114 protein-coding genes (2 of these 114 running past the window's edge) are annotated in these 114,510 nt (G+C 56.5%); 58 read left to right on the forward strand and 56 right to left on the reverse strand.

Annotated elements, in window-relative coordinates; translation table 11 throughout:
- From I6L41_RS06070 to I6L41_RS06100, 7 genes are all read left to right on the forward strand, one after another.
- Window positions 1-155, forward strand: partial view of a DNA-binding protein gene (locus I6L41_RS06070; RefSeq protein WP_042023432.1) — the 3' end only. The gene continues 190 nt to the left of window position 1, outside the view; the window shows 155 of its 345 coding nt (coding positions 191-345); its start codon lies off the left edge, out of view; the stop codon is at window positions 153-155.
- A 314-nt stretch (window positions 156-469) separates the two neighbouring features.
- Complete coding sequence (locus I6L41_RS06075) at window positions 470-631, forward strand: hypothetical protein (protein WP_154109889.1); 162 nt, start codon at window positions 470-472, stop codon at window positions 629-631.
- 7 nt (window positions 632-638) lie between these two features.
- Window positions 639-854 carry a hypothetical protein gene (locus tag I6L41_RS06080; protein WP_052200095.1) on the forward strand — a complete coding sequence of 72 codons (216 nt, stop codon included), beginning with the start codon at window positions 639-641 and terminating at the stop codon, window positions 852-854.
- A 345-nt stretch (window positions 855-1,199) separates the two neighbouring features.
- Window positions 1,200-2,945 (forward strand): hypothetical protein, encoded by a 1,746-nt coding sequence (locus tag I6L41_RS06085; RefSeq protein WP_216962740.1) that lies wholly within the window; start codon window positions 1,200-1,202, stop codon window positions 2,943-2,945.
- Window positions 2,946-2,989: 44 nt separating this feature from the next.
- On the forward strand, window positions 2,990-3,307 hold the full coding sequence (locus I6L41_RS06090; protein ID WP_047440322.1) for a DUF2523 family protein: 318 nt from the start codon (window positions 2,990-2,992) through the stop codon (window positions 3,305-3,307).
- A gap of 9 nt (window positions 3,308-3,316) precedes the next feature.
- Complete coding sequence (locus I6L41_RS06095; RefSeq protein WP_216962743.1) at window positions 3,317-4,489, forward strand: zonular occludens toxin domain-containing protein; 1,173 nt, start codon at window positions 3,317-3,319, stop codon at window positions 4,487-4,489.
- Between the two features lie 429 nt (window positions 4,490-4,918).
- A complete protein-coding gene (locus I6L41_RS06100) occupies window positions 4,919-5,185 on the forward strand; it encodes a hypothetical protein (RefSeq protein WP_216962746.1) in 267 nt (88 codons plus the stop codon).
- A gap of 72 nt (window positions 5,186-5,257) precedes the next feature.
- Here I6L41_RS06100 and I6L41_RS20805 read toward each other — a convergent pair whose 3' ends face one another.
- Window positions 5,258-5,380 carry a multidrug transporter gene (locus I6L41_RS20805; RefSeq protein ID WP_108540654.1) on the reverse strand — a complete coding sequence of 41 codons (123 nt, stop codon included), beginning with the start codon at window positions 5,378-5,380 and terminating at the stop codon, window positions 5,258-5,260.
- A 104-nt stretch (window positions 5,381-5,484) separates the two neighbouring features.
- On the reverse strand, window positions 5,485-5,748 hold the full coding sequence (locus I6L41_RS06105) for a hypothetical protein (protein ID WP_201890005.1): 264 nt from the start codon (window positions 5,746-5,748) through the stop codon (window positions 5,485-5,487).
- A gap of 305 nt (window positions 5,749-6,053) precedes the next feature.
- On the opposite strand from I6L41_RS06105, the gene I6L41_RS06110 reads away from it, so the two are divergent.
- Window positions 6,054-6,437 carry a hypothetical protein gene (locus I6L41_RS06110; RefSeq protein ID WP_216962731.1) on the forward strand — a complete coding sequence of 128 codons (384 nt, stop codon included), beginning with the start codon at window positions 6,054-6,056 and terminating at the stop codon, window positions 6,435-6,437.
- 355 nt (window positions 6,438-6,792) lie between these two features.
- Here I6L41_RS06110 and I6L41_RS06115 read toward each other — a convergent pair whose 3' ends face one another.
- Entirely contained in the window at window positions 6,793-7,203 is a 411-nt protein-coding gene (locus I6L41_RS06115) for a hypothetical protein (RefSeq protein WP_216962734.1), read from the reverse strand.
- Between the two features lie 213 nt (window positions 7,204-7,416).
- Window positions 7,417-7,884, reverse strand: a complete 468-nt coding sequence (locus tag I6L41_RS06120; RefSeq protein WP_201889999.1) for a helix-turn-helix transcriptional regulator — start codon at window positions 7,882-7,884, stop codon at window positions 7,417-7,419.
- 141 nt (window positions 7,885-8,025) lie between these two features.
- On the opposite strand from I6L41_RS06120, the gene I6L41_RS06125 reads away from it, so the two are divergent.
- From I6L41_RS06125 to I6L41_RS06160, 8 genes are all read left to right on the forward strand, one after another.
- Window positions 8,026-9,429 (forward strand): phage/plasmid replication protein, II/X family, encoded by a 1,404-nt coding sequence (locus tag I6L41_RS06125; RefSeq protein ID WP_216962737.1) that lies wholly within the window; start codon window positions 8,026-8,028, stop codon window positions 9,427-9,429.
- 12 nt (window positions 9,430-9,441) lie between these two features.
- On the forward strand, window positions 9,442-9,786 hold the full coding sequence (locus I6L41_RS06130; RefSeq protein WP_042023432.1) for a DNA-binding protein: 345 nt from the start codon (window positions 9,442-9,444) through the stop codon (window positions 9,784-9,786).
- Between the two features lie 314 nt (window positions 9,787-10,100).
- On the forward strand, window positions 10,101-10,262 hold the full coding sequence (locus tag I6L41_RS06135) for a hypothetical protein (RefSeq protein ID WP_154109889.1): 162 nt from the start codon (window positions 10,101-10,103) through the stop codon (window positions 10,260-10,262).
- A gap of 7 nt (window positions 10,263-10,269) precedes the next feature.
- Window positions 10,270-10,485, forward strand: coding sequence for a hypothetical protein (locus I6L41_RS06140; RefSeq protein ID WP_052200095.1), 216 nt, complete (start codon window positions 10,270-10,272; stop codon window positions 10,483-10,485).
- A gap of 345 nt (window positions 10,486-10,830) precedes the next feature.
- Complete coding sequence (locus I6L41_RS06145) at window positions 10,831-12,576, forward strand: hypothetical protein (protein WP_216962740.1); 1,746 nt, start codon at window positions 10,831-10,833, stop codon at window positions 12,574-12,576.
- Window positions 12,577-12,620: 44 nt separating this feature from the next.
- Window positions 12,621-12,938, forward strand: a complete 318-nt coding sequence (locus I6L41_RS06150; protein ID WP_047440322.1) for a DUF2523 family protein — start codon at window positions 12,621-12,623, stop codon at window positions 12,936-12,938.
- A gap of 9 nt (window positions 12,939-12,947) precedes the next feature.
- Window positions 12,948-14,120, forward strand: coding sequence for a zonular occludens toxin domain-containing protein (locus I6L41_RS06155; protein WP_216962743.1), 1,173 nt, complete (start codon window positions 12,948-12,950; stop codon window positions 14,118-14,120).
- A gap of 429 nt (window positions 14,121-14,549) precedes the next feature.
- Window positions 14,550-14,816 carry a hypothetical protein gene (locus tag I6L41_RS06160; RefSeq protein WP_216962746.1) on the forward strand — a complete coding sequence of 89 codons (267 nt, stop codon included), beginning with the start codon at window positions 14,550-14,552 and terminating at the stop codon, window positions 14,814-14,816.
- 72 nt (window positions 14,817-14,888) lie between these two features.
- On the opposite strand, the gene I6L41_RS20810 is transcribed toward I6L41_RS06160, so the two are convergent.
- Complete coding sequence (locus tag I6L41_RS20810; protein ID WP_108540654.1) at window positions 14,889-15,011, reverse strand: multidrug transporter; 123 nt, start codon at window positions 15,009-15,011, stop codon at window positions 14,889-14,891.
- A gap of 104 nt (window positions 15,012-15,115) precedes the next feature.
- Window positions 15,116-15,379 (reverse strand): hypothetical protein, encoded by a 264-nt coding sequence (locus tag I6L41_RS06165; RefSeq protein ID WP_201890005.1) that lies wholly within the window; start codon window positions 15,377-15,379, stop codon window positions 15,116-15,118.
- Window positions 15,380-15,684: 305 nt separating this feature from the next.
- Here I6L41_RS06165 and I6L41_RS06170 point away from each other — a divergent pair, with 305 nt between their 5' ends.
- Window positions 15,685-16,068: a hypothetical protein gene (locus tag I6L41_RS06170; RefSeq protein WP_216962731.1), complete on the forward strand. Its 384-nt coding sequence runs from the start codon at window positions 15,685-15,687 to the stop codon at window positions 16,066-16,068.
- A gap of 355 nt (window positions 16,069-16,423) precedes the next feature.
- Here the strand turns inward: I6L41_RS06170 and I6L41_RS06175 are convergent, their stop codons facing one another.
- Together I6L41_RS06175 and I6L41_RS06180 are read right to left on the reverse strand one after the other, a co-directional pair.
- A complete protein-coding gene (locus I6L41_RS06175; protein WP_216962734.1) occupies window positions 16,424-16,834 on the reverse strand; it encodes a hypothetical protein in 411 nt (136 codons plus the stop codon).
- Between the two features lie 213 nt (window positions 16,835-17,047).
- A complete protein-coding gene (locus I6L41_RS06180) occupies window positions 17,048-17,515 on the reverse strand; it encodes a helix-turn-helix transcriptional regulator (protein ID WP_201889999.1) in 468 nt (155 codons plus the stop codon).
- Between the two features lie 141 nt (window positions 17,516-17,656).
- Here I6L41_RS06180 and I6L41_RS06185 point away from each other — a divergent pair, with 141 nt between their 5' ends.
- From I6L41_RS06185 to I6L41_RS06220, 8 genes are all read left to right on the forward strand, one after another.
- Complete coding sequence (locus I6L41_RS06185) at window positions 17,657-19,060, forward strand: phage/plasmid replication protein, II/X family (protein WP_216962737.1); 1,404 nt, start codon at window positions 17,657-17,659, stop codon at window positions 19,058-19,060.
- Between the two features lie 12 nt (window positions 19,061-19,072).
- The gene (locus I6L41_RS06190) at window positions 19,073-19,417 is read left to right on the forward strand and encodes a DNA-binding protein (protein ID WP_042023432.1); all 345 of its coding nucleotides are present in this window, start codon (window positions 19,073-19,075) and stop codon (window positions 19,415-19,417) included.
- Between the two features lie 314 nt (window positions 19,418-19,731).
- Window positions 19,732-19,893: a hypothetical protein gene (locus I6L41_RS06195; RefSeq protein ID WP_154109889.1), complete on the forward strand. Its 162-nt coding sequence runs from the start codon at window positions 19,732-19,734 to the stop codon at window positions 19,891-19,893.
- A 7-nt stretch (window positions 19,894-19,900) separates the two neighbouring features.
- Window positions 19,901-20,116 carry a hypothetical protein gene (locus I6L41_RS06200; protein ID WP_052200095.1) on the forward strand — a complete coding sequence of 72 codons (216 nt, stop codon included), beginning with the start codon at window positions 19,901-19,903 and terminating at the stop codon, window positions 20,114-20,116.
- Window positions 20,117-20,461: 345 nt separating this feature from the next.
- Window positions 20,462-22,207: a hypothetical protein gene (locus I6L41_RS06205; RefSeq protein ID WP_216962740.1), complete on the forward strand. Its 1,746-nt coding sequence runs from the start codon at window positions 20,462-20,464 to the stop codon at window positions 22,205-22,207.
- Between the two features lie 44 nt (window positions 22,208-22,251).
- A complete protein-coding gene (locus I6L41_RS06210) occupies window positions 22,252-22,569 on the forward strand; it encodes a DUF2523 family protein (RefSeq protein WP_047440322.1) in 318 nt (105 codons plus the stop codon).
- A 9-nt stretch (window positions 22,570-22,578) separates the two neighbouring features.
- Window positions 22,579-23,751, forward strand: coding sequence for a zonular occludens toxin domain-containing protein (locus tag I6L41_RS06215; protein ID WP_216962743.1), 1,173 nt, complete (start codon window positions 22,579-22,581; stop codon window positions 23,749-23,751).
- 429 nt (window positions 23,752-24,180) lie between these two features.
- Window positions 24,181-24,447, forward strand: coding sequence for a hypothetical protein (locus I6L41_RS06220; RefSeq protein ID WP_216962746.1), 267 nt, complete (start codon window positions 24,181-24,183; stop codon window positions 24,445-24,447).
- Window positions 24,448-24,519: 72 nt separating this feature from the next.
- On the opposite strand, the gene I6L41_RS20815 is transcribed toward I6L41_RS06220, so the two are convergent.
- Together I6L41_RS20815 and I6L41_RS06225 are read right to left on the reverse strand one after the other, a co-directional pair.
- Window positions 24,520-24,642 (reverse strand): multidrug transporter, encoded by a 123-nt coding sequence (locus I6L41_RS20815; protein ID WP_108540654.1) that lies wholly within the window; start codon window positions 24,640-24,642, stop codon window positions 24,520-24,522.
- A 104-nt stretch (window positions 24,643-24,746) separates the two neighbouring features.
- Window positions 24,747-25,010, reverse strand: coding sequence for a hypothetical protein (locus tag I6L41_RS06225; RefSeq protein WP_201890005.1), 264 nt, complete (start codon window positions 25,008-25,010; stop codon window positions 24,747-24,749).
- 129 nt (window positions 25,011-25,139) lie between these two features.
- On the opposite strand from I6L41_RS06225, the gene I6L41_RS06230 reads away from it, so the two are divergent.
- The gene (locus I6L41_RS06230; RefSeq protein ID WP_110303684.1) at window positions 25,140-27,116 is read left to right on the forward strand and encodes a Lon protease family protein; all 1,977 of its coding nucleotides are present in this window, start codon (window positions 25,140-25,142) and stop codon (window positions 27,114-27,116) included.
- Window positions 27,117-27,214: 98 nt separating this feature from the next.
- A complete protein-coding gene (gene fabA, locus I6L41_RS06235) occupies window positions 27,215-27,754 on the forward strand; it encodes a 3-hydroxyacyl-[acyl-carrier-protein] dehydratase FabA (protein WP_196783564.1) in 540 nt (179 codons plus the stop codon).
- A gap of 84 nt (window positions 27,755-27,838) precedes the next feature.
- On the opposite strand, the gene rmf is transcribed toward fabA, so the two are convergent.
- From rmf to I6L41_RS06310, 15 genes are all read right to left on the reverse strand, one after another.
- Window positions 27,839-28,015, reverse strand: a complete 177-nt coding sequence (gene rmf / locus I6L41_RS06240) for a ribosome modulation factor (RefSeq protein ID WP_010674759.1) — start codon at window positions 28,013-28,015, stop codon at window positions 27,839-27,841.
- 160 nt (window positions 28,016-28,175) lie between these two features.
- Window positions 28,176-30,089, reverse strand: a complete 1,914-nt coding sequence (locus I6L41_RS06245; RefSeq protein ID WP_216962751.1) for an ABC transporter ATP-binding protein — start codon at window positions 30,087-30,089, stop codon at window positions 28,176-28,178.
- A 73-nt stretch (window positions 30,090-30,162) separates the two neighbouring features.
- Window positions 30,163-30,393 (reverse strand): glutaredoxin family protein, encoded by a 231-nt coding sequence (locus I6L41_RS06250; RefSeq protein ID WP_204383172.1) that lies wholly within the window; start codon window positions 30,391-30,393, stop codon window positions 30,163-30,165.
- Entirely contained in the window at window positions 30,393-32,588 is a 2,196-nt protein-coding gene (gene rlmKL, locus I6L41_RS06255) for a bifunctional 23S rRNA (guanine(2069)-N(7))-methyltransferase RlmK/23S rRNA (guanine(2445)-N(2))-methyltransferase RlmL (protein WP_216962754.1), read from the reverse strand. Before rlmKL ends, I6L41_RS06250 begins: the two co-directional genes overlap by 1 nt.
- Before the next feature lie 141 nt (window positions 32,589-32,729).
- The gene (ykgO, locus tag I6L41_RS06260; RefSeq protein ID WP_005336596.1) at window positions 32,730-32,855 is read right to left on the reverse strand and encodes a type B 50S ribosomal protein L36; all 126 of its coding nucleotides are present in this window, start codon (window positions 32,853-32,855) and stop codon (window positions 32,730-32,732) included.
- On the reverse strand, window positions 32,856-33,119 hold the full coding sequence (locus tag I6L41_RS06265) for a type B 50S ribosomal protein L31 (protein ID WP_058058151.1): 264 nt from the start codon (window positions 33,117-33,119) through the stop codon (window positions 32,856-32,858).
- Window positions 33,120-33,499: 380 nt separating this feature from the next.
- The gene (locus I6L41_RS06270) at window positions 33,500-34,036 is read right to left on the reverse strand and encodes a cell division protein ZapC (RefSeq protein WP_005336600.1); all 537 of its coding nucleotides are present in this window, start codon (window positions 34,034-34,036) and stop codon (window positions 33,500-33,502) included.
- 90 nt (window positions 34,037-34,126) lie between these two features.
- Complete coding sequence (gene pyrD, locus I6L41_RS06275; protein WP_005336601.1) at window positions 34,127-35,137, reverse strand: quinone-dependent dihydroorotate dehydrogenase; 1,011 nt, start codon at window positions 35,135-35,137, stop codon at window positions 34,127-34,129.
- Window positions 35,138-35,214: 77 nt separating this feature from the next.
- Entirely contained in the window at window positions 35,215-40,053 is a 4,839-nt protein-coding gene (locus I6L41_RS06280) for an NAD-glutamate dehydrogenase (RefSeq protein ID WP_216962756.1), read from the reverse strand.
- 278 nt (window positions 40,054-40,331) lie between these two features.
- Window positions 40,332-40,553 (reverse strand): DUF2835 domain-containing protein, encoded by a 222-nt coding sequence (locus I6L41_RS06285; protein WP_033136823.1) that lies wholly within the window; start codon window positions 40,551-40,553, stop codon window positions 40,332-40,334.
- A gap of 70 nt (window positions 40,554-40,623) precedes the next feature.
- A complete protein-coding gene (gene pepN / locus I6L41_RS06290; protein ID WP_216962758.1) occupies window positions 40,624-43,248 on the reverse strand; it encodes an aminopeptidase N in 2,625 nt (874 codons plus the stop codon).
- 143 nt (window positions 43,249-43,391) lie between these two features.
- The gene (gene prc, locus I6L41_RS06295) at window positions 43,392-45,407 is read right to left on the reverse strand and encodes a carboxy terminal-processing peptidase (protein WP_216962760.1); all 2,016 of its coding nucleotides are present in this window, start codon (window positions 45,405-45,407) and stop codon (window positions 43,392-43,394) included.
- An 8-nt stretch (window positions 45,408-45,415) separates the two neighbouring features.
- Complete coding sequence (proQ, locus tag I6L41_RS06300) at window positions 45,416-46,054, reverse strand: RNA chaperone ProQ (RefSeq protein ID WP_005351923.1); 639 nt, start codon at window positions 46,052-46,054, stop codon at window positions 45,416-45,418.
- Window positions 46,055-46,156: 102 nt separating this feature from the next.
- Window positions 46,157-46,615, reverse strand: a complete 459-nt coding sequence (locus I6L41_RS06305; protein WP_216950799.1) for a GAF domain-containing protein — start codon at window positions 46,613-46,615, stop codon at window positions 46,157-46,159.
- Window positions 46,616-46,708: 93 nt separating this feature from the next.
- Window positions 46,709-47,170 carry a hypothetical protein gene (locus I6L41_RS06310; RefSeq protein ID WP_103252245.1) on the reverse strand — a complete coding sequence of 154 codons (462 nt, stop codon included), beginning with the start codon at window positions 47,168-47,170 and terminating at the stop codon, window positions 46,709-46,711.
- 281 nt (window positions 47,171-47,451) lie between these two features.
- Here I6L41_RS06310 and ccoN point away from each other — a divergent pair, with 281 nt between their 5' ends.
- The 11 genes from ccoN (at window position 47,452) to ttcA (ending at window position 57,694) form a co-directional block, all read left to right on the forward strand.
- Complete coding sequence (ccoN, locus tag I6L41_RS06315) at window positions 47,452-48,876, forward strand: cytochrome-c oxidase, cbb3-type subunit I (protein ID WP_005336616.1); 1,425 nt, start codon at window positions 47,452-47,454, stop codon at window positions 48,874-48,876.
- A gap of 16 nt (window positions 48,877-48,892) precedes the next feature.
- Window positions 48,893-49,507 carry a cytochrome-c oxidase, cbb3-type subunit II gene (ccoO, locus tag I6L41_RS06320; RefSeq protein ID WP_005336618.1) on the forward strand — a complete coding sequence of 205 codons (615 nt, stop codon included), beginning with the start codon at window positions 48,893-48,895 and terminating at the stop codon, window positions 49,505-49,507.
- Window positions 49,508-49,517: 10 nt separating this feature from the next.
- Window positions 49,518-49,697, forward strand: a complete 180-nt coding sequence (locus I6L41_RS06325; RefSeq protein WP_005336620.1) for a CcoQ/FixQ family Cbb3-type cytochrome c oxidase assembly chaperone — start codon at window positions 49,518-49,520, stop codon at window positions 49,695-49,697.
- Window positions 49,697-50,680: a cytochrome-c oxidase, cbb3-type subunit III gene (ccoP, locus tag I6L41_RS06330; RefSeq protein ID WP_019446377.1), complete on the forward strand. Its 984-nt coding sequence runs from the start codon at window positions 49,697-49,699 to the stop codon at window positions 50,678-50,680. Before I6L41_RS06325 ends, ccoP begins: the two co-directional genes overlap by 1 nt.
- Window positions 50,681-50,820: 140 nt before the next feature.
- On the forward strand, window positions 50,821-51,321 hold the full coding sequence (locus tag I6L41_RS06335) for a FixH family protein (protein ID WP_216963858.1): 501 nt from the start codon (window positions 50,821-50,823) through the stop codon (window positions 51,319-51,321).
- Window positions 51,322-51,407: 86 nt separating this feature from the next.
- Window positions 51,408-53,792, forward strand: coding sequence for a heavy metal translocating P-type ATPase (locus tag I6L41_RS06340; RefSeq protein WP_216962762.1), 2,385 nt, complete (start codon window positions 51,408-51,410; stop codon window positions 53,790-53,792).
- A gap of 138 nt (window positions 53,793-53,930) precedes the next feature.
- Complete coding sequence (ccoS, locus tag I6L41_RS06345) at window positions 53,931-54,119, forward strand: cbb3-type cytochrome oxidase assembly protein CcoS (protein WP_042657770.1); 189 nt, start codon at window positions 53,931-53,933, stop codon at window positions 54,117-54,119.
- Window positions 54,103-54,789, forward strand: coding sequence for a sulfite exporter TauE/SafE family protein (locus I6L41_RS06350; protein ID WP_216962763.1), 687 nt, complete (start codon window positions 54,103-54,105; stop codon window positions 54,787-54,789). The genes ccoS and I6L41_RS06350 overlap by 17 nt, the downstream gene beginning before the upstream one ends.
- A 68-nt stretch (window positions 54,790-54,857) precedes the next feature.
- Window positions 54,858-55,613, forward strand: a complete 756-nt coding sequence (locus I6L41_RS06355; protein WP_005351934.1) for an FNR family transcription factor — start codon at window positions 54,858-54,860, stop codon at window positions 55,611-55,613.
- 150 nt (window positions 55,614-55,763) lie between these two features.
- Complete coding sequence (uspE, locus tag I6L41_RS06360; RefSeq protein WP_005345417.1) at window positions 55,764-56,711, forward strand: universal stress protein UspE; 948 nt, start codon at window positions 55,764-55,766, stop codon at window positions 56,709-56,711.
- Window positions 56,712-56,785: 74 nt separating this feature from the next.
- Entirely contained in the window at window positions 56,786-57,694 is a 909-nt protein-coding gene (gene ttcA, locus I6L41_RS06365) for a tRNA 2-thiocytidine(32) synthetase TtcA (protein ID WP_005336634.1), read from the forward strand.
- Between the two features lie 102 nt (window positions 57,695-57,796).
- Here ttcA and I6L41_RS06370 read toward each other — a convergent pair whose 3' ends face one another.
- Window positions 57,797-58,483, reverse strand: coding sequence for a DUF2987 domain-containing protein (locus tag I6L41_RS06370; RefSeq protein ID WP_216962765.1), 687 nt, complete (start codon window positions 58,481-58,483; stop codon window positions 57,797-57,799).
- A 16-nt stretch (window positions 58,484-58,499) separates the two neighbouring features.
- Entirely contained in the window at window positions 58,500-59,237 is a 738-nt protein-coding gene (locus tag I6L41_RS06375; protein WP_005351939.1) for a hypothetical protein, read from the reverse strand.
- A 201-nt stretch (window positions 59,238-59,438) separates the two neighbouring features.
- On the opposite strand from I6L41_RS06375, the gene potA reads away from it, so the two are divergent.
- The 4 genes from potA (at window position 59,439) to I6L41_RS06395 (ending at window position 63,332) form a co-directional block, all read left to right on the forward strand.
- Window positions 59,439-60,542, forward strand: a complete 1,104-nt coding sequence (gene potA / locus I6L41_RS06380; protein WP_216962768.1) for a spermidine/putrescine ABC transporter ATP-binding protein PotA — start codon at window positions 59,439-59,441, stop codon at window positions 60,540-60,542.
- Entirely contained in the window at window positions 60,529-61,416 is an 888-nt protein-coding gene (gene potB / locus I6L41_RS06385) for a spermidine/putrescine ABC transporter permease PotB (RefSeq protein WP_071910068.1), read from the forward strand. The genes potA and potB overlap by 14 nt, the downstream gene beginning before the upstream one ends.
- Entirely contained in the window at window positions 61,413-62,183 is a 771-nt protein-coding gene (potC, locus tag I6L41_RS06390; protein ID WP_216962771.1) for a spermidine/putrescine ABC transporter permease PotC, read from the forward strand. The genes potB and potC overlap by 4 nt, the downstream gene beginning before the upstream one ends.
- Window positions 62,184-62,264: 81 nt before the next feature.
- Window positions 62,265-63,332: an extracellular solute-binding protein gene (locus I6L41_RS06395; protein ID WP_005345409.1), complete on the forward strand. Its 1,068-nt coding sequence runs from the start codon at window positions 62,265-62,267 to the stop codon at window positions 63,330-63,332.
- Between the two features lie 395 nt (window positions 63,333-63,727).
- On the opposite strand, the gene I6L41_RS06400 is transcribed toward I6L41_RS06395, so the two are convergent.
- Window positions 63,728-64,519 carry a hypothetical protein gene (locus I6L41_RS06400; RefSeq protein ID WP_216962774.1) on the reverse strand — a complete coding sequence of 264 codons (792 nt, stop codon included), beginning with the start codon at window positions 64,517-64,519 and terminating at the stop codon, window positions 63,728-63,730.
- Between the two features lie 654 nt (window positions 64,520-65,173).
- On the opposite strand from I6L41_RS06400, the gene I6L41_RS06405 reads away from it, so the two are divergent.
- The 7 genes from I6L41_RS06405 to I6L41_RS06435 all read left to right on the forward strand — a co-directional run bounded on the left by I6L41_RS06405 (window position 65,174) and on the right by I6L41_RS06435 (window position 71,930).
- Window positions 65,174-65,791 (forward strand): glutathione S-transferase family protein, encoded by a 618-nt coding sequence (locus I6L41_RS06405; RefSeq protein WP_216962777.1) that lies wholly within the window; start codon window positions 65,174-65,176, stop codon window positions 65,789-65,791.
- Between the two features lie 233 nt (window positions 65,792-66,024).
- Window positions 66,025-66,444: a D-ribose pyranase gene (gene rbsD / locus I6L41_RS06410; RefSeq protein WP_144713133.1), complete on the forward strand. Its 420-nt coding sequence runs from the start codon at window positions 66,025-66,027 to the stop codon at window positions 66,442-66,444.
- Window positions 66,445-66,479: 35 nt separating this feature from the next.
- Window positions 66,480-68,009 (forward strand): ribose ABC transporter ATP-binding protein RbsA, encoded by a 1,530-nt coding sequence (gene rbsA / locus I6L41_RS06415; protein ID WP_216962780.1) that lies wholly within the window; start codon window positions 66,480-66,482, stop codon window positions 68,007-68,009.
- Window positions 68,006-68,974: a ribose ABC transporter permease gene (gene rbsC, locus I6L41_RS06420; protein ID WP_041207818.1), complete on the forward strand. Its 969-nt coding sequence runs from the start codon at window positions 68,006-68,008 to the stop codon at window positions 68,972-68,974. The genes rbsA and rbsC overlap by 4 nt, the downstream gene beginning before the upstream one ends.
- Window positions 68,975-69,009: 35 nt before the next feature.
- Window positions 69,010-69,885, forward strand: coding sequence for a ribose ABC transporter substrate-binding protein RbsB (gene rbsB / locus I6L41_RS06425; protein ID WP_216963861.1), 876 nt, complete (start codon window positions 69,010-69,012; stop codon window positions 69,883-69,885).
- 108 nt (window positions 69,886-69,993) lie between these two features.
- Window positions 69,994-70,926, forward strand: a complete 933-nt coding sequence (rbsK, locus tag I6L41_RS06430) for a ribokinase (RefSeq protein WP_216962783.1) — start codon at window positions 69,994-69,996, stop codon at window positions 70,924-70,926.
- Window positions 70,926-71,930, forward strand: a complete 1,005-nt coding sequence (locus I6L41_RS06435; protein ID WP_216962786.1) for a substrate-binding domain-containing protein — start codon at window positions 70,926-70,928, stop codon at window positions 71,928-71,930. Before rbsK ends, I6L41_RS06435 begins: the two co-directional genes overlap by 1 nt.
- A gap of 87 nt (window positions 71,931-72,017) precedes the next feature.
- Here the strand turns inward: I6L41_RS06435 and I6L41_RS06440 are convergent, their stop codons facing one another.
- The 14 genes from I6L41_RS06440 to I6L41_RS06505 form a co-directional block, all read right to left on the reverse strand.
- Complete coding sequence (locus I6L41_RS06440) at window positions 72,018-73,667, reverse strand: diguanylate cyclase (protein WP_216962789.1); 1,650 nt, start codon at window positions 73,665-73,667, stop codon at window positions 72,018-72,020.
- Entirely contained in the window at window positions 73,667-74,149 is a 483-nt protein-coding gene (locus I6L41_RS06445; RefSeq protein ID WP_216962792.1) for a hypothetical protein, read from the reverse strand. The genes I6L41_RS06440 and I6L41_RS06445 overlap by 1 nt, the downstream gene beginning before the upstream one ends.
- A gap of 91 nt (window positions 74,150-74,240) precedes the next feature.
- The gene (gene cobB, locus I6L41_RS06450; protein WP_216962795.1) at window positions 74,241-75,014 is read right to left on the reverse strand and encodes a Sir2 family NAD+-dependent deacetylase; all 774 of its coding nucleotides are present in this window, start codon (window positions 75,012-75,014) and stop codon (window positions 74,241-74,243) included.
- 60 nt (window positions 75,015-75,074) lie between these two features.
- Window positions 75,075-75,716, reverse strand: coding sequence for a GNAT family N-acetyltransferase (locus I6L41_RS06455; protein ID WP_216962798.1), 642 nt, complete (start codon window positions 75,714-75,716; stop codon window positions 75,075-75,077).
- Window positions 75,717-75,719: 3 nt separating this feature from the next.
- Window positions 75,720-76,964: a response regulator gene (locus I6L41_RS06460; RefSeq protein ID WP_216962800.1), complete on the reverse strand. Its 1,245-nt coding sequence runs from the start codon at window positions 76,962-76,964 to the stop codon at window positions 75,720-75,722.
- Window positions 76,951-80,940 carry a transporter substrate-binding domain-containing protein gene (locus I6L41_RS06465; RefSeq protein ID WP_216962802.1) on the reverse strand — a complete coding sequence of 1,330 codons (3,990 nt, stop codon included), beginning with the start codon at window positions 80,938-80,940 and terminating at the stop codon, window positions 76,951-76,953. The genes I6L41_RS06460 and I6L41_RS06465 overlap by 14 nt, the downstream gene beginning before the upstream one ends.
- A 15-nt stretch (window positions 80,941-80,955) precedes the next feature.
- On the reverse strand, window positions 80,956-81,252 hold the full coding sequence (gene ihfA / locus I6L41_RS06470; RefSeq protein ID WP_005300715.1) for an integration host factor subunit alpha: 297 nt from the start codon (window positions 81,250-81,252) through the stop codon (window positions 80,956-80,958).
- A gap of 3 nt (window positions 81,253-81,255) precedes the next feature.
- Window positions 81,256-83,643 (reverse strand): phenylalanine--tRNA ligase subunit beta, encoded by a 2,388-nt coding sequence (gene pheT, locus I6L41_RS06475; RefSeq protein WP_216962805.1) that lies wholly within the window; start codon window positions 83,641-83,643, stop codon window positions 81,256-81,258.
- 12 nt (window positions 83,644-83,655) lie between these two features.
- A complete protein-coding gene (gene pheS, locus I6L41_RS06480; RefSeq protein WP_005336686.1) occupies window positions 83,656-84,639 on the reverse strand; it encodes a phenylalanine--tRNA ligase subunit alpha in 984 nt (327 codons plus the stop codon).
- Window positions 84,640-85,018: 379 nt separating this feature from the next.
- A complete protein-coding gene (gene rplT / locus I6L41_RS06485) occupies window positions 85,019-85,375 on the reverse strand; it encodes a 50S ribosomal protein L20 (RefSeq protein WP_005336687.1) in 357 nt (118 codons plus the stop codon).
- A gap of 15 nt (window positions 85,376-85,390) precedes the next feature.
- Complete coding sequence (rpmI, locus tag I6L41_RS06490; RefSeq protein WP_005336688.1) at window positions 85,391-85,588, reverse strand: 50S ribosomal protein L35; 198 nt, start codon at window positions 85,586-85,588, stop codon at window positions 85,391-85,393.
- An 86-nt stretch (window positions 85,589-85,674) separates the two neighbouring features.
- Window positions 85,675-86,205, reverse strand: coding sequence for a translation initiation factor IF-3 (gene infC / locus I6L41_RS06495; RefSeq protein WP_302054533.1), 531 nt, complete (start codon window positions 86,203-86,205; stop codon window positions 85,675-85,677).
- Window positions 86,206-86,226: 21 nt separating this feature from the next.
- Window positions 86,227-88,155, reverse strand: a complete 1,929-nt coding sequence (gene thrS / locus I6L41_RS06500) for a threonine--tRNA ligase (RefSeq protein ID WP_005336690.1) — start codon at window positions 88,153-88,155, stop codon at window positions 86,227-86,229.
- A 232-nt stretch (window positions 88,156-88,387) separates the two neighbouring features.
- Window positions 88,388-88,975 (reverse strand): tetratricopeptide repeat protein, encoded by a 588-nt coding sequence (locus I6L41_RS06505; RefSeq protein WP_216962809.1) that lies wholly within the window; start codon window positions 88,973-88,975, stop codon window positions 88,388-88,390.
- Window positions 88,976-89,148: 173 nt separating this feature from the next.
- Here I6L41_RS06505 and I6L41_RS06510 point away from each other — a divergent pair, with 173 nt between their 5' ends.
- A complete protein-coding gene (locus I6L41_RS06510) occupies window positions 89,149-90,204 on the forward strand; it encodes a PA0069 family radical SAM protein (RefSeq protein ID WP_216962812.1) in 1,056 nt (351 codons plus the stop codon).
- 158 nt (window positions 90,205-90,362) lie between these two features.
- On the opposite strand, the gene I6L41_RS06515 is transcribed toward I6L41_RS06510, so the two are convergent.
- Window positions 90,363-90,518 (reverse strand): hypothetical protein, encoded by a 156-nt coding sequence (locus I6L41_RS06515; RefSeq protein ID WP_005345370.1) that lies wholly within the window; start codon window positions 90,516-90,518, stop codon window positions 90,363-90,365.
- A gap of 262 nt (window positions 90,519-90,780) precedes the next feature.
- Between I6L41_RS06515 and I6L41_RS06520 the strand changes: the two genes are divergently transcribed.
- Window positions 90,781-92,178: an alpha-amylase family protein gene (locus I6L41_RS06520; RefSeq protein WP_254203406.1), complete on the forward strand. Its 1,398-nt coding sequence runs from the start codon at window positions 90,781-90,783 to the stop codon at window positions 92,176-92,178.
- A 107-nt stretch (window positions 92,179-92,285) separates the two neighbouring features.
- Here I6L41_RS06520 and gyrA read toward each other — a convergent pair whose 3' ends face one another.
- Window positions 92,286-95,033, reverse strand: coding sequence for a DNA topoisomerase (ATP-hydrolyzing) subunit A (gene gyrA, locus I6L41_RS06525; RefSeq protein ID WP_216962815.1), 2,748 nt, complete (start codon window positions 95,031-95,033; stop codon window positions 92,286-92,288).
- A gap of 198 nt (window positions 95,034-95,231) precedes the next feature.
- Between gyrA and ubiG the strand changes: the two genes are divergently transcribed.
- The 5 genes from ubiG to yfaE all read left to right on the forward strand — a co-directional run bounded on the left by ubiG (window position 95,232) and on the right by yfaE (window position 101,071).
- Window positions 95,232-95,948, forward strand: coding sequence for a bifunctional 2-polyprenyl-6-hydroxyphenol methylase/3-demethylubiquinol 3-O-methyltransferase UbiG (gene ubiG / locus I6L41_RS06530; protein ID WP_128816429.1), 717 nt, complete (start codon window positions 95,232-95,234; stop codon window positions 95,946-95,948).
- Complete coding sequence (locus I6L41_RS06535) at window positions 95,948-96,643, forward strand: HAD family hydrolase (protein WP_204479250.1); 696 nt, start codon at window positions 95,948-95,950, stop codon at window positions 96,641-96,643. The genes ubiG and I6L41_RS06535 overlap by 1 nt, the downstream gene beginning before the upstream one ends.
- A 629-nt stretch (window positions 96,644-97,272) precedes the next feature.
- Complete coding sequence (gene nrdA, locus I6L41_RS06540) at window positions 97,273-99,540, forward strand: class 1a ribonucleoside-diphosphate reductase subunit alpha (RefSeq protein ID WP_216962818.1); 2,268 nt, start codon at window positions 97,273-97,275, stop codon at window positions 99,538-99,540.
- 80 nt (window positions 99,541-99,620) lie between these two features.
- Entirely contained in the window at window positions 99,621-100,754 is a 1,134-nt protein-coding gene (gene nrdB / locus I6L41_RS06545; protein ID WP_019445145.1) for a class Ia ribonucleoside-diphosphate reductase subunit beta, read from the forward strand.
- On the forward strand, window positions 100,751-101,071 hold the full coding sequence (yfaE, locus tag I6L41_RS06550; RefSeq protein ID WP_216962821.1) for a class I ribonucleotide reductase maintenance protein YfaE: 321 nt from the start codon (window positions 100,751-100,753) through the stop codon (window positions 101,069-101,071). The genes nrdB and yfaE overlap by 4 nt, the downstream gene beginning before the upstream one ends.
- A 148-nt stretch (window positions 101,072-101,219) precedes the next feature.
- On the opposite strand, the gene mltA is transcribed toward yfaE, so the two are convergent.
- Entirely contained in the window at window positions 101,220-102,371 is a 1,152-nt protein-coding gene (gene mltA, locus I6L41_RS06555; RefSeq protein ID WP_019445143.1) for a murein transglycosylase A, read from the reverse strand.
- Between the two features lie 150 nt (window positions 102,372-102,521).
- On the opposite strand from mltA, the gene I6L41_RS06560 reads away from it, so the two are divergent.
- A complete protein-coding gene (locus tag I6L41_RS06560; RefSeq protein WP_216962824.1) occupies window positions 102,522-102,773 on the forward strand; it encodes a DUF1289 domain-containing protein in 252 nt (83 codons plus the stop codon).
- Between the two features lie 15 nt (window positions 102,774-102,788).
- Here the strand turns inward: I6L41_RS06560 and I6L41_RS06565 are convergent, their stop codons facing one another.
- From I6L41_RS06565 to I6L41_RS06590, 6 genes are all read right to left on the reverse strand, one after another.
- Window positions 102,789-103,955: an AGE family epimerase/isomerase gene (locus I6L41_RS06565; protein ID WP_216962826.1), complete on the reverse strand. Its 1,167-nt coding sequence runs from the start codon at window positions 103,953-103,955 to the stop codon at window positions 102,789-102,791.
- Between the two features lie 74 nt (window positions 103,956-104,029).
- Window positions 104,030-104,878 (reverse strand): PTS system mannose/fructose/sorbose family transporter subunit IID, encoded by an 849-nt coding sequence (locus tag I6L41_RS06570; protein WP_043851918.1) that lies wholly within the window; start codon window positions 104,876-104,878, stop codon window positions 104,030-104,032.
- Window positions 104,878-105,681, reverse strand: coding sequence for a PTS sugar transporter subunit IIC (locus I6L41_RS06575; RefSeq protein ID WP_071910034.1), 804 nt, complete (start codon window positions 105,679-105,681; stop codon window positions 104,878-104,880). The genes I6L41_RS06570 and I6L41_RS06575 overlap by 1 nt, the downstream gene beginning before the upstream one ends.
- Before the next feature lie 12 nt (window positions 105,682-105,693).
- A complete protein-coding gene (locus I6L41_RS06580; protein ID WP_071910032.1) occupies window positions 105,694-106,188 on the reverse strand; it encodes a PTS sugar transporter subunit IIB in 495 nt (164 codons plus the stop codon).
- Window positions 106,189-106,197: 9 nt separating this feature from the next.
- On the reverse strand, window positions 106,198-106,626 hold the full coding sequence (locus tag I6L41_RS06585; RefSeq protein WP_071910030.1) for a PTS sugar transporter subunit IIA: 429 nt from the start codon (window positions 106,624-106,626) through the stop codon (window positions 106,198-106,200).
- Window positions 106,627-106,631: 5 nt separating this feature from the next.
- Window positions 106,632-108,398 (reverse strand): class I mannose-6-phosphate isomerase, encoded by a 1,767-nt coding sequence (locus I6L41_RS06590; protein WP_216962829.1) that lies wholly within the window; start codon window positions 108,396-108,398, stop codon window positions 106,632-106,634.
- Window positions 108,399-108,608: 210 nt separating this feature from the next.
- On the opposite strand from I6L41_RS06590, the gene I6L41_RS06595 reads away from it, so the two are divergent.
- Window positions 108,609-109,616: a LacI family DNA-binding transcriptional regulator gene (locus I6L41_RS06595; protein ID WP_216962831.1), complete on the forward strand. Its 1,008-nt coding sequence runs from the start codon at window positions 108,609-108,611 to the stop codon at window positions 109,614-109,616.
- 32 nt (window positions 109,617-109,648) lie between these two features.
- Here I6L41_RS06595 and I6L41_RS06600 read toward each other — a convergent pair whose 3' ends face one another.
- The 5 genes from I6L41_RS06600 to apbC all read right to left on the reverse strand — a co-directional run.
- Complete coding sequence (locus I6L41_RS06600) at window positions 109,649-110,227, reverse strand: glucose-6-phosphate isomerase family protein (protein WP_254203407.1); 579 nt, start codon at window positions 110,225-110,227, stop codon at window positions 109,649-109,651.
- Window positions 110,228-110,537: 310 nt separating this feature from the next.
- On the reverse strand, window positions 110,538-112,007 hold the full coding sequence (locus I6L41_RS06605; RefSeq protein ID WP_019445142.1) for an inorganic phosphate transporter: 1,470 nt from the start codon (window positions 112,005-112,007) through the stop codon (window positions 110,538-110,540).
- A gap of 376 nt (window positions 112,008-112,383) precedes the next feature.
- On the reverse strand, window positions 112,384-112,965 hold the full coding sequence (dcd, locus tag I6L41_RS06610; protein WP_005336719.1) for a dCTP deaminase: 582 nt from the start codon (window positions 112,963-112,965) through the stop codon (window positions 112,384-112,386).
- A gap of 63 nt (window positions 112,966-113,028) precedes the next feature.
- Window positions 113,029-113,673: a uridine kinase gene (gene udk, locus I6L41_RS06615; RefSeq protein ID WP_005345570.1), complete on the reverse strand. Its 645-nt coding sequence runs from the start codon at window positions 113,671-113,673 to the stop codon at window positions 113,029-113,031.
- 110 nt (window positions 113,674-113,783) lie between these two features.
- Window positions 113,784-114,510: the 3' portion of an iron-sulfur cluster carrier protein ApbC gene (apbC, locus tag I6L41_RS06620; RefSeq protein ID WP_216962833.1), read on the reverse strand. 356 nt of this gene lie beyond the right edge of the window; 727 of the gene's 1,083 nt are visible here — the last part of the coding sequence; its start codon lies off the right edge, out of view — the gene reads right to left on this strand; its stop codon occupies window positions 113,784-113,786.

Below are 114,510 nucleotides of genomic sequence, written 5' to 3' on the forward strand. Positions count from 1 at the left end.
TGCAGGCCAACAGCATGATCGACAAAGTTGTCGAGATCCCTGTTTGGCTTGAAGCATGGTCTGGTCAGCGTGGAGCCAACGTGACCTACCACATGAGCAATGATGCGGCTCTTCGCGAAGTCACCTCACTTTCGCATGAGAAAAACAAGGTGTGATCGATGGCGCTCAAATTTCTCAAAAGACATATCCATTGTGAGGAGGGGACAACCCCTGTTCTAGAGGCTCTTTCAAGCGATAAACGACATTACTTCACCAGTTCGATACCTGGGATCATATTTCACTACGTTGATGATGACTTGGTATATGTCGGCAATACAGTTTTCAACACTGAGCAAGAATTGAAAAAGGTAATGAAGACTCTTTATCGCTCATGGGAATAACACCATAGGCAAAAATGGCTTATTGCATCGCTGTTAATGAACAGGGGTTTCTGTATCAGACAGATATCCCTGTAAAAGAATGTTCCTCTATGATTATCCAAACCGTAGAGGAATATAAACAATCCACCGTTGATATAGCACCGTCAGATATCGCCATTATGTTTTCATGGGCGTTTGGCGCAGTTGTTGTTCTCGGTTGGTTTCCTGGCTTCGCTATCGGTGTAGCGAAAAAAGTAATTAATCTCTTGTGAGGTACTTATGTCTATTATCAAAAAAGCTATTCCTGTAATCATCGTTGCAGCTTCTGCACCGGCTTTTGCTGCCGGAGAAACATCGGCTCTTGACCAGATGTTTGCTGCTGTCAATTTGGGAACGGTTGTAACCTTCGTTGCAAGTGCCGGTGTCACTATTGTTGGCATCGCGCTGGCAACCAAGGGGATCTCTTTGGCCAAACGCTTGGTCAGCAAAGCCTAATGACCGCTTCCTTTGCCTATATCGTCTTCATGTCGTCAATTATTACGATAGGGGGACTATCAGGAATGGCGTTTGTTATGGGAATGAAGGGGGCATAAGCCCCCTTTTCTAACGGAAAGTTTCTCATGCGAAACTTTTAGCCACGCAAGCCAACTGTAATATGTTGTAGCGTTTTACAACATATTACAGCGCCATTTTCTCATGCGAAAAATTTAGCCGCTAAATTTCTTGGAGCACCATATGTGGCGCAGACTCCTTGTTTACTCATTGTGCTTTCTCACCGCCTGCCTGCCTGTCAACCAAGCACGCGCGTTCTTACCGGCATTTGCCCCCGTGGTGATGGCTATGGCCGAACAAGCCGCAATCTGGACGGGCAGAACCCTAGCTACTCGTCTGGCCGTCCAGTACGCCGCGGGCGCTGCTGCTGTTACTGCTGTTGCAATATCAACTCCGCCGTTGCTTAAGAACTTCGCAAAGGAGGATTTGAAGATCGACCCCTACGGTATGCTTTCTTTCCAGCTCAAGCGTTACGGAATAACGCTCAATGGTGATAGCCTTGATAACGTCAAACGTTGTGACTTTTCTTCTTCAGGATTTATTGATTGTGACCTTATGAAGGAGTTCAGTTACTCCCCCTACGCCGATTCAACCCCAGTTTCTAGCTGTATGCCCCCTGACAGATTTACAGGCCTTCCTGATCCCTCCAGAAACAAAAGTGATGACCCTTATTACAAGCAAGGTGACAAAGCCTTAGATATGGCCACCTGTGTTTCTTATATCACTGAGGAAGCCAACAGCGTCCTTTCAATCCGTACTTCACAGTATTTGGATACCAATCCGACATGTAAGTTCTACCGTGAGGATGTGATCCCGCCGAACAACACTATTGTTCGCTTTTTTAACCGCTGTGAGGCCAATCCCTTATCTAAGGTTTTCTTTGGTGTTTCAGGTACGAACTACCGCTATGCCTATGATGTTGACATTGTCGTTAATGAATACAGAAATGACACAATGGTTAAATCATCCGTTGTAACTTCTGCCGTTTCATATGATTACCAAACTGCTTTGCTTAAAGTTGAGTCAACTAATAAGGAAGAGGTTTTGGAAGAGTCTGTAGCGAGTGTTCTCGATGGTGTCAGCGTTGATGGTACTATCCCTGATCACTATTTGCAGGACATGAAAAATCCAGGCACCCGCCTTCCCAAGCCTCATCTGGTAGATAACTCAGTTGTCATTCCGGTTAAGCCTGATAACCGCCCAGACTTCGATATTATTGGGACACCTCCCGTTGTATTACCATCGGGTAAGCCACTGCCTCCCGTCACTGACCCAATATATGGTGATGCCATTAATTCCGTTATCACCGGCAAACCAACTACAGACCCAGATACTGGCGCAATTGCAGGCGGTGTAGTTCGCCCTGTTATCACCGGCCCGAAACCAACCGTTCCAGGTGAAGGTGGCAATACTGGATCAGGCTCTGGGACGGGTACGGGGTCAGGAACTGGTTCTGGGACTGGCTCGGGAACCGGCACAGGCTCCGGTTCTGGCACTGGCACTGGCACTGGCACTGGCACTGGCACTGGCACTGGCACTGGCACTGGCACTGGCAGCATACCCAGCTCTGTTACCGTCTCCAACCTTGGCGGCCTGGAATCTCGTCTCGACCGCACCAATGAGCTATTGGCTACGACCAACGCCGTTGACCTTCATGGCGTAGAAACGCGGATTGATGAAACTAACCGGCTGCTTTCCGACACCTTCACAACCAGCGTCCCCGCACAAACCCTGCCCGATACCGCGCAGGGAACCTCTTGGTGGAAGTCTCGTTATCCCGCTGGGATGGCAGGCGTATGGAGCGGATTCACGCAAGAGCTGCAACACACCGCGCTTTTTGACTGGCTTAATGGCTTCCGCCTACAGCTGTCAGGGGGAGGGGAATACCCTACCTGGACAATCTGTTTTGACATGGGGTTCGCTGACTTCGGCTGCCATCAACTGACCGTGCCGCCGAATGTCTGGATAGCCATTCGTGCTTTCGTCATCTTCTGCGCCGGCTTGCTGGCCAGGCGTTTAGTGTTCGGCGGCTAAGTCCGCGCTGCTTGATTTTCTCATGCGAAAAATGAGGTGCTCTCATGCTTGATTGGTTTGCTCACCGCTGGAATGACTTCCTGAACCTGCTCTATTCACTGCTGCTCTCGCTCTTTGACATGCTCAAGGATTTGGCCTGCTTCCTCTTTGAAGCGATCTTGTCGATTGTTCACCTGGCTATCTCCGGCCTTGGATCCATGCTCGGGGCCATGAACATCATTCAATACTTCTCCATGCTCCCCGCTGATGTGCAAAACATCATGGCCATCGCGGGGGTGAATGATGCCTCAGCCATCATTGTGACGGCGATTGGCGTTCGCCTGATCCTCCAGTTGATCCCCTTCACCAGACTCGGTTCATAAGGAGGCAACATGGCACTAAACATCATTGTTGGCCGTCCCGGCTCTGGCAAATCGTATGAAGCAGTCGCATTTCACGTGATCCCAGCCATCAAGGAAGGCCGTCGTGTGGTCACCAACCTGCCGTTGATGATGGATCATCTGATCGCCGTGTTTGGCGAGGAGGTGAGGGATCTCGTTGAGGTTCGTCAGGATGGCTTTAGTCGGGAGCACGGCGCTATCAAGGCCTTCTCTGACCCCGAGCACTTCACCCAAGAGGAGTGGCGCAACGAGCAGGGGCAAGGCCCGCTGTTTGTCATTGATGAATGTCACTTCCAATACCCCCGAGCTGGGCGTAACAAGAAGGCGAGCGATGACCTCATCAACTGCCTGGAATACTTCTCCATGCACCGTCATTACGGCCACGACATTCTGTTCATGACCCAGTCCCTGGGGAAGGTGCACAAGGATCTGCGTGACATGATCGAGATCCAGTTCTTGGTCAGCAAACACGCCGCTGCGGGCTCTGATAAAACCTACACCCGCAAAGTGCTCGATGGGGCTGGGGCTCGCGCAACCTGCCTCTCTGAATCTGTTCGTCGGTACGACAAGACGTTCTTCCCGTTCTACAAGTCCCATACCCAAACAGAAGGCAGTGTTCAGGAGGCCAAAGCCTCCGATATTGTGCCGCTGTGGAAAAGATGGTGGTTGTGGTTGGCGGTGATCCTCATCTTCATCGGTGTCCCAATGAGCGTAAAGTCCCTGTTCAATATGCTGGGCAGTGATGACCCAGCGCCGGTATCTGTGCCGGTAGAGCAGGCAGCAGCATCACCAGCGCCTTCTGACACAGAAGTGAAGGCGGCGGCACCAGTCATGCCGACCACCCCCGCTAAAAGCGTTCAGGAAGCCCCATTCTCCAAGTTTGATATCACCATCACCGGCTGGGCAGATACATCCTATAAGGACAATACCGGTAAGTTTCATGCCCAGTTCGAGTACTACCTGGAGGCCAAGGGCAACAATGCCTATTCCTTCTCAATGAAACTGAGCGACTTAATGATGGCCGGTTATCAGGTCTATTCCCTTGGGCCTTGTCTGCTGCGCTTGGTATATGATGAACGGGAGCATTTTCTGTACTGTCAGGGCAACAAGCCCCTGCAAGAAAGTTCGGCAACGATGGCACTCGCTGCGCTTCCCCTGAACTAGCGCCACCACGTATTCCAGGAACAACCTTGAGAAGGGGCCCCCGCTTGCGGGGTAGTGTCTCAAGGTTGGTCATGGGCCCCGAGTTTCGCATGAGAAACTTTTGCGCATGCGCAATTTCTCGTTAGCCCCATCCATTCGCGGCCTGGCTGTCCTTTTCGGCTAGGGGGGGTGATTATGCGTAGGTCATCCCTCTTGGTGTTCATCGGCGATGCGGCTCGGCTGAGCAACTTGTTGCTCTGATGAGACGTATCCAGCAAGCGCGCACGCTGCTTTTGTGAACCACATCGGCTCTTGCGCGCGCTAGATACCCCGCGCTGACCCTGGGGGGAGGGGGCATCCGTGGCCCCAGAGTCCACTGTCTTTAATAGTGGACTCTTGTCTCAAAATGGGACATTTGTGGTTTCATAATATCGACTAAGGGGAGGGGGAATGTCTGATCATTGGGATGACTACTTCGGCCAGGAAAAGGCACCGCCTGGCTTTCTGGTTGAGCGAGTAGATGTTGTGGGCGAGGGGGCTTTGGCGGATCAGTTGGCCAAGTTGGCCGACCTCTACATTGCCAAACAACAGGGGAACCGGATGGCCGGTCTTGCTGACTTGGGTGAAGATCTTCTTAAGCTGGCCGAGACCGGCATTCGTGAAGGCTCATCGTCATGTGCTGGACTGATGAATGAGTTGTGCCGCAGAACCGGCTGAATAAAGACTTGTTATCTCTCACGATGATGCCGATAAATGGGATTATCGGCATTAATTACAAGTAGCTCTCATTTACTTTTTCTTCGGTTTATCAGTTTCTTTCACCGTTGTACTGGGGTGCTTATCTGCATATTTCTTTGGAACATACTGTCCTGTTTCTGCGTCACGGTACTTAGGTGCAGGCTTCTTTGCCATTCAAGGATCCTCTATAGTTGATTAGCGCAGCCTCATGAGAGGCCTCATTTTTATCGCACAATACATTCCCATGGACAAGTTGAACGGCATACGAGAATAAAAGATCAAATCTCTGACCCTGAATTCAACATCCTATCAAGCTCATCAAATGTACCAGCATTGGGATCACACTGAGCCAACAGTTCTTCCAGCGTGTAGCGCGGCTGGCCACGCAGTTTGGCGCGAGCACGCTCCACATCATCAAACGCCGCAGTCAGCAGCGCCGGATCGCCATCTTCAAGAGCAGCCTGCAGATACGCAACCATGTCGGCCTCAGTGGCCAAGCAGTCAACCGCATCAAAACGGCTCCATTGTTCAGTTCTCTTCATTCCGTCCTCCTGCAACCGTCATTGCGCATAATGTGGCCGCGGTATTATGTTGAGGGTTTTCCCCCTGCGATAATCCCGAAGGGGCAGGGGGACGCGACTAGGCAGGGACGTGGGACAGCTTGCTGGCATCGTCCCAACGCCGGAGCGCCCGTAACATAATCCGCATTTATGCGCAGTGACCATAAAACAGATAGCAAAATGAACATAGTGTGGGATGAGACTATAAAGTTCCATCCTGACTTACCGTGCCCCCTCAGTACCTGTTGATATGGCACCGAGCTGAATGATGGGAGAGGATGCTATACATGGCTAGACCTAAAACAATTCGTAAGCGTGAACTTGATTTATTGGAGGCGTTGAGAGCCGCTGATGGTAGTGAGTTGCAGAAGGAGATTGTTTGGCGTGCCGGTTTTCACGTGGCTGACCTTAAAGAGCCAGTGAAGACCTTGAGAAAGAAAATCAAAGAGGGTCTTTTTAATACTGAGCGGCGTTCCTTGTGGCTGGAAAGCAGAACCACGCAGGCTCCCTACGGGTACAGGATTATAGGTGGGGATGCTGAGCCTACTACCCCCGATCTAATCAGGTTCGATTCGATCTCAGAGCCACATTTTGTTTTTTATGAGGAACTGATGAAGCAAGGTTGGGTTTGGGATGAGTCTAACAAGAAGCTAACTAAGCCCAAAAACTAGCGATGCTTTTTTGAACAGTTTTACCCCCCTTTTGCTAGTCGCAACATGTGGTCAGTTGCTTCAAGATGCAGCTTCTACTTATCCTCCAGGAGAAGCTCATGGTTTTTGTATTGATGAACACCCTTGCTACGAACCCGCCTATTGCAAATCTATGTTTTGCTTTGGCTGTGCTAGCTATGACTGAGTTTGTGAGGTCTATAGTAGGATGAAACTCTATTTTCATCTGAGAAGTCGATAGATGCGCTCACTCCGATTCAAAGATGATACTTTGCTTCCCCAAAGGGCCAAATGCCGCCTTTATTGGCGGCATTTGGCAGACAGTTGATTTTCATCCCACATGTAGTGGTTCTTGCCATCACTTATTGTCCCACCACCATTTCAACACATACCCAAGAGCAATTACCCCCACGGTCATCAGCGTTTGCCAGCCATCCTTTCCGTACCAAGCTGGTTCAATAAACAGCGGGTCGCCAAATCGGCCACCTGCCCAGTGTTTTAAGATCGGGGAGAAGACGATCACAGAGGTACCCATGAATATGGGCCAGCTGTCTTGTATCCTCCCCGGGAGATCATTTGCTTGAAGGTAGAAGAACGCAATGCTCACCAACACTGCCCATATGCCCATTCGATACAGGGCTTCTACAGCTACCGGCAACGGTACTTCAAACGCGGACATTACCCAGCGCAATGCCAAGAACACCAGCCCGCCGAACACCACAAGTGCAATAAGAGCAATACTACTCGTGTCATCTGATTTTGAACTCATAACTCATTTCCTCTTGGTAGTTAAAACAAGCGAGCTGTACATTCATACAGGTTCCCCGCAGGTCTCATAATACACAGAGTTGACACGATGTAAACACTCGAACTATTTGTTTTAATTAGATTTTTTATTAAAAAATCGGCAGCCAATTAATAATAAATTTCCCGCCTTTTAAAAAAGAAAAGGGGGCTATAAAAGCCCCCCTGGTGGTGATGACTACTCGTCGCCTTCACTATCTTTTAGCTCCCTGAGCTTCTCTAAGTCTTTCAGGAAAAACCGCTCACTTACCCTCATAGCTTGGAGACCGGCAATCAGTTTCGCAATGACGATAATCTCGTCATCCTTCAGCGTTCTGATGTTGTAGAGGCTAAACATGGCCGCTTCTGCAACTTTGTTCCTTCGGCCATCGAACATGAGCTTCCCTTTTTTCACCATGTCCTTGTCTTCGCCAAACATGAGATAGACGGGTGATTCTTGGGTTGCTTCCGCGATCTTCTCCAGCTCGCTCGCGTAAACGTCCCTTTTGCCAGATGCGATACGCTTGAGTGTCGTTATGTTGACCCCAGTCATCTCCTCAATGCGTTCATATGTAGAGTGGGTTGTTATGGCCGTTTTGATGCGCTCAGCCCTTTGTAGGTCGGTCATAGTCTCTTCATCATGTTGCTGGTTGGGTACACCAGTCATTCTACCCTCCTGTTTTTTCCATTCTCGCCAAAGGATCTTATTTGACACTTTCCAGTGTCATTTACCTTGATTCTAGCACAGGCTCTCACGTAACATATGTGACACCCTTTAGTGTCTATATTGGTATTGCCAAGGTTTCTCGTGATAGACCTCCTCAAGCTCGATTTACCCTTCAAAAGCGAATGGCAGTTGGTATCTCCAACGGCCGATCATCGCTCGGGGGTCTACATCGATCTGGAGCAGGTCGCGAAGCAGGGGAGGCTAAAACTCTCCGCAATGGCCGTTGAGTATGAGACTGATGGGGATTTGACCGTTTCCGGCCTGTCCCATCCCTTCGAGTCACTGCCAAGTCACTTCGGCAGCCTTGCAATGAAGATCCATCAAGGGGGTAGCAACCGCCTTCCAGGTGTCGAACTCAAAGCCTCTCCAGCAAAACTGTTGCAAGGTCACAATGTGTTCGGCCCAACGAGCATCGAGCTCTGCTCGACCGAACTGCTGGCAACACTGGCATGCGCCTGCCCTGAACTGTTTGAAATGCTGGACATTCCAAACACCACCCTTGAATGGATCGATGTAACGTTCTCCGCCCGGGTGAATACAGAAGAGCAGGGGAAACAGGTCATTTCTGCACTCAAGAACATCCGTTCCGGACAGACCAAGCAGAGCCGGATGAACCGTGATCATGAAACCACTGCCGAGTGGAACACCGGCAGCCGTCATCGCTCCCTGAAAGCCTATTTGAAGGGCCCAGAGTTCCAGCGTCAGCTGGCTGAATACATGAAACGCCTTCAAAAACAGCCGAAAAATGAATCACTGCGCCGCTGTGTTGAGGTCATGAAAAACCCAGCATTGCAGCTCTATGCGAGCCTCTGTGTTCGCTTTGAAGCCCGATTGAAGCAACGGGCGCTGACCAAGCATGGCGTCCCGTTCAGATTGTTTGACGCCATCCAGTACCAAAAAGACTACGAGCAAGACGGCCGCTGTTTGATTGCCGATCTATGGAAAGCCGCATTTAAAGAACTGTTTGATGCCCTGGGGGAACAGCCCATGAAGGTCTACACCGACGACGAGATCCGTAACGCGCTCTACACCAGTTATCAGCGCATCACCCCGAAGGGGAACACCAGCTATGCCAAGGCCCAAAGGGTTCATGGCTTTTATCGCCGGCTACTCAATGAAGGGTATGAAACGGTTTATCGCAGCATGAGCCGAGAGACTTTCCGCCGTCACCTCACTGACTTGATGGCAGTGGGCCTGACCAAGGCACAGTTGCAAAATCTCTCTGGCGAAGCCTCCAACGTGGTACCGCTGATCCAGGTGATCAATATCGATTTTGGTCGGCAGCACCCCGACTGGTATGTCGAACCAGTCAGCACACTAGACCGCATGGCCACAGCAGCACAACCAACAGAAGTCGTCACCATCGAACGTGACCCGTCCGGTGTTCCTATGGTCACCCGAACTCTTGTCGAACCCATACCAGGGGCAATGCCGCCTCGTTCTTATCCATCATCACCTGGGCACCGCCTCAGGGCCGTCAGTTAAGGAGTGTCATTTATGCATCAAGGTGTTCTCATCCGTGGCCGTATGCTCGGCTCTCGTCAGCAAAACACACAGGGGCGGAACGGCCCTATCACTCGCCATGAAATCGGCATTGCGGTGAGCCGTTCGAATGGCTTTGGCGGCTTCCAGGAAGAACAAATAGTGATCCGTGTTCCCAACGCCCTTGCCCAAGCAGGCATCCCGCTGCAGGCCAACAGCATGATCGACAAAGTTGTCGAGATCCCTGTTTGGCTTGAAGCATGGTCTGGTCAGCGTGGAGCCAACGTGACCTACCACATGAGCAATGATGCGGCTCTTCGCGAAGTCACCTCACTTTCGCATGAGAAAAACAAGGTGTGATCGATGGCGCTCAAATTTCTCAAAAGACATATCCATTGTGAGGAGGGGACAACCCCTGTTCTAGAGGCTCTTTCAAGCGATAAACGACATTACTTCACCAGTTCGATACCTGGGATCATATTTCACTACGTTGATGATGACTTGGTATATGTCGGCAATACAGTTTTCAACACTGAGCAAGAATTGAAAAAGGTAATGAAGACTCTTTATCGCTCATGGGAATAACACCATAGGCAAAAATGGCTTATTGCATCGCTGTTAATGAACAGGGGTTTCTGTATCAGACAGATATCCCTGTAAAAGAATGTTCCTCTATGATTATCCAAACCGTAGAGGAATATAAACAATCCACCGTTGATATAGCACCGTCAGATATCGCCATTATGTTTTCATGGGCGTTTGGCGCAGTTGTTGTTCTCGGTTGGTTTCCTGGCTTCGCTATCGGTGTAGCGAAAAAAGTAATTAATCTCTTGTGAGGTACTTATGTCTATTATCAAAAAAGCTATTCCTGTAATCATCGTTGCAGCTTCTGCACCGGCTTTTGCTGCCGGAGAAACATCGGCTCTTGACCAGATGTTTGCTGCTGTCAATTTGGGAACGGTTGTAACCTTCGTTGCAAGTGCCGGTGTCACTATTGTTGGCATCGCGCTGGCAACCAAGGGGATCTCTTTGGCCAAACGCTTGGTCAGCAAAGCCTAATGACCGCTTCCTTTGCCTATATCGTCTTCATGTCGTCAATTATTACGATAGGGGGACTATCAGGAATGGCGTTTGTTATGGGAATGAAGGGGGCATAAGCCCCCTTTTCTAACGGAAAGTTTCTCATGCGAAACTTTTAGCCACGCAAGCCAACTGTAATATGTTGTAGCGTTTTACAACATATTACAGCGCCATTTTCTCATGCGAAAAATTTAGCCGCTAAATTTCTTGGAGCACCATATGTGGCGCAGACTCCTTGTTTACTCATTGTGCTTTCTCACCGCCTGCCTGCCTGTCAACCAAGCACGCGCGTTCTTACCGGCATTTGCCCCCGTGGTGATGGCTATGGCCGAACAAGCCGCAATCTGGACGGGCAGAACCCTAGCTACTCGTCTGGCCGTCCAGTACGCCGCGGGCGCTGCTGCTGTTACTGCTGTTGCAATATCAACTCCGCCGTTGCTTAAGAACTTCGCAAAGGAGGATTTGAAGATCGACCCCTACGGTATGCTTTCTTTCCAGCTCAAGCGTTACGGAATAACGCTCAATGGTGATAGCCTTGATAACGTCAAACGTTGTGACTTTTCTTCTTCAGGATTTATTGATTGTGACCTTATGAAGGAGTTCAGTTACTCCCCCTACGCCGATTCAACCCCAGTTTCTAGCTGTATGCCCCCTGACAGATTTACAGGCCTTCCTGATCCCTCCAGAAACAAAAGTGATGACCCTTATTACAAGCAAGGTGACAAAGCCTTAGATATGGCCACCTGTGTTTCTTATATCACTGAGGAAGCCAACAGCGTCCTTTCAATCCGTACTTCACAGTATTTGGATACCAATCCGACATGTAAGTTCTACCGTGAGGATGTGATCCCGCCGAACAACACTATTGTTCGCTTTTTTAACCGCTGTGAGGCCAATCCCTTATCTAAGGTTTTCTTTGGTGTTTCAGGTACGAACTACCGCTATGCCTATGATGTTGACATTGTCGTTAATGAATACAGAAATGACACAATGGTTAAATCATCCGTTGTAACTTCTGCCGTTTCATATGATTACCAAACTGCTTTGCTTAAAGTTGAGTCAACTAATAAGGAAGAGGTTTTGGAAGAGTCTGTAGCGAGTGTTCTCGATGGTGTCAGCGTTGATGGTACTATCCCTGATCACTATTTGCAGGACATGAAAAATCCAGGCACCCGCCTTCCCAAGCCTCATCTGGTAGATAACTCAGTTGTCATTCCGGTTAAGCCTGATAACCGCCCAGACTTCGATATTATTGGGACACCTCCCGTTGTATTACCATCGGGTAAGCCACTGCCTCCCGTCACTGACCCAATATATGGTGATGCCATTAATTCCGTTATCACCGGCAAACCAACTACAGACCCAGATACTGGCGCAATTGCAGGCGGTGTAGTTCGCCCTGTTATCACCGGCCCGAAACCAACCGTTCCAGGTGAAGGTGGCAATACTGGATCAGGCTCTGGGACGGGTACGGGGTCAGGAACTGGTTCTGGGACTGGCTCGGGAACCGGCACAGGCTCCGGTTCTGGCACTGGCACTGGCACTGGCACTGGCACTGGCACTGGCACTGGCACTGGCACTGGCACTGGCAGCATACCCAGCTCTGTTACCGTCTCCAACCTTGGCGGCCTGGAATCTCGTCTCGACCGCACCAATGAGCTATTGGCTACGACCAACGCCGTTGACCTTCATGGCGTAGAAACGCGGATTGATGAAACTAACCGGCTGCTTTCCGACACCTTCACAACCAGCGTCCCCGCACAAACCCTGCCCGATACCGCGCAGGGAACCTCTTGGTGGAAGTCTCGTTATCCCGCTGGGATGGCAGGCGTATGGAGCGGATTCACGCAAGAGCTGCAACACACCGCGCTTTTTGACTGGCTTAATGGCTTCCGCCTACAGCTGTCAGGGGGAGGGGAATACCCTACCTGGACAATCTGTTTTGACATGGGGTTCGCTGACTTCGGCTGCCATCAACTGACCGTGCCGCCGAATGTCTGGATAGCCATTCGTGCTTTCGTCATCTTCTGCGCCGGCTTGCTGGCCAGGCGTTTAGTGTTCGGCGGCTAAGTCCGCGCTGCTTGATTTTCTCATGCGAAAAATGAGGTGCTCTCATGCTTGATTGGTTTGCTCACCGCTGGAATGACTTCCTGAACCTGCTCTATTCACTGCTGCTCTCGCTCTTTGACATGCTCAAGGATTTGGCCTGCTTCCTCTTTGAAGCGATCTTGTCGATTGTTCACCTGGCTATCTCCGGCCTTGGATCCATGCTCGGGGCCATGAACATCATTCAATACTTCTCCATGCTCCCCGCTGATGTGCAAAACATCATGGCCATCGCGGGGGTGAATGATGCCTCAGCCATCATTGTGACGGCGATTGGCGTTCGCCTGATCCTCCAGTTGATCCCCTTCACCAGACTCGGTTCATAAGGAGGCAACATGGCACTAAACATCATTGTTGGCCGTCCCGGCTCTGGCAAATCGTATGAAGCAGTCGCATTTCACGTGATCCCAGCCATCAAGGAAGGCCGTCGTGTGGTCACCAACCTGCCGTTGATGATGGATCATCTGATCGCCGTGTTTGGCGAGGAGGTGAGGGATCTCGTTGAGGTTCGTCAGGATGGCTTTAGTCGGGAGCACGGCGCTATCAAGGCCTTCTCTGACCCCGAGCACTTCACCCAAGAGGAGTGGCGCAACGAGCAGGGGCAAGGCCCGCTGTTTGTCATTGATGAATGTCACTTCCAATACCCCCGAGCTGGGCGTAACAAGAAGGCGAGCGATGACCTCATCAACTGCCTGGAATACTTCTCCATGCACCGTCATTACGGCCACGACATTCTGTTCATGACCCAGTCCCTGGGGAAGGTGCACAAGGATCTGCGTGACATGATCGAGATCCAGTTCTTGGTCAGCAAACACGCCGCTGCGGGCTCTGATAAAACCTACACCCGCAAAGTGCTCGATGGGGCTGGGGCTCGCGCAACCTGCCTCTCTGAATCTGTTCGTCGGTACGACAAGACGTTCTTCCCGTTCTACAAGTCCCATACCCAAACAGAAGGCAGTGTTCAGGAGGCCAAAGCCTCCGATATTGTGCCGCTGTGGAAAAGATGGTGGTTGTGGTTGGCGGTGATCCTCATCTTCATCGGTGTCCCAATGAGCGTAAAGTCCCTGTTCAATATGCTGGGCAGTGATGACCCAGCGCCGGTATCTGTGCCGGTAGAGCAGGCAGCAGCATCACCAGCGCCTTCTGACACAGAAGTGAAGGCGGCGGCACCAGTCATGCCGACCACCCCCGCTAAAAGCGTTCAGGAAGCCCCATTCTCCAAGTTTGATATCACCATCACCGGCTGGGCAGATACATCCTATAAGGACAATACCGGTAAGTTTCATGCCCAGTTCGAGTACTACCTGGAGGCCAAGGGCAACAATGCCTATTCCTTCTCAATGAAACTGAGCGACTTAATGATGGCCGGTTATCAGGTCTATTCCCTTGGGCCTTGTCTGCTGCGCTTGGTATATGATGAACGGGAGCATTTTCTGTACTGTCAGGGCAACAAGCCCCTGCAAGAAAGTTCGGCAACGATGGCACTCGCTGCGCTTCCCCTGAACTAGCGCCACCACGTATTCCAGGAACAACCTTGAGAAGGGGCCCCCGCTTGCGGGGTAGTGTCTCAAGGTTGGTCATGGGCCCCGAGTTTCGCATGAGAAACTTTTGCGCATGCGCAATTTCTCGTTAGCCCCATCCATTCGCGGCCTGGCTGTCCTTTTCGGCTAGGGGGGGTGATTATGCGTAGGTCATCCCTCTTGGTGTTCATCGGCGATGCGGCTCGGCTGAGCAACTTGTTGCTCTGATGAGACGTATCCAGCAAGCGCGCACGCTGCTTTTGTGAACCACATCGGCTCTTGCGCGCGCTAGATACCCCGCGCTGACCCTGGGGGGAGGGGGCATCCGTGGCCCCAGAGTCCACTGTCTTTAATAGTGGACTCTTGTCTCAAAATGGGACATTTGTGGTTTCATAATATCGACTAAGGGGAGGGGGAATGTCTGATCATTGGGATGACTACTTCGGCCAGGAAAAGGCACCGCCTGGCTTTCTGGTTGAGCGAGTAGATGTTGTGGGCGAGGGGGCTTTGGCGGATCAGTTGGCCAAGTTGGCCGACCTCTACATTGCCAAACAACAGGGGAACCGGATGGCCGGTCTTGCTGACTTGGGTGAAGATCTTCTTAAGCTGGCCGAGACCGGCATTCGTGAAGGCTCATCGTCATGTGCTGGACTGATGAATGAGTTGTGCCGCAGAACCGGCTGAATAAAGACTTGTTATCTCTCACGATGATGCCGATAAATGGGATTATCGGCATTAATTACAAGTAGCTCTCATTTACTTTTTCTTCGGTTTATCAGTTTCTTTCACCGTTGTACTGGGGTGCTTATCTGCATATTTCTTTGGAACATACTGTCCTGTTTCTGCGTCACGGTACTTAGGTGCAGGCTTCTTTGCCATTCAAGGATCCTCTATAGTTGATTAGCGCAGCCTCATGAGAGGCCTCATTTTTATCGCACAATACATTCCCATGGACAAGTTGAACGGCATACGAGAATAAAAGATCAAATCTCTGACCCTGAATTCAACATCCTATCAAGCTCATCAAATGTACCAGCATTGGGATCACACTGAGCCAACAGTTCTTCCAGCGTGTAGCGCGGCTGGCCACGCAGTTTGGCGCGAGCACGCTCCACATCATCAAACGCCGCAGTCAGCAGCGCCGGATCGCCATCTTCAAGAGCAGCCTGCAGATACGCAACCATGTCGGCCTCAGTGGCCAAGCAGTCAACCGCATCAAAACGGCTCCATTGTTCAGTTCTCTTCATTCCGTCCTCCTGCAACCGTCATTGCGCATAATGTGGCCGCGGTATTATGTTGAGGGTTTTCCCCCTGCGATAATCCCGAAGGGGCAGGGGGACGCGACTAGGCAGGGACGTGGGACAGCTTGCTGGCATCGTCCCAACGCCGGAGCGCCCGTAACATAATCCGCATTTATGCGCAGTGACCATAAAACAGATAGCAAAATGAACATAGTGTGGGATGAGACTATAAAGTTCCATCCTGACTTACCGTGCCCCCTCAGTACCTGTTGATATGGCACCGAGCTGAATGATGGGAGAGGATGCTATACATGGCTAGACCTAAAACAATTCGTAAGCGTGAACTTGATTTATTGGAGGCGTTGAGAGCCGCTGATGGTAGTGAGTTGCAGAAGGAGATTGTTTGGCGTGCCGGTTTTCACGTGGCTGACCTTAAAGAGCCAGTGAAGACCTTGAGAAAGAAAATCAAAGAGGGTCTTTTTAATACTGAGCGGCGTTCCTTGTGGCTGGAAAGCAGAACCACGCAGGCTCCCTACGGGTACAGGATTATAGGTGGGGATGCTGAGCCTACTACCCCCGATCTAATCAGGTTCGATTCGATCTCAGAGCCACATTTTGTTTTTTATGAGGAACTGATGAAGCAAGGTTGGGTTTGGGATGAGTCTAACAAGAAGCTAACTAAGCCCAAAAACTAGCGATGCTTTTTTGAACAGTTTTACCCCCCTTTTGCTAGTCGCAACATGTGGTCAGTTGCTTCAAGATGCAGCTTCTACTTATCCTCCAGGAGAAGCTCATGGTTTTTGTATTGATGAACACCCTTGCTACGAACCCGCCTATTGCAAATCTATGTTTTGCTTTGGCTGTGCTAGCTATGACTGAGTTTGTGAGGTCTATAGTAGGATGAAACTCTATTTTCATCTGAGAAGTCGATAGATGCGCTCACTCCGATTCAAAGATGATACTTTGCTTCCCCAAAGGGCCAAATGCCGCCTTTATTGGCGGCATTTGGCAGACAGTTGATTTTCATCCCACATGTAGTGGTTCTTGCCATCACTTATTGTCCCACCACCATTTCAACACATACCCAAGAGCAATTACCCCCACGGTCATCAGCGTTTGCCAGCCATCCTTTCCGTACCAAGCTGGTTCAATAAACAGCGGGTCGCCAAATCGGCCACCTGCCCAGTGTTTTAAGATCGGGGAGAAGACGATCACAGAGGTACCCATGAATATGGGCCAGCTGTCTTGTATCCTCCCCGGGAGATCATTTGCTTGAAGGTAGAAGAACGCAATGCTCACCAACACTGCCCATATGCCCATTCGATACAGGGCTTCTACAGCTACCGGCAACGGTACTTCAAACGCGGACATTACCCAGCGCAATGCCAAGAACACCAGCCCGCCGAACACCACAAGTGCAATAAGAGCAATACTACTCGTGTCATCTGATTTTGAACTCATAACTCATTTCCTCTTGGTAGTTAAAACAAGCGAGCTGTACATTCATACAGGTTCCCCGCAGGTCTCATAATACACAGAGTTGACACGATGTAAACACTCGAACTATTTGTTTTAATTAGATTTTTTATTAAAAAATCGGCAGCCAATTAATAATAAATTTCCCGCCTTTTAAAAAAGAAAAGGGGGCTATAAAAGCCCCCCTGGTGGTGATGACTACTCGTCGCCTTCACTATCTTTTAGCTCCCTGAGCTTCTCTAAGTCTTTCAGGAAAAACCGCTCACTTACCCTCATAGCTTGGAGACCGGCAATCAGTTTCGCAATGACGATAATCTCGTCATCCTTCAGCGTTCTGATGTTGTAGAGGCTAAACATGGCCGCTTCTGCAACTTTGTTCCTTCGGCCATCGAACATGAGCTTCCCTTTTTTCACCATGTCCTTGTCTTCGCCAAACATGAGATAGACGGGTGATTCTTGGGTTGCTTCCGCGATCTTCTCCAGCTCGCTCGCGTAAACGTCCCTTTTGCCAGATGCGATACGCTTGAGTGTCGTTATGTTGACCCCAGTCATCTCCTCAATGCGTTCATATGTAGAGTGGGTTGTTATGGCCGTTTTGATGCGCTCAGCCCTTTGTAGGTCGGTCATAGTCTCTTCATCATGTTGCTGGTTGGGTACACCAGTCATTCTACCCTCCTGTTTTTTCCATTCTCGCCAAAGGATCTTATTTGACACTTTCCAGTGTCATTTACCTTGATTCTAGCACAGGCTCTCACGTAACATATGTGACACCCTTTAGTGTCTATATTGGTATTGCCAAGGTTTCTCGTGATAGACCTCCTCAAGCTCGATTTACCCTTCAAAAGCGAATGGCAGTTGGTATCTCCAACGGCCGATCATCGCTCGGGGGTCTACATCGATCTGGAGCAGGTCGCGAAGCAGGGGAGGCTAAAACTCTCCGCAATGGCCGTTGAGTATGAGACTGATGGGGATTTGACCGTTTCCGGCCTGTCCCATCCCTTCGAGTCACTGCCAAGTCACTTCGGCAGCCTTGCAATGAAGATCCATCAAGGGGGTAGCAACCGCCTTCCAGGTGTCGAACTCAAAGCCTCTCCAGCAAAACTGTTGCAAGGTCACAATGTGTTCGGCCCAACGAGCATCGAGCTCTGCTCGACCGAACTGCTGGCAACACTGGCATGCGCCTGCCCTGAACTGTTTGAAATGCTGGACATTCCAAACACCACCCTTGAATGGATCGATGTAACGTTCTCCGCCCGGGTGAATACAGAAGAGCAGGGGAAACAGGTCATTTCTGCACTCAAGAACATCCGTTCCGGACAGACCAAGCAGAGCCGGATGAACCGTGATCATGAAACCACTGCCGAGTGGAACACCGGCAGCCGTCATCGCTCCCTGAAAGCCTATTTGAAGGGCCCAGAGTTCCAGCGTCAGCTGGCTGAATACATGAAACGCCTTCAAAAACAGCCGAAAAATGAATCACTGCGCCGCTGTGTTGAGGTCATGAAAAACCCAGCATTGCAGCTCTATGCGAGCCTCTGTGTTCGCTTTGAAGCCCGATTGAAGCAACGGGCGCTGACCAAGCATGGCGTCCCGTTCAGATTGTTTGACGCCATCCAGTACCAAAAAGACTACGAGCAAGACGGCCGCTGTTTGATTGCCGATCTATGGAAAGCCGCATTTAAAGAACTGTTTGATGCCCTGGGGGAACAGCCCATGAAGGTCTACACCGACGACGAGATCCGTAACGCGCTCTACACCAGTTATCAGCGCATCACCCCGAAGGGGAACACCAGCTATGCCAAGGCCCAAAGGGTTCATGGCTTTTATCGCCGGCTACTCAATGAAGGGTATGAAACGGTTTATCGCAGCATGAGCCGAGAGACTTTCCGCCGTCACCTCACTGACTTGATGGCAGTGGGCCTGACCAAGGCACAGTTGCAAAATCTCTCTGGCGAAGCCTCCAACGTGGTACCGCTGATCCAGGTGATCAATATCGATTTTGGTCGGCAGCACCCCGACTGGTATGTCGAACCAGTCAGCACACTAGACCGCATGGCCACAGCAGCACAACCAACAGAAGTCGTCACCATCGAACGTGACCCGTCCGGTGTTCCTATGGTCACCCGAACTCTTGTCGAACCCATACCAGGGGCAATGCCGCCTCGTTCTTATCCATCATCACCTGGGCACCGCCTCAGGGCCGTCAGTTAAGGAGTGTCATTTATGCATCAAGGTGTTCTCATCCGTGGCCGTATGCTCGGCTCTCGTCAGCAAAACACACAGGGGCGGAACGGCCCTATCACTCGCCATGAAATCGGCATTGCGGTGAGCCGTTCGAATGGCTTTGGCGGCTTCCAGGAAGAACAAATAGTGATCCGTGTTCCCAACGCCCTTGCCCAAGCAGGCATCCCGCTGCAGGCCAACAGCATGATCGACAAAGTTGTCGAGATCCCTGTTTGGCTTGAAGCATGGTCTGGTCAGCGTGGAGCCAACGTGACCTACCACATGAGCAATGATGCGGCTCTTCGCGAAGTCACCTCACTTTCGCATGAGAAAAACAAGGTGTGATCGATGGCGCTCAAATTTCTCAAAAGACATATCCATTGTGAGGAGGGGACAACCCCTGTTCTAGAGGCTCTTTCAAGCGATAAACGACATTACTTCACCAGTTCGATACCTGGGATCATATTTCACTACGTTGATGATGACTTGGTATATGTCGGCAATACAGTTTTCAACACTGAGCAAGAATTGAAAAAGGTAATGAAGACTCTTTATCGCTCATGGGAATAACACCATAGGCAAAAATGGCTTATTGCATCGCTGTTAATGAACAGGGGTTTCTGTATCAGACAGATATCCCTGTAAAAGAATGTTCCTCTATGATTATCCAAACCGTAGAGGAATATAAACAATCCACCGTTGATATAGCACCGTCAGATATCGCCATTATGTTTTCATGGGCGTTTGGCGCAGTTGTTGTTCTCGGTTGGTTTCCTGGCTTCGCTATCGGTGTAGCGAAAAAAGTAATTAATCTCTTGTGAGGTACTTATGTCTATTATCAAAAAAGCTATTCCTGTAATCATCGTTGCAGCTTCTGCACCGGCTTTTGCTGCCGGAGAAACATCGGCTCTTGACCAGATGTTTGCTGCTGTCAATTTGGGAACGGTTGTAACCTTCGTTGCAAGTGCCGGTGTCACTATTGTTGGCATCGCGCTGGCAACCAAGGGGATCTCTTTGGCCAAACGCTTGGTCAGCAAAGCCTAATGACCGCTTCCTTTGCCTATATCGTCTTCATGTCGTCAATTATTACGATAGGGGGACTATCAGGAATGGCGTTTGTTATGGGAATGAAGGGGGCATAAGCCCCCTTTTCTAACGGAAAGTTTCTCATGCGAAACTTTTAGCCACGCAAGCCAACTGTAATATGTTGTAGCGTTTTACAACATATTACAGCGCCATTTTCTCATGCGAAAAATTTAGCCGCTAAATTTCTTGGAGCACCATATGTGGCGCAGACTCCTTGTTTACTCATTGTGCTTTCTCACCGCCTGCCTGCCTGTCAACCAAGCACGCGCGTTCTTACCGGCATTTGCCCCCGTGGTGATGGCTATGGCCGAACAAGCCGCAATCTGGACGGGCAGAACCCTAGCTACTCGTCTGGCCGTCCAGTACGCCGCGGGCGCTGCTGCTGTTACTGCTGTTGCAATATCAACTCCGCCGTTGCTTAAGAACTTCGCAAAGGAGGATTTGAAGATCGACCCCTACGGTATGCTTTCTTTCCAGCTCAAGCGTTACGGAATAACGCTCAATGGTGATAGCCTTGATAACGTCAAACGTTGTGACTTTTCTTCTTCAGGATTTATTGATTGTGACCTTATGAAGGAGTTCAGTTACTCCCCCTACGCCGATTCAACCCCAGTTTCTAGCTGTATGCCCCCTGACAGATTTACAGGCCTTCCTGATCCCTCCAGAAACAAAAGTGATGACCCTTATTACAAGCAAGGTGACAAAGCCTTAGATATGGCCACCTGTGTTTCTTATATCACTGAGGAAGCCAACAGCGTCCTTTCAATCCGTACTTCACAGTATTTGGATACCAATCCGACATGTAAGTTCTACCGTGAGGATGTGATCCCGCCGAACAACACTATTGTTCGCTTTTTTAACCGCTGTGAGGCCAATCCCTTATCTAAGGTTTTCTTTGGTGTTTCAGGTACGAACTACCGCTATGCCTATGATGTTGACATTGTCGTTAATGAATACAGAAATGACACAATGGTTAAATCATCCGTTGTAACTTCTGCCGTTTCATATGATTACCAAACTGCTTTGCTTAAAGTTGAGTCAACTAATAAGGAAGAGGTTTTGGAAGAGTCTGTAGCGAGTGTTCTCGATGGTGTCAGCGTTGATGGTACTATCCCTGATCACTATTTGCAGGACATGAAAAATCCAGGCACCCGCCTTCCCAAGCCTCATCTGGTAGATAACTCAGTTGTCATTCCGGTTAAGCCTGATAACCGCCCAGACTTCGATATTATTGGGACACCTCCCGTTGTATTACCATCGGGTAAGCCACTGCCTCCCGTCACTGACCCAATATATGGTGATGCCATTAATTCCGTTATCACCGGCAAACCAACTACAGACCCAGATACTGGCGCAATTGCAGGCGGTGTAGTTCGCCCTGTTATCACCGGCCCGAAACCAACCGTTCCAGGTGAAGGTGGCAATACTGGATCAGGCTCTGGGACGGGTACGGGGTCAGGAACTGGTTCTGGGACTGGCTCGGGAACCGGCACAGGCTCCGGTTCTGGCACTGGCACTGGCACTGGCACTGGCACTGGCACTGGCACTGGCACTGGCACTGGCACTGGCAGCATACCCAGCTCTGTTACCGTCTCCAACCTTGGCGGCCTGGAATCTCGTCTCGACCGCACCAATGAGCTATTGGCTACGACCAACGCCGTTGACCTTCATGGCGTAGAAACGCGGATTGATGAAACTAACCGGCTGCTTTCCGACACCTTCACAACCAGCGTCCCCGCACAAACCCTGCCCGATACCGCGCAGGGAACCTCTTGGTGGAAGTCTCGTTATCCCGCTGGGATGGCAGGCGTATGGAGCGGATTCACGCAAGAGCTGCAACACACCGCGCTTTTTGACTGGCTTAATGGCTTCCGCCTACAGCTGTCAGGGGGAGGGGAATACCCTACCTGGACAATCTGTTTTGACATGGGGTTCGCTGACTTCGGCTGCCATCAACTGACCGTGCCGCCGAATGTCTGGATAGCCATTCGTGCTTTCGTCATCTTCTGCGCCGGCTTGCTGGCCAGGCGTTTAGTGTTCGGCGGCTAAGTCCGCGCTGCTTGATTTTCTCATGCGAAAAATGAGGTGCTCTCATGCTTGATTGGTTTGCTCACCGCTGGAATGACTTCCTGAACCTGCTCTATTCACTGCTGCTCTCGCTCTTTGACATGCTCAAGGATTTGGCCTGCTTCCTCTTTGAAGCGATCTTGTCGATTGTTCACCTGGCTATCTCCGGCCTTGGATCCATGCTCGGGGCCATGAACATCATTCAATACTTCTCCATGCTCCCCGCTGATGTGCAAAACATCATGGCCATCGCGGGGGTGAATGATGCCTCAGCCATCATTGTGACGGCGATTGGCGTTCGCCTGATCCTCCAGTTGATCCCCTTCACCAGACTCGGTTCATAAGGAGGCAACATGGCACTAAACATCATTGTTGGCCGTCCCGGCTCTGGCAAATCGTATGAAGCAGTCGCATTTCACGTGATCCCAGCCATCAAGGAAGGCCGTCGTGTGGTCACCAACCTGCCGTTGATGATGGATCATCTGATCGCCGTGTTTGGCGAGGAGGTGAGGGATCTCGTTGAGGTTCGTCAGGATGGCTTTAGTCGGGAGCACGGCGCTATCAAGGCCTTCTCTGACCCCGAGCACTTCACCCAAGAGGAGTGGCGCAACGAGCAGGGGCAAGGCCCGCTGTTTGTCATTGATGAATGTCACTTCCAATACCCCCGAGCTGGGCGTAACAAGAAGGCGAGCGATGACCTCATCAACTGCCTGGAATACTTCTCCATGCACCGTCATTACGGCCACGACATTCTGTTCATGACCCAGTCCCTGGGGAAGGTGCACAAGGATCTGCGTGACATGATCGAGATCCAGTTCTTGGTCAGCAAACACGCCGCTGCGGGCTCTGATAAAACCTACACCCGCAAAGTGCTCGATGGGGCTGGGGCTCGCGCAACCTGCCTCTCTGAATCTGTTCGTCGGTACGACAAGACGTTCTTCCCGTTCTACAAGTCCCATACCCAAACAGAAGGCAGTGTTCAGGAGGCCAAAGCCTCCGATATTGTGCCGCTGTGGAAAAGATGGTGGTTGTGGTTGGCGGTGATCCTCATCTTCATCGGTGTCCCAATGAGCGTAAAGTCCCTGTTCAATATGCTGGGCAGTGATGACCCAGCGCCGGTATCTGTGCCGGTAGAGCAGGCAGCAGCATCACCAGCGCCTTCTGACACAGAAGTGAAGGCGGCGGCACCAGTCATGCCGACCACCCCCGCTAAAAGCGTTCAGGAAGCCCCATTCTCCAAGTTTGATATCACCATCACCGGCTGGGCAGATACATCCTATAAGGACAATACCGGTAAGTTTCATGCCCAGTTCGAGTACTACCTGGAGGCCAAGGGCAACAATGCCTATTCCTTCTCAATGAAACTGAGCGACTTAATGATGGCCGGTTATCAGGTCTATTCCCTTGGGCCTTGTCTGCTGCGCTTGGTATATGATGAACGGGAGCATTTTCTGTACTGTCAGGGCAACAAGCCCCTGCAAGAAAGTTCGGCAACGATGGCACTCGCTGCGCTTCCCCTGAACTAGCGCCACCACGTATTCCAGGAACAACCTTGAGAAGGGGCCCCCGCTTGCGGGGTAGTGTCTCAAGGTTGGTCATGGGCCCCGAGTTTCGCATGAGAAACTTTTGCGCATGCGCAATTTCTCGTTAGCCCCATCCATTCGCGGCCTGGCTGTCCTTTTCGGCTAGGGGGGGTGATTATGCGTAGGTCATCCCTCTTGGTGTTCATCGGCGATGCGGCTCGGCTGAGCAACTTGTTGCTCTGATGAGACGTATCCAGCAAGCGCGCACGCTGCTTTTGTGAACCACATCGGCTCTTGCGCGCGCTAGATACCCCGCGCTGACCCTGGGGGGAGGGGGCATCCGTGGCCCCAGAGTCCACTGTCTTTAATAGTGGACTCTTGTCTCAAAATGGGACATTTGTGGTTTCATAATATCGACTAAGGGGAGGGGGAATGTCTGATCATTGGGATGACTACTTCGGCCAGGAAAAGGCACCGCCTGGCTTTCTGGTTGAGCGAGTAGATGTTGTGGGCGAGGGGGCTTTGGCGGATCAGTTGGCCAAGTTGGCCGACCTCTACATTGCCAAACAACAGGGGAACCGGATGGCCGGTCTTGCTGACTTGGGTGAAGATCTTCTTAAGCTGGCCGAGACCGGCATTCGTGAAGGCTCATCGTCATGTGCTGGACTGATGAATGAGTTGTGCCGCAGAACCGGCTGAATAAAGACTTGTTATCTCTCACGATGATGCCGATAAATGGGATTATCGGCATTAATTACAAGTAGCTCTCATTTACTTTTTCTTCGGTTTATCAGTTTCTTTCACCGTTGTACTGGGGTGCTTATCTGCATATTTCTTTGGAACATACTGTCCTGTTTCTGCGTCACGGTACTTAGGTGCAGGCTTCTTTGCCATTCAAGGATCCTCTATAGTTGATTAGCGCAGCCTCATGAGAGGCCTCATTTTTATCGCACAATACATTCCCATGGACAAGTTGAACGGCATACGAGAATAAAAGATCAAATCTCTGACCCTGAATTCAACATCCTATCAAGCTCATCAAATGTACCAGCATTGGGATCACACTGAGCCAACAGTTCTTCCAGCGTGTAGCGCGGCTGGCCACGCAGTTTGGCGCGAGCACGCTCCACATCATCAAACGCCGCAGTCAGCAGCGCCGGATCGCCATCTTCAAGAGCAGCCTGCAGATACGCAACCATGTCGGCCTCAGTGGCCAAGCAGTCAACCGCATCAAAACGGCTCCATTGTTCAGTTCTCTTCATTCCGTCCTCCTGCAACCGTCATTGCGCATAATGTATATTATGTTAAATCACGTATCTTGTTTCCTGTTACCACTTATTGAACTGTGTATAATGGCAACAATTGATCCTATCTTCGACCGGATGTCTTAAGTGGCTGAATTAACATCAGAACAATTAAAACCCGCTTTTGCGATTGAACAGTTCCCCAAGCTTAGCGAGCTTGAACCTATCCCCTTTGCTTCGCTGCAACCCAGAGCCATTTCCGGCATCAAACGTCTTGCCAGTTTTGATGGTGACTGTCCGGTCATGCTGCTCAACGGATTCCCCGGCGCAGATTACGAAGGCGTTTGCCAGACGCTGATTGCCGACTCCAATGGCAAGGATGGTGACCTGTTTGATCTCTGCTACACCGAGAATCTGAACAACCCCTACAAGCCTATCTGGCTGCGCCTGCAACCGGGCACCGGCGTTGAGTTTTGCGAAATGGTTGGCGAGCTGCTCAAGCTGTTGAGCCACCATCTCGATGCCGAACGCATCGTGACCCGCATCATGCGCAAGCAGAACAATGATCCGAAAATCGATGATTTCCTCTCCGATTTGGCAGCTCACGTGGCATTGGGTCTGGAGTTCCAGCACCCCATTCTGATCAACCTGCTGATCCACCACGAAGCGCAGGAAGCGCCGGTGATTTATGGCCGTGACCTCAACTGGGATACCCTGTTTGGCTCCATCAACTACCAGACCGAACAAGGCTCTGTCTATGCCAACCAGCACCTGTTGGAGCCTGGCTTGCTACGGGAAGCCAACGGCGGTTACCTCATTTTGCAACTGGACGAGCTACTGGATCAGCCACATCTCTGGTTCAAGCTGAAAAATGCCATGCAAAAAGGTGAGCTGGACTGGAACGCCTATCAGGAAGGGAAAACCCTGACTCCCTTCTTCGCGCCTGAAGCAACCCCCATCAAGCTCAAGCTGATCCTGGTGGGTGACCGACTCGACGTGGCCGAGTTCCAGATGCTGGATCGGGATATGTCCGAACGCATCTTCCTGCGCGCGGATCTGGTGTCAGAGGTGAATATTGAAGAGGATCTGCAGGAATTTCTGCAGTACCTGGCCTGGCTGCGCCAGCGCTGGAGCCTGCTGGACTTCACGCCAGCCGCCCTCGCCGCCCTTTGTCGTCATGCCAGCCGCCTCTGTGACCATCAGGAGTGGCTGTCGCTCTCCGAAGTGCAACTCTCCGCCATCATGCGGATGGCTGACAGTCTGGCCCGGGAGCTGGAATCTGATGTGGTCACCGATGAGCATATCCGCGGCGCACTGGAAGAGCAGGATTACCGCCTCAACTATCTGGTTGAGCAGTCCGATCAGGGGGTTATCGACGGTCAGATCCTGCTGCAAACCGATGGCGAAGAGATTGGCCAGATCAACGGCCTGTCTGTCATTCAGGTCTCCGGTCACCCTTATGACTTCGGCGAGCCGGTGCGCCTCACCGCGACCGTACACCTTGGTGATGGCGATGTGGCGGATATCGAGCGCAAAGCGGAGCTGGCCGGTCATATCCACGCCAAGGCGATGATGATTATCCACGGCTATCTCTCCAACAAATTTGGTGCAGAGAACCCCTCCCCCCTGTCGGCCAATCTGGTGTTCGAGCAGTCTTACCACGAAATTGATGGCGACAGCGCTTCACTGACCGGCTTGTGTGCCCTGCTCTCTGCCCTCGCCCGCCAGCCTATCTATCAGCACTTCGCCGTGACCGGTGCGGTCGATCAGTTTGGAAATGTGCAGGCCGTTGGTGGCGTGAACGAGAAGATTGAAGGCTTCTTCCGGGTGTGCAAAATCCACGGCATCACCGGCAAGCAAGGGATTATTTTACCGGGCACCAACATCCAGCAGCTGAACCTCTCTGACGAGGTGATTGCAGCGGTTGAAGCAGGCCAGTTCCACATCCACCCGGTGGATCATGTGGAAGAAGCCATCGAGTTGCTGACTGGCTGTGTTGCCGGTGAGCCTGATATGCCCGATACCCTGTTTGGCCGTATTCAGGAGCGGTTGGACGAGTTGAACGGCTCCACTGCCAAAGTCGGACTGCTGCAATCCCTGCTGGGGCGCCTGTTTGGCCGCTGATGAAGTGATCGGAGTTGTTTAGCGAACAACTGTAAGCTAAATTGGCCCGGCTTTGACCCATTTGAAGGAAATACCGCGTGACCGTAGACAATACCACCATGGAAGCCCGCCTTTCCCTGTGCGAACAGGGCAAGAACTCTTTTACCCGTGAAGAGCTGCTGGCTTGCAGCCGTGGCGAACTGTTTGGTGAGGGTAACAGTCAGCTGCCTGCCCCCAACATGTTGATGATGGATCGCATCGTCAAGATCAATGACAACGGCGGCGAACACGGCAAGGGCGAGATCCTGGCTGAGCTCGACATTACCCCGGATCTCTGGTTCTTCGATTGCCACTTCCCGGGTGATCCCGTGATGCCGGGCTGTCTCGGTCTGGACGCCATGTGGCAGCTGGTTGGCTTCTTCCTTGGCTGGAAAGGTGGCCCCGGCAAGGGTCGTGCTCTGGGCGTAGGTGAAGTGAAATTCACCGGCCAGATCCTGCCGACTGCCAAGAAAGTGACCTACAAGATCACCTTCAAGCGCGTCATCAACCGCAAGCTGGTGATGGGGATTGCTGATGGTGTGGTCGAAGTCGACGGCCGTCCGATCTACAGCGCCACCGACCTGAAAGTGGGCCTGTTCAAAGATACCACCGCATTCTGATCTCTCTGATTGGTAGTAAAACAGCATTAACGCAAAGGGGCCACAACGGCCCCTTTCCTTTTGTAATGAGTGATGAAGTAGCTGCTACTTCATGAAGAGGCCTGAGCCCCGCCCTTCCATGGCGTCACGCCAACCACCAAGCCAATGCCCTCGGGCATCCAGGCATTGATACGGACACGCTTCTTTCTGTTTGCCGACCACGCCAGCCTGATAACCACGAGCACGAGCTCTTTCCAGACGGTCCCGCTTCTGTCTCTTCATCATCTACGACCCTCTTCGTGGAAAAAAAAAGCGACCAATTCTGCATCGGTCGCTTTCATCTTTACTCCTGCGAACGCACTCGGTCAAACAAAAACTTCCACACTAACCGGGCTATGTGACACAAGGCACTGAACTGGATTAAGTTTTAATTACAGGGAACTTACTCCTGATTTTTGAGTCCTTCCAGCTCTTCCCAGCGAGCAAATGCCTGCTCCAGCGCGGCTTCAGCGGCATTGAGCGCATCCAGTTTCGGCTGGGTTTTATCTGCCGGCAGCGAGAAGAACCCTGGCTGGTTGATCTCGCTTTGCAGCGCATCCAGCTCGGCTTCCAGCTGCTCAAGACGAGCAGGTAACCCTTCCAGTTCAAGCTGCAGCTTGTAGGAGAGCTTCTTGCTTTTCTTCGGCGCTTCTGGCGCGGCGGCAACGACCGGCTCGGGCGCCTTGACCGGTGCACTCTTGGCCTGTTGCTGGGCATTCTGCTGTTCGCGGGTCGCCATCATGTCGGCGTAACCACCCACGTAATCGCTGATGCGGCCATCCCCTTCAAACAGCCAGCAGCCGGTCACTGTGTTGTCGATGAAGCGACGATCGTGACTGACCAGCAACAGGGTGCCGGGGTAGTCGGAAAGCAGCTCTTCCAGCAGCTCCAGAGTCTCGACGTCGAGGTCGTTGGTCGGTTCATCGAGGATCAGCAGGTTGCTCGGCTTGAGGAACAACTTGGCCAGCAGCAGCCGGTTCTTCTCGCCACCGGAGAGCGCCTTGACCGGCGTACGGGCACGCTTGGGCTCGAACAGGAAGTCCTGCAGGTAACCGAGGATATGACGGGAGCGGCCACGCACCATCACCTCCTGCTTGCCCTCCCCGACGTTGTCCACCACGGTCTGCTCGGGATCGAGCTGCTCGCGGTACTGATCGAAGTAGGCCACCTCCAGATTGGTGCCCCCCTTGACGGTGCCACGGGTCGGCTCAAGCTGCCCCAGCAACAACTTGATCAGGGTCGATTTGCCGCAGCCATTGGGGCCGACCAGCGCAATCTTGTCGCCACGCAGCACTTGCAGATCGAGCCCGTTGAACAGGGTGCGATCGCCAAAGTCCAGCCCCAGCCCTTCGGTCTCGAACACCAGCTTGCCGGAGCGATTGACCTCGTCCAGTTGCAGCTTGGCCTTGCCCTGCAACTCGCGACGCTGGGAGCGCTCCATCCGCATCGCCTCAAGTGCACGCACCCGGCCTTCGTTACGGGTACGGCGAGCCTTGATACCCTGACGCACCCACACCTCTTCCTGGGCCAGCTTGCGGTCGAATTCGGCATTTTTCAGCTCTTCGACCCGCAGCCACTCCTCTTTCCCCTGCAGGTATTCGTCGTAGTTGCCCGGCCAAGAGGTGATGGCGCCGCGATCCAGATCGATGATCCGGGTTGCCAGCTTGTGGATGAACTCCCGGTCGTGGGAGATAAACACGATGGCGCCGCGAAAATCCTTGAGGAAATCTTCCAGCCAGTTGATGGCTTCGATATCCAGGTGGTTGGTCGGCTCATCGAGCAGCAACAAGTCGGGATCGCAAGCCAGCGCACGGGCCAGCGCCACTTTGCGCAGCCAGCCGCCGGAGAGGCTGTCGAGGGTCACGTCAGGATCCAGCCCCAGCAGGGTCAACACCTGACTAATGCGGGTCTCGAACTGCCAGCCGTTCTGATAATCGAGCTGCTCTTGCAACTCGCTCATCTTGCGAATGTTGGCGTCTGACGGATCGCTCGCCAGCTCCATGGAGATGTGGTGGTACTGCTTGAGCAGCTCCCCCACCCCCGCCAGCCCTTCGGCGGCATAGTCAAACACCGTCAGCTCGCTGGAAGCAGGCGGATCCTGCTCAAGGCGGGTCACTTTCAAATCTTGCTGCAGCACCAGACGCCCGTCGTCCAGCGGCAATTCGCTGGCAATGACCTTCATCAGGGTGGACTTGCCCGCCCCGTTGCGGCCAACCAGACAGAGGCGCTCGCCCCGCTCGATGGTCAATTCGGCATTGTCGAGCAGCGGGAAATCACTGAACGACAGACATGCGCCGTGCAATGTTAAAAGAGCCATGTGTGTTCCTTATTTCATATGAAAAAAACGGGCAGCAGACTGGGTCTGCCCCCGTTTTATCGTCAAATCACTCTCACCCCTGACGGGCGGCCCAGCTTTTGAGCTCGGCCAGCGTGAAGGGCCAACCGAGCTCGCGGCCTGCTTCGTCACGCAGCACCGGAATGCGCACCCGATAGGCGGCAAGCCACTGCTCATCATCCATGATGTCGCACTGGCGGGTGGCGGCGGCAAGACCTGCCTCCTCCACCAGCGCCCAGGCCAGCTCGCACAGGTGGCAACCGTCGGTATGAAACAGGGTCAGCATCACGCCTCGCCTTGCTCCGGTGCATGGGTGATGATCCAGCAGTTGTGGATGTGCTGGTTGCGCTCGAAATCCTTCGGTCGCGTCTTCTGGGTGATGTTCTGGGCCTTGAGACCAGTGGCCTCGAGACCGGCCAGATCCATCTTGAAGTGACGCTTGTTGTTGGAGAAGACCAGAGTGCCGTCCGCCGCCAGCAGGCGCTTCAGGTGCTGCATCAGCAACAGGTGATCGCGCTGTACGTCGAAGCTCTCGTCCATCCGCTTGGAGTTGGAGAAGGTGGGCGGATCGATGAAGATGAGGTCGTACTTATCATCGGCTTCAGACAACCACTTCAGGCAATCTGCTTGGACAAACTTGTGCTGACGGCCCACCAGCGAGTTGAGACGCATATTGTCCTGTGCCCAGTTCAGGTAGGTGTGGGACATGTCCACTGTGGTGGTCTCGCTGGCACCGCCAAGACCTGCGTGCACGGTGGCACTACCGGTGTAGGCAAACAGGTTCAGGAAGCGCTTGCCCTTGGCCATCTGGCCCAGCATGCGGCGAGTCTGACGGTGGTCGAGGAACAGGCCGGTATCCAGATAGTCGTAGAGGTTGACCCACAGCCGGGCGCCGTACTCCTGCACTTCCATCCGGTGCTGCTCTTCGGAGAGCTTCTGATACTGCTGTTTACCTTCTTGACGCTCGCGCACCTTCAGGATCACCTTCTCGCCATCCATGCCAGTCACCTTGATGGCGGCCTGAACCATGTCGAGCAGACGCTGACGGGTCTTCTGGGCGGGGATGTCCTTGGGCGCGGCATATTCCTGCACCACCAGATAGTCCTGATAGCGGTCGATGGCGGCGTTGTATTCCGGCAAGTCGGCATCGTAGATGCGATAGCAATCGATGCCCTCTTTATTGGCCCATTTCTCGAGGGTTTTCAGATTCTTGCGCAGACGGTTGGCAAAGTCCTGCGCGACCTCTTTCTGGGAAGCCACAGAGTCCAGTGCGATTTGATAATTGCGCAGCTGACACTCGAGGGCGCCGTTGAACAGGCGATATTGTTTGTCGGCGCGCAGGCGCAGACAGCTAAGCAGCTCGGGCGATGCAGAAAGAATGGAGACTTTCCAACCCTGGAAGCTGCGACGCAGGGCATCGCCGAGGGCCTGATGCACTTCCAGCAGGGCCGGGAACTCGCCAAGACGCTCGCCATAAGGCGGGTTGGAGAGCAGCATACCGACCTGGCGGGCCTCCCCTTGACCTTCTTCCCCTTCAACAGGGGCAGGCATCGGCAGCGGGTTTTCCAGCTTGGTGACATCGGCCTGCTTGAAGGTGATGAGATGGACCACACCGGCCGCTTTGGCATTGTCGCGAGCTTTGAGCAGCACGCGCTGGTCGGCATCACAGCCAAACAGCTTCACTTCGCAACGTTGCATGCCGCGTTTGGCACGCACTTGCGCTTCCATCATCAGGCTCTGCCACAGCTCGCTATCGTGCTGCAGCCAGCGATCGAAACCGAAGCGCTCGCGGCGCAGCGCAGGCGCCATGTCGGCGGCGATAAAGGCCGCTTCAATCAGCAAGGTACCGGAGCCACACATCGGGTCCATCATGGGCTCACCGGCCCAGCCGCTACGGGCAATCATGGCGCAGGCCAGGTTCTCTTTGAGTGGTGCTTCACCCGTGCCCTGACGATAGAAACGCTGGTGCAGCGCCGGGCCTGACAAGTCCAGCGTGATATTGGCCTTGCCTTTGCCCAGGTGCGCCATGATGCGAATATCCGGCGCCTTTTTGTCCACGTCCGGACGCACGTGACCGCGCTTGGTGAAGCGGTCGACGATGGCATCCTTGATTTTCAGCGCGCCATATTGGGTATTGCGAATGGCAGGGTTGGTACCGGTAAAGTCCACCGCGATGGTAGAGGTACCGGAGAAGTGCTCTTCCCAGGGGATGGTGTGGGCGCCCAGATAGAGATCCAGATCGTCGTTCATCTGGAATTCGGATAGCACCAGCACGATACGGGAGGCAAAACGGCTCCACAGGCAGGCCTTGTAGCCAATCGCCAGTTCGCCTTTGAAGTGGACGCCAGCCACGGTCTCACGGACCTGCTCTGCGCCAAGATTGGTCAGCTCATCGGCCAACAGGTTTTCCAGCCCCTTGGGGCAGGTTGCAAAAAATTCTTTCATCACGCTCACGGGGAACCCATAAAAATAGTGCCGCATTATACCTCATTAGGCGGGCTGGAGCATGCAAAAGTCGGCGCAAACAGCAGGATGGAAACAGATTGATAGGTGGCGAATAAAGGTAAAAGACCCCATGACTACCCGATGGGGAGATCATGGGGCCAGACATCATTTAGCGGATCACTTCATACGAGCCTTGAAACGGGGATTGCTTTTGCAAATCACGAACAATTTGCCCCGACGACGCACCAACTGACAATCGGGATGACGCGCCCTTGCGGATTTGAGTGAACAGACGACCTGCATTCAGGACTCCTTCTTGCTTGAAAATGCGCCAAAGCGCTTGTTGAAACGGGCCACACTCCCCTCGCTCGATACCTGCTTCTGCTTGCCGGTATAGAACGAGTGCGACTGGCTGGAAACATCGAGCGATACGTAGGGATACTCCTTCCCGTCTTGCCACGTATAGCGGCGATCGCTCTTGATGGTTGAACCGATCAGGAAAAAGGCATCTGCCGCCGTGTCATGGAACAGCACCAAACGATAATCCGGATGAATATGAGGCTTCATGGCAACTCCATTTTGTTATGTTATAACAAAATGTAAGTGAGAATAGCTCTCGTTTCAAGCATCAAATGTCGTATGAAGAAAATCGCAGCAGTGAGTGATGTGTTGATAGCGAGGTGGAAGCACTACGCAAGCAGAACGAAACAAGAATGAGACACCATGCTTATAGCACGGAAGACCAAGATACTGCGTGGGTCAGAACACAAGGTGCAAGTGGATGTAACAAGCCTCAAGATAGGCTGAATTACAACCATGAAGATCAATGAGAATGGGCAAGATGTTCGCGGATCAATGAAGGATCAGAAACGAGGCGCGATTGAGGTGTCCACAGTTAAAACAGGCAGCGGTGTAATCACAGAGATAAAAAGATTGATGAATATATATCAACTGACCTGACGATATTGCTCGGTCACGGTAATACGCGGTTTCATCCGGTTATTCATCACCTTGATCACCCCGAAACGCGGCAAGGTTTTACTGGTGGTCAATACCAGATCGGCTGTGAGGTTCAAACAGACGCTGGCCTGATCCCCTGCCTCAATGACCATAAATTCGCCGTTACCATGAGGTGTATTCATCAGGACCAGATCACCGTTTTGCGGGATCACTTGCGGATGCTGTTCACTAAAAAACCAGCTTTGCGGCATCAGGGGTTTATAAAAGCGACTTACCGCGATCGCATTAAGCACCAACTGAACCTGATGGGGAATACTCCACTCAAGTTCGGCTGCTTTATCCATCAACTGATAATAGAGGGCGGCATCATCGACACAAAAAGGTTGGGTCGTAAACGAGCTGGGCACCAATTGTCGCCCTTTATACTCGGTCGCAAATAACATGTTATCAGACAGGTCCAACATCAGACGGTCACTCTGGGCATCATAGTGCCATTGCCAGCTATCGGTCGGTTGGATAAACATGTTGGAGCCCTTACTTGATAATTACCAGTTGACTTTATTCCATATGCAGGAAATCAGCAACGTCAAATAAAGGGCTCCGCCATCTATTTCTTAAATATTGGTCACAATCTCTTTGACCAACCCCGGCCCTTTATAAATAAAGCCGCTATAAATTTGTACCAGACTGGCACCGGCGGCCAATTTTTCACGAGCGGCCATGGCACTATCAATACCACCCACACCGATAATTGGCAGAGCACCATTGAGCGCCTTGGCCAGATGACGGATCACCTCGGTACTCTTGTGCTGCAGCGGACGACCACTCAGGCCACCCGCTTCACCGGCGTGGGGCATGTCATAAATCATCTCGCGCTCGAGGGTGGTATTGGTGGCGATAACCCCATCAATACCATTCCGTACCAGCGAAGCAGCCACCTGATCTATTTCTTCAAGGCTTAAATCCGGGGCAATTTTAACCGCCAGCGGCACATACTTTTTATATTGAGCGGCCAGCTCTTGCTGCCGCACCTTGAGGGCGGCCAGCAATTCATCCAGCGCCTCGCCATATTGCAGCGAACGCAAACCCGGGGTGTTGGGGGAAGAGATATTGACGGCAATATAACCGGCATGATCATAAACCTTGTCCATGCAGATCAGGTAATCATCCTTGCCCTGTTCGATGGGAGTGTCTTTGTTCTTGCCGATATTAATGCCGATGACTCCCTGATATTTGGCCTCTTTTACCTTGGCCACCAGATGATCCACCCCCTTGTTGTTGAATCCCATCCGGTTGATGATCCCCTCTGCCGGAATAACCCGGAACAGGCGCGGCTTGTCATTGCCGCTTTGGGGTCTGGGGGTGACGGTACCGACTTCGATAAAACCAAATCCCATGGCGCCCAGCGCGTCAATGCACTCACCATCTTTATCCAGACCGGCCGCCAATCCCACCGGATTGGCAAAAGAAAGCCCCATGACAGTGACGGGGCGTTTCGGCAAATTCTGGCGGAAGAAACAATCGAGTGGCGTACCGAGAAGGCGGGGCAAATATTTCATGGAGAGATCGTGAGCCTGTTCCGGATTGAGTTTGAACAGGAAATGCCTGGCGATGGGGTACAACATCTTTGCTCCTTAAAGAAAGCCCCGGCAACTGGCCGGGGCTTTGGGTGTAATGTCGGTGTCATGCCTTAATCTGGCAATTAAAGTGCCCGACAATTCAACTGGAGCAGGTTCAACTCTCGCAAGGCCACCGAGAACTTGGCGAACTCGTGAGTACTGGTGGTCTTGAAGTCGGCCAACATGTGGGTCCAACGGGACAAGAGTTGCTCATGCTCCGAAATCCAGTCGGCCAGTATGGTAGCGCATTCTCCCTGATCTTTGCACCCTTCCAGTACCACAGAAGTGAGACTGCGTTGCTGCCAGTCAAGATCTTCGCGGAAGGAGGCTCGCGCCATCGCCTGCCAGTGGTTGCCGACCGGCTGATGGTTGATCTGGTCGAGGAACCAGTGCAGATCCAGTTTGGCTCCGAGGCGATAGTAGACATTGGCGGCGCGCAGGATATCGGTCTTGTGCTCCGCGGCAATCTGCGCCAGATCCAGGCTGGAGAAGAGGCTGCTCATATGGGCGACCTGACGGGCAATGGCCTCCGGCACCTGTTTCTCCATCCACTTGGCAACAGCCTGACGATGCTCGGCTACTTCGCTCTCATCCATTACCTCGTAAAGGTGCTTCCCTAAGGTCTCGAACGCCGGACGGAAGAAGGCGATGTTCTCGCTGATGCTCCAGCTGCGATTGCGGGCGCGCAGGAACCAGCGGGTGGCGCGGCGCACAATGCGGCGGCTGTAGAACATCAGCTCGAGCTGAGTCTGGGCATCCACCAGGTTGTCGCACCCTTCGATATCACGCCACAGCTGGTTCATACCAAACACTTCGCGGGCCATGGCAAAGCAGCAGGCCACTTCGGCGACCGAGGCACCGGTCTCGTCCTTCATCCGGCTGGCGAAGTTGAGCCCCATGTCATTGACCAACATGTTGGCCACACGGGTAGCGATGATCTCGCCGCGTAGCGGGTGATCGGCCAGCTGGGCACCAAACTGCTGCTGTACTTTGGCCGGGAAGCTGGTGACCAGCATGTTGGCGAGGAAGGGCTCGTCGGTCACTTCCGGGCAGTTGAGCTGCTCTTTCAGCACCATCTTGCCGTAAGCCACCAGCACCGCCAGTTCGGGGCGGGTCAGTCCCTGCCCTGCCGCCATCCGCTCGGAAAGCTCCTCATCGGATGGCAGGAACTCGAGCGTACGATCGAGCTTGCCTTCCCGCTCCAGCCCCTGAATAAAGCGCTGCTGCTCTTTAAGTTGTTCAGAACCGCGGAAGCTGGTGACCGAGATGGACTGGGACTGGCGATAGGCGTTGGTGATCACGATCTGCGCCACGTCGTCGGTCATCTCGTAGAGCATCTGGTTACGTTGCTTGAGGGTCAGATCCCCTGCCGTCACCAATTGGTTGAGCAGAATCTTGATGTTCACCTCGTTGTCGGAGCAATCCACCCCGCCCACGTTGTCGGTAAAATCGGTATTGATGCGACCGCCCTGACTGGCGTACTCCACCCGGCCGAGCTGGGTAAAGCCGAGGTTGCCCCCTTCTCCTACGATACGGGCCCGCAGATCGCGACCATTGACTCGCAGTGCGTCATTGCTGCGATCGCCCACTTCCCCATCGCTCTCGCGAGCGCTCTTCACGTAGGTGCCGATGCCGCCGTTCCACAGCAGATCGACATTGAGGCAAAGCAGCGCCTTGATCAGCTCGTTCGGGGCCATGCTGGCCTTGTCGGTACCGAGCAGGGTCTGGATCTCAGGGCTCAGCTTGATGGACTTGGCCGAGCGCAAGAAGATGCCGCCCCCTTGTGATATCAGCTCGCGGTTGTAGTCATCCCAGCTGGAGCCCGGCAGATCGAACAGGCGCTGGCGCTCGACAAAACTCTTGGCCGCATCCGGAGTGGGGTCGACGAAGATGTGCATGTGGTTGAACGCGCCCACCAGCCGGGTGTGCTCGGAGAGCAACATGCCGTTGCCGAACACGTCGCCGGCCATGTCCCCAATCCCCACGCAAGTGAAGTCGGTGGTCTGGCAGTTGACGCCAATTTCACGAAAATGCCGCTTGACCGACTCCCAGGCACCACGGGCGGTGATGCCCATCTTCTTGTGGTCGTAACCGACCGAGCCGCCGGAGGCGAACGCATCGCCGAGCCAGTGGCCGTATTCGAGGCTTATTTCGTTGGCGATATCGGAGAAGGTCGCCGTGCCCTTGTCGGCGGCGACCACCAGGTAGTAGTCATCCTCATCGTGGCGTACCACGGATTTGGGCGGGATCACCTCGCCGCCGATGATGTTGTCTGTCACATCGAGCAGGCCGCGAATAAACAGGCGATAACAGGCCTTGCCCTCCTCCTGGATGATGGCACGGGGCGCCCCCACCGGCATCTGTTTGCAGTAGAAGCCGCCCTTGGCCCCCACCGGCACAATGACGGTGTTCTTCACCTGCTGGGCTTTCACCAGACCCAGTACTTCGGTGCGGAAGTCCTCCTTGCGATCGGACCAGCGCAGGCCGCCACGGGCAACCTTGCCCCAGCGCAGATGCACCCCTTCCACCCGTGGCGAATAGACGAAGATCTCGAATTTCGGCAGCGGCAGCGGCATGTCGGTAATGCTGGAGGGGGCCAGTTTGAAGGAGATGTAGGGCTTGATGTTGCCCGCCTTGTCCAGCTGGTAGTAGTTGGTGCGCAGGGTGGCATCGATCATCTCCACATAGCGGCGAATGATGCGATCGTCGTCCAGGTTGGCCACCTGATCCAGCTTGGTGGCAAGCTCCTCGTGCAACTTGGCTTCTGCTTTGGCATCCTGCTTGCCGGCCGGGTCCAGGCGCTGCTCGAACAGGGTAAACAGCAGTTGGGCGATATCAGGGTAACGGGTCAGGGTCTCTTCGATATAGGACTGGCTGAAGGAGACGCCAGTCTGGCGCATGTATTTGGCATAGGCGCGCAGCACCGAGACCTGACGGCCGGTGAGACCCGCCCCCAATACCAGCCGGTTGAAGCCATCATCTTCCAGCTGCTTGTTCCAGATGGCGGCAAACGCCTGCTGGAAGCGCTGCTGACTCTGGGCCAGATCAAAGGGCTGCTCGCCATGCAGCAGCATGGAGAAGTCGAGGATCCAGAACAGATCACCGCCCGGAGTGCGTACCTGATACGGGGTCTCGCCGATCACCCGCAGCCCCATGTTCTCCAGCATCGGCAGCACATCGGAGAGGTGAATGGGCTCGGTGCGATGGAACAGCTTGAGCCGTACCCGACGGTCATTCTCCTCCTCCTGCGCGCGGTAGAACAGCATGCCCAGCGGCTCGGCTTCGCTCAGGTTATCGAGCGCCATGATATCGGCCACGGCCGAGCCAGGCAGCACATCTTCTTTGTAAGCGCGAGGGAATGCAGTGCTGAAACGGCGGCGCAACTCGTTACCACGGGCCTCGCCATAATGGGAAAGCAGCACGGAGTCGAGTCTGTCGTCCCAGCTGCGGGCCGCTTCAATCAGGTTGTTCTGTACTTCGTTCACATCCACATCCACGTTGTTGTTGTTGACCCGCACTATGTAGTGGGTCCGCGCCAGCACGCCTTCGGTGAAGTAGACGTTGAACTCCACCTCTTCATTGCTGCCAAAATATTTCTGCAAAATTTGCTGGGTCTTGATACGCAGCGCTGTGTTGTAGCGTTCCTTGGTGACATAGACCATGCAAGAGAAGAAACGACCATAGACATCCCGGCGCACGAATAGCCGCAGCATGTCACGCTCCTGCATCTCCAGCACCCCAAGACCGGTGGCCAACAGCTCCTCTTCACGAGCCTGGATCAGTTCGTCACGGGGATAGGTTTCCAATACATTGAGCAGCGCCTTGTAGGCGTGGGAGCCCTTCTCGTGACCGGAGGCGGCCATGATGCGCTCGAGACGATGGCTGATGAGCGGGATCTGGGTCGCGCTGGTGTTGTAGATGGAAGATGCATAGAGGCCGATGAAGCGATCTTCCCCGATCACCTTGCCATGCTCGTCGAAGCGCTTGATGCCGATGTAATCCACATAAGCCGGACGGTGCACCCGGGACTTGCTGTTGGATTTGGTGAGGATCAGCAGGTCAGAACTCAGAGCAGCGTGACGGGCGCTGGCCGGCATGTTGCCAAGGCGCTGACCCACCTCCTTGATGGAGTTCTTCATCAGCCCCAGGCTGGAGCTCGCCTGCGGCAGGATCTCGTGATCCCCCTCCACCGCCTTGACGTCGTAACGGCGATAGCCCATCAGGGTAAAGTTGTGGGCAGCCACCCATTTGAGGAAAGCAACGCAGGAGGCCACCTCCTCCTTGCTGACCGGGTGCTTGCGCTTGGGCAGTTCGTCGATGATCTCATTGAGCTTGGCCAGCATGGGCTGCCAGTCGCCGACTGCCAGCGCCACTTCACCAGCCACCGAGTTGAGCTCGGCAGCCAGCGCGGCCATCTGCTCCTCGCTGGTGAGGTGATCGATCTCGATAAGGAAGGCCGTTTCAACCGAGGTCTGCCCGTCGGTGTTGTCGAGCTCCAGAATGGCATCAATCTTTCCATCCTCACCACGAATGAGGTGCAGCGGTTGGTGCAGCATCATGTGGGCGGTGATATTGAGTCGCTTGAGCGCCATCCGGATGGAGTCCACCAGGAAGGGCGAGTCCTGCAGGATCACCTCGACGATGGTATGGGGCGATTGCCAGCCGTGACGTGTCAGCTCGGGATTGTAGACCCGGATGTAGGGATCGGTACCGCTGCGCTGATTGAGGGCATTCCACAGGCTCAGGGCCGCGCCATAGAGATCGCTGTCATTGCGATCGTGCAGGTCGGAGCTCGCCATGTTGCCGTAGAACTTGGCAACGAAGCGCTCGACCAGAGAGGCACTGTTTTTGGGCAACTTCTGATGGATCAGACTGAGAACGTTTTCGAGCAGAACTGAGGTAGGGGCGTCTTTCAATGCCATTTTTATATTCCTTATCGGACGACATTAACCACCGACGCAGAGGCAACCACCCTGGTTACCCGCTGGTGCAGAGTTGTTGCGAAGTGTAATGGCTTGGATAAGGGAAGGCGAGGAAAGGTGCTAACGAGATGTTAAAAACAAGGTGCAGATCACGGCTTAAACTGTGAGAAATTTTGCAAATAACCAAAAATACAGAAATTCCCACTACCTTTGTGCCAGTTTACCGGATAGATAGTGACGCAAAGCAGATAAACAGTCGGTAATCTGTTCGATTTTTGTTAATTTATGCGTTCGAGGCTGATAAAGCGGTAATCGTCCTGGGTTTTGAGCCGAAAATAGCCATGCACACCATTGATGGCGACAAAGGGGCGTATTTTTTCTATGCCAAGTTCCAGGGTCAATCCCTGTTCGCTGCGCACCACCAGCCGTCTGGCATGGCCCTGATACATCAGCATCACCTCGTCACTGCTCAATGAGAGCCGAAAAGTAAATTGCTTCACACTTGCTCCTGAACACACGACAAATCACACAATAGGGGCAGGCGCATTCACGCCCCTGCCCCGTTGACACTTACTGCTGCAGCGCCTTGCTGACCTTCTCGAACAGATCCCGTGCCAGCCCCTCAAGGTTGGCAAGGCGGGTCAGCTCGGCACGGATCAGCGCCTTGCGCCCCTCATCGAGTCGCTTGAACTGAATAAGCGGGGTGATAAGGCGGGAGGCGACCTGCGGATTGACCTCGTTGAGCTCGATCAAGAGATCGGTCAGGAAGCGGTAACCGCGGCCATCCACCGCATGGAACTGCACCTGATTGCTCATGGCGAAGCTGCCGATCAGCGCCCGCAGCCGGTTCGGGTTGCGAATGCTGAAGGTTGGGTGATTCATCGCCTGCTTCACTTCGCTAAGCACATCGGCAGCCGGTTTACTGCCGATCAGCCGCAGCCAGTTGTCCAGCACCAGCCCATCCTTGGCCCACTTGCCTTCAAAATCGGCCAGCAGTTCAGCGCGACAAGGTAGCAGATACATGTTGGCCACCTGCAGTGCCGCCAGGGTGTCGGTCATATTGTCGGCAGCCCCATACTGCTGACGTACCAGCATATCGGCGCTACCAACATCGAGGGCGGCCAGATAGCCGAGTACCACCCCCTTGAGCGCACGCTTGGCCATATCCTCATGCGCCACCTGATAGTGTTGCAGCAGCAGGCTGTCATACAGGGGGAGCAGTCGCTCGCCAAAGGTTTGTGCCAGCGAGGTGGTGATCTCGTTGCGCACCTGATGAATGGCATCGATATCAGCCACCTCGAACAACTCGGCCAGGGTTGCTTCACCTGGCAGCGCCAGGATCTCCGCTTTGAGGGCCGGATCCAGCTGCTCATCCTCCAGAATGGCAACAAAGGCGGCCAGCAGGGTGCGGGATAGTTCAACCCCCTGCCCGTGCTGTACTCGCGCCACCCCGTCGATGACCGCTTTGTTGATCAGCATCTGGGCCGCATCCCAGCGGGCAAACTCGTTGCGGGCAAAGCGCATCAGGAAGGCCAGCCCTTCGTCGCTGTAGTCATAGTGCAGCTTGACTGGCGCGGAGAAGTCCCGCAGCAGGGAGGGAACCGGCTTGACCGGCACCCGATCGAATTCGAAAGTCTGCTCCGCTTCCAGCACATCGAGCACGTTGCCGATGGCCTTTCCCTGATACTGCAAAGCAATGACGGCTCCTTGCTCGTCATAGAGCTCGATATCGAGGGGAATGTGCAGCGGCAGCTTCTGGGGTTGATCCTGAGTCGGTGGAGTATGTTGGCTTACATGGAGTCGATAGATACCGCTGGTAACATCATACTCGTCGGTCACGGTCAGCTCGGGGGTGCCGGACTGGCTGTACCAGCGGCGGAAACGGCCGAGATCCACACCGGACGCATCCTCCATCGCTTGCACGAAATCATCACAAGTAGCGGCTGAGCCGTCGTGACGCTCGAAGTAGAGACGCATACCGGCCTGGAAGGCATCTTCCCCCAGCAGGGTGTGCATCATGCGGATCACTTCCGACCCTTTCTCATAGACGGTCAGGGTGTAGAAGTTGTTCATCTCGATCACCACATCCGGACGGATGGGGTGCGCCATGGGACCGGCATCTTCCGCAAACTGCGGGCCGCGGACGGTACGCACGTTGTTGATGCGGTTGACGCCACGGGAGCCCAGATCGGAGGAGAACTCCTGATCCCGGAACACTGTCAGCCCCTCTTTCAGGCTGAGCTGGAACCAGTCACGACAGGTGACGCGGTTGCCGGTCCAGTTGTGGAAATATTCGTGACCGATCACCCGTTCGATACCGTGGTAGTCGCTGTCGGTAGCGGTGGCCGGATTGGCCAGCACGAACTTGGAGTTGAAGATGTTAAGTCCCTTGTTCTCCATGGCACCCATGTTGAAGAAGTCCACTGCGACGATCATGTAAATGTCGAGATCATACTCGAGGCCAAAACGCTGCTCGTCCCAACGCATGGAGTTGATGAGGCTCTCCATGGCAAAACCGGCGCGATCCAGGTTGCCCTTGTCGACGAAGATCTCGAGGGCCACCTTGCGGCCGCTCTTGGTGGTGTAGTGGCTGCGCTCCACATCGAAATCACCGGCCACCAGCGCAAACAGGTAGCTGGGTTTGGGGAAAGGATCCTGCCACTGTACGAAATGACGGCCGCCATCCAGATCACCGCTATCGACCTTGTTGCCGTTGGAGAGCAGGAAGGGGAACTGAGCTTTGTCGGCGGTAATGCGGGTGCTGTAACGCGCCAGAATGTCGGGGCGGTCCAGATAATAGGTTATGCGGCGAAAGCCTTCCGCTTCACACTGGGTGCAGTAGGCATCGCCTGACTTGTAAAGCCCTTCCAGCGCGGTGTTGGCGGCCGGATCCAGCAGGGTGACAATGGTCAGCACACATTCGGCAGGCAGGTTGAACAGGGTCAGACTGCTCTCGCCTTGCTCGTAGTGGTCACAGGGAATGCCATCAATGGCAACGCGCTTGAGGGTCAGCTGCTCACCATCGAGGACGAGCGGCGCATTGTGCTCGCCGTTGCGACGAATGCGGGTGATGGCGGTGACCTGGGTCAGCGGCTCCTGCAGTTGGAAATCGAGGTCGATGGTGTCGATCCAGTAGAGCGGCGCCTGATAATCCTGGCGATATTTGGCCGTCATGGCCTGGGAGTGATCGGTCATTATTGTCTGCTTCCACGCTTGTTAAAGGCGAGAAAGAGGCTGTCACAACCAACTGGCGGGGTCAAACAATTTGCATTACGTCAGATACGCCAGACAAAAAGAAAGGGCGACCGCAGTCGCCCTTGTGCATTGGAGGTGCCTTGTCAGCTGCGTTTGCTGACCATGGCCAGATCTGCCGTGATATTGGCCGCTTCAATGAGATACTCATCGGGCGCTTCAAAATCAGCGGGCAGTTCATCCAGACTCTTCACCGCCGGCTTGCCAAGCCGTGCCAGACGCTCGTTGGTACGTTTGAGCGCTTTCTCATCCTGTTTCGCCTGCTCTGCAACACGCTCCGCCTCATTGAGGGAGACCGACTTCTTGTCTTTCTCCTCCTTGTAGTCGGCGATGTCCTGCATCACATAGGCAAACTCGGGATCCTTGGCGATCCGGGCATCGTGCGCCGCCTGCAACTTGGGCAGTACGCTGGCGAAGTTGCCGAGTTTCTCGTAGCTGGCGGAGGCAATCTTGTCCCACGGCAACGCATTGAACTCACGGCTTTCGCCCGTCTCTTCCGGAGCAACCGGTGTCGGGAAGCTGATATCCGGCGCAACGCCCTTGTTCTGGGTGCTGCCACCGTCGATCCGGTAGAACTTGGCGATGGTGTACTGCACGTGACCGAGCGGCTGCTCGTAGAAGTCATAGACCTTGGCGAGGCTGCGATGCTGCTGCACCGTCCCCTTACCGAACGAGTTTTCACCCAGGATCAGGGCACGGCCATAATCCTGCATGGCCGCAGCGAAGATCTCGGAAGCCGAGGCACTGTAGCGGTCGATCATCACCGACATGGGCCCACCGTAGTAGACGTTGCCATCGTCATCGCCATTGACCGTGATACGGCCCATATGATCACGAATTTGCACCACGGGACCGCTGGCAAAGAAGAGACCGCTCAGGGCGGAGGCTTCGGTCAAGGCGCCGCCGCCGTTACCGCGCAGATCAATGATCAAGCCATCGATCTTCTTCTTGTTCAGGCTGGAGAGCTCCTTGATCACGTCATCGTGCAGATTGACGTAGAAACTCGGGATCTCGATGACCCCAATCTTCTTGCCTTCGGCGTTAATCACCTTGGACTTGGCAGCACGGTCTTCAAGGCGCACCTTGTCGCGGGTCAGCTCGATCTGCTCGGTCTTGGCGGTTGCGCCCTTGCCGCGCTGGATCTCCAGCTTGACCTTGCTCCCCTTGGGCCCCTTGATGAGCTCGACCACGTCATCAAGACGCCAGCCGATCACATCGACAATCTTGCCATCTTCCTGCCCTACCCCGGTGATCTTGTCATCGGGTTTGAGGTGGTTGGATTTGGCTGCCGGGCCACCAGGCACCAGAGAACGGATGACGGTAAAGTCATCTTCCGCCTGCAACACGGCACCGATCCCCTCCAGCGAGAGGTTCATCTCGGTGTTGAAACGATCGGCACTTCGCGGTGAGAGGTAACTGGTGTGCGGTTCGATGGCGCGAGCGAAGGAGTTCATGAAGAGCTGGAAGACATCCTCACTCTCGGTCTGGGACATCCGCTTGATGGCGTTGTTGTAACGCTTGCCAAGCAGCTCCTTGATCTCGGGCCACTCCTTGCCGCTGAGCTTGAGGCTCAGGGCATCGAACTTGACCCGCTGACGCCACAGCTCGTTGAGCTCTGCTTCATCTTTGGGCCAAGCCGCCCCTTCCCGATCAAACACATAGTTGTCGGTCTGGGTAAAATCGAAAGGAGTATCAAGCAGTTTGAGGGCGTATTCGAACCGCTCATAACGCCGCTGCTGACTCAGGTTGAACATCTCGTAGGCGGGAGCCAGACGGCCTCTTTCGAGGTCGGTGTCAAAACCGTTACGGTACTTTTCAAAACGGCTGATATCAGAGGCCAAAAACAGGTTGCGGCTGTAGTCCAGATTCTCCAGATATTTATCGAAAATCACGGAGGAAAAGGCATCGTCCAGCTTGAACTGTTTGTAGTGCGAGCGGGTAAACAGATTGGTAATTCGCTTGCTGGCCGTAGCATGTTGGCTCTCTTGAGCCAACACAGGCAAATCACTCTCCTTGAGCACCGGCTCGATGGCCTGTGCAAGCCCGGCAAGCGCCAGGCTACAGGCAACGAGGGAAAAACGAATTACGCCATGCTTCAACATTTGTCTCCTTAGAGAACCAAGTGCTCTGATTTGACCCGCACCATCATGCCGGTCTGCAGTTGGACCTGTACATCGTCCTTGGTTACTTCCTTGATGGTTGCCGGAACCGGGAATTTACCCATAACGACGCGCACATCCTGGCCCACTTTCAGCGTAGCGGCATCCACTTTAACCAGCGGAGCGTCAGCGACCGGTGCCTTGGCGGCAGCTTTCGGCTTGGCAGCTACATCAGCTTTCTCGGTTTTGCGCACAGCAGGACGACGGGGCTTCTTGGCCTTCTCATCCTTCTCTTTGGTATTGGTACGACGGCTGGCGAATACGCGCTCTTTGCTCTCTTTCAGAGCTTGCTTGGCGTGCTCGATGTGCTCTTCGGTCAGCAGCTCGCCCGGGTTGCCATCCAGATCAACGCGAGCCTGGCCAGCTTTGAGACCGTGCAGGTAGCGCCAGCTGGAGGTGTATTGACGCAGTGCGGAACGCAGCATGGTCTTGGAGACTCTGGCATCGTCAGCAAGACGCTCGGCCAAATCCTGGAAGATGCCAATCTTGAGCGGCTTGGCCTCTCCTTCAGCAACGAAGCAGGCCGGGAATTTCTCGACCAGGTAGGCAACGATCTCTTTACTGTTCTTCAGCTTCTCAGTGTTTTCCATGTATAACCTTGGCTTTCATATAAACGCACGGGCACGTCCCGAGCACAACAAAGGCCCCATTATAGAGAGCTTGGGGCCTTTTGCGAACCATCTAGCAATGACTTAGAGCATGCTTTCCAAAATTTGCACCGTTTCTTCGAGGCCAATCCGGTCTTGCTGGTCGAAACGGTTAAAAATCGGACTGTCGATATCGAGTACCCCGATGATCTCGCCACCACGGCGCACCGGGATCACGATTTCCGAGTTGCTCGCGCCATCACAAGCGATGTGACCGTCGAACTGGTGGACATCGTCAATAAGCTGGGTTTTCCCCTCTGCCACTGCCGTACCACACACCCCGCGGCCGACCGGGATCCGCACGCAGGCCGGTTTGCCCTGAAATGGCCCCAATACTAGGGTCTCGCCCTGCAACAGATAAAAACCGACCCAGTTGATCTTCTCCAGCTCCTGATTCAACAGTGCGGAGAGGTTGGCCAGATTGGCAATAAGATCGGTTTCCCCCTCCAGCAGCGCCTTGGCCTGCTGGTTGAGGGTGCGATAAAACGGTTGTTTTTCAATCATGATTAAATGAACTTCACTCCCTGATGGTTTGGGGAAGGTAACGCCTGGCCGGGAAATTTCAAATATTTTTTCCACTCCCCACCTCTTGCGCCGTTATTCCCGGGCAACGGAAAGCGCCAATTGCTGGCGTTGACCATTACTCCACTCGATATTTAACAACCAGATCATGACGGGTGATGTACAGCTCCCCACCTGGGTTACCCCCTGCCACTGTCCGTCTATTTGTTCAAAGCTCACCGGAATGGTGCCCATAAACATATCTTTGCCTTCGAGTGTCGCTTTCACCGGCTTGATGGCCGGATCGCCGCCGCTAATAGCGATGGCAAAGTCATGTTCGGCGCGCAGCGGTAATTCCTTGATGGCGACCGTCAGCGGCTTGTCACCAATCAGCGCGCTGCAAGGGGTGTGGGAAAGATCACAAATTTGATCTTTTTTCTGGTCAGCAGAGACGCTGTTATCGGCCGAAAACCAGGTGCGATAGGCCATCAGCGCCAATAACAGCGCCAATACCAGTACGAGGTGCAAAACTTTACGTGCGGTAAGTCTCTCTTTCATCAAAAACAGCCCGATTAAGATGCAATTAAAATAGTTTTTTGTGATCTCGAACAAGGTAAAAAACTGCCATATCGAGACCGGACGGAGCCAAATATATCACTGTTTATACTGTTATTTTACCTGTCACTTCAGTATCATTCCCATGCAGTTTTCATTTAGCCATCTTTTGCTTTTCCTTTCGTTAACAGATGTTAACAACTGGTCGGCGGTGGCTGATGAAGCCAGTCCGGTCCTCCGGATACAAAACCAAACAACAGCAGCATCGGAAGCGGAATATAACGATGAGCCATACAACTAACCATCCTGAGTACAACTACACCGTTGTTCGCCAGTTTACCGTCATGACGATTGTCTGGGGAATTGTCGGCATGTCGGTTGGCGTACTGATCGCAGCCCAGTTGATCTGGCCTGCCCTCAACTTCGAGACCCCGTGGCTGACTTACAGTCGTCTGCGGCCCCTCCATACCAACGCAGTGATCTTCGCCTTCGGCGTCAGTGCACTGATGGCCACCTCGTTTTACGTGGTGCAGCGCACCTGCCAAACCAGACTGTTTGGTGGCCCGCTGGCAACCTTCGTCTTCTGGGGCTGGCAAGCAATCATCCTCTCTGCCGCCATCTCTCTGCCGCTGGGTTACACCTCCGCCAAAGAGTATGCCGAGCTGGAGTGGCCGATTGATATCGCCATCACTGTGGTGTGGGTCGCCTATGCCATCGTCTTCTTCGGCACCCTGATGAAGCGCACCACCTCCCACATCTATGTGGCGAACTGGTTCTTCGGCGCCTTCATCATCACCGTTGCGGTGCTGCACATCGTCAACAACATGGAAGTGCCGCTCTCCGGCATGAAGTCCTACTCCATGTACTCCGGCGCCATGGACGCCATGGTGCAGTGGTGGTATGGCCACAACGCGGTAGGCTTCCTGCTGACCGCTGGCTTCCTCGGGATGATGTACTACTTCGTGCCCAAGCAGGCCGGTCGTCCGGTTTACTCCTATCGCCTCTCCATCGTCCACTTCTGGGCGCTGATCTCCCTCTATATCTGGGCCGGTCCGCACCACCTGCACTACACCGCACTGCCTGACTGGGCTCAGTCGCTGGGCATGGTGATGTCCCTGATCCTGTTCGTACCTTCCTGGGGCGGCATGATCAACGGCATCATGACCCTCTCCGGTGCCTGGCACAAACTGCGTTATGACCCCATCCTGCGCTTCTTGATCGTCTCTCTCTCTTTCTACGGCATGTCGACCTTCGAAGGCCCGATGATGGCGATCAAAACCGTCAACGCCCTCTCCCACTACACCGACTGGACCGTCGGTCACGTTCACTCCGGTGCGCTGGGCTGGGTTGCCATGGTCTCCATCGGTGCCGTCTATCACCTGATCCCGAACCTGTTCGGCCAGGGCCGGATGTACAGCGTCAAGCTGATCAACGTTCACTTCTGGCTGGCGACCGTGGGCACCGTGCTCTACATCGTTGCCATGTGGATTTCCGGCGTGATGCAGGGCCTGATGTGGCGTGCAGTCAACGAAGACGGCACCCTGACCTACAGCTTCGTTGAAGCGTTGCAGGCATCCTATCCCTTCTATTTCGTGCGCTTCTTGGGTGGCTGCTTCTTCGTCACCGGCATGTTGCTGATGGCTTACAACGCCTATCGCACCATCACTGCGCCCAAAGGTTCTCTGGAACCTGTCGCCCAGCCAGCATGAATGAAGAGGTCAACCCATGAGCAACAATAACCGTCACGAAATATTTGAAAAAAGCGTTCCCATGCTGGTGGTCGGCATCATCTTCGCCATCAGTCTGGGGGGCCTGGTTGAAATCACTCCGCTGTTCTTCCAAAAGCAAACCACCGAGCCGGTGGAGGGCCTCAAGCCCTACACCGCTCTGCAGATGGAAGGACGCGACATCTTCATCCGCGAAGGCTGCACCAACTGCCACAGCCAGATGATCCGTCCGTTCCGTGCCGAGACCGAGCGTTACGGTCACTACTCGGTCGCTGGCGAGAGCGTCTGGGAGCACCCCTTCCTGTGGGGCTCCAAGCGTACTGGTCCGGATCTGGCCCGTGTTGGTGGCCGCTACTCCGACGAATGGCACAAGGTTCACCTGATCAACCCGCGCGATGTGGTACCGGAATCCAACATGCCCGCCTACCCCTGGCTTGATACCAATGTGCTGACCGGTGAGATGACGGCCAAGAAGCTGGCGCTGTTCCGCGATCACTTCGGTGTGCCCTATACCGACGCCGATATTCAGGGTGCTGGCGAAGCCGTCAAGGGCAAAACCGAGCTGGATGCGCTGGTGGCCTATCTGCAATCACTGGGTCATGCCCTGAAATAAGGAGGCGAAAATGGACTACGGCACATTTCGCGGTCTGTATACCCTGCTGTTGATGGCCATCATGATTGGCATCATCGTCTGGGCCTACAGCAAACGCCGCAAGACCTCTTTCGACGAGGCTGCCAATCTGGTTTTTGCCGATGATGAGCAACCCGGTGCTGATAAAAAGAACGCAGGAGCGAAACAATAATGAGCACTCTGTTTAGCATTTTTGTGACTGTCATCAGTCTGGGAACCATCCTCGGCTGCTTCTTGCTGCTGATGTGGTGCCGCAAGGACAAGATGGGTGTTGAAGAAGGCAAATCGATGGGTCACTCCTTCGATGGCATCGAGGAGATCAACAACCCGCTGCCGAAGTGGTGGACTTACATGTTCCTCTTCTTCATCGTCACCGGTCTGGTCTATCTGATCGCCTTCCCGGGACTTGGCAACTTCAAAGGCCTGCTGGGCTGGCAAAGTTCCAACCAGGACGTGCGCTCGCTGGCAGAGTCCAAGGCTGCAACCGAATCGGCCAAGGCTGAAGGTCGCGCGGTGGAGTATGACCGCGAGGTCGCCAAGGCTGACGAGATCTACGGCGCCAAGTTCCGTGAACTCACCTATGAAGCGGATGGCAAAACCTATCGTGCCATCACCGAGATCGCCAAGGATCCGGAAGCACTGAAAGTGGGTCAGCGTCTGTTCCTGCAGAACTGCTCCCAGTGCCACGGCTCTGACGCCCGAGGTGGTCGCGGTTTCCCGAACCTGACCGACAGCGAATGGCAATGGGGCGGCCAGCCTGATCAAATAAAGACCACCATCATGGGCGGTCGTCAGGGGATCATGGCTGCTTGGGGTGAAATCCTCGGCAAAGATGGCGTTCAGGAAGTGGCCTCCTATGTGCTAAGCCTCTCCGGTCGCAAGGTCGACTTGGTCGAAGCGAAGAAAGGTGAAGCACGCTTCGCTATCTGCGCTGCCTGCCACGGGGCCGATGCCAAGGGCGGTGTTGCCGTCGGTGCGCCAGATCTGACCAACAACACCTGGCTCTATGGTGGCTCCCGCGAAGTGGTGGTACAAACCATCACCCACGGTCGTCACGGCGTGATGCCAGCCTGGAAAGACATTCTGGGTGAGGACAAGGTTCACCTGCTGGCCTCCTACGTTTACAGCCTGTCTCATCAACAGTCTGCCAAATAAGGTTCGCCCGTAACGTTGTAACATGTGATAAACACGTGATTACACAGCAAAAAGCCTCGACTCCTCGAGGCTTTTTGTTATCTTGTGTTGCGTAAAAACCATCTTCCACGTTAATCATTCGTTTCATGGCAGTAGCAATCATGACCCAACCTCTATCTAAACCGTGGTATCGCCAATTCTGGCCCTGGTTTATCATCGCCCTCCCCACTGCCGCCGTGGTCGGCAGCATCGCCACCGCCATCATCGCCAGCAAGGATGGGGTCAATCTGGTGGCCGAGGACTATTACAAACAAGGGAAAGAGATCAATCAGGACTTGAGCAAGTTTGACCGCTCCGAAGCGCTCAATATCCGCTTTGGGCTGGAGGTTGACGGCAACGAGCTGACCCTCAAACCCATCAGCGGTGACATTCCTGCCGGGCAAGCTCTCTATCTCTCATTGTTCCACCCGACCTTGGCCGGTCAGGACAGCGAACACATGATCACCGCCGATGCGAGCGGCACCTATCGCCTCCATTTCGACAAGCCGCTGGTCGGCAAGTGGCACATTCGGGTCGATGCCTTTGATCACGAGTGGCGATTGCAAGAGACCGTCCAGCTGCCCACCCTGGCCCCTATCGAACTCGACCCGAAAGGACGCTAAGCCATGACCGGCTGTTCTCACTGTGGCGAGCCGGTGCTCGCCAGTGCCCCTGCTGCTTGCATTCTGCATTCAGGGGGGCATAACGCATGACCCCCTGCTTTCACTGTGGCGAGCCGGTACCCGCCAATAGTGGCTATTCCCTCGAGATAAAGGGGATTATTCGCCCCATGTGCTGCCCCGGTTGTCAGGCGGTGGCGGAAACCATCATGGAGTGCGGCCTCGCCAGTTACTACGATCACCGCACCGCTCCCGGCACCAAGGGGGATCTGGTGCCCGAGGAGCTGGCCGCCCTCACCCACTACGATCTGGCAGAAGTGCAACAGGATTTTGTCACCGACAGCGGTACCCTTCGCGAAATCCAGCTGACAGTTGAGGGCTTGACCTGCGCCGCCTGTGCCTGGCTGATCGAACGCCACCTGATGACCCTTGGCGGCCTGCGCTACATCAACGTCAACACCACCACCCACCGGGCCCGCATCAAGTGGGATCCGGAGCTGCTCTCCCTGAGTGATATCCTTAAGGGATTCGCCCAGATCGGCTATCGTGCCTACCCGTTCCAGACCCATCAACAGGAGGCGCTTTACGCCAAAGAGGTGCGCAGCTATATGTTCCGGCTGGCACTGGCAGGGCTGGGCTCAATGCAGGTGATGATGTGCGCCGTGGCCCTCTACATGGATCTCTTCATCAGCGTTGAAGATGAGTTCATGGTCTACTTCAAGTGGATAAGCCTGTTGCTCTCCACCCCCATCATGATCTATTCAGCCCAACCCTTTTACGTGGGTGCCTGGCGCAGCCTGAAACAGGGCCACCTGTCGATGGATGTGTCGGTGTCACTGGCGCTGATCGGGGCTTTTATCGCCTCCATGTGGGCCACCGTGTTCAATACCGGTGAGGTCTATTACGACTCCATCACCATGTTCGTCTTCTTCCTGCTGCTGGGGCGCTTTCTCGAGTTGCGGGCCCGGCGCAAGGCGTCGGAGTCGAGCTCCAACCTGGCGCGACTGGTGCCCATCATGGCGACCCGCATCGATGAGGAAGGGGAACATGAGGTAGCGGCCAAGACCTTGCAGGTCGGCGATCGGGTACGTGTGCTGGCTGGCGCCACCTTGCCGGCGGATGGCATCATTGTCGAAGGGCAAGCCAGCCTCAACGAATCCATGCTGACCGGTGAACAGCTGCCCCTGCTCAAACAGCACGGTGATCAGGTCTATGCCGGCACCATCAACACGGATGCCCCGCTGCAGATCCGGGTCAGCCACCGTATTGAAGAGTCGCGGATCGCCCAGATCATGCGGCTGCAGGATCACGCCCTCGATGATAAACCGGCCATCGCCCAGATGGCGGATCAGCTGTCGCGCCACTTTATTCTGGTGTTGCTGATCATTGCCGCCGCGGTTTGGACTTTCTGGCACTTCCATCAACCGGATCAGGCGTTCTGGGTCACCCTCGCCGTGCTGGTTGCCACTTGCCCCTGTGCCCTGTCGCTGGCCACTCCGACGGCGCTAACCTCGGCCACCGCCAATCTGACCCGCAACGGCATTCTGCTGCGCCGTGGTCATGTGCTGGACGTGCTGACCAAGGCAAACCGGATCGTGATGGACAAGACTGGCACCCTGACCACCGGTGAGATCAGTCTGACAGGCACCACCACCTTGGCAGAGATGGACGAGACGCACTGCCTCGCCATCGCCCGGGCCATGGAGGCGCAATCCGAACACCCCATTGCGCGCGCCTTCCGGCTGCCCGCCGACAGTATCAGTGTGCTGCCATCCGCCCGCGAGATCACCCCTGTCATCGGTCACGGCATCACGGCGCTGGTGGATGGCGTACGTTACCGCATCGGCAGTGCCCGCTGGCTTGGGCTGGATCCGGCGCAAGAACGCGGCCGCGGTCTGGCTATCTATCTGGCCGACGAGCAGCAGGTCTTGGCCCGCTTCAATCTGGAAGATACCCTGCGCCCCGATGCCAGGGCGCTGATCGCGGCATTCAAGACGGCAGGTCTGCAAACTACCGTGCTGACTGGCGACAGCTCTTTTCAGGCAGACGAGATTGCCCGCGAGCTGGGCGTGGATGAGCTGGTCAAGGGGGTCTCACCCGATGGCAAGCTGACCTACCTCAAGGCCCGGGAAGCCCAGGGGGATATCAGCATCATGGTGGGCGATGGCATCAACGACGCCCCGGTACTGGCCGGGGCGCACGCCTCGTTCGCCATGGCTGGTGGCACCGATCTGGCGAAAAACAGCGCCGATGCCATCCTGCTGGCCGATGACCTGAGCCGCCTGCTCGAGGCCAGAGTGCTGGCAATGCGTACCCGCAAGATCATCATCGAGAACTTCGCCTGGTCCATCGGTTACAACCTGCTGGTGCTGCCGTTGGCGGCCTGCGGCTGGCTGCCCCCCTATCTGGCGGCGGCGGGCATGTCGTTCAGCTCACTCATCGTGGTAACCAACTCCATGCGCCTCAACCGATGAGGTCGGTGGCGGAAAATAGCTGAAAATGTGGCCTGCCTCCGATGCAGGCCACATTTCTCACTGATAGCGGCTGGCCCCCTGCCCGAACAGGGTTACCATAGGGGACGCTTGCCAAGGATGAACGCCAAGGTACCTCTCATGAATATAATTTTTGTCCTGATCCCCATCGCCATCCTGTTTGTGATCATCGCCGGGGTCGTCTTCTTCTGGGCCATTCGCTCCGAGCAGTTTGAAGATCTCGACCGGCAGGGTTCCAACATCCTGTTTGATGAAGAGCAACCCGCCCGTAAACCCGCAAAGCCTGCTGACCATGACCCACAACCTTGATCTTGCCGGCGCCCTGCTGGTCGGACTGGCAGGCTCTGCCCACTGTATCGGCATGTGCGGGGGTGTCTCCGCCGCGCTCTCCATGGCGATCCCCGCCAACAAGCAGCATTTTTGGGAGCGGCTTGCCTATCTGCTCAACTACAACCTCGGCCGGATCCTGAGCTATGTCATTGCAGGTGCACTGGTGGGCGGCCTGCTCGCCACCACCAGCGAGCTGGGGGCTGGCAAACACGCCATCGCCGGATTGCGCTTGGTGGCTGCGCTATTGATGATTGCGCTTGGCCTTTATCTGGCGGGCTGGTGGCAAGGGATCTTGCTGCTGGAGCGGCTCGGCGCAAGACTTTGGCCCCGTATCAAACCGCTGGCGGGCAAATTTCTCCCCTTCACCTCGCCTTTGCAGGCACTGCCCTTTGGCATGGTGTGGGGTTGGCTGCCTTGCGGGCTGGTCTACTCCATGCTGACCTGGAGCGCGGCGGCCGGTTCGGCCAGCGGTGGGGCGCTCATCATGCTCTTTTTTGGTCTCGGCACCCTGCCCACCCTGTTTGCGTTGGGCGGGCTTGCCGATCGCCTGAGATACTGGCTCACCCTGCGCAGTTTGCGCCTTGGCGGGGCCCTGCTGCTCATTTTGTTCGGGGTGCATACCTTCTGGATTGGCATTGCTTCCTTTTGAAACCCTATCCAAAACGGATGAGTTGATGGTAAACTTGTTTGATATAAATCAATTATTCGTATGAGCCTATGATCCCGGAAAAGAAACCTGGCAGACGTATCCAGAGCGGTGGCTGTGCAATTCATTGCCAGGATTGCAGCATCAGTCAGCTCTGTATTCCCTTCACTCTGAACGACAACGAGCTTGATCAGCTGGACAGCATCATCGAGCGCAAGAAGCCGATCCAGAAGGGTGAAGAGCTGTTCAAGGCTGGCGATGAGTTCAAATCGCTCTATGCCATCCGTTCCGGGACCATCAAGTCTTACACCATCACCGAGCAAGGTGATGAGCAGATCACTGCATTCCACTTGGCTGGCGATCTGGTCGGTTTTGATGCCATCAACAAGCAGGCCCACCCCTCCTTCGCCCAGGCGCTGGAAACGGCCATGGTGTGCGAGATCCCCTTTGAAGTGCTGGATGATCTCTCTGGCAAGATGCCCAAACTGCGCCAGCAGATCATGCGTCTGATGAGCAGCGAAATCATGGGCGATCAGGAGATGATCCTGCTGCTCTCCAAGAAAAATGCCGAAGAGCGCCTCGCCGCCTTCCTGCACAATCTGTCGGTACGCTTCTCCGAACGCGGCTTCTCCGCCAAGGAGTTCCGTCTCTCCATGACCCGTGGTGACATTGGCAACTATCTGGGTCTGACCGTCGAGACCATCAGTCGTCTGCTCGGCCGCTTCCAGAAGTCCGGTCTCATCAGCGTCAAAGGCAAATACATTACCGTGCTGGATCAGGTCGCGCTGGGCATGATGGCCGGTGCAACTCGCCCGCCCTGCGGCTGATTTTCCGCTTCCCCTCTCACTTTTCTCCTGCTTTTCCTGCCGGATCCTTTCCTCTGGAATGTGATCCGGTACGTTCCCCATACCCTCCTCCTGCGCTAAGCTGTAATGGCTAAGATTCTGCTGTCATTGGACTTTTCCAAGGAGGAGAAGATGGTCAAATATCAGAATATTCTGGTGGTTATCAATCCAGAAGAGGAGCGTCAAATCGCCCTCGAACGGGCAGTCAAAGTCGCCGAGCTGGACGAAAACGCCCATCTGACCCTGCTGCTCACCATCTATGACTTCTCGTATGAAATGACTGCCATGCTCTCGGTGGACGAGCGGCAAGAGATGCGCGACGGCGTCATTTCACAGCGACGTGAGTGGCTGGACGAGATCCTGACCCCCTATCGGGCACAGGGGATCGAATGCGAAGTGAAAGTAGTCTGGCACAATCGTCCCTTCGAGTGTGTCATTCAGGAAGTGCTGGAGCAGCGCCACGATCTGGTGGTCAAAGCCACTCACCATCACAGCTTCCTGCAAACCTTCATCTTTACCCCCACCGACTGGCACCTGCTGCGCAAATGCCCCTGTCCGGTGCTGCTGGTCAAGGAGGGGCACTGGCAACGGGGCGGCAACATCATCGCCGCCATCAACTGCTCAAGCGACGATCCGGATCAGAAACTGCTCAACGAACGGATCACCCAGGAGGGAAGCGACATCGCCGAACTACTGGGCTCCAACCTCTATCTGGTCAACACCTACCCGGGCACCCCGGTCAACGTGGCCATAGAGCTGCCGGAGTTTGATCCCAACGCCTACAACGAAGCGATCCGCAAACACCACGAAAGCCTGCTGCTCAGCCATGCCGACAAATTCGGGATCGGTCATCTCTGGACCCGGGTAGCAGAGGGGCTACCGGAAGAGGTGTTGCCGGATATGGCCGAAGAGCTCAAGGCAACCTTGATGATCATGGGCTGCGTCGGCCGTACCGGGCTTTCTGCAGCTTTGCTCGGCAATACCGCCGAACATGTGATTGACCGCCTCTCCTGCGACATCCTGATCCTCAAACCGGCGGACTATAGCTGCCCGGTCGACAGTCGTCGCAATCAATCATAAGGTGCCTGGCACCTTGCCCTCCCCCGGGACATGGCTATAATAACGCGCTTATTTGTGTCCCGGGTTTTACGAGCATGCTAGAAGAGCTGAACGCCAAAGAAAAATACAGTTTTAACAAACTGCAGAAGCGCCTGCGGCGCAACGTGGGTCAGGCCATTGCCGACTTCAACATGATTGAAGAGGGCGACAAGGTCATGGTCTGCCTCTCCGGCGGCAAGGACAGCTTCGGTATGCTCGACATACTGATGAGCCTCAAAGCCAGCGCCCCCATCCATTTCGATCTGGTTGCCGTCAACCTGGATCAGAAGCAGCCCGGTTTCCCCGAGCATGTGCTGCCCGAGTATCTGGATTCCCTCGGCATCGAGTACAAGATCGTCGAAGAGGATACCTACTCCATCGTCAAGGAGAAGGTGCCGGAAGGCAAAACTACCTGCTCCCTCTGCTCACGGCTGCGCCGCGGTATTCTCTATCGCACCGCCCAGGAGTTGGGTTGCACCAAGATTGCCCTTGGCCACCACCGCGATGACATCCTCGAGACCCTGTTCCTCAACATGTTCTACGGTGGCAAGCTCAAGTCCATGCCGCCCAAGCTGGTGAGCGACGATGGCAAGAACGTGGTGATCCGCCCGCTGGCCTACTGCAAAGAGAAGGATCTGATCCGCTACGCCGACGTCAAAGCCTTCCCCATCATTCCGTGCAACCTGTGCGGCTCGCAAGAGAACCTGCAGCGTCAGGCCATCAAGCAGATGATGCAGGATTGGGATCGCCGCTTCCCCGGTCGTATCGAAACCATGTTCACCGCCATTCAGGACGTGATCCCGAGCCACCTGCTCGACCACAAGCTGTTTGACTTCAAGAGCATCAACCGCGACTCCGGCATCATAGATGGCGGCGACAAGGCGTTTGATCCGCCCGAGATGCCAAAGGCGCCGCTGCTGGACATCGACGAGATGGACATGCTGGATGTGATTGAAGTGCGCTAAGCCGCGCTCACAGGGCAAACGCCACGAAATAAAAAAGGAGCGATGATCGCTCCTTTTTGCTTTCTTTATCTGCCTGTTACCAACGTGACAGCACCATCGATATCAGCCCTTGTGCAGCCAGGGGGTCAGGCGCAACACGTCACCCTGCAGGCGCAGTTGCCCGGCAGCGAACGCGGCCAGTTGCTCATTGCTCAACAACAGGTGGCCTTCCTGCCAGGGCAGCGCCTCCTGACGGGCGCCATCAATCAGATAGGCGGTGCCGCTCTGCTGCACCAGGGTAATGCGTACCCCTTCCATCTTCGGCAGGAAGTGCTTGCCGACCATGCCCGCCATCTTGTCGAGCAACGACTGCATCTGCTGCTGACGGGCCGCCAGCTCGGCCAGCGGCAGTTCGGGGCCATTCGGTGCGTCGGCCATCACCTGTACCGTCATATCGCAAGTGGCGTGCTCTTCTTTCAGGCCGACGGTCACGATCCCCTTGTCGAGGTTGAGATCCTCATCAAAAGGCAGGCGCAGTTCGCTATCGATTGTTACCTCGCCCGCAACCTCCTTGCTGTCGGTTGCAACCCGGGCAAAGGTGAGGCCACAGCGCTGACCATTTTGCGGATCGGTCAGATAAAACCCCAGTCTGGCGTGACCAAACTCCCCTTTGGCAAAGGTCTTCATCTGGCTGTAGAAGGTGCTGTATTGCAGATCCAGCACCGGCTCAGCCAGCGCCAGCCCTGGCAGCAAGAGCGTGGCCAGCAGGCTCTGGCGCACAGCCTTGGTCACTCCATATCGACGGGTCATTCAACGTCCTTTTGCATCATGCATTGAAATGGTTGGGGCCTTCTGTCACCTCGTTAACCTCTACCCCCACCCCGCAGAGATCCCGATAGAGGATCCCCTTGCAGTTGAAATAGAGCGGTGCCACCCAGATAAGCCCCAACCCCATGGGGATCAGAGCCAGGAAGAAGAGCGCGGTCATCACGCCGTGGAACAGCACAATGCTGGGCCAGCCGCGCGCAAAGAGCTTGAGAGAGACCAGAATGGCCTGGGGCGGCGTCAGGCCGCGCTCCAGCACCAACGGGACGGTAAAGAGCAGCCCCATGCCGATCAGGGCCGAGGGAATGAATGAGAGTACGGCAGGCAATCCCAGCAGATCGAATAGCGGGCCAAAGAGGCTGGTGAGCAGACTGCCAAGCAGGCTCAACATGCCGAGGCGTACAAAGTGGCGGAAGAAGTCGAACACCTGGTTGGCTCTAGCGCGCACCCCGACAGACTGCTGCAACCCCAGCATATCGAGGGAGCTGGTCATGGGGGCCATCACCACCGTCATCAGCAGGCTCAGCACCATGGCCACATTCATCTGGCTGTCATCCCCCAGATAGGGCAACAACAGCACATTGCTAAGCAGGATCCAGATCGCCGTCACCCCGACAATCGCCAGCAGCAGGCCAAATCCGGTACGGCGGGTCTGTTGCCATCCCTCCTGGATGACCCCTTTCAGGTCAAGGCGGTAGCCTTGGTTCAGAGACTGCTCAAGGGAGCCGCCAATACGCATTTTATTACTCAATTGACTATCCAATATCGAAAACGACCAAATCAGGTGGCACATTATAGCGATTTGGTCTGCTATTCGTAGCCGTTTTTCCTGCGCACTTGCGGCTAATTCGGGCCAAAAAGCCTTTAATTTCATGTGTCGGCTGCATAGAATGCGGCCCTCTTTCAACACGATGGCCACTGGCTGGGGTGAGACTGGCGGATGATGAACAATCCACAGGTAATTGTCGCGCTGAACAAGATCAGCAAAAAATACGATGGCAAGGTGATCCTGAGTGACCTTGACCTTGAAATCTATGACGGTGAATTTCTTACCCTGCTGGGCCCTTCCGGCTGTGGCAAGACCACCCTGCTGCGCCTGCTGGCCGGGCTCGAATCGGTCGATGGTGGCACCATCCATCTGGCCGGTGACGAGATCACCCATATCCCCGCCGAACACAGGCACATCAACACCGTGTTCCAGAGCTATGCGCTCTTCCCCCATATGACGGTGTTTGAAAACGTCGCCTTTGGCCTCGAGATGCAGAAAGTACCGGCCAGCGAGATCCGCCAGCGGGTCGAGGAGACCCTCGCCATGGTGCAGCTCACCGAGCTGGCCAACCGCCGCCCGGATCAGCTCTCCGGCGGCCAGCAGCAACGGGTCGCCATTGCCCGCGCCGTGGTCAACAAGCCGCGCCTGCTGCTGCTCGACGAATCCCTCTCGGCGCTCGACTACAAGCTGCGCAAACAGATGCAGAGCGAGCTCAAGGCGCTGCAACGTCGCCTTGGCATCACCTTTGTCTTCGTTACCCATGATCAGGAAGAGGCGCTCACCATGTCTGATCGCATCCTGGTGATGGAGGGCGGCAAGATCATCCAGCGCGGCACCCCCCGCGATATCTACGAATCGCCAGCAAACCTGTTCGTGGCCCGCTTTATCGGCGAGATCAACGTGATGGATGGCAGGCTGATCAGCCAGCGCGAACCCGGTATCTGGCAGTCCGAGGTAGAGGGGCGCGAGTGCCTGCTCCATACCGCCTTGCCGTTCCAGCCAGACGACAAGGTGCTGGTGCTGCTGCGCCCGGAAGATCTGCGCATTCTCGATCAGGATGACGATCAGAGTGGTGCGCTGCGGGGCAATATCCGCGAGCGCAACTACAAGGGGGCGACGCTGGATTCGGTGATCGAGCTCGAAAGTGGCAAACAGCTGCTTATCTCCGAGTTCTTCGACGAGGATGACCCCGACTTTGACTACCGTCTGGGTCAGGAGGTGGCGATCCACTGGGTCGACAGCTGGGAGGTGGTGCTGCCCTATGAGCCTCACTAATCTGCGGGTAGCGCACAGCTTTGCCCACAACGGCTTTCGCAACGGGGCCATCGCGCTGATCCTGGGCTGGCTGACGCTGTTTGTCTTCCTGCCCAACCTGATGATCATCGGCGTCAGCTTCCTGACCCGTGACGAGTCCGAGCTTATCGCGCCGCTCTTTACCCTGAGCAACTATGGCCGCCTGCTTGACCCCCTCTATTTCGAAGTGCTGCTCCACTCCCTCTGGCTGGCGCTGCTCGCCACCGCCATCTGCCTGCTGGTGGGCTACCCCTTTGCCTGGCTGCTGGCCCATCTGCCAACGCGCATTCGCCCGCTGCTGCTGTTTCTGGTGGTGGTGCCGTTCTGGACCAACTCCCTCATTCGTACCTATGCGCTGAAAGTGCTGCTCGGCACCCGGGGGCTGATCAACGGCTGGCTGCTGGATCTGGGGCTTATCGAGCGGCCGCTGCAGATGATGTATACCGAGGTGGCCGTCATCATCGGGCTGGTCTATGTGCTGCTCCCCTTTATGGTGCTGCCGCTCTACTCCAGCATCGAGAAGCTGGATGGCCGTTTGCTGGAGGCGGCGCGAGATCTGGGCGCCAACGGCTGGCAGCGACTGGTGCGGATCATCCTGCCGCTCACTCTGCCCGGCATCATCGCCGGTTGTCTGCTGGTGTTCCTGCCCGCTATGGGAATGTTCTATGTCTCCGATCTGCTGGGGGGCGCCAAGCACCTGCTGATCGGCAACCTGATCAAGACTCAGTTCCTCAACAGCCGTGACTGGCCCTTTGGCGCCGCCATCAGTGTGATGCTGACGGTGCTGATGGCGCTGTTGGTCTACTGCTACTGGCGGGCGGGCAAACTGCTCAGCAAGAAGGGGGAGCTGGCATGATGCGCGCATTGAAAGCTCTGTTCCTGCTGCTGGTGTTTGGCTATCTCTATGTGCCCATCGGGGTGCTGATCGCCAACTCCTTCAACCTGTCTAAATATGGCATCGACTGGCGCGGCTTTACCCTGGGCTGGTATGAGAAGCTGTTTGCCAGCGCCAGCCTGATGCAGGCGGCCCAGCACTCCCTGACCATCGCCGTCCTCACCGCCACCGCCGCCACCCTGATCGGTACCCTCACCGCCGTGGCGCTGTTTCGCTATCGCTTTCGCGGCAAGCAGTACGTGAGCGGCATGCTGTTTGTGGTGATGATGTCCCCCGATATCGTGATGGCTATTTCGCTGCTGACCCTGTTTGTGGCCACCGGCATTGCGCTGGGCTTCTGGTCGCTGCTGATCGCCCACATCACCTTCTGCCTGCCGTTCGTGGTGATCACCGTCTACTCGCGGCTGTGTGGCTTTGATGTGCGGATGCTGGAGGCGGCGCGGGATCTGGGGGCAGGCGAGTGGATCATCCTGCGCCGCATCATACTGCCGCTGGCCCTGCCGGCGGTGATGGCAGGCTGGCTGCTCTCCTTTACCCTGTCGCTGGATGACGTGGTGGTGAGCTCCTTTGTTACCGGCCCGGCCTACGAGATCCTGCCGCTCAAGATCTACTCCATGGTCAAGGTGGGGGTCTCCCCCGAGGTCAACGCCCTGGCCACCCTGATGCTGGTCGCCTCCCTCGGGATGGTGCTGCTGGCACAACTGTTACTGCGTAAACGGCAGGGTTGACCCTGCCCGTTTCGTCCCCGCCATCTTTGGCGAACTCTGTCACGGTGGGCCGCAAGGCCCCATAACCCCAAGGAGTTGTTGATGACAATCCAACACAAGGCCGGCGCCCTGCTGGCAGCCGCCCTCACCCTCACCACCCCGCTGCTGAGCCAGAGCGCTCACGCGGCCGACGACAAGGTTGTCTACTTCTACAACTGGTCGGAATATGTGCCGGATGGCCTGCTGGAGCAGTTCCAGCAAGAGACCGGCATCAAGGTGATCTACTCCACCTACGAATCCAACGAGACCCTCTACGCCAAGCTGAAAACCCATGGCGACGGCTATGACGTGGTGGTGCCCAGCACCTACTTCATCTCGAAAATGGCCAAAGAGGGAATGCTGCAGCCGCTGGATCGCGCCCAGCTACCCAACTTCAAGCACCTCGACCCCACCCTGCTCAACCACGAGTACGACCCGGACAACCGCTACTCCATCCCCTATATCTGGGGCGCAACCGGGATCGGCACCAACACCGACATCATCGAGCAGCCGGTCACCAGCTGGAAGCAACTCTGGGCACCGGAGTGGAAAGAGAGCCTGCTGCTGATGGACGATGCCCGCGAGGTGTTCCATATCGCGCTGGTGCAGCTGGGTTACAGCCCCAACACCCAGGACAAGGCGCAAATTGCCGAAGCGTTCGAATACCTGAAAAAGTTGATGCCCAACGTCAAGGCGTTCAACTCCGACAACCCGGCCGACCCCTTTATCGCCGGTGAGGTCAATATCGGCATGCTGTGGAACGGCTCGGCCTACGGCGCCCAGCGCGAATACCCCTCCATCCAGATGACCTACCCCGAAGAAGGCGCCGTGCTCTGGATGGACAACCTCGCCATCCCGGCCAAGGCCAAGCATGTGAAGGAGGCCCACGCCCTGATCAACTTCCTGATGCGCCCCGATGTGGCCGCCAAGGTGGCCGAGGCAATTGGCTACCCCACCCCGGTCAAGGATGCCATTCCCCTACTCACCCCGGCGTTTCGCAATAACCCCATGGTCTTCCCGAGCGACGAGATCAAGCGCAAGGGCGAGTTCCAGTCCGATGTGGGGGATGCCTCCCGCCTCTACGAGCAGTACTTCCTGCAGCTGAAAGCCATGGTGGCCAAGGCGGGTTAAGTCGGTGGTTAATCGACCCTCTGACGGGCTTAATGGATAAAGGGGGCAATATTTGCCCCCTTCTCTTTTTAACCACCAGCGCAATTTTTAAGCACAACAGTCATAGACACTGAGAGGCACAGGCGCGCATCGATTAACAGCAAAATATATAGATAGTCATCTTTAAGCCAGACAGACCACAATTTTTGTAAGTGCTCCACTGCAGCCGGCTTCAGAGCAAATTTGTAGGGAAATATGAGGGGGGGGCGATGTATTTCTCCATTTAGAAGGGAGGAACTCATAGCGACCCCACTGTGGAGATATAGGCAAAACGGATGTGTTTATGGGGAATAACTGTGCAATTTTATCGAAACAGCTAACGTCCGATTACGATTCGCTAATCTAACTAACAGTCTTTATACCCCATTTTCATAGGACAAATTATTATTTAGTGGATCGCCATATGCACTCTCTAAAACAGTATTTTGTTTAGCGCTTGACATTTTGTCCTCCATAACGAATTTAAAATTAACTATCGATGGTAGCGGTTTATTATGAACTTTATATTTACGTCTATATGTATTTACTTCTCTTTGATTCAGTCGCTTACAAACAACACCACCTTTTAATTTGTTAAGACCAACATCTGGTCGGCATGAAATATTTACACTCCCCAGTTTTAACTCACTCCAATTACTGTATGCTGAAGATAAAAAATACCCTTGACGATTATGTTGATCTGAAGGGTTAGCTTTCAAATTAGCCTCCAACTCGGAACCTGCCTTCACTATAAAATAGCCAACAGAATCTAACACCCAATTACATCGGCCAGGCAATAAATAGTCTTTTGACACTTTTACACTGAATCTGTTTGATTGATATTTCTTAATGGGGTTATCTATTTGCCATCCCCTGAGTCTAGTATTTGCAGGTATAACACCGAACGCATAAAAAGTTTTGCTGCAAGTAGAGTCAGTTTTATTAGATGCAATGAAAGTACTATGAACAGCTAATTGATAGCCCTTATCAAAAGGAAACTCACCCTGAATAGTAAACAATTCTGTTGGGGTGGGATTAATCTCTGGCTCAATATAGGGCTCTTTAAGCCACCAGTACCACCCTCCGCCTATCACGGCCAAAGCTACAAAACCCGATATCAGTTTGGTTTTATTTTTGATATTTCTTGAGTTTCCCTTTTCATCATCCATTGATCACCTCTTTATTTTCCTTAACCTACTTCCTACCTTTCCTTAAGACTCTCAATTTCGCTGAGTTTCACTCCCCTTCTCTTAGTAAACAACATGGCTACTGCATATATATTTCCAACTACCTACATGCTGTTTTATAACCGGATTAAAGCATGATAAAACATTACAGCCACCATGAAAGCCGTGGAAAGTTTGTAGAAGAACATGGTATCAAACACAAACGATTGCAGTCATCAAAAATTTATCTAAAAAGGCCGTTTTCTGTTTGATGATCTAAATGAAGATCAGTCTTGTTAGATAGGATTCATTGTAACGACCCAAAAATTAGAATATCTGATGACGATCATATCGTGCAAGAGCGGGAAAACAACCAAGGACGCTATTGTGCCCCAGTCCTTTCAGTACCAACCGCCCATCCTCAGGTATCAACTATCCCATCAAGTTCAACACCATCTGATTTGCGCCCTTAGCCGAGGAATTTATGAAATGGTCAAACAAACCGATTAATTCTGCACTTTTTCATCACCCCTCAGGGGTGTAGATTGGTTGGGGGGCAAACGTTGCCCCCTCTCTTTTTTCATGACCCCTCGAGGTATCACGGAAAACACGTTTTTCGCCGATATCGCGGGTGGCCTGAGCCAATCAGGAGTATTCATGTCCGATCTGACCCTCTATTTCGCTCCCGGCACCTGTGCCATGGCCGTGCAGATTGCCCTGCTGGAAGCGAATGCCCCGTTCCAACCCCGTCTCGTCAACCTCGCCGCAGGGGAGCAGCGTGACCCTGCGTATCTTGCCATCAACCCCAAAGGGCGGGTGCCTGCCCTTGTCACCGCTCAGGGCACCCTGACCGAGACCCCTGCCCTGCTGCTTTATGTGGCGCAGCGCTTCCCCGATGCCAAGCTGGCGCCGCTGGACAATCCGTTCCAGCTGGCCCGCATGCAGGAGGTCAACAGCTTCCTCGCCTCCACTGTGCATGTCTCCCACGCCCACGGTCGCCGTGGCAGCCGCTGGGCCGATGACGAGCAAGCCATTGCCGCCATGCAGCAGAAAGTCGCCAGCAATATGCGCGATGGCTTTGCCCAGATTGAGCAGCACTATCTCGCCGGTCCCTGGGTACTCGGCGAGCAGTTCAGCGTGGCGGACATCTATCTGTTCGTGGTCGCGGGCTGGCTGAAAAGCGATGGGGTCGAGATCAGTGAATTCCCCAAAGTGGCCGATCATTATCAACGCATGCTGAGCCGTCCGGCGGTCGCCAAGGCACTGGCCAACTAACCATAAAATCAATAGCTCGATAAATAACAAGGGTGTCAGGGCTCTGCTGACACCCTTCCTGCCTCCTCCCCTGTACTTCTTCTCCCGCCTTTGAGATCGTTTTCACATTTCCGTGGTTTTGCCGTGGCCCTTCCTTAGTAAAAAGCCTATCTTTGCGCCATGACGCAACCGGTTGCGTAACCGGTTGCCTAGCGGTTCACAGATTGACGGGCCAAGGCCTGATGAGGTGCTGTATGAAACGAGGCGTACTCCTCAATGCTCCCCTGAGTGCTCTGGTGGCACAGATGGGCCACACCGACGAGATCACCGTCTGCGATGCAGGCTTGCCCATTCCGGCAGGGCCGGAGCGGATCGATCTGGCGTTGATGGCGGGCACCCCCAGCCTCGAAACCGTGCTGACCGCCCTGCTCACCGATCTGGTGGTGGAGAAGGTGATCATGGCGACCGAGATCAAGCAGATCAGCCCCGCCGCCCATCAGGCGCTGGTCGATCAGCTTGAGGCCCACGCAGCCGCCCAGGGCAAACCCATCGCCATCGAATACTGCCTGCACGAGGAGTTCAAAACCCGCTCCCGCCAGAGCAAGGCAATCGTGCGCAGCGGCGAGGTGACTCCCTACGCCAACCTGATCCTCTGCGCCGGTGTGGCGTTCTGAATCCTTCAAAGAAGGCCTCTTCAAGGAAGCTGCAAATGAGCACAACCTCCCCCCTCTCACCCATTCTGGAGCTGACCGGGATCGTCAAGACCTTCCCCGGTGTACGCGCCCTCGATGAAGCGGGTCTGCGGGTCTATCCGGGCCAGGTGATGGCCCTGCTCGGTGAAAATGGCGCCGGCAAATCCACCCTGATGAAAGTGCTGACCGGCATCTATCAGGCCGATGCGGGCAGCGTCAGCTACCGCGGTCAACCGGTTCACTTCAAGGGGCCGCGCGACTCTCAGGATCAGGGGATCAGCATCATACATCAGGAGCTGAACCTGCTGCCGGAGCTGTCGATCGCCGCCAACATCTTCCTCGGTCGCGAGCCCCGTACCCGTTTTGGCAGCATCGACCACAAACAGCTGCGTGAACGGGCGAGCGGCCTGCTGGCGCGACTTGGCGTCAAACACGGGCCGGATACCCGACTCGGGGATCTCTCCATCGGCGAACAGCAGATGGTGGAGATTGCCAAGGCGCTGTCGTTCGATGCCAGCGTCATCATCATGGACGAGCCGACCGATGCGCTGACCGATACCGAGACCGAGCAGCTGTTCAAGGTTATCCGCGAGCTGCGTGAACAGGGTTGCGGCATCGTCTATATCTCCCACCGCCTCAAGGAGATCTTCGAGATCTGCGATCGGGTCACCGTGCTGCGCGATGGCAAGTGGATCGGCGAGAAGGCGGTGAGCGATCTGGATGAGGACAAGATCATCGAGATGATGGTGGGTCGCCGTCTGGAAGAGCAGTATCCGCGTCTTGAGCGCGAGCTCGGCCCCGTCAGCCTGCAGGTGAAGGACCTAGCCGGTCCCGGCGTGCGCGGGGTGAGCTTCTCCCTGCGTCAGGGGGAAATTCTGGGTTTTAGCGGCCTGATGGGCTCCGGTCGTACCGAGCTGATGAAGCTCATCTACGGTGCCAGCCCTGTCAGCAGCGGTGAAATCACGGTCGATGGCCACGCGCTGGTGCCAACCAGTCCGGCCGATGGGCTGGCCGCTGGCATCGCCTATATCTCCGAAGATCGCAAAGGTGATGGGCTGGTGCTGGAGCTGTCGGTGCGCGAAAACATGAGTCTCTGCGCCCTCGACGAGTTCATCAGCAACGGCAAGATCGACGGCAAGGCCGAACGGCAGGCGGTGAGCGACTATGTACGCCTCTTCAACATCAAGACCCCGAGTCAGGATCAGCTGATAAAGCTGCTCTCCGGCGGCAACCAGCAGAAGGTGGCCATCGCCAAGGGACTGCTGACAAGGCCCAAGGTGCTGATCCTCGACGAGCCGACCCGCGGCGTCGACGTGGGGGCGAAGAAGGAAATTTATCAGCTGATCAACCAGTTCAAGAAGGAGGGGATGAGCATCATTCTGGTCTCCTCCGAGATGCCGGAAGTGCTCGGCATGAGCGATCGCATCATGGTGATGCACGAAGGGCGCATCAGCGCAGAGTTCAACACCCGCGATGCCAATCAGGAGAAGCTGATGGCGGCGGCAGTCGGTAAACAGTGGCAAGCAGAGCAAGAGGCAGCACAATGACAACCCAAACCCTTCCCCGCCGCGGCATCATGAACAAGGCCTGGTGGATCGAGAACAAATCCCTGGTCGCCCTGCTGGTGCTGATTGGTGTCGTCTCCGCGCTCAATCCCAACTTCTTCAGCGTCGACAACCTGCTCAACATCCTGCGCCAGACCTCGGTCAACGCCATCATGGCGGTCGGCATGACGCTGGTTATCCTCACCGCCGGTATCGATCTGTCGGTTGGCTCTGTGCTTGCCCTGTGCGGCGCGCTGGCCGCGACTATGGTGGCGATGGAGCTGCCGATCTGGCTGGTAGTCCCCCTCACCCTGGGTGCCGGCGCCCTGCTTGGCGGCGTCAGCGGCCTCATCATTGCCAAAGGCAAGGTACAGGCCTTTATCGCGACGCTGGTCACCATGACCGCCCTGCGCGGCATCACCATGGTCTATACCGAGGGTCGCCCCATCTCCACCGGTTTCAGTGATGGCGCCGATCACTTCGCCTGGCTGGGTACCGGCTATCTGCTCGGTCTGCCGGTGCCCATCTGGCTGATGGCCATCGTCTTCCTGCTCGCCTGGTTCATGCTCAACCACACCCGCCTCGGTCGCTACATCTACGCGCTGGGCGGCAACGAATCGGCCACCCGTCTCTCCGGCATCAATGTGGATCGGGTGAAGCTGGCGGTGTATGGTCTGTGCGGCGCGCTCTCGGCGCTGGCGGGTCTTATCGTCACCTCCCGCCTCTCCTCTGCCCAGCCGACCGCCGGCATGGGTTACGAGCTGGACGCCATCGCCGCCGTGGTGCTGGGTGGTACCAGCCTGATGGGAGGCAAGGGCCGCATCATGGGCACCCTGATTGGTGCGCTGATCATCGGCTTCCTGAACAACGCCCTCAACCTGCTCGATGTCAGCTCCTATTACCAGATGATCGCCAAGGCCAGCGTGATCTTGCTTGCCGTGATGGTCGACAACAAAAGTACCCGATAACAACGTAAAACACGCCACACACAAGGAATGAAATGATGAAAAAGCTCAATACCCTGCTCGCTGCCGCCATCATGTCCGTGCTGGGCACCGCCCAGGCTGCTGACCATACCCTGGCGATGGTGGTCTCCACCCTCAACAACCCCTTCTTCGTCACCATGAAGGAGGGAGCCGAAGCCAAGGCCAAGGAGCTTGGCTACGAGCTGGTGGTGCTGGACTCCCAGAATGACCCGGCCAAAGAGCTCTCCAACATGGAAGATCTCACCGTGCGCAAGGTCAACGCCATCCTGATCAACCCGACCGACTCCGAAGCGGTGGGCAACGCCATCCGTCTGGCCAACCGCGCCAACATCCCGGTACTGACTCTGGACCGCGGCGCCGCGCAGGGTGAGGTCAAGGCTCACATCGCCTCTGACAACGTGGCGGGCGGCAAGCTGGCCGGTGACTTCATCACCGAAAAACTGGGTACCGGTGCCAAGGTCATTCAGCTGGAAGGGATTGCCGGCACCTCCGCCGCCCGCGACCGTGGTGAAGGCTTTGCCCTGGCCGTGGCAGCCAACAAACTGCAGGTGTTGGCTTCCCAGCCGGCCGACTTTGACCGCACCAAGGGTCTGAACGTCATGGAAAACCTGCTGGCGGCCCATCCGACCGTACAGGCCGTGTTCGCCCAGAACGACGAGATGGCACTGGGTGCCATCCGTGCGGTGCAGGCTGCCGGTAAAGAGGTGATGATCGTCGGCTTCGACGGCACTGACGATGGCAAAGCCGCCGTGGCCAAGGGTAAACTGGCCGCCACCGTGGCCCAGCAACCGGCCCTGATCGGTTCCATCGGCGTCGAGACTGCCGACAAGGTGCTGAAAGGTCAGCCGGTCGAGAAATCCATTCCGGTACCGCTGCAAGTGGTCAGCAAGTAAGTGCTCGAGGGGAGGTTCGCCTCCCCTTTTCCCTTTCGTTCAGGTGCCTCCCGGCTTGGGCTCACTCAGTCACAGTGTTCAAGCCAAGATGCATCAGGAGTAGTCAACATGAATCGTCTCGTCGTTCTGGGCAGTGTCAATGCAGACCACGTGCTGCGCGTTCCCCACTTTCCTCGCCCGGGTGAAACCCTGACCGGCCACAGCTATCAGGTGGTGCCCGGTGGTAAGGGGGCTAATCAGGCAGTCGCTGCCGCCCGCCTCGGCGCTCCCGTCTCCTTTATCGCCCGCATCGGTGATGACGCCATCGGCCACCAGATGAAGAGCGGTTTTGCCAAAGACGGTATCGACGTCAGTGCTGTCGAACTCGATCCCAAGCTCCCGACCGGTATCGCCATCATCTATGTGAGCGATGAGGGGGAGAACAGCATAGGTATCTCCGCCGAGGCCAACGGTGCCATCACCCCTGCCGTGGTGAAAAACCACGAAGCGATGATCGCCGACGCCCACACCCTGCTGTTGCAGCTGGAAGTGCCGCTCGAGAGCGTCCATGAAGCTGCACGGCTGGCCCGCGCCCATGGTACCCGGGTGGTGCTCAACCCCGCCCCCGCCCGTCCGCTCTCAAGCGAGCTGCTGGCGCTGGTCGACCTTATCACCCCCAACCAGACCGAAGCAGAGCTGTTGACCGGCGTAAAAGTCACCGACGAAGCGAGCGCCCGCGAGGCGGCAGCCCGCTTCCACCAGATGGGCATTGCGGACGTGATGATCACCCTGGGCGCGCAAGGGGTTTACTGCAGCAACGCCCAGCAGCAACAGCTGATCCCGGGCTTTCGGGTCAAGGCGGTGGATACCACTGCCGCGGGCGATACCTTCAACGGCGCCCTGCTGGCGGCGGAACTGGCTGGTGCCGATTTCCACAGCGCGGTGCGCTTTGCCCACGGGGCGGCGGCACTCTCCGTCACCCGATTCGGCGCCCAGAGCTCCATCCCGAGCAAACAGGAGGTTGACGCCTTCCTGCTTGAGCAGACTGCGCAGGGGCACTGATGGCCAATATCAAGGAGGTGGCGGCGCTGGCGGGGGTGTCGACCACCACCGTCTCCCACGTCATCAACGAGACGCGCTTCGTCGCCGAGGAGACCCGCGAGCGGGTCTTTGCGGCCATGCGCGAGCTCAACTATGCCCCGAGCCTGGTGGCTCGCAGCCTCAAGGTGAAGGAGACCAACAGTATTGGCATGCTGGTCACCACCTCCAGCAACCCCTTCTTTGCCGAGGTGGTGCGTGGGGTGGAGCGTTACTGCTTCGAGCAGGGCTACAACCTGATGCTGGGCAACACCGAGGGGCAGGCAGAAACCGCTCTCTCCTACCTCAAGATGATGCTGCGCAAGCGGGTCGATGGCCTGCTGATCATGTGCAGCGAAGGACAGCAAGAGGTGTTCAACCAGCTCGACTGGCTCAAAAGCCTGCCGGTGGTAGTGATGGATTGGGGGCTGGTCAGTGAGGATGTTGACCTTATCGCTGACAACTCCTTCCACGGCGGTTATCTGGCGACCCGCCATCTGATTGAGCTGGGCCATACCGCCATCGGTTGCATCACAGGCCCCCACAGCCGCGCCCCCGCCAACCAGCGCCAAGCTGGCTTCGAGCAGGCGTTGCAGGAGGCAGGTCTCACGCTCAATCCTGACTGGATCCAGGAGGGGGACTTTGATTGCGCCAGCGGCCATCAGGCGATGACTCGTCTGCTGGCATTGCCCGAGCGCCCCACCGCCCTCTTTGTCTGCAACGACATGATGGCGATGGGGGCTATCAGTGCCGCCCATCAGGCGGGGCTGGTGATCCCCCGGGATATCTCCATCGTCGGCTATGACAATGTGGCGCTGGCCGAATTTATGTCGCCGCCGCTCACCACCGTCAATCAGCCCAAAGAGGAGCTGGGGCGCCTCGCCGTCACCCGCCTGCTGGCGCGGATCAACGGCGAAGCGGTGGAGAATCACCTGATCACCGTCGACCCGGACCTGGTGATCAGGCAATCCTGCGCCCCTCGCACCTGACGTTCAGGGGCAATAAACGAAACAAGGCGACCCCGAGGTCGCCTTGTGTCATTTTGTCTCTTGCCAGTGCAATACCGCTTTTTGCCCTCAGGCCAGCGACCGGGTCTCCCTGGCTGCCAGCACTTGCAGTGGCACCAGCCCCAATCGTCTGGCCAGAGGTTGCAATAACCCACCATCTTCATCACCCTGCGGCAGCCAGTAGCGGACAGGCCAGCCGGCTGCCAGCTGCGCCGAGGTGGTGCTGCCAATCTCTCTGAGCGCCAGAGTGCAACCCTGCTGGCGCAATCCCGCCAGCAAGGCACCATCCGGCTGCAGCGTCGGTACCAGCAACACCAGCGGCGTACGGGAAGCCTCCGGCAAATAGGCCTGTAGATGGGTCAGCTGGGCCTGATTGTCGAGCGGGACCAGCAGTGCCCGGCCATCGGCATACTGCGCCTCGTGCGCTTGCAGCACACGGGCCAACACGGGCCCAAGCACACCGCACTCCTGCAGCCAGCGCATGTGGCAAGGCACTCCCTGCTCACGCCACTCAAGCGCCAATTGCCACATCTCGTTGCCCTGTCCGTCCGTCAGCGCCTGCAATGCCACTCGCAGCGGCGCTGGCTCGCGCCCCGCCAACCACTCTCGCAGCTGATGAAGCTGCTGCTGACTCAACTGCAACTGCTGCAGCATGGCGGGCTCAAACCAGCGGATCGCCCCCTCCTGGCTACGCTTGGCCTGGTTGAGGGCCAGGATGGCCTGATCCAGCAACCGGGCGGAATCCTGTTGCTGCGCCTTGGCGACCCCGAGCCGACAGGCCAGATCGAAGCTGCACTCCCGGGTCACGAACTCGAAATGGAGCAGATCCACCAGCTCATGAATGGCGGTTTCCAGCGCATCATTCGCCTTGGTCAGCACCACGGCAAATTCATCTCCTCCGAGCCGGTAAGCGTGGCTGCCATGGGCCTGCTGCAGCTTGTTGGCCACCATCTGCAACAACCGATCACCGACCTGATAACCCAGCAGATCATTGACCTGCTTGAAGCGCTTGAGATCGAGCACCACCAAAGCGCTCACCTCGCCAGCATGCAGATCGCGAGAGAGCTGCTCCTGCAGGGCACGGCGGTTGCCAAGCTGGGTCAGGGGATCGAGCAAGGCAAGCCGGCGGTTCGCCAGATTGGCGCGAATGAGGGCAGCGACCAGAGCGCCACCGGTCAGCAGCAGGATCAGTTGCCAGATCTGCAGCCAGAACAGGCTGTTGCGGATTTGGCTGACCGAATGCTCCCGCTCCTGACCGGAGAGGATCTGATCCCCTATCTGTTCGATGAGACGGGTCTGGCTGGCGATCGCCTCCTGCAAGCGGGCAAGCTCAGCCCCCTCGCGCAGCGCACCAGCCTCCATCTGGGGTTCGAGCTGCTTGATCTGCTCGAACAGGGTGGCCAGAACCTTGCCGAGCCCGTGCCGCTGGCGCATCTCGGCGGTTTCACTGCTGATGAGGAAGATGTCGAGCCGGTTCCACAGCAGATCGTAATCAAGGCTCAGGGTCTCCATCGACTGTCTGCCAGCCCGATAGAGCTGCAGGTCGTAGAGGAAACGCTGGGATTCGAGCATCACCTGGCTGATGTTCCAGTGGACATTGCGGTAGAAAGTATCGACCAGTTGCTCCTGCCGATACTGCAGATAGAGGCTGCTGCCGGACGAGAGCAGAAACAGCAGCGACACCGCAACCAACAGCAGATTTTGGCGGGATAGCCCCATCAATCGACGATCTCGATGCGGGTCACCTGCCACACCATGCAGTTGTGAATGGCAGGCACGTCCAGCTTGGAATAGGTGGTGAACGGGATGAGCAGCCAGAGCGGCCCCTTGTTGCGCCGGGTCAGCGGTTTGCCGTCCTCCTGACGCACCAGGGTCAGTGGCACACCGTCGAACAGGGCCAGATCCACCACCTGCTGATAGCCGTTGAGGGCCGAGACGGCGATCTTGCGAGCATCCGGGATCCCTTGCGCCGCCAGCACGGCTGACAGGGTCGGCCCGCGATAGTGGTGGGCGCCCTGAGTCCAGGGGGTAGTGGTGGTGAATTCGGTCTGTGGCAAGGCGGAGAGGGCCGCCTCATCGAGGCTCACCTGCTGGCCATCTGGCAGTATCAGGGTCATCAGGGGAATGGAGGCCGATGCGCAGGCGCAGGCACTGGCCAGCATCAGGAGAAAAAAAGCGATCCATTGCTTTACTGCGGTCATGGTAATTTGCGCCAACTGCGTCCCATTTTTTTAATGGTTGCCAGTGTGGCGATTTCACCGAACCATTGCAACTGTCCCGTCGCACACTAGCTCAGGGACCGCGCATCTCCATCCAGTTGTGCCCCTCGACTTGCCTCGGTTGATGAATGCCGCACGCCTCCAGCAACTCATCGACATAGGCGGGCACCAGCAGGGAGGCTGGGCCATAACGTTTCTCGTCAAACTGACTACCCACCTCGCTCGGCTCGAGATTGAGCTCGATGGTGTGCGCCCCGTTCAATCCCGCTTCATGGACAAAACCGGCGGCCGGATAGACAGCGCCAGAGGTGCCGATAGAGATAAAGAGATCGCACTGGGCCAGCGCACTATAGATGCGATCCAAACCGAGCGGCATTTCGCCAAACCAGACCACATGGGGACGCATGGGTTGGGGAAACTGGCAGCAGGAGCAGAGCTCGTCCTGATGGAGATCACCGCGCCACTCGATCACCTGACCGGACTCCGGGCAGCGGGCCTTGAGCAGCTCGCCGTGCATATGGATAAGGTTCTTGCTGCCAGCACTCTCGTGCAGATTGTCGATGTTCTGGGTGACCAGCGTCACCGAACCGGGCAGCAGTCGCTCGAGGCGGGCCAGTGCATAGTGGGCCGGATTGGGGTGAACCTGGGGCTGTTGCAGCTGTTTGCGGCGGGAGTTGTAAAAGCGCAGCACCAGTTCGGGATCCCGGGCATACCCCTCGGGGGTCGCCACGTCCTCGACCTTGTGTTCTTCCCACAAACCGTCGCTGGCACGAAAAGTCTTGATGCCGGATTCGGCAGAGATCCCCGCGCCGGTCAGGATCACGATATGTTTATATGACTGCGCCATAAGCTGCTCCGTCTATCCCCGCACAATAAATGTGACCTTAGCACAGGGAAAAAAGTGTCACTATTCGCCCTTGGTCTTAAGCGGCGCCGCTGGCGGCACGGGCAACCAGGCATCCAGTACCGACAGATCCAGCCTGACAAAGACCATCTCCCGTCCGGTCACCAGGGTCAGCGGCAAGCCAAGGCGCTTGAGCAGGGTCAGCATCGGCCGGTTCTGGGCCAGCACTTCCGCCGTCCACTCCCGGATCCCGTCCGCCCTGGCCAGCAGTGCCAGCGCCAGCAGAATCCGCCTCCCCGCCCCCTTGTGCTGAAAGTGATCCGCCACGATGCAAGAAAACTCCGCCCGATCGGGATGAAGGCGGCGGCGGATTGATTGCGCCTGAGCCAGCGGCTCACCGGCCAGATCGGTCAGTAACAGCGAGATCTGTTGTTCGGGATGGTAATTGAGAAACTGGGCCACCTGTTCCGGTGGCGGCGTCCGTTTCGGGCGCATAAAGCGCAGATAAATGCTCTCTTCACTCAATGCATCGTAAGCGGCCAGCATGCGGGCAGGCGCCATACCATGCAGCTCGCGCAGCAGGCAAGGCACCCCGGAGACCTGCATCGCCAGTGGCAGCGCGGCCCGGGAAACCGGATGAGGCCAGCCATCCAGCCCTTTGCCAAGGCGCTCCCGGTGCATGGGCCAGCAGAGGTAGCGCGGCATGGCTTACCAGCGCCCCGTCATACCGCGCTCTCGCCACACCTCGACGTCGAGCAGGTTGTAAGGATCATCCAGATAGACGGCGATCCCCAGCTCCCGAACCCGGGCCATAAAGCGTCCCAGCAGGGAGTCACCGGTCAAGGACTCCATCTCCGGCAAGATCCCCTGCCCCAGCAGCAAGGCTTGCAGCGGCAAACGCTCCAGCAGATCGAATGGCAGATGCTGGCTGTTATCGAGCAGCAGCGCCAGCTTGCTCCCCGCCAGACTGGCTTGCAGCACCAGCGCGAAGCGATCGGCATTGCCGAGCAGGTGGTCACGACGGTGGATCAGCAGGGTCAGTTCGGCTGGGGTACGCGACTGCTCCGTCAGCCAATCCTTGAGCGCCTCCCAGCGGCTGGGCAAGCCTGTCACCGCCAGCCAGACCGGATGAGGGGTCGCGGGACTGGAGAGCAGCCCAAGCTGACCCTGCACCTCCCCCTGCCACCGGCGGATGGAGCGGCGCTGGCCGCTCAAGCGCTGCTGACGCAGCGGGCCCAGATAGAGTCGACGCAGCAACCTGAGCAGCTCGTCGCAATCAAGCGGCTTGGCCAGCGCTGCAAGAATGTTGAAACCGGCATCGTGCAGCAGGCGGCGGGCACCGTCGATCAGCGTCTGCTCATGGGCCGAAAGCAGCACAATGGGCAGCCCGGCCTCCTGCAACTGGGGCTGGTTCATCAGCAGACTGATGGCATCTTGCTCCACCAGACTGAGATCGCAGACCAGCAGGCTGATGTCGCCCGCCGACAATGCCGCAAGGCAGGCCGATTCATCCTGTACCCACTGACAGGAGAGCCCCAACCCGGCGATGGTCTGTTGCAATTGCATCCCCTGAAACGGGTGATCCTCGAGCAGCAGCACCTTGTTAGCGGCCAGCCAGTTGCACCAGTTACGGTAACTGGCGGCAAGCCCCCCCAGCCAATCCTCGTCGATAGCGTAGATCCCCTCATGCTGCTGCAACTGGGGGAAATAGTCCGCCTGCTGATGAGCGGCGGGGTCGTAAAGGGCAATGGCACCGGCCGCAAACAACCCTTCCCACTGCCAGCAGGCATCCGGTCGGGTACGGTGCAGCGTGACATAGGAGGGCAATGTCATGGTGCTGGCCAACTCATGGGCGGTGCTGTCGAGGGCATAGAGCACAATGGGGCAAAATCCTGCCGCCTCATGCTCTTCCGAATCGAGCAACGCCAGTAATTCTTCATCAGTGATGATCATCTTGAGCCCTCTTTGAAAACTGCTGGCTGAACTCATCCAGTGCCCGGTTCAATCTGGCTTGCAGCATTGGACGGGGCGCCTGTTGCCACTCTTCAATGACCGCCACCAACGCAGTCGCCCCTACCATTCTGGCGGCCCCCTTCAACTTGTGTAAAGCAGCATTCACGCCAACTTCATCTTCTTCTGTGCTGCAGCGCTCAAGTTCGGCCAAATCATCACGGGTAGCCTTCAGATAAAGGGCGGCCAGTTCATCGGTCAGCAGCGAGGCAACCGGTGTCGGGGCGACAACATTGCTCCCCTCTTTGGCAATATGGCGCAGCAAGGTCGCCAGCTCCTTGAGGGCGACCGGCTTGTCCAGATGGCCATCGCAACCGCAGGATTGCAGCTCCCTTGCAGCCTGATCACTGAGATCTGCGGTGATCACATAGACTGGCAGACGGGCCCAACGGGCGGATTGGCGCAATTGCCTGCACAGCTCGGCCCCGTTCATCACCGGCATCTGCAGATCGGTCAGCACAAAATCCACCTCTTGCTGCGCCAGCATCTCCAACGCCAGCTGCCCGTTGGCGGCAGTGATAACGCTGGCACCCAGTTGGCCCAGTTGCAGGCTGATCAGCTCGCGATTGACATCGTGATCTTCAACCAGCAGTACCCGCATGCCAAGCCCTGGCTGGGTGCCGGCGACCGGTTGATCCGGGGTCAACCGTGGCTGCAGCAGAGTGATGATGGTCCCGGGCACCCAGGACTCCCCTTGCCATGCCCAATAGTAGAGCCCCTTCTCGTCCACCTCCGCTTGCAGCGTATCAACGGCGTTGCTGACGGTGGCGATCCCCAATCGGCTTAGCCAGGGCGAGAGCGCTTGCGCCTCATCGTGGGGTAAAGAGAGTGCCAGCTGCCGCACATTGGGTTGCCAGTCCGGCTCCTGCTGTACCCGCTTCAGCGGCAACTCGCAATAGAAGCGGCTACCGCCACCGACACGCCCCTCGACATCGATAAGCCCCCCCATCTGCTCGATCAGCTGCTTGCAGATCGCCAAACCAAGACCGGTGCCCGGCGCCCGCAGCTGCCCTTCAACGGCAAACTGCTCGAACGGCATAAAGAGCGTGGTGCGCATCTTGGCGGTGATCCCCGGTCCCTGATCATCCACACCAAAGCGCAAGGTCGATGCGACCACCTCGGCCCACAGCACCACTTCCCCACGCAGGCTGAACTTGATGGCATTGGAGAGCAGGTTGTGGAGCACTTGCCGTACCCGGTGAGGGTCGAGGGTCTGCAGGGCAGGCAGAGCCGGATCCAACTTAAGGCGCAATTGCAATCCCTTGGCCCGCGCCTTGGTCCAGTGCACTGCCGCCACGTGCTCACACAGCTCGGCAAAATCGGTGGGTTGCGGCGAGAGGGAGAGTTTGCTGTTTTCGTTGCGGCTAAAGTCGAGCACATCGTTGAGCAGGCCGAGCAGCTCATCCCCCGCCTGACGCACCCGCGCCAGCGCCGAATCCTGCTCTCTCGACAAAGGGGTGCTGGCCAGCCACTCCAGCAAGCCGAGCATGGCGTTCATCGGCGTGCGGATCTCGTGGCTGATGGCGGCCAAAAAGCGCCCCTTGGCCAGCACTGCCTGTTGCGCCTGCTCATGGGAGTGCTGCAATGCCTGATCCTGCTCGACCCGAGCAGTGGCATCCTGCATCACCGCATAAATTCGCCACCCCTGCGGCTGACTGCGGCCACGGCCATAGAGCTGCAACCAGCGCAGACCCTTGGTCGGATGGTGATAGCGCATGGTGAACGCGAAGGGTTTGCCAGCCTGCAACATGGCGAACATCTCACGGCGTACCCGACGGCGATCCTCACGCTCAAGCATAATGAGCACCCGTTTGGGATCACGACGGATCTGCTGACTCGCCAGCCCCAGCAGCTCGTAACAGCCCCGGCTGATAAACTCGATACCCCCCCCCCGTCCCCGCTCGAACATAAACTGCAGCACCACGCCGGGAACGGTATTGGTCAGGGCGCGCAGGCGGCGCTCTGCCTGACGCAGAAAACGGGCCTGCTCACGCAGCACACTGATATCCGACAGGGCGATGAGATCGGTGGCGGGTGCTTGCTTGTCCAGTCGCAGCGGATGTTGGGCATAGGCGAAGACCTGATCCCCCAGCACCAGCTCCCCTTCACTCTTCTGGGGCTGTACCGGTGGCAGCATCAACTGCTGCGAATAGCGCAGGGCCAGACGTCGCCCCTGTTTATTGGATTTGATCACCTTGCCCTGGCTATTGCGCAGATAGACGGGCACCGGCAACGCCTGAAACATGGTTTCCCGCAGCTCGCTCTCGATGGCCAGCGCCTTCTCGGCGGCGTGACGCTGGGCGACTTCCCGTGCCAGTTGCTGGCGAGAGCGCCAGATCCCGCCGATGACAATGCTGCTGATCAACAGTGCCATGGCGATAGAGCCAAACCAGGCGGCGTAGCTCACGCCGGGCTGCTGCACGACGAGCAAGCGGCGCCAGCGCTGGTTAAGTTCGTCAATCTGGGTGCTGGTCAGCGCCATCAGGTTGCGATCCATCACCCCGGCCAGTTCGGTCTGACTCTTGTTGATGGCAAAGCCAAGACTGAAGCGATCTTCCAGCTCCTCGATATCGAGCCCTTCCAACAAGTTGGTACGCTGGGGATATTGCAGCTGATAAAGCTCGCTCAACATGGCGTCAGCCTTGCCCTGTTTGATCGCGGCAAGCCCCTGCTCGAGGCCGTCGGTGCGAACCCACTCCTGATCACCGAGCAGGGCGAGCAAGGAGGGATCGTAGAGGGACTCCGGCACCAGAATACGCTGCCGCTTGAGTTGGGTAATGCGATCGGCAGCCAGCTTGCGCTTACTGATCAAGGCAAACCGGTTGGTGGAGATCGTCCGACTGAAAATGAACTGATCCGTCAATGCCGGGGATTCCGGCAAGCCGGCCATCATATCCGCCTCACCACGGCGCAGCTTTTCTACGGCCTCCGCCTTGCTGGCGGCAGGCACCAGCTTGTATTTCAGGCCGGTCTCCTGGGTGACCCAGCGCAGCACATCCGCGCTCCACCCTTTCGCCTCCCCCAGATCATTGACGCCGCTATAGGGCATCAACTCGGGATTGACCACCAGGCGAATGGTGCGCCCGCGGCCGGATAACCAGGCCTGCTCGGTATCGCTGAAGTGGGGTTGGTTGACGTAGAGCGACCCCTGATCGAGATAACGGGCCAGATCGGTATAGATAGTACCGGCGGGCATATGACGGATCAGGGTGTCCACCAGATTGGCCAACTCAGGCTGATCACGCATCATCAGGCGATAGCTGATGATCCGATCCTCACCAAACAGGCGGCGCAGGCGCAAACCATCGGCAGGAAACTCGCGCATCAGATAGCGCAGTTGCAGATAGTCCCCCAGATAGGCATCACCTTTGCCACTCTGCAGCGCGTCGTAGACCTTCTCTCCGCTCTTTAGGGAAATAATGCGTGCCTGGGGATAGAGCTCGTGCAGCAGGCGGGCAGAGTCTGCCACCGAGTAGACCAGAAAGCGGGCCTGTTTGAGATTTTCACCCTTGTAGAGGATGGCGGCATCGGTCTCCATCATCGGACGACTTAACCGCATGCCCTCCACGGCCTTCTTGCGGGTTCCGACATAGGGAATGATGTCACAGTCACCCTCTGCGAGCCCGTTGCGCAATGTCTGCCAATCGGGCAACTCTTTGAGCACGAGGGGAACCGGGAATAGCTCCTGCAACCGGGCGAGGCGATCCTTGAGCAGTCCCCCCTCGGCCATCAGGTATGGTGGAGGAAGCGTCGCAGGATAGCAGAGCGAAAGCTGACTCAGTGAATTTACATAAGCTTGGGTCGCCGGCGCCAACGGCAGCACTGTGGTCTGCAAAGGCTTGGCGTGCAATGGCAGAGCCAGTACGGCACCCAGAAGAAAAATGGGGAATTTGGTCATCTGAAAACAAAAGCCAGGCATCTGCCTGGCTTTTTATCACTCGTTGGGTTCAACATTTTCTACCCTGGCCTTGAGCTTCTGGCCAGGCCGGAAGGTCACCACGCGGCGGGCGCTGATAGGAATATCCTCGCCCGTCTTGGGGTTGCGTCCGGGACGCTGATTCTTCTCACGAAGGTCAAAGTTACCGAAGCCTGAAATCTTGACTTGTTCACCACGCTCAAGCGCCTGTCGGATTTCCTCAAAGAAGGCTTCCACCATATCTTTGGCTTCACGCTTGCTCATCCCGAGCTGGGTGAACAGGTGCTCTGCAATGTCGGCTTTGGTAAGCGCCATAGATCAATCCCTCAAGGATGCATTCAACTCTTCACCAAGGGCCCGCACGACATTGTCTACGGTCTCGGCAATCTCTTTCTCCTCCAGGGTGCGCTGGGTGTCTTGCAATACAAGACTGATGGCCAGGCTCTTCTTGTCCTCTGCCATACCAGCACCCTGGTATACGTCAAACAAGTTTATTCCAACTACCTGATTTCCGCCAACTTTTTTAATTACCGCAAGCACATCACCTGCCAGAACCTGACGATCGACCACCACGGCGATGTCGCGACGGTTCGCCGGGAACTTGGAAACTTCGGCTGCCACAGGCACCTTGGCCGGGGTCAGCTTGTCCAGCTCCAGCTCAAACATCACCGCGCGGCTCTTGAGGCCCAGCTTCTTCTCGAGGCTCGGGTGGATCACGCCGATGTGGCCGATGAGCTCGCCATTGCGCAGGATGGCTGCGCTCTGGCCCGGGTGCAGGGCGCTGTGCTCGGTGCGCTCGAAGGTAAAGGTGGCCCCTTCGGCGGTCAAGTCCAGCACCGCTTCCAGATCCCCTTTCAAATCAAAGAAGTCGGCTGCGCGGGTTTTGATATCCCAGTGCTCGTCGCTCTGGTTGCCAGTGATGATACCGGCCAGCATCGGCTCCTGACGGATGCCGTTCTCGGCGCTTTCATCCTTGATGAAACGCAGACCCTGTTCAAACAGACGCACACGCGGTTGCTGACGGTTCTGGTTGTAAACAACGGCCTGCACCAGACCCGGAAACAGAGAGACCCGCATGGCGGACATCTCGACCGAGATCGGGTTCGGCAGTACGATGGCATCGCTCTGCGGGAACAGGGTTTGCTGGGTCTTGGGATCGACGAAGCTGTAGGTGATCGCCTCCTGAAAACCGCGGTCAACCAGCAGGTCGCGTACGCGCTTCAAGGTCACCTGCCCTTCTGCCTGCTCAACCATCGCCAGAGAGGCGGCCGGTTTCAGGTTCGGGATGTTGTTGTAGCCGTAGATGCGAGCCACTTCCTCAATGAGGTCTTCCTCTATGGCGATATCGAAACGCCAGGAGGGTGCCAGCGCAGTCCAACCGTCAGCATCCACAGTGACCTGCATGCCGAGGCGGGTCAGGATCTCGACCACCTGAGCGTCAGCCACGCTGATACCGATCACCTTGTCGAGCTTGCTGCGACGCAGCTTGATGGGGGCCGCTTTCGGCAGATGGGCATCGGATTTGACCTCGATGACCGGACCTGGTTCGCCGCCGCAGATCTCCAACAGCAGACGGGTGGCTCTGTCCATCACCTTGGCTTGCAACTCCGGATCCACCCCGCGCTCGAAGCGGTGGGAAGAGTCGGTGTGCAGACCGTAGGCACGGGCACGGCCGGTGATGGAGAGCGGCGCGAAGAAGGCGCACTCCAGCAGGATATCGGTAGTGGTCTCGGATACACCGGTGCGATTGCCACCGAAGATACCGGCCATGCAGGCAGGACCTTTGGCATCGGCAATCACCAACGTGGTCTCTTTGAGCTTCACTTCGTTGCCATCGAGCAGGGTCATCGGCTCATCGGCGTGGGCACGACGTACCACCAGTTCCCCTTCCAGGGTAGCCAGATCGAAGGCGTGCATCGGCTGCCCGTATTCCAGCAACAGGTAGTTGGTGATGTCGACGATGGCGTCGATGGAACGAATGCCGCCACGGCGCAGCTTCTCTTGCATCCAGAGCGGGCTCTGGGCCTGCAGGTTCAGCCCCTTGATGACGCGGCCCAGATAACGGGGGCAATCGGCTGGTGCTTCAACCCGGATCGGGAAAGTTGCATCAATGGTGGCCACAACCGGTGCCCAGGTCGGCTCGACCACGTCCACGCTGTTGAGCACACCAATTTCACGGGCCAGACCAGCAATACCGAGGCAGTCGGCACGGTTCGGGGTCAGATCCACGTCGATGGAGACGTCGTTCAGATTGAGGTAGTCGCGAATATCGGTACCGATGGGGGCATCGGCCGGCAACTCGATGATGCCATCGGCTTCAACGTCGATACCCAGCTCGCTGAAAGAGCAGAGCATGCCATGGGACGGCTGGCCACGCAGCTTGGCTTTCTTGATGGTGAAATCACCCGGCAGGGTCGCCCCTACTTTGGCCACACACACTTTGAGGCCCTGACGGCAGTTCGGCGCGCCGCAGACGATGTCCAGCAGCTCGGCTTCACCCACGTTGACCTTGGTCACCCTCAGCTTGTCGGCGTCAGGATGCTGGGCGCACTCGACCACTTCACCCACGACCACATTGTTGAACTGGCCAGCCACCGCTTCCACGGCGTCCACTTCCAGACCGGCCATGGTGATCTGCTCGGCCAGCGCGTTGTCACTCAACTCGGTGCGGACCCACTCCATCACCCAGGATTTACTGAATTTCATGTTCTCTCGCCCTTACTTGAACTGCTTGAGGAAGCGCAGGTCGTTTTCGAAGAAGGCACGCAGGTCGTTGACCCCGTAACGCAGCATGGTCAGGCGCTCAACGCCCATGCCGAAGGCAAAGCCGGAGTATTTTTCCGGATCGATGCCGACCGAACGCAGTACGTTCGGGTGCACCATGCCGCAGCCCAGCACTTCCAGCCACTTGCCGTTCTTGCCCATCACATCTACTTCAGCGCTCGGCTCGGTGAACGGGAAATAGGAAGGACGGAAGCGAATGGTCAGGTCTTCCTCGAAGTAGTTGCGCAGGAAGTCGTGCAGAATGCCCTTCAGCTCGGTAAAGCTGGCATGCTCGTCAACCAGCAGACCTTCAACCTGATGGAACATCGGGGTGTGGGTCATGTCGTAGTCGTTACGATAGACGCGGCCCGGTGCAATGATGCGGATCGGCGGCTGCTGATGCTCCATGGTACGGATCTGCACGCCCGAGGTGTGGGTACGCAGCATCAGATCAGGATTGAAGTAGAAGGTATCGTGATCGGTACGCGCCGGGTGATGAGCCGGAATGTTCAGCGCATCGAAGTTGTGGAAGCCATCTTCAATCTCGGGACCACGGGCAACCTTGAAGCCCATCTCACCAAACAGGCGCTCGATGCGTTCGATGGTGCGGGTTACCGGGTGCAGACCGCCATTCTCGATGCGGCGGCCCGGCAGGCTGACGTCGATGGTCTCGGCAGCCAGCTTCTGGTTCAGCACGGCGACTTCGAGTGCTTCACGACGCTCGTTCAGCGCATCCTGAACCTGCTGTTTGGCCTGGTTGATCACGGCGCCCGCGGCGGGACGCTCTTCGGCAGACAAGGCACCCAGGCCCTTCATCTGCTCGGTAAAAAAGCCCTTTTTACCCAGATATTTGACCCGGATTTCGTCGAGGGTCGCGATATCGCTTACGCCCTCAATTTCGGCTCTGGCTTGGCCGACTACTTCTTCAAGCTGTTGCATGTCTTCCTCGTCACCACTCCCGGTACAGGAGCCTTTAGGCTAAATAAGGTCAAGAGGGGAATAATACAAAAAAAGCCCCTTCGCTGACCATAGTTAAGGTGGGCTTTTCTCCCTACAAATCATTTTGTTATATCAAGCGAGTCTTATCGGTTCACCATCACTCCTTAAATACTGGAATAAACACCTAGTTTGTTGGCATATAAAGCAGTTGTAGAACAGGTCATCTCGCACATATCGCCTTGTGCGGAGAAAACTGTAGCGCGTGTAAAATAGTGGACAGAATATGGACGAGGAAAAAGAAAAAGTGATGTAAAATAGATGGTTATAGATACAAAAAAGGAGGCCTGAGCCTCCTTTTAGCGTTTATAACAGAACTGGATTAAACCAGAGCTGCTTTAGCTTTTTCAACCAGGGCGGTGAAAGCCATTTTGTCGTGAACGGCGATATCGGACAGGATCTTGCGATCGATCTCGATAGAAGCCTTTTTCAGACCGTTGATCAGACGGCTGTAGGACAGACCGTTCTGACGGGCTGCAGCGTTGATACGCGCAATCCACAGCTGACGGAACTGACGCTTTTTCTGGCGACGGTCACGGTAGGCATACTGACCAGCTTTGGTTACCGCTTGTACCGCTACGCGGTAAACACGGGAACGGGCGCCGTAGTAACCTTTGGCGGCTTTCATTACTTTCTTGTGACGAGCTCGAGCAGTCACACCACGTTTAACTCTTGGCATTTTTCACATCCCCCCTTATGCGTACGGCAGACAAGCGACAACACGTTTGTGGTCGGCAGCAGAAACCATGAATTTCGGTCCCAGCTGACGCTTACGCTTGCTGCTCTTCTTGGTCAGGATGTGACGCAGGTGGTTGTGCTTGCACTTGAAGCGACCCGAGCCAGTCTTCTTGAAGCGCTTTGCAGCACCCCGGTTGGTTTTCATCTTCGGCATTTCATACTCCGCATTGTGAGTGACAACAAAATCGCAAGGCGAACCGACTCATGGAGCGAGCCCCATGAGTCAATTTCTTGTGGGCCTTAAGATTTCTTCTTAGGTGCGAGAACCATCACAGCTTGACGGCCTTCGACTTTCGGGAACGACTCGACTACGGCCAACTCTTCCAGATCGTTCTTGACGCGCTCGAGAACCTTGATACCAAGGTCTTGGTGGGCCATTTCACGACCACGGAAGCGCAGGGTGACCTTAGCCTTGTCCCCGTCTTCCAGAAAGCGAACCAGGTTGCGTAGTTTTACCTGATAGTCGCCTTCGTCAGTGCCAGGACGGAATTTGATTTCCTTGACCTGGACGACTTTCTGCTTTTTCTTCTGTTCTTTGGTTGTTTTGCTCTTTTCGTAGAGGAATTTGCCGTAATCCATGATCCGGCAAACGGGCGGCTCAGCATTTGGACTGATCTCTACCAGATCAACTCCGGCCTCTGCGGCCAAGTTCAGAGCATCCTGAATGGAGGTGATGCCAATGGCTTCACCATCCAGACCAGTCAGACGAACTTCTTTCAGACGGATCTCTTCATTGATCCGGTGAGCGCGGGCTTGCTGTTGCTTGCCCAGTTTTTTTCCGCCTTTTATAGCTTATTCCTCCACTTTCTTTTGTCCGCGGGTCTGAACTTCCTGGGTCAACAGAGCGATGAACTCTTCAACAGGATAAGTGCCCAGGTCAGCCCCTTTACGAGTCCGTACTGCAATCTTACCGGCTTCAACTTCTTTATCGCCGCAGACCAGCATGAAAGGTACTCGCTTCAAAGTATGCTCGCGGATTTTAAAGCCAATCTTCTCATTTCTCAAGTCCGCTTTTGCGCGAAGGCCCGCATCATTCAATGCTTTGGCTACTTTCACCGCATAATCGGCCTGATTGTCCGTGATATTCATGACCACAGCCTGAGTCGGTGCCAACCAGGTCGGGAACAGACCGGCGTACTCTTCAGTCAGGATACCGATGAAGCGCTCGATAGAACCCAAGATGGCCCGGTGGATCATCACAGGTACGTGGCGATCGTTGTTTTCGCCCACATAAGTGGCACCCAGACGACCAGGCAGGGCAAAGTCGAGCTGCACGGTACCACATTGCCACGCACGATCAAGGCAATCGTGCAGGGTAAATTCAATTTTGGGACCGTAGAACGCCCCTTCACCCGGCTGCAGATCGTACTTCAGACCGTTGAGCTCCAGCGCTTCGGCTAGGGCTTTCTCGGCGCGATCCCACATCTCGTCGGAGCCGATACGCTGCTCGGGACGAGTGGAGAGCTTGACCACGATGTTCTCGAAGCCAAAGGTACCGTAGACGTCATAGACCATACGAATACAGCCGGAGACCTCTTCCATGATCTGCTCTTCGGTACAGAAGATGTGAGCGTCATCCTGAGTGAAACCGCGCACCCGCATCAGACCGTGCAGGGAACCAGACGGCTCGTTGCGGTGACAGGAACCAAACTCGGCCATACGCAGCGGCAAATCACGGTAGGACTTCAGACCCTGGTTGAAGATCTGGACGTGACCCGGGCAGTTCATCGGCTTGATGGCGTACTCGCGATTTTCGGACTGGGTGGTGAACATGGCCTGGGCATACTTCTCCCAGTGACCTGAACGCTCCCACAGGACGCGGTCCATCATGAACGGACCTTTCACTTCCTGATAGTCGTACTCTTTGAGCTTGCCGCGGATAAAGGTTTCCAGCTCACGGAAGATGGTCCAGCCATCGTTGTGCCAGAACACCATACCGGGTGCTTCTTCCTGCATGTGATACAGGTCGAGCTGCTTGCCGATCTTGCGGTGGTCACGCTTGGCGGCCTCTTCCAGGCGCTGCAGATAGGCCTTTAGCTGCTTCTTGTCAGCCCAGGCGGTACCGTAGATACGCTGCAGCATCTTGTTGTTGGAGTCGCCACGCCAGTAGGCGCCGGACATCTTCAGCAACTTGAAGTGGTGGCAGTGGCGCATGTTGGGCACGTGCGGGCCGCGGCACATGTCGATGTACTCTTCGTGATGATAGAGACCTGGCTGGTCATCACGGGCAATGTTCTGATCCAGGATTTCGACTTTGTAAGACTCGCCGCGCGCCTCGAATACATCGCGCGCTTCTTGCCAGGAGACTTTCTTCTTGATGACGTCGTAATCCTTGGCTACCAGCGCCAGCATGCGCTCTTCCAGGGCAGCCAGATCTTCATCGGTCAGGGTACGGTCAAGATCAACGTCATAGTAGAAGCCGTTGTCGATGACAGGACCGATGGCCATCTTGGTCTGGGGCCAGAGTTGCTTGATAGCATGACCCAGCAAGTGGGCGCAGGAGTGGCGCAGGATGTCCAGACCTTCTTCGTCTTTAGCGGTGATGATGGCCAGCGCTGCATCGGCTTCGATCAGCTCGCACGCATCCACCAGTTCACCGTTTACCCGACCGGCAATGCACGCCTTGGCGAGACCGGGACCGATGTCCGCAGCCACATCCATGACGGAAACAGAGTGGGCAAATTGACGTTGGCTGCCGTCAGGCAGAGTAATGATTGGCATTATGTGTTTCCTTATACAGTGGTGACCCCTACCAAAGGTCACATGCGGGATGGAAAAGAGATTCAAAAAGGTGATGTTCTGGTTCTCCACAGCACTTTGCGAAGACGGCCTGACACGTAAACCACATGTCTAACGTGACAAACCAAGCCAAAACGGCCCCATGCTACCAGAAGTCGGGCGTGCTGTATCGGATTTGCAGATATTTTCTACAGTCAAATGAGTCGCCTGCCGACTATTCGCCAAGCAGGGATTGCCAGTTGAAGTCAAAGTCACTGCTCCCCTCCTCTGCCAACGCCAGCTCTTTCAGCACCTGAAGCGCCAGCTTGTTGCCCTTTTGTGCCGCCTGATAGAGCCACTGTTTTGCCTGAGGCAGATCGACCCTGCCGCTGACCCCCATCAGATGAAGAACACCGACTTTCAGCATGGCCGGGACGTCACCATTACGGGCTGCCTGATCCATCCAGTGAAAGGCTTGGCGCAGATCTCGCTTGACCCCGACACCGCGCAGATAGAGCTCTGCCAGCCGATATTGGCCGAAGGGATCCCCTGCCTGCGCCGACTGGCGATAGAGGCTGATGGCCTGATGGATATCCTGCTCGCTCCCCTGCCCCACTTCATGGCTCCAGCCCATCAAGGCTTGCGCCCTAGGTTGCCCTTGCGCCGCCAGTGGCGACCAGATCCGGGTCGCCTCATCGAAGTGACCGGTACGCCAGGCACGGTTGGCAGCAACCATCTCCTGCTCGGTGGAGAGCGGAAGCAGACGCCAGATAACCAGCGCAATCAGACCGATAAATAGCCAACGGGAAGTGGTGGGTCTCATGATGATTTCCGTGATCCAGTTCTCATTTCGTCTATGTAAACGAAATGTAGCGCCGTGATCAAGCTTGAGATCCCAGCAACAACCCTTTTTGCACCCGGTCGATCAGCAGTTGTTGTCATTTATCGTGGGTACCTGCAAAACAACTGTATTTATAAACAGTACTGGTGCGCACCATGGCAGGACGAGGCAGCCCCCACAATATCGATCACCGTTTTAGCGGCCCCCTTGTCGAAGCGGTTGATGACGGCTGGCAATCGTCCGATTGGGATGCCGCCTTCACAGCCTCTGCCCCCGGCACAGAAGTACGCGAAATAGAGGCCCGCAGCATTATCAGTTACAACAGCTCGCCGGATGTACCTTTTGGCCGCTCCATCAACCCCTATCAGGGGTGCGAACACGGCTGCATCTACTGCTATGCCAGACCCTGTCACGCCTATCTGGAGCTCTCCCCTGGCCTCGATTTCGAGAGCAAGCTGTTTGCCAAACGCAATGCAGCCAATCTGCTGCGTCGGGAGTTTGCCAAACCAGCCTATCAGCCACAGACCATCTTCATTGGCGCCAATACCGACCCCTATCAACCCATCGAGCAGCGCTATCGCCTCACCCGGCAGTTGCTGGAGGTGATGTTGGCCCATCGCCATCCTGTCGGCCTCATTACCAAGAGCGCCATGATCTTGCGCGACCTCGATCTGTTGACCGAGCTGGCCAGGGAGGGGCTTTGTCAAGTGATGGTATCGGTGACGACCTTGAACGAAACCCTGCGCCGGCAGCTGGAGCCCCGCGCCAGCACGGGCGCAGACCGCTTGAAAGTGATCGAGAAGCTGGCCAACGCTGGCGTGCAGGTGGGGGTACTGGCCGCCCCCATGATCCCGCGGCTCAATGAACCGGAGCTGGAGCAGATCATCAAATCGGCCGCCGAGGCTGGCGCCAGTTGCGCCGATTACATCCTGCTGCGGTTACCCCACGAGTTGGCTCCGCTATTTGGGGACTGGCTCGATACCCACTATCCGGGCCAGAAGGAGGCTATTTTGAATCAGTTGCGAGCCAGCCGCAGTGGCGGGCTCAACAGTACCGCCTTCGGCACCCGCATGCGCGGTGAGGGGCACTTTGCCGATCTGCTGGCCCAGCGCTTTCGCCTCATCAGCAAGCGCCTGGGCCTTGGCAAACGCCATATTCAGCTCAGGCTGGATGGGTTTATCCGCCCCGGGGAACAGCTGTCGCTCTTCTAATCCCCCTGCTCACGCCCTTCACACATCAGGCGTGCCAAGAGGTTGAGAGGAAGGCCTGCCGCAACACATCCTGTGGAAACCCCGCTTTTCAGAAATTTCCAACGGAGTAGCCATGTCACGTAAGGATCGCGCTATCCGGTAAAGAGAGGGCTAACGCCTTAACCTGCGCGCTGATCCCGACCCTGTTGCACCATTTCAACCGGTAGTCGCGAGGGTTCATGAGCCACTTCGTGCTCATCCTCTTCATACAGCGGCACCTCTGACTCGCCCCATACCCGGCTCCACCAAATTTCCCACGTGATCCAACTGGTCATATGCAGCTCCTGACGGTGAAGGTGATAGCAACAACACACCACTCGCCCGGCAGGATAGCGACTGGGAATGACAGGGAAATGACAAAAAAATCACTTGTAAAAAGGCAACTGGCGGTAGGGAGGAAAAGCCGAAACAGTTCACATATTCGGCGAAATCATCCTGAAAGCGGTCACAAATCTGCAGGTTGTGGATTGCAGCACATCCTGTTCCCGCCAAAGCTGACTTGCCCATTCAGGCATCTATAAAAACAGGGACACAATAATGAAACACACAGCGGGAATATGGGCGATCGCAGGCATGCTGATCGCCCCCTTGGCGCACGCCGACGTCATACTGCACGCCTTCAACTGGAAATACAGTGAAGTGACCGCCAAAGCCGACCTTATCAAGTCGGCCGGTTACAAACAGGTACTCATCTCACCGCCCCTGAAATCATCAGGCAACGAGTGGTGGGCCCGTTACCAACCGCAGGATCTGCGCCTTGTCGACTCCCCTCTTGGCAACAAGCAGGATCTCGAGCAGCTGATCGCCGCCATGAAGGCGCGTGGCATCGCCGTCTATGCCGATGTGGTGCTCAACCACATGGCCAACGAAAGCTGGAAACGCAGCGATCTCAACTATCCCGGCAACGAGCTGCTGCAAAGCTACGCCAGCAACCCGGCCTATTTCGAGCGCCAGAAACTGTTTGGCGATCTGGGGCAAAACCTCCTCTCCGGTCAGGATTTTCATCCCGAAGGGTGCATTAGCGACTGGAGCGATCCAGGTCATGTCCAGTATTGGCGACTCTGTGGCGGTGCCGGTGACAAGGGGCTGCCGGATCTGGATCCCAACAACTGGGTGGTTAGCCAGCAACAGGCCTACCTCAAGGCGCTCAAGGGGATGGGGATCAAGGGTTTTCGGGTCGATGCTGTCAAACACATGAGCGATTACCAGATCAATGCCGTGTTCACCCCCGAGATCAAACAGGGGATGCACGTGTTTGGCGAGGTGATCACCACTGGGGGGGCTGGCAGCACCGATTACGAGCGCTTCCTCAAACCCTACCTCGACAGCAGCGGTCAGGGGGCCTATGACTTTCCGCTGTTTGCCTCCCTGCGTGGCGCGCTGGGGTATGGCGGCAGCATGAACCTGCTGGCGGATCCGGGCGCCTATGGTCAGGCGCTACCGGGCAGTCGCGCAGTCACCTTTGCCGTGACCCACGACATCCCCACCAACGACGGCTTCCGCTATCAGATCCTGACCCAGACTGACGAGAAGCTGGCCTACGCCTACCTGCTCGGCCGCGATGGTGGCTCGCCGCTGGTCTATTCGGATCACGGCGAGACCCAGGCCAAGGATGGACTGCGCTGGCAGGATTACTACCAGCGCGCCGATCTCAAGGGGATGATCCGCTTCCACAATGCGGTGCAGGGTCAACCCATGCAGCTGGTCGGCAGTGGCGACTGCTTCGTGCTGTTCAAACGTGGCAAACAGGGGCTGGTCGGCATCAACAAGTGCGACTATGAGCAGGAGTACTGGCTCGATACCGCCAGGTTCGAGATGAACTGGTATCGCAACTATCGGGACGTGCTCGACCAAGGGGCCGTAGTCAACGTGCAGAGCCAGTGGGTACGGGTCGCCATTCCTGCGCGCAGCGCCAGAATGTGGCTGCAGGAGTGATCCAGCCGTAAGAGCAGCGTAAAGTCATAAAAAGCAGACAAATATAAAGAGCGACCACCAGGGTCGCTCTTTTTGCTCAGAGACGTTGCTCGGGTATCTGGTGACGATTACTCGTCGCCCGCTTCCCCAGCATCGACCGCATCAGTGCCGGTCACGGTATCGGTACCTTCAGATACCTCACCGTCAACGGCCAAAGCGTCGTTTTCGTCTTCGTCGCTCTCGGCGATACGCTGCAGGCCAACCACGGTCTCGTCTTCACCGGTACGGATCAGACGGACACCGCCGGTGTTACGGCCAATGACGCTCACCTCGGCAACACGGGTACGCACCAGGGTACCGCCGTTGGTGATCAGCATGATCTGGTCGGTATCTTCGACCTGGATCGCATCGATCACCTTGCCATTGCGCTCATCCACCTTGATGGAGATAACGCCTTGGGTACCACGGCTCTTGGTCGGGTATTCGGCCAACGCAGTCCGCTTGCCGTAACCGTTCTCGGTGGCGGTGAGGATGGCACCTTCGCCGCGCGGAACGATGAGGGAAACCACCTTGTCACCGGCGCCCAGCTTGATGCCACGGACACCGGCTGCGGTACGACCCATGGGACGCACCCCCTTGAAGGTACCCTTGCTTTCGGTGCCTTCGCCGTTGTCGCTACCATCATCGTCGTTGCCGGCATCGTCGTCGGTTTCAACGTCATCGCTGACATCGGCATCAGCGCGACCGCTGCCTTCCGCGAAGCGAACGACTTTGCCCGCGTCGGAGAAGAGCATGATCTCGTTGCTGCCATCGGTGATATCCACCCCGATCAGCTCATCGCCCTCTTTGAGGTTGATGGCGCGGATACCGGAGGAGAGCGGACGGCTGAAGTCAGAGAGACTGGTCTTCTTCACGGTACCGTTGGCGGTGGCGAAGAAGACATACTTCTCGGCGTCATATTCCTTCACCGGCAGGATAGCGGTGATACGCTCACCCTCTTCCAGCGGCAGCAGGTTGATGATCGGACGACCACGGGCGCCACGGGAAGCTTCCGGCAGCTGGTAAACCTTGAGCCAGTAGACCTTGCCACGGGTGGAGAAGCACAAAATGGTGTCGTGGGTGTTGGCCACCAGCAGACGCTCCACAAAGTCCTCTTCCTTGATCCGGGTGGCCGACTTGCCACGACCACCACGGCGCTGGGCCTCGTAGTCGGAGAGCGGCTGATACTTCACATAGCCCTGGTGAGACAGGGTGACCACCACGTCTTCCGGGGTGATCAGATCTTCGATGTTGATCTCGGCACTGGACATGCTGATCTCGGTGCGACGCTCGTCGCCATACTGCTCACGCACGGCCAGCAGTTCATCGCGGATCACTTCCATCAGACGAGCCGGGCTCGCCAGGATGTGCAGCAGCTCGGCGATCAGATCCAGCAGAGATTGGTACTCTTCCAGGATCTTCTCGTGCTCGAGGCCGGTCAGCTTGTGCAGACGCAGGTCAAGGATGGCCTGGGCTTGCTGTTCGGTCAGGAAGTATTGACCTTCACGGATACCGAACTCGGGCTCCAGCCACTCTGGCCGGGCCGCGTCGTCGCCCGCTTTTTCCAGCATGGCGGCCACGTTGCCGAGTTCCCAGCCCTTGGCAACCAGGCCCGCTTTCGCGTCGGCCGGGGTCGCGCTGTGGCGGATCAGCTCGATGATGGGATCGATGTTGGCCAGCGCAACCGCCAGACCTTCCAAAATGTGTGCCCGATCCCGCGCCTTGCGCAGTTCGAACACGGTCCGGCGAGTCACCACTTCACGGCGGTGCAGCAGGAACGCATCCAGGATCTCTTTAAGGTTCATCACCTTGGGCTGGTTGTTATCGAGCGCCACCATGTTGATGCCGAACGTGGTCTGCATCTGGGTGTGCTTGTAGAGATTGTTCAGCACAATCTCGCCGGACTCGCCGCGCTTGATTTCGATAACGATGCGCATGCCGTCTTTGTCAGACTCATCGCGCAGGGCACTGATGCCCTCGATCTTCTTCTCTTTGACCAGCTCGGCGATCTTCTCGATCAGTCGAGCCTTGTTCACCTGATAGGGGATCTCGTGAACGATGATGGTCTCGCGACTGGTCTTCTCGTCCACTTCCACTTCAGCCTTGGCCCGCACATAGATGGAGCCACGACCGGTACGGTACGCCTGCACGATGCCGGAACGACCGTTGATAATGCCGCCGGTGGGGAAATCCGGGCCGGTGATGTAGGTCATCAGCTCGTCAATGGTGAGGTCGCCATTTTCGATCAGCGCCAGACAGCCATTGACAATCTCGGTGAGGTTGTGAGGCGGAATGTTGGTCGCCATGCCCACCGCGATACCGGAGGAGCCGTTGACCAGCAGGTTGGGAACCTTGGTAGGCATGACCGCCGGGATCATCTCGGTGCCGTCATAGTTCGGCACCCAGTCCACGGTCTCTTTGTCCAGATCGGCCAGCAGCTCGTGGGAGATGCGGGCCATCCGCACTTCGGTATAACGCATCGCCGCGGCGCTGTCGCCGTCGACTGAACCGAAGTTGCCCTGACCATCGACCAGCATGTAACGCATGGAAAAATCCTGCGCCATCCGGACAATGGTGTCATACACAGCGCTATCGCCGTGCGGGTGATATTTACCGATTACGTCACCGACCACACGGGCCGATTTTTTATAGGGCTTGTTCCAGTCGTTCCCCAACTCGTTCATAGCAAACAGAACGCGGCGGTGAACCGGTTTCAAGCCATCACGCACATCCGGCAGAGCTCGTCCTACGATCACGCTCATGGCGTAATCAAGATAGGAACTCTTGAGCTCTTCTTCGATGTTGACCGGCGTGATCTCTCTGGCCAGATCGCTCATAGAAAGCCTTATCCCTAATTAGTTGTTCTTTGGCTTAAACAGCGCGACATGGTAACACACTGAGCCAAATACCTTAAGCCACAAATCGGGTATCAGATCGGGCTGGTGTGACAAAGTCCGTCCGTTATAATGCCCGCCAGGACAATAGATTGCGCCCATGACTCAGAAGCGGGCGCCCTGCCACAGGATCTTCGAAAAATGAACAGTGATGCCAATGTCGATCTGACAGAAATCGCCAAGTTTGAAGCCATCGCCTCCCGCTGGTGGGACATGGAAGGTGAATTCAAACCCCTGCATCAAATCAATCCGGTACGCCTTGACTGGATCACCGACAAAAGTGGCGGTCTGTTTGGCAAGCGCATTCTCGATATCGGATGTGGCGGTGGCATTCTCTCCGAGAGCATGGCCCGCCGTGGCGCCAGGGTCACCGGCATCGACATGGGCAAGGAGCCCCTCGGCGTCGCCCGCTTGCACGCTCTGGAGCAGGGTGTCGAGCTCGAGTACCGCCAGATCACCGCCGAAGCCCATGCCGCCGAAGTGCCGGGCCAGTATGACGTAGTCACCTGCATGGAGATGCTGGAGCATGTACCGGACCCCGCTTCCGTGCTGCGCGCCATCGCCACCTTGGTGCGCCCGGGCGGTCGGGTGTTCGTCTCCACCATCAACCGCAACCCCAAATCCTATCTGATGATGATCATCGGGGCCGAATACCTGATGAAGATGGTGCCCAAGGGTACCCACGATCACAAAAAATTCATCACTCCGGCCGAACTGTGTCGCATGGGTGAAGCAGCGGGCCTGCTGGTGCGGGATATGAGCGGGGTGCACTATGCACCGCTCTCCAACAGTTTCAAGCTCGGCAAGAATGTCGACGTCAACTATATGGTGGAGTTTGTCCGCCCGGAGCACGGTTGATGAGCGCCTCTCACCCTCTGCCCCTGCGCGGTGTGCTGTTCGATCTGGACGGCACCCTGCTCGACACTGCCCCGGATCTGGGGGCCGCCGTCAACCATGTCCTGATCAGCGAAGGCTTTGCGCCGCTCTCTGACGAGATTATTCGTCAGACCACCTCCCACGGGGCGCTCGGGCTGCTGAAAGCGGGCCTCGGCGACGAACTACTTGAAGAGCTGGGGGCCACGCGCCTGCGCAATGCCTTGCTCGACTACTACGCGGCCAATCTCTGCGTTGGTACCCACCCCTATGTGGGAATGGTGGATCTTATCGAGTGGCTGGATGAAAAACAGCTCCCCTGGGGTATCGTCACCAACAAGCCGGGCTTTCTCACCGAGCCGCTGCTGGCAGCCCTGCCAGAGCTTGCCAGCTGCGGCGTCACTGTCAGTGCCGATACCCTGCCAGTACGCAAGCCCGACCCCGCCCCTATGTTCTTTGCCTGTGAGAAACTGGGGGTCGAGGCGGCTCACTGCCTCTATGTGGGGGATCATGTGCGGGATATCGAAGCAGGCCGCAATGCTGGCATGCGCACCGCCGTCGCTGGCTGGGGCTATCTCAATGATGAGGAAGATCCCGCCCAGTGGGGCGCCGATCTGCACTTTGATACCGTGCAAGCCCTGCACCACTGGCTGCGCTATGAGTTGACGGCCAAGGCGTAACGCGCAGCCTTACCGGCTGACATGTGATAACGGGGCGAAGAGACTCTCCGCCCCTTGCATCTTTCCTTTAAGCTCCTGCCTCCTGCCTCCTGCGCCACCAGCACCCCTCTATTCATGGATAATAAAGGCAGCTTTCTGCCTGTTGGATACCCATTTGACAAGCTCTCAGCCGTCACAAAGCGGCCACAAACCACCGTCATCTGATGCAAAGCCCTTGCCACGCTGAGCCCGCGGCTGCGACAACTGGACAGCTTTTGACCCTTGTTGCATAAGGGATAATCAGCCGCCGTTAGCTAGTAAAAAGCCCCCCATTTCGCAAGCAAAAAAAGTTATTTAAATTTTCCATCTTCGATCGGGAGACTTGCATTTAGCGGAGCGGACGAATGAAAACCCGCTCACTGTGAGCGGTCACTAACTGATGGGGCAAGACTCACAATTTATCCACAGCTCGTCACTTATCCACACATTGCAATGGCGGGCTGACCTCACTATCTTGTAGCTCGAACTTAAAATAACACTACATCTTGTGATTCATCGCACAATCTCTACCCAACTCCCGCACACCGCCGGAGCCTAGGTGGCGCCATTGTGCGATGGTTTTTCGGGAATCAACTGAAGGTCATCAGCCAATGAACTTGTTTGTGACGAAGCGTAACGGACACAAAGAACCCATCGATCTGGATAAAATTCACCGCGTGCTGGACTGGGCCGCCGAAGGGCTCGACAACGTGTCGGTCTCCCAGGTAGAGCTCAAATCCCACATCCAGTTCTATGACGGTATCCGTACCGCCGACATTCACGAAACCATCATCAAGGCGACTGCTGACCTCATCTCCGAGCAGACCCCGGACTACCAGTACATGGCAGCCCGTCTGGCCATCTTCCACCTGCGCAAGAAGGCCTACGGCCAGTTCGAACCGCCCCACCTCTACCAGCACGTGGCTCGTCTGGTGGACATGGGCAAGTACGACAAGCACCTGCTGGAAGACTACACCCAGGCCGAATTCGAAGAGCTGAACACCCATCTGGATCACTGGCGCGACATGGATTTCTCCTACGCGGCAGTCAAACAGCTGGAAGGCAAATATCTGGTCCAGAACCGCGTTACCGGCGAGATCTACGAGAGCCCGCAGTTCCTCTATATGCTGGTTGCGGCCTGCCTCTTCTCCAAGTATCCGAAAGATACCCGTCTGGACTACATCAAGCGCTTCTATGATGCGGTCTCGACCTTCAAGATCTCCCTGCCGACCCCGATCATGAGCGGCGTGCGCACCCCGACCCGTCAGTTCAGCTCCTGCGTACTGATCGAGTGCGACGACAGCCTGGACTCCATCAACGCCACCGCCAGCTCCATCGTGCGTTACGTTTCCCAGCGCGCCGGTATCGGCATCAACGCCGGTCGCATCCGCGGTCTGGGCAGCCCCATCCGTGGCGGCGAAGCGTTCCACACTGGTTGCATCCCCTTCTACAAATACTTCCAGACTGCCGTGAAGTGCTGCTCCCAAGGCGGCGTGCGCGGCGGTGCGGCGACCCTGTTCTACCCGCTGTGGCACACCGAAGTGGAAAGCCTGCTGGTGCTGAAGAACAACCGCGGCGTGGAAGAGAACCGTGTCCGTCACATGGACTACGGCGTGCAGATCAACAAGCTGATGTACCAGCGCCTCATCAAGGGCGGTGACATCACACTGTTCTCCCCGTCCGATGCGCCGGGTCTGTACGATGCCTTCTTTGCCGATCAGGACAAGTTTGAAGAGCTCTACGTCAAGTACGAGCAGGATCCTGCCATTCGCAAGAAGACCCTCAAGGCCGTCGATCTCTTCTCCCTGATGATGCAGGAGCGTGCCGGTACCGGTCGCATCTACATCCAGAACGTCGATCACTGCAACACCCACAGCCCGTTTGATCCGAGCGTGGCGCCGGTACGCCAGTCCAACCTCTGCCTCGAGATTGCGCTGCCGACCAAGCCGCTCAACAACATCGATGACGAGAACGGCGAGATCGCCCTGTGCACCCTCTCCGCCTTCAACCTGGGTGCCATTGACAAGCTGGAAGATCTGGAAGAGATGGCCGATCTGGCCGTGCGTGCCCTCGATGCCCTGCTCGACTATCAGGACTACCCTATTGCCGCCGCCAAGCGTGGCAGCATGGGTCGTCGTACTCTGGGGATTGGCGTCATCAACTACGCCTACTACCTGGCCAAAAACGGTGCCCGCTACTCTGACGGCTCCGGTCTGGCGCTGACTCACCGCACCTTCGAGGCGATCCAGTACTACCTGCTGAAAGCCTCCGTGCAGCTGGCCCGCGAATTCGGCCCCTGCCCGCTGTTTGGCGAGACCACCTATGCCCAGGGCATTCTGCCGATCGACACCTACAAGAAGGATCTGGATGCGCTGTGCAACGAGCCGCTGCATCTGGATTGGGAAAGCCTGCGCGAAGAGATCAAATCCGTGGGGCTGCGCAACTCCACCCTGACCGCCCTGATGCCGAGCGAGACCTCCAGCCAGATCTCCAACGCCACCAACGGCATCGAGCCGCCGCGCGGCCTGGTCTCGGTCAAGGCTTCCAAGGACGGCATTCTCAAACAGGTGGTGCCCGAGTATGATCGCCTGAAAGATCAATACGAACTGCTCTGGAAGCAACCGAGCGTTGACGGCTACCTGCAGCTGGTCGGTATCATGCAGAAGTTTGTGGATCAGGCGATCTCCGCCAACACCAACTACGACCCGGCCCGTTTCGAAGGCAACAAGGTGCCGATGAAGCAGCTGCTGAAGGACTTGCTGACCGCCTACAAATACGGCCTCAAGACCCTCTACTATCACAACACCCGTGATGGTGCGGACGATGCCCAGACCGATCTGCAAGATGACGGTTGTGCTGGCGGGGCTTGCAAAATCTAAGTCACGGCAAGATCTGATAACCGGGCGGGAGCGACAAGCTCCCGCTCTCCTGTTTTCTCCATACAGACATTCTGGTAACCATGGCCTATTCAACTTTCTGCCAAACCCAAAACGACCAGCTCAAAGAGCCGATGTTTTTTGGCCAATCGGTCAACGTAGCCCGTTATGACCAGCAAAAGCACGAAGTGTTCGAGCGGCTGATCGAAAAACAACTCTCCTTCTTCTGGCGCCCGGAAGAGGTGGATGTCTCCCGTGATCGCATCGACTATCAGGCCCTGCCCCCCCACGAGCAGCACATCTTCATCTCCAACCTGAAGTACCAGACCCTGCTGGACTCCATTCAGGGTCGCAGCCCCAACGTGGCGCTGCTGCCGCTGGTCTCCATTCCGGAGCTGGAAACCTGGATCGAGACCTGGGCGTTCTCCGAGACTATCCACTCTCGCTCCTACACCCACATCATCCGCAACATCGTCAACACTCCCGCCCAGGTGTTCGACGACATCGTGACCAATGAGCAGATCCTGAAGCGCGCCGGCTCCATCAGCCACTTCTACGACGACCTGATCGAAGCGACCGCCCTCTACAACCTGCACGGTGAAGGAACCCACACCGTAGCTGGCCGCGAGGTGACCATCACCTTGCGCGAGCTCAAGAAGAAGCTCTATCTCTGCCTGATGAGCGTCAACGCGCTGGAAGCGATCCGCTTCTACGTCAGCTTCGCCTGCTCCTTTGCCTTCGCCGAGCGCGAGCTGATGGAGGGCAACGCCAAGATCATCAAGATGATCGCCCGCGATGAGGCACTGCACCTGACCGGTACCCAGCACATGCTGAACCTGATGCGCAGCGGTCAGGACGACCCCGAGATGGCCGAGATTGCCGCCGAGTGCGAACAGGCCTGCTTCGAGCTGTTCAAAGAAGCCGCCATTCAGGAGAAAGAGTGGGCCGAGTACCTGTTCCAGGGCGGCTCCATGATCGGTCTGAACAAGGACATTCTCTGCCAGTACGTGGAGTACATCACCAACCTGCGGATGGCCGCCGTAGGTCTGCAGCCAGCCTTTGCCGGCACCAAGCAGAACCCGATCCCCTGGATCAACACCTGGCTCTCCTCCGACAACGTACAGGTCGCCCCGCAAGAGGTGGAGGTAAGCTCCTATCTGGTGGGTCAGATCGACAGCGAAGTGAATGCCGACGATCTGGGTGATTTCGAGCTGTGAGTGACGCCATCCGCACGCGGACCCCTGCCCCGCACTCGCCTGCCGAACAGCAGGCGGTGCAGGCACCACGGGTACATACCCGGGATGGCGTGCTGCACGCTCATCCCGGCGAAAGCGTGCTGGAAACCCTGGAACGCCACGGCCATCGGGTCGAGTTCCAGTGCCGCAGCGGCTATTGTGGTGCCTGCCGCACCCCGCTCATCGCGGGCAAGGTGCACTACCCCAATGTGCCGCTCGCTTTTGTCTCCCAGGGGGAGTGTCTCCCCTGCTGCTGCAAGCCGGTCGGCGCCATCAAGCTGGATATTCAGAAACGCTGATCCCGCTTGCAGCACCTCGAGCTCGCAGCCAAAGAGACCAAAACAAAAAGCCGCCGGATTGCTCCGGCGGCTTTTTTACATCTATCTCGATGCCTAACTCGATACCTAAGTGGGCTGCTGGCTGATACGCCACCCACCAGCTCTGGCGTTACAACCAGGGTGCGGCGGTCGGCCCGTGGTGCAGACCCAGCTTCCAGACCCGGCCGAAGTGCTTGTAGTGACCCGCTGCGACACCGGCCTTCTCGCCCATGCCGTGGTAGAGGTCGAGGTGGCCCTTCTTCACCGCGCCGCCCACATCCAGCGCAATCAACAGCCGCAGCTGGTGCTTGCCGGTCCAGTTGCCCTCTTTATCGAGCAAAGGGACTTCAGCGAGGATCGGGGTCCCCATCGGCAACAGGGTCTTGTCGGCAGCAACGGCCGCCAGCGGCAGCAGCGGGATACCGGCGGCGCCGATCACGTCATTGGTGGGTCGACGCTCGAAGAAGACATAGGAGGGGTTCTGCTCCACCAGCTCCTTGACGCTCTCCTCCGGTTGACGGTTGGCCCACTCCTTGATGGCCTTCATCGACATCTGCTCTTTGGGCACTTCACCGCGGTCGATCAGTACCCGACCGATACTCACGTAACCGTGGCCGTTCTTGCCGCTGTAGCCCAGATATTGCAGCCGATCGTCATCCCCGTAGTGGACAAAGCCGGAGCCCTGCACATCCATCAGGAAGTTATCGATAAGGGATTTGCTGTAACCCAGCTCCAGCCCGCGGTTGGCCAGGGCCCCCTGATGGATCTCGGCCCGGGTCGGACAGCGACCGCCACATTTGGGCATGGCATAGATGGGATATTTGTACTTGGCATCCGGGCGGTGGCGCACCTCCAGCACCGGCGAGTAGTAACCGGTAAAGAGCACGTTACCCATGCGATCAGCACCGCCCAACTGGGCCAGGCTGATACCGTAACGGGTGATGTCGGCAGGATTGCCGCCGCCCGCCACCCAGCGGGAGAGCTGGTGATAGAGCTCGCCATAACGGCGGGTCATCTTGCCGGAGCGCTCCAATACCAGTCTGCTTTGCGGGCCAAACTTGCTGTAGTCGGCACGCGCACGGCTATTGACCCGCTCCACCCTCACCAGATCCTCTGGCAAGGTCCCGTCCAGATACTGCTTGCCCAGATTTTCCGGCACCTCGCAGTTAAGAAAGCATCTGTTGTCGGTCTGCTTTTTGGGCACTTCTGCTTTGTCAGAGTTGCCAGCACAACCGGCCAGTCCCAGCACTGCGGCGGTCAGCCAGTACGCGTGTTTGTTCATATGTCCTCATATAACGCCAAGAGCCATGCTCGGCGGGGAAGATGCCAAATTTGCAGGGGGAAAGCAAACGACATCAATCACTTGAAGCAGGATTTCTCCAAAGGGGATCCGCTGGGTTATAACAAGGTGACAGGATGTGCGAGGTGATGGATGGAACAGCTCGAAATCTTCCCGCTGCAGAGCCCCTGCATCGGGGTCTGCGAAGTGAACAACAAAGGCTACTGCAAGGGGTGCCTGCGCAATCGCGAAGAGCGTTTCAACTGGCTCACCATGACCCCTGTCCAGCAACAAGAGGTGATGCGCCTGTGCCGGGATCGCAAACGCCGGGTCGACGCCGCCCGCCGCAAGGCACAGGAGGGAACCCAACCCGAGCCGCCAGAACAACCGGGCTGGGATTTTTGACCTTCTCTTGGTCTGTTACCCACTTTCCCCTCTCCTTTCTGCTACCCTTGCCAGCTCGCTGAATGCCACAAACAGGTGGTAGAAGGTGCTGGCTGGGGCATGAGTTGTCAGCGGCCGACCGGTGACATCGACCTGATCGACCCACTGGCCGGGCAAGGCTGGATTCAGGTAGTAGTGGAAGATCCGCCTCACCACCTCGCCAATCTGATGGGCAATCTCTGCTCCCCCTAGCCTCTCATAGGCCGCCAGCAGCGCCTTGAGATGTTCGGTCTGGCACCAGAGCCGGCTGGTATCGCGATAGGGTTGCCCATCATCGGTCAGCTCATCGATCACCAGCCCGGTTTGCCCGTGCCCGTGGCGGATGGCAAAGCGGGTCAATATCCCGATTGCCTCGTCAATCTCGGTGCTGGTTGGCTGGATTTCCCAGCTGCTGGCAAGAGTCCGGTAGCGTGCCAGCAGCCAGCACCACTCGTAGTGATGACCCGGGTCGATAAGACGGGAATCGGCATGACGCACCAGCAGCGCGTCGTCGAAAAACTCGCGCAGTAAACCGGGCTCCAGAAAACGCTGACGAAACAGCCGATACAGCGCGGTTGCCCGCTGCTGCCATATCACATCATCAAAGCTGTCTGCCGCTACCAGCAGCGCCTCGAACAGATGCATATGGGGATTTTGGCTGCGCAGTGGGCCAGATGGCCAACTGGAGTGGAATCCACCGTGCAGCGGGTCCAAAAAGAGTTGCTCAATGGCCTGATAGCGCGACTCGGCCTGTTGTTGCCAGCGTGGATCGCCACTCAGACGATAGAGCCAACACTCAGCCAGCAGGGCAAACGCGTATTCATAGCTGCAGACTGATGCGTCAGCAATCGAACCATCCCGATTAATGGAGAAAACGCTATGCCCCGCCCCATCGTCAAAATGACCCATACCGACCAAAGCAGAACGCTCGGCAAGGGTGCGCCCGTCGTACCACCCCAGCAGGGTGGCGTGGCTGAACACATAGATCTGGCGGCTCTGTACCCGAAAACGGGTCGGCTGCCACAAAGGCTGGCCAGCACTATCCAATCCCTCGGCAAACAGACCACGCTCGGGGTCAACCCCCTGCGCGCCCCAAAGGGGCAGCGCCTCGGAGACCAGCCAGCGATGGCAACGCTGTGCGGCCTCAGTCACCTCGATATGCATAAATTACCTCTCGCAACGGCGATAAAAAGGGAGAGCCAGGCTCTCCCTTTGTTGACCAAATGGCCTTGACCCCATCAGAACAGACCGATGGCGACCCCGACAAAGGCCACTACCAGTAACCCCAGCATCGCCTTGACCGGCGAGACATTGCGTCTGGCCATCAGATACCAGGTGCCCAGCACCACCAGCAGCGGCATCAGTTTGGGGAAGATGCCATCCAACATGGCCTGTACCTGAATATTGACCCCGTCCGAGGTAACAAAATCAAGCCCGGTGGAGAGGTTGACATAACTGGCGGCCACCCCGCCCATCACAAAGACCCCGAGCAGGGAGAGCGCCTCGCGCAGTTTGACCGACTCCGAACTCACCAGCGCCTCCACCGAGCCGGTTCCCATCCGGTAGCCCTTCATAAACAGCATGTAGGAGCCGGTGATGACGATGGCGTTGAAGCTGATGATATAAAAGAGCGGCCCCAACACGCTGCCGCCGGCGGCCAGCGCCATGCCGATGCTAAGCAAAATGGGCACCAGCATGCCCGGGATCATGGAGTCCCCGATCCCAGCGATGGGCCCCATCAGCCCCACTTTCAGGGTGTTGATGGTCTCGCCATCGATCTTCTCTCCGTTAGCCCGCTTCTCCTCAAGTCCCACCGCCAGCCCGTTGATGATGGCGCCAATCTGGGGCTCAGTGTTGTAGAAAGAGGCATGGCGTTTCATCGCCTCCATCCTCTCCACCTTGCCGGGATAGAGCTTCTTGAGTGCCGGCATCATGCCAAGGCAGAAACCGAACGATTCGAGGCGCTCGAAGCTCATGGAGGATAGGTTGTACATCATCCACGAACGCCAGCAGGCACGCAGATCCTTGGGAGTGAGAGCCACCGGCGCATTGTTCACCGGCTGGCCCGCTTGCAGCTTTGCGTCCATCAGAATTCATCCTCATCATCGGTTTGGGTGGCAGCACGGGCAGCTACTGCAGGGCGAGATTCCGGCTTGTAGTTGTAGTGGATGAGCGCAAGCAGGGCGCCGATCATCACCAGCCCTACCATGTTGAGCTTGAGAAAAACGATGCCGACAAAGCCCACCAGAAAATAGATCAGCATGCTGCTCTGCTTGATGATCTGCTTGAGCAGGATGGCAATGCCGACCGCCGGCAGAATGCCGCCCACCACCGTCATGGTGCGGATCACAAGCTCAGGCAGGCTGTTCATGAAGCCTTCGATGTACTGGTTGCCAAAATAGACGGCGATAAAGGTGGGCACGAAACGCAGTACGAAGTTGCTGACCTGCGGGAAGATCGCGCTGTTGAGATAAACCCCCTTTTCATCCCCCTGCTCCAGCGCCACGTCGGCTCTGTGGTTCCAGTAGGAGTTGAAGACCATCATGAAGTTGAAGAGGATGGTACCGGCAATGCCGATGGTGGCGGCAATGGCCACGGCAACTGACGGTTCCTTGCCCGACATGACGCCGAGGGCGATGGCCGGAAAGGCGACGAAGTTGAGATCCGCCGGCATGGAACCGCCCGGCGTCACCATGGCGATATAGACCGCCTGCACCGCCACCCCGATAAGGATCCCGGTCTGGATATCACCGAGAATCGCCCCTACCAGCATGCCCGAAACCAGCGGGCGGGTAATGGTGTACCAGCCCCCGGTCAATCCCAGCAGCCAGGGGCTGCTGAGGGCACCGAGATAACAGAGTATCCCGATGAGAGTTGCTTCCAGAAACATGATGTCGGCTCCCTATTTCAGCTTTTTCTGGGCATCTGCCCAGTTGTAGTGGCTGGCGTCCGGCACCAGCCGAAAGTCAATCTCGTGGCCAAGGCTGGCAAGATAGTCAAAAGCGGCGATCTCCTGCGCCGTCACCGACTGGTTGGGGCCTATGGTGGTGGTCTGCTCGCGGGCACTCATGGGCCCCACGTTGATCTTGCCGTTGTGGTTCTCAAGAGAGATGCCGGCGGCGCAGAGCCGCTGCAGGGTGACCGGCGACTTGCCAATCACGAAGTAGCGCTTGTCACTGGCGATCACCTTGGGCAGCTTGGCAATGGCCGTCGCCACGTCGAACAGCCACACCTTGGTGTCCGGCACAGCGCCGATCATCACCTGGGAGAGCAACGGATCGGCCGCCACCTCGTCATCAATCGCGACAATGCCGTCGCAGGGCAGCTCTCTGGCCCAGCGCGTCACCAGCTGGCCATGGATCACCCGATCGTCAATGCGTACAAATGAAATCGCCATCTCGCTCTCCTAGAAGTTGTCATCTTGCTGGTGTGCCGCCGGGGCCGCGATCACCATGGATTCCAGTGCCTGGGCCAGCAACTGGCGGGCCGCCTCGTGCACATCGGTTGCCGCCAGCCAGTCGGCACTCATCAGCAGCATGGGAAAGTTCACCCCGGTCACCACGGCTACCGGCTGCGGCCATTCGGGGTCAAACGCAAAGCGGCATGCCACGTTGTAGGGTGTGCCACACTCCATGTCGCACAGCACCAGCACCCCGTCAGCCCCCGCACCATGACGGCGCAGGGTCTGTTCAAACTCGGTGCGAAACGCCGCTATTCCCCCCTCTTCGGTAAGAGAGACTGTGGCTACGGCGGGCAGCTCGCCGTAGACCATGCTGGCGCTGGCCAGCAGGGCCGGCGCCAGTGAACCATGGGTTGCGATAAGGATCCTCAGCATCTTGGTTACCCCCTCACATAGGCTTTGATGGTGGCGATGGTCGCCCCTTCACTCTCGCCACTCGGACGGATGCGATAGCGCCCTACCGACGCCGGTACGATAAAGGTCTCGGCGTAGTGCACCACAAACGGCGCGAACGCATTGTCGGGACTCTCCACCGTCGCCTCTCGCCCCTCAATCAGATTGAGCACCTGCACCGTGCCGCCGGTGTCGTGCTCGACCGGCACACTGAACCAGTGGCGACGGGTCTCGATAAATTCCCGCTCATGCAGTCCGGTACGCTCCTCGCGCCAGCCCGGCCCTTCGGCGATGAGCTCGATGCGATTGACCAGATGCTCGCGGGTCCAGTCGGTGTCGCGCTCCCACTGGATCACCTTGCTGCCATGCTCCAGATGGATGGGGCGCGGAATGCCGTCGAGCCCGACCCGGCCCCAGTCCCACAGCTTGAAGGTGAAGATGTAGGGGGTGGCGCTGATCTCGAGCACCATGGCCCCCTCTCCCGAGCAGTGGACGGTTCCGGCCGGGATCAGGAAGTGATCGTGCTTGCGGGCCGGGAAGCGGTTGATGAAACGCTCGTCATCGAAGGGCTTCTCGCCGCGCTGGGCGGCAGCCAGATCTGCCAGCATCTCCTGCGGGTCGATACCGTTGCGGGTGCCGAGATAGACGCAGGAGTCCGGCTTGGCATCGAGCAGATAGTAGCTCTCGTCCTGGGTGTAGTGCATGCCGAACTCCTGCTGGATGTATTCGGTCAGCGGATGCACCTGCAGACTGAGCGGCTGCCCCCCCACCGTATCGAGAAAATCGAACCGGATCGGGAACTCGGCGCCAAAGCGGGCGTGTACCCGCTCCCCAAGCAAGGCGCTGGGCTGGCACAGCACCAGGTTTTGCGACGGGATCTCCACCCTCACCTCGCCAAAGCGCAGATAGAGGCTGTTCTCCTCGGGTACGCAGTCAAAGCACCAGGCGTAGTTGGGTTGGGCCGGGTCCAGATCACACACCTGCTTCATCCACTGCCCACCCCAGACCCCCGGGTCGAAGAAGGGCACCACCCGGAACGGCTGGCGCGCCGCCTGATGCAACCCTTGTTGCAGTGCCGCCCCCGTTACCATGGTCGGCTTGCCCCTGATATTGGTGTCGAGCAGGAAATCGATGGTGGGCAGCTGGGCCAATTTATGACGGTCAAACACCCGCCATTCGATGAAGAAGGCGCGCTTGTAGCGGCGCAATATGTCCTCTTCGGTGTTATCAGCGCCCCAGTTGCCAATCTCTTTACGGCGCAGACGCTGCTGGATCTCCCAGCGGGCAAGATCGGCATAGACCCGCACATCCCCTTGCGCCACCAGCGAAGCGCCGCTACCCATCACCACCACCAGACCTTCGACCATCTCTGCGACCTGCTGTTGCAGGCGCGCCAAGGCGACCGGGTCAAAAAACTCCACCATCTTGTGGGGTGCCAGCACGCCAAAAACCCTGTCATCGGTGATGAAACGGTCCAGCATCGCCAGCACTTTGGGTTCGGGCAGGCGCGCCTGTTCCACATCGATGAGCGTGTGAGGCCCGAATCTGGTCAGCAGTTGGGTGCGTAGCTCGGTCTGATCGACGCCGTGATAGCAGTCGATCACCAGTACCACTTTCGCCCTCTCCTGCCGGTTCACTTTGGCCAGCAGCTGATGGGCAATCTCATCCCATCCCGCGCAGGCGGCCTGTTCATATCCGACAACGGTTACTTCTGGATATTTGTCGTAGTTGGAGACGTAACTCGAATGAATCATTGGCTTGCTCTCTCGTTGACACCTACGACAGAGATAAATCGATTAACCCGTTAACCACAACCTGATAAACACGATTAACCTCAAACATTGGGATATATCATCGGCATAGCGGTGAAATTCGTGATCAACCGCTCACTTGCAACCTTCTCTCATCCCAAAAATAGGTTAATCGATATATCTTGATGGCACGACCATGACCGGACCCACACCATGAGCAATGTGACTGTTGCAGATATTGCCCGCCACTTGGGCGTTTCCACCGCCACCGTCTCCATGACCTTGCGCAACAAGGGACGCATTTCCGACCACACTCGCCAGCGGGTACTCAAAGCCATCGACGAGCTCGGCTATGTCTACAACCAGACTGCCGCCAACCTGCGCAACAAGAGCAGCAATCAGGTTGGCCTGTTGCTGCACGATATTACCAACCCCTTCTATGCAGAGATGACGGCGGGCCTGAGCCGGGAGATGGAACACCACGATCTGATGCTGTTTCTTGCCAACAGCGAGGAGTCGGCGGCAAGGCAGCAGCAGTTTATGGATTCGCTGCAACGCAACAGCGCCGCCGGCATGGTGATCTGCGCTGCCCAACCTACGCCCCACAGCTTTTTCGAGAGCCTGCAGCGGCGCCATATGCCTACCATTCTGGTGGTGCGACCGGTGCCGGATGTAGCGATCGACTTTGTCGGCACCGACAACTTTCTGGGCTGTCAGCTGGCGACCGAGCACCTGCTGAAACTCGGCCACCGTCATATCGCCTTTGTTGGGGGCTCCCCCACCTCCATCAGCCGCTCCCAACGCCTAGGTGGTTATATGAGCAAGTTACTCGAACACGGTATCACAGCCAAACCGGAGTGGATCATCAGCTGCGGCGCCAGCCGGGTAGAGGGCACCCGCGCCACGACGGTGCTGCTGGAGCAGCACCCCGAGGTGACGGCGGCAGTCTGCTATCAGGATGTGGTAGCGCTCGGCGCCATGCTGGCGCTACGCAAACAGGGGCGGCTCATCGGCCAGAACTTTGCTCTGGTAGGCTTTGACGACCTGCCGGAGACAGCGCTGGTCGAACCGGCGCTCACCACCGTCTCGGTGGCGGCGCGGGAGATTGGCCGCAAGGCGGGTGAACTGCTGCTCGAGCGGATTGCCGGCAACGACGAGCCAGCCAAGAGCATCATTCTGCCCCCTACCCTGGTGGTACGCCAATCTTGCGGCAGCCGCTAACGGGGTCGCTCACGACCCATGCAGGCTGATGGTTAGGTGATTGAGGCACTCACCTCGCGACTCACCACACAAGGTTCCCCCTCCTTCCCTGCGACCACCCGCAGGCCAAACCCCCGCTCTGCCATCAGCCGGTAATCATGACCGGCAATGGCAGGCCAGACCGCCAGCGCCGAGAGCTGCGTCTCGCCAGTGTTGACGAGTCGATGGGCCACGTGGCCCGGAATATGGTGAACACTGCCGGGAAAGACCTGCTCCAGCCGGCAGACACCGGCCATATCCTGCAACAGCAATAGTCCCCTTCCACACAACCCGAAGTAGTACTCCGCCTGCTCGGCGCGAGCATGGATATGACCGCGGGTCATAAAAAACTCGTTCCCTATCCTGCCGGCCTCAAGATGGGTGACACCCATGTTGAGATCCCCCTCCACTCCACTGCTGGGCAACATCGCCACACGATAGAGCACAGTTTGCGGGTCAACCCCTGCTTCAGAAGCAGGATCGGCAAACAAGCCATGCAGATCAGCCAACCTTGTACACTTCTCCACCAGTTCGGCACCGGACAAGCTGCCGGTCGCAAAATCCACCATGGGCGGGATCATCAGCTTCATCATCTACTCCTCAGTGACGCTTTATCAGATGGTGCATCAGCACCTCGCCAAAACACGCTAATTGGTTAATCCATTAATCACAAGAGAAGCACACTATTAGAAAGAGATATTCGATGACGAAAGTTCAGCCAGAAAAACCATAACGAGTCGTCAATCAAATAATGAAGAAGAGCCTTCTTATCTGTTTACCTCAAGAACAAAAAACATCAGGTGGAGATACAACTCCACTGAAAATTCATAGACACAAAAAATGCCGCCCGATCTTTCGACCGGGCGGCATTGTCATTGTGATGCGCATTATGAGCGTGGCAGATCAACCAAAAAGATGGTGGCTGACGATGAACAGGCCGCCGGAGAGCAGCATTGTCAGCGGCAGGGTCAGCACCCAGGCCATCAGGATGGTCTTGATAGTCTGGCTCTGCAGGCCGGATTTATTGGCAATCATGGTCCCCGCCACCGCAGAAGAGAGGATGTGGGTGGTGGACACCGGCATACCGGTCAGACTGGCGACCCCGATGGAGGTTGCAGCCGTAATCTGGGCCGCAATGCCCTGGCTGTAGGTCATGCCGGTGGTGCCGATCTTCTCGCCCACTGTATGAACGATACGACGCCAGCCCACCATGGTGCCACAACCGAGCGCCAGTGCGATGGAGACGATAACCCAAGTCGGTGCGTATTCAGCGGTCGCGGTCAGATCCTTGCGCCATTTGGCCAGATCGGTCAGCTCCTTGGCTGGCAGCGGCAGCTTGGCAGCCTTGCGGGCGGTGTCATCAATACAGAGCAGCAGACGACGCACTTCGCGGCGGTCAGTCAGGCTCATCTGATCATAAGTACGCACGGCACCCAGACGGGCATCCAGGGTGGCCATCGCCTGCAGCACGCCATCGGCGGAGCAGTGAGTCATCAGCTCTTCCTGAGCCGTTGCCGGTGCAGAGAAGTTGATGACTCCAGAGAGGGCAGACTGGTTGCGCTGGTAGATCTCCATGATGCGCTGGTTGGCATCCTGGGTCCGATCCAGGTCATAAGAGCGGCTGTTCATGTCCAGCGCGAAATAGGCGGGTGCCATGCAGATCAGCACCAGCATCACCAGACCGATCCCCTTCTGGCCATCGTTGGAGCCGTGCACGAAGCTGACGCCCATGGCCGAGGCCACCAGGGTAAGACGCGCCCAAAACGGCGGGTGCTTCTTGCCATCCACCAGCTGACGCTCTTCCGGTGTTTTGTGGATCTTGTTGCTGGTCCAGATGCGTTTCATCGCCAACAGCAGCAGTGCCGCGATGATGAAACCTATGGTGGGAGAGATGATGAGGGAAAGCATGATGTCGATCGCTTTGCCCACGTTGATCCCTTCTGTCACCGGTTTATGGGTGATCCAGGCATAGGCGCCGCCTACCCCCAGAATGGAACCGATCAAGGTATGTGAACTGGAGGCCGGGATCCCGAAGAACCAGGTGCCCAGGTTCCACACGATGGCGGAAAACAGCAAGGAGAAGACCATGATCAACCCTTGGGTGGAGTCCATCCCAAGCAGCAGGTCAATGGGCAGCAGATGGACAATGGCATAGGCCACACCCAGACCGCCGAACATGACGCCAAAAAAGTTGAAGATCCCCGATGCGACAACCGCCAGGTGAGCCGGCATCGCCTTGGTATAGATAACCGTAGCTACCGCGTTGGCGGTATCGTGAAAGCCGTTGATAAATTCATAGGCAAGCACAAAAAAAACGGCCAATACCAAACCGATTGACCACCACAAACCCAAACCACTAAACATTTCAAACATAAAAAAAAGCCTGTTTATGAGTTGCGGCGGATTATGCCAGATGGCGGCCAACACCATAGCCACCATTGAAATATTTCAGCCATAAAAAAAAAGAGCTTTTTGGAAAAAAATATCCTAGAGCCAGTCCTCATGCGGCTTGCCATCGATTAATTAAAGCCATCAATGATTGCAGAAAATGGCAAAATTAGCTGACAATTAAGCCAATTATTTCATTTTTATGACGTTTTTATGACATAAAAACAGGCAAAATTGGTGATAAAACGCCCCTACCCACCATTCTCATCCGACCAGCACCATCAATCCCATATCCGTTTGATTCCAGATGCAAAAAGGGAGCACCTTGTGCTCCCTTGAATCGTTGCTGTGTTGCCAGTTATCAGTCCTGATTGATGCGGCTGGCAACGGCGCCCTGCTGGCTCTTGTACTTGGCATTTTCCCGCTTGTTGTAGGGACGGGCCGCGACGCCGGAGAGCATCTCGAAGTTCAAGGCGCCGATCTTCATCTTCGGACGCAGCGCCAGCGGCAATTTGCCGCCGTTGTAGAACTCCAGCACGATGCGACCGGACCAACCCGGATCGATCCGGTGCGCCGTCACGTGCACCATCAAACCCAGCCGCGCCAGTGAAGAGCGGCCATCCAGCCAGCCAACGATATCGGCAGGCAGAGTAACGGATTCGTAGGTCACCGCCAGCGCCAGCTGACCCGGGTGCAGATAGAAGGCTTCGCCATCGGGGATGTGGATCTCGTCACTCATCACCCGATCGATGGCATCGGCCATCTCGCTGCTCGGGCCGCTCAGGTCGATATAGGGCGCGGTATGATCGCGAAACACCCGAAACTCGTTACCCAGCAGCACATCGACACTGACACCACTGATCCGCTCTACCCCGGGCCGTGGCTCAATGACGATCTTGCCTTCATCCAGATGGCGTTCAATATCGGTATCACACAGACGCATTGGGCGACTCTCCTGACAAATTGTGCTTTTAAAAAAGCCGGGCATCACCCGGCTTGTTTCATCTTAACCAATCAACATGTGGCGGATACGCGCCTTGAGCATGTCGATGGCGATGCGGTTCTTGCCACCACGGGGCACGATCACATCGGCATACTGTTTGGACGGCTCGATAAACTGCAGGAACATCGGACGCACCGTCTTCTGGTACTGCTTGAGCACGGAGTCCATGGTGCGGCCACGCTCCTGCACATCACGCACCAGACGGCGCAGCAGGCAGATGTCGAGTGGGGTATCCATAAAGATGGAGGCATCCATCAGATCCCGCAGACGGCTGTCGGTCAGCAGCAGGATCCCTTCCAGAATGATCACCCGGCGCGGCGCAAACGGGGTCACTTCGCTCATCCGGGTGTGTTCGGTGTAGGAGTACTGGGGAATGGCAACCGCGTCACCTTTGACCAGCTGACTCAGGTGCTGTACCAGCAGGTCGTGATCCAGCGCGTTAGGGTGGTCATAGTTGGTTTTGACCCGCTCTTCCATGGTCAGGTGGGTCTGATCACGGTAGTAGCAATCTTCGGTGATCACACCAATCTGACCTGCGCCCAGTTCGGCCACCAGCTCTTCATAAATGGTCTGGGCTATAAGACTTTTGCCAGACGCAGATGCGCCCGCAATACCGATGATCACACACGAATGTTGAGTATCAGACATGACAAATACCTAAAAGAGAAGAGCAGTGGGGATGGTTTAAACCGATCCATTATATAAAAAAGGGTGGGTCATGCCCACCCTCAATTCCCTTTCAAGTGACCGACCGCCGATTATTCATCCAGCGCCATGGCATAGAGGGGGGTCGCAATCGGTTTTGCGCTGAAAAAGAGTTCAGCCCCTACCCTGCGCGCCAGCTTCAAATAGGCCTGAGCCAGGCTCCCTTCCGGTGCGCCGAACACCGTCGGGCAGCCATCATCCATGTGTTGGCGGATATCGATGTGCAGCGGTAATTGACCAAGCAGTGCCACTTGATACTGCTCTGCCATCTTCTGGCCGCCACCGGTACCAAACAGCGGCTCATGATGTCCGCAGGCGCTGCAGACGTGATAACTCATGTTCTCGATGATGCCGAGCACCGGCACATTGACCTTGTTGAACATGGCGATCCCCTTGCGGGCATCGGCCAGCGCCACATCTTGCGGGGTTGTGACAATCACCGCCGCCGAAGTCGGCACCTGCTGGGCCATGGTGAGCTGGATATCGCCAGTGCCCGGCGGCATGTCTACCACCAGATAATCCACCTCGCCCCAGCGGGTCTCATGGAGGATCTGCGCCAGCGCCTTGCTCGCCATCGGGCCACGCCAGATTGTGGCATCCTGTTCGGAGACCAGATAGCCGATACTGTTGCTCTTGAGGCCGCAGGCCATCACCGGCTCCATCAGCTTGCCGTCATGGCTGACCGGGCGCTCCTTGAGGGTGCCCATCATGGTGGGAATGGAAGGGCCATAGATATCGGCATCGAGAATGGCGACCCGCGCACCCTCTTTTTGCAGGGCC

It is taken from the genome of Aeromonas sp. FDAARGOS 1411 (assembly GCF_019047125.1).
Lineage (GTDB): Bacteria > Pseudomonadota > Gammaproteobacteria > Enterobacterales > Aeromonadaceae > Aeromonas > Aeromonas veronii.

Coding starts and splice junctions, on each gene's coding strand:
- I6L41_RS06180 (WP_201889999.1), bottom strand. CDS start 17,515: ATGACTGGTGTACCCAACCAGCAACATGATGAAGAGACTATGACCGAC.
- ccoO (WP_005336618.1), top strand. CDS start 48,893: ATGAGCAACAATAACCGTCACGAAATATTTGAAAAAAGCGTTCCCATG.
- I6L41_RS06375 (WP_005351939.1), bottom strand. CDS start 59,237: ATGCGTATTGGCGGCTCCCTTGAGCAGTCTCTGAACCAAGGCTACCGC.
- nrdB (WP_019445145.1), top strand. CDS start 99,621: ATGGCCTATTCAACTTTCTGCCAAACCCAAAACGACCAGCTCAAAGAG.
- I6L41_RS06355 (WP_005351934.1), top strand. CDS start 54,858: ATGATCCCGGAAAAGAAACCTGGCAGACGTATCCAGAGCGGTGGCTGT.
- ihfA (WP_005300715.1), bottom strand. CDS start 81,252: ATGGCGCTTACCAAAGCCGACATTGCAGAGCACCTGTTCACCCAGCTC.
- I6L41_RS06170 (WP_216962731.1), top strand. CDS start 15,685: ATGGCTAGACCTAAAACAATTCGTAAGCGTGAACTTGATTTATTGGAG.
- I6L41_RS06595 (WP_216962831.1), top strand. CDS start 108,609: ATGAGCAATGTGACTGTTGCAGATATTGCCCGCCACTTGGGCGTTTCC.
- I6L41_RS06225 (WP_201890005.1), bottom strand. CDS start 25,010: ATGAAGAGAACTGAACAATGGAGCCGTTTTGATGCGGTTGACTGCTTG.
- I6L41_RS06135 (WP_154109889.1), top strand. CDS start 10,101: ATGATTATCCAAACCGTAGAGGAATATAAACAATCCACCGTTGATATA.
- I6L41_RS06120 (WP_201889999.1), bottom strand. CDS start 7,884: ATGACTGGTGTACCCAACCAGCAACATGATGAAGAGACTATGACCGAC.
- I6L41_RS06165 (WP_201890005.1), bottom strand. CDS start 15,379: ATGAAGAGAACTGAACAATGGAGCCGTTTTGATGCGGTTGACTGCTTG.
- I6L41_RS06520 (WP_254203406.1), top strand. CDS start 90,781: ATGAAACACACAGCGGGAATATGGGCGATCGCAGGCATGCTGATCGCC.
- I6L41_RS06435 (WP_216962786.1), top strand. CDS start 70,926: ATGGCCAATATCAAGGAGGTGGCGGCGCTGGCGGGGGTGTCGACCACC.
- I6L41_RS06465 (WP_216962802.1), bottom strand. CDS start 80,940: ATGCCTGGCTTTTGTTTTCAGATGACCAAATTCCCCATTTTTCTTCTG.
- I6L41_RS06455 (WP_216962798.1), bottom strand. CDS start 75,716: ATGCCGCGCTACCTCTGCTGGCCCATGCACCGGGAGCGCCTTGGCAAA.
- ubiG (WP_128816429.1), top strand. CDS start 95,232: ATGAACAGTGATGCCAATGTCGATCTGACAGAAATCGCCAAGTTTGAA.
- I6L41_RS06580 (WP_071910032.1), bottom strand. CDS start 106,188: ATGGCGATTTCATTTGTACGCATTGACGATCGGGTGATCCATGGCCAG.
- pheT (WP_216962805.1), bottom strand. CDS start 83,643: ATGAAATTCAGTAAATCCTGGGTGATGGAGTGGGTCCGCACCGAGTTG.
- I6L41_RS06245 (WP_216962751.1), bottom strand. CDS start 30,089: ATGGCTCTTTTAACATTGCACGGCGCATGTCTGTCGTTCAGTGATTTC.
- I6L41_RS06190 (WP_042023432.1), top strand. CDS start 19,073: ATGCATCAAGGTGTTCTCATCCGTGGCCGTATGCTCGGCTCTCGTCAG.
- mltA (WP_019445143.1), bottom strand. CDS start 102,371: ATGAACAAACACGCGTACTGGCTGACCGCCGCAGTGCTGGGACTGGCC.
- prc (WP_216962760.1), bottom strand. CDS start 45,407: ATGTTGAAGCATGGCGTAATTCGTTTTTCCCTCGTTGCCTGTAGCCTG.
- rbsK (WP_216962783.1), top strand. CDS start 69,994: ATGAATCGTCTCGTCGTTCTGGGCAGTGTCAATGCAGACCACGTGCTG.
- rbsA (WP_216962780.1), top strand. CDS start 66,480: ATGAGCACAACCTCCCCCCTCTCACCCATTCTGGAGCTGACCGGGATC.
- I6L41_RS06175 (WP_216962734.1), bottom strand. CDS start 16,834: ATGAGTTCAAAATCAGATGACACGAGTAGTATTGCTCTTATTGCACTT.
- ccoP (WP_019446377.1), top strand. CDS start 49,697: ATGAGCACTCTGTTTAGCATTTTTGTGACTGTCATCAGTCTGGGAACC.
- I6L41_RS06160 (WP_216962746.1), top strand. CDS start 14,550: ATGTCTGATCATTGGGATGACTACTTCGGCCAGGAAAAGGCACCGCCT.
- rmf (WP_010674759.1), bottom strand. CDS start 28,015: ATGAAGAGACAGAAGCGGGACCGTCTGGAAAGAGCTCGTGCTCGTGGT.
- rpmI (WP_005336688.1), bottom strand. CDS start 85,588: ATGCCGAAGATGAAAACCAACCGGGGTGCTGCAAAGCGCTTCAAGAAG.
- ykgO (WP_005336596.1), bottom strand. CDS start 32,855: ATGCAGGTCGTCTGTTCACTCAAATCCGCAAGGGCGCGTCATCCCGAT.
- I6L41_RS06310 (WP_103252245.1), bottom strand. CDS start 47,170: ATGAAAGAGAGACTTACCGCACGTAAAGTTTTGCACCTCGTACTGGTA.
- I6L41_RS06460 (WP_216962800.1), bottom strand. CDS start 76,964: ATGATCATCACTGATGAAGAATTACTGGCGTTGCTCGATTCGGAAGAG.
- gyrA (WP_216962815.1), bottom strand. CDS start 95,033: ATGAGCGATCTGGCCAGAGAGATCACGCCGGTCAACATCGAAGAAGAG.
- I6L41_RS06370 (WP_216962765.1), bottom strand. CDS start 58,483: ATGACCCGTCGATATGGAGTGACCAAGGCTGTGCGCCAGAGCCTGCTG.
- I6L41_RS06505 (WP_216962809.1), bottom strand. CDS start 88,975: ATGAGACCCACCACTTCCCGTTGGCTATTTATCGGTCTGATTGCGCTG.
- I6L41_RS06585 (WP_071910030.1), bottom strand. CDS start 106,626: ATGCTGAGGATCCTTATCGCAACCCATGGTTCACTGGCGCCGGCCCTG.
- I6L41_RS06600 (WP_254203407.1), bottom strand. CDS start 110,227: ATGATGAAGCTGATGATCCCGCCCATGGTGGATTTTGCGACCGGCAGC.
- I6L41_RS06155 (WP_216962743.1), top strand. CDS start 12,948: ATGGCACTAAACATCATTGTTGGCCGTCCCGGCTCTGGCAAATCGTAT.
- I6L41_RS06075 (WP_154109889.1), top strand. CDS start 470: ATGATTATCCAAACCGTAGAGGAATATAAACAATCCACCGTTGATATA.
- uspE (WP_005345417.1), top strand. CDS start 55,764: ATGGTCAAATATCAGAATATTCTGGTGGTTATCAATCCAGAAGAGGAG.
- I6L41_RS06220 (WP_216962746.1), top strand. CDS start 24,181: ATGTCTGATCATTGGGATGACTACTTCGGCCAGGAAAAGGCACCGCCT.
- ttcA (WP_005336634.1), top strand. CDS start 56,786: ATGCTAGAAGAGCTGAACGCCAAAGAAAAATACAGTTTTAACAAACTG.
- I6L41_RS06270 (WP_005336600.1), bottom strand. CDS start 34,036: ATGTTTATCCAACCGACCGATAGCTGGCAATGGCACTATGATGCCCAG.
- I6L41_RS06105 (WP_201890005.1), bottom strand. CDS start 5,748: ATGAAGAGAACTGAACAATGGAGCCGTTTTGATGCGGTTGACTGCTTG.
- I6L41_RS06200 (WP_052200095.1), top strand. CDS start 19,901: ATGTCTATTATCAAAAAAGCTATTCCTGTAATCATCGTTGCAGCTTCT.
- I6L41_RS06215 (WP_216962743.1), top strand. CDS start 22,579: ATGGCACTAAACATCATTGTTGGCCGTCCCGGCTCTGGCAAATCGTAT.
- cobB (WP_216962795.1), bottom strand. CDS start 75,014: ATGGCGCAGTCATATAAACATATCGTGATCCTGACCGGCGCGGGGATC.
- rbsB (WP_216963861.1), top strand. CDS start 69,010: ATGAAAAAGCTCAATACCCTGCTCGCTGCCGCCATCATGTCCGTGCTG.
- I6L41_RS06150 (WP_047440322.1), top strand. CDS start 12,621: ATGCTTGATTGGTTTGCTCACCGCTGGAATGACTTCCTGAACCTGCTC.
- ccoS (WP_042657770.1), top strand. CDS start 53,931: ATGAATATAATTTTTGTCCTGATCCCCATCGCCATCCTGTTTGTGATC.
- I6L41_RS06340 (WP_216962762.1), top strand. CDS start 51,408: ATGACCCCCTGCTTTCACTGTGGCGAGCCGGTACCCGCCAATAGTGGC.
- I6L41_RS20815 (WP_108540654.1), bottom strand. CDS start 24,642: ATGGCAAAGAAGCCTGCACCTAAGTACCGTGACGCAGAAACAGGACAG.
- dcd (WP_005336719.1), bottom strand. CDS start 112,965: ATGCGTCTGTGTGATACCGATATTGAACGCCATCTGGATGAAGGCAAG.
- I6L41_RS06445 (WP_216962792.1), bottom strand. CDS start 74,149: ATGACCGCAGTAAAGCAATGGATCGCTTTTTTTCTCCTGATGCTGGCC.
- I6L41_RS06560 (WP_216962824.1), top strand. CDS start 102,522: ATGGAACAGCTCGAAATCTTCCCGCTGCAGAGCCCCTGCATCGGGGTC.
- I6L41_RS06110 (WP_216962731.1), top strand. CDS start 6,054: ATGGCTAGACCTAAAACAATTCGTAAGCGTGAACTTGATTTATTGGAG.
- thrS (WP_005336690.1), bottom strand. CDS start 88,155: ATGCCAATCATTACTCTGCCTGACGGCAGCCAACGTCAATTTGCCCAC.
- fabA (WP_196783564.1), top strand. CDS start 27,215: ATGGAAGCCCGCCTTTCCCTGTGCGAACAGGGCAAGAACTCTTTTACC.
- proQ (WP_005351923.1), bottom strand. CDS start 46,054: ATGGAAAACACTGAGAAGCTGAAGAACAGTAAAGAGATCGTTGCCTAC.
- I6L41_RS06395 (WP_005345409.1), top strand. CDS start 62,265: ATGACAATCCAACACAAGGCCGGCGCCCTGCTGGCAGCCGCCCTCACC.
- ccoN (WP_005336616.1), top strand. CDS start 47,452: ATGAGCCATACAACTAACCATCCTGAGTACAACTACACCGTTGTTCGC.
- I6L41_RS06205 (WP_216962740.1), top strand. CDS start 20,462: ATGGCCGAACAAGCCGCAATCTGGACGGGCAGAACCCTAGCTACTCGT.
- I6L41_RS06515 (WP_005345370.1), bottom strand. CDS start 90,518: ATGACCAGTTGGATCACGTGGGAAATTTGGTGGAGCCGGGTATGGGGC.
- I6L41_RS06400 (WP_216962774.1), bottom strand. CDS start 64,519: ATGGATGATGAAAAGGGAAACTCAAGAAATATCAAAAATAAAACCAAA.
- I6L41_RS06080 (WP_052200095.1), top strand. CDS start 639: ATGTCTATTATCAAAAAAGCTATTCCTGTAATCATCGTTGCAGCTTCT.
- pyrD (WP_005336601.1), bottom strand. CDS start 35,137: ATGTTGTACCCCATCGCCAGGCATTTCCTGTTCAAACTCAATCCGGAA.
- I6L41_RS06565 (WP_216962826.1), bottom strand. CDS start 103,955: ATGCATATCGAGGTGACTGAGGCCGCACAGCGTTGCCATCGCTGGCTG.
- I6L41_RS06115 (WP_216962734.1), bottom strand. CDS start 7,203: ATGAGTTCAAAATCAGATGACACGAGTAGTATTGCTCTTATTGCACTT.
- rlmKL (WP_216962754.1), bottom strand. CDS start 32,588: ATGCGGCACTATTTTTATGGGTTCCCCGTGAGCGTGATGAAAGAATTT.
- I6L41_RS06590 (WP_216962829.1), bottom strand. CDS start 108,398: ATGATTCATTCGAGTTACGTCTCCAACTACGACAAATATCCAGAAGTA.
- I6L41_RS06305 (WP_216950799.1), bottom strand. CDS start 46,615: ATGATTGAAAAACAACCGTTTTATCGCACCCTCAACCAGCAGGCCAAG.
- I6L41_RS06405 (WP_216962777.1), top strand. CDS start 65,174: ATGTCCGATCTGACCCTCTATTTCGCTCCCGGCACCTGTGCCATGGCC.
- I6L41_RS06265 (WP_058058151.1), bottom strand. CDS start 33,119: ATGAAGCCTCATATTCATCCGGATTATCGTTTGGTGCTGTTCCATGAC.
- I6L41_RS06440 (WP_216962789.1), bottom strand. CDS start 73,667: ATGGGGCTATCCCGCCAAAATCTGCTGTTGGTTGCGGTGTCGCTGCTG.
- rplT (WP_005336687.1), bottom strand. CDS start 85,375: ATGCCAAGAGTTAAACGTGGTGTGACTGCTCGAGCTCGTCACAAGAAA.
- pheS (WP_005336686.1), bottom strand. CDS start 84,639: ATGCAACAGCTTGAAGAAGTAGTCGGCCAAGCCAGAGCCGAAATTGAG.
- I6L41_RS06335 (WP_216963858.1), top strand. CDS start 50,821: ATGACCCAACCTCTATCTAAACCGTGGTATCGCCAATTCTGGCCCTGG.
- I6L41_RS06605 (WP_019445142.1), bottom strand. CDS start 112,007: ATGTTTGAAATGTTTAGTGGTTTGGGTTTGTGGTGGTCAATCGGTTTG.
- I6L41_RS06325 (WP_005336620.1), top strand. CDS start 49,518: ATGGACTACGGCACATTTCGCGGTCTGTATACCCTGCTGTTGATGGCC.
- rbsD (WP_144713133.1), top strand. CDS start 66,025: ATGAAACGAGGCGTACTCCTCAATGCTCCCCTGAGTGCTCTGGTGGCA.
- potA (WP_216962768.1), top strand. CDS start 59,439: ATGATGAACAATCCACAGGTAATTGTCGCGCTGAACAAGATCAGCAAA.
- I6L41_RS06570 (WP_043851918.1), bottom strand. CDS start 104,878: ATGGACGCAAAGCTGCAAGCGGGCCAGCCGGTGAACAATGCGCCGGTG.
- I6L41_RS06145 (WP_216962740.1), top strand. CDS start 10,831: ATGGCCGAACAAGCCGCAATCTGGACGGGCAGAACCCTAGCTACTCGT.
- I6L41_RS06095 (WP_216962743.1), top strand. CDS start 3,317: ATGGCACTAAACATCATTGTTGGCCGTCCCGGCTCTGGCAAATCGTAT.
- I6L41_RS06350 (WP_216962763.1), top strand. CDS start 54,103: ATGACCCACAACCTTGATCTTGCCGGCGCCCTGCTGGTCGGACTGGCA.
- potB (WP_071910068.1), top strand. CDS start 60,529: ATGAGCCTCACTAATCTGCGGGTAGCGCACAGCTTTGCCCACAACGGC.
- rbsC (WP_041207818.1), top strand. CDS start 68,006: ATGACAACCCAAACCCTTCCCCGCCGCGGCATCATGAACAAGGCCTGG.
- nrdA (WP_216962818.1), top strand. CDS start 97,273: ATGAACTTGTTTGTGACGAAGCGTAACGGACACAAAGAACCCATCGAT.
- I6L41_RS20805 (WP_108540654.1), bottom strand. CDS start 5,380: ATGGCAAAGAAGCCTGCACCTAAGTACCGTGACGCAGAAACAGGACAG.
- potC (WP_216962771.1), top strand. CDS start 61,413: ATGATGCGCGCATTGAAAGCTCTGTTCCTGCTGCTGGTGTTTGGCTAT.
- I6L41_RS20810 (WP_108540654.1), bottom strand. CDS start 15,011: ATGGCAAAGAAGCCTGCACCTAAGTACCGTGACGCAGAAACAGGACAG.
- udk (WP_005345570.1), bottom strand. CDS start 113,673: ATGTCTGATACTCAACATTCGTGTGTGATCATCGGTATTGCGGGCGCA.
- I6L41_RS06510 (WP_216962812.1), top strand. CDS start 89,149: ATGGCAGGACGAGGCAGCCCCCACAATATCGATCACCGTTTTAGCGGC.
- I6L41_RS06090 (WP_047440322.1), top strand. CDS start 2,990: ATGCTTGATTGGTTTGCTCACCGCTGGAATGACTTCCTGAACCTGCTC.
- I6L41_RS06210 (WP_047440322.1), top strand. CDS start 22,252: ATGCTTGATTGGTTTGCTCACCGCTGGAATGACTTCCTGAACCTGCTC.
- I6L41_RS06250 (WP_204383172.1), bottom strand. CDS start 30,393: ATGCTGACCCTGTTTCATACCGACGGTTGCCACCTGTGCGAGCTGGCC.
- I6L41_RS06100 (WP_216962746.1), top strand. CDS start 4,919: ATGTCTGATCATTGGGATGACTACTTCGGCCAGGAAAAGGCACCGCCT.
- I6L41_RS06085 (WP_216962740.1), top strand. CDS start 1,200: ATGGCCGAACAAGCCGCAATCTGGACGGGCAGAACCCTAGCTACTCGT.
- I6L41_RS06140 (WP_052200095.1), top strand. CDS start 10,270: ATGTCTATTATCAAAAAAGCTATTCCTGTAATCATCGTTGCAGCTTCT.
- I6L41_RS06575 (WP_071910034.1), bottom strand. CDS start 105,681: ATGTTTCTGGAAGCAACTCTCATCGGGATACTCTGTTATCTCGGTGCC.
- I6L41_RS06280 (WP_216962756.1), bottom strand. CDS start 40,053: ATGGCATTGAAAGACGCCCCTACCTCAGTTCTGCTCGAAAACGTTCTC.
- I6L41_RS06195 (WP_154109889.1), top strand. CDS start 19,732: ATGATTATCCAAACCGTAGAGGAATATAAACAATCCACCGTTGATATA.
- pepN (WP_216962758.1), bottom strand. CDS start 43,248: ATGACCGATCACTCCCAGGCCATGACGGCCAAATATCGCCAGGATTAT.
- I6L41_RS06130 (WP_042023432.1), top strand. CDS start 9,442: ATGCATCAAGGTGTTCTCATCCGTGGCCGTATGCTCGGCTCTCGTCAG.
- I6L41_RS06535 (WP_204479250.1), top strand. CDS start 95,948: ATGAGCGCCTCTCACCCTCTGCCCCTGCGCGGTGTGCTGTTCGATCTG.